The organism is Catenovulum adriaticum, from assembly GCF_026725475.1.
Lineage (GTDB): Bacteria > Pseudomonadota > Gammaproteobacteria > Enterobacterales > Alteromonadaceae > Catenovulum > Catenovulum adriaticum.
Genome location: NZ_CP109967.1, coordinates 461,374 through 576,716 on the forward strand (window position 1 = coordinate 461,374; position 115,343 = coordinate 576,716).

General features: G+C 38.6%; 84 protein-coding genes and 2 pseudogenes (2 of these 86 only partly in view). 31 read left to right on the forward strand and 55 right to left on the reverse strand.

The genetic code is table 11. The annotated features are described in order from the left end of the window. From OLW01_RS17755 to OLW01_RS17770, 4 genes are all read left to right on the forward strand, one after another. Window positions 1-504, forward strand: partial view of a sodium:solute symporter family protein gene (locus tag OLW01_RS17755; protein WP_268076842.1) — the end only. Its footprint begins 1,161 nt before the window's first position; the window shows 504 of its 1,665 coding nt (coding positions 1,162-1,665); its start codon lies beyond the left edge, outside the window; it ends in the stop codon at window positions 502-504. Between the two features lie 109 nt (window positions 505-613). Continuing rightward, window positions 614-1,858 carry a glycoside hydrolase family 16 protein gene (locus OLW01_RS17760; protein WP_268076843.1) on the forward strand — a complete coding sequence of 415 codons (1,245 nt, stop codon included), beginning with the start codon at window positions 614-616 and terminating at the stop codon, window positions 1,856-1,858. 229 nt (window positions 1,859-2,087) lie between these two features. Beyond that, complete coding sequence (locus OLW01_RS17765) at window positions 2,088-2,348, forward strand: hypothetical protein (protein ID WP_268076844.1); 261 nt, start codon at window positions 2,088-2,090, stop codon at window positions 2,346-2,348. 84 nt (window positions 2,349-2,432) lie between these two features. After that, window positions 2,433-4,262 carry a HEAT repeat domain-containing protein gene (locus OLW01_RS17770; protein WP_268076845.1) on the forward strand — a complete coding sequence of 610 codons (1,830 nt, stop codon included), beginning with the start codon at window positions 2,433-2,435 and terminating at the stop codon, window positions 4,260-4,262. 168 nt (window positions 4,263-4,430) lie between these two features. On the opposite strand, the gene OLW01_RS17775 is transcribed toward OLW01_RS17770, so the two are convergent. Together OLW01_RS17775 and OLW01_RS17780 are read right to left on the reverse strand one after the other, a co-directional pair. Then, window positions 4,431-4,721, reverse strand: a complete 291-nt coding sequence (locus OLW01_RS17775; protein WP_268076846.1) for a hypothetical protein — start codon at window positions 4,719-4,721, stop codon at window positions 4,431-4,433. A 256-nt stretch (window positions 4,722-4,977) separates the two neighbouring features. Further along, window positions 4,978-6,114: an MBL fold metallo-hydrolase gene (locus OLW01_RS17780; RefSeq protein WP_268076847.1), complete on the reverse strand. Its 1,137-nt coding sequence runs from the start codon at window positions 6,112-6,114 to the stop codon at window positions 4,978-4,980. 109 nt (window positions 6,115-6,223) lie between these two features. Here OLW01_RS17780 and OLW01_RS17785 point away from each other — a divergent pair, with 109 nt between their 5' ends. Both OLW01_RS17785 and OLW01_RS17790 read left to right on the forward strand, forming a co-directional pair. Next, window positions 6,224-6,820 (forward strand): TetR/AcrR family transcriptional regulator, encoded by a 597-nt coding sequence (locus OLW01_RS17785; protein ID WP_268076848.1) that lies wholly within the window; start codon window positions 6,224-6,226, stop codon window positions 6,818-6,820. Window positions 6,821-7,121: 301 nt separating this feature from the next. Continuing rightward, entirely contained in the window at window positions 7,122-9,194 is a 2,073-nt protein-coding gene (locus OLW01_RS17790; protein WP_268076849.1) for a TonB-dependent receptor, read from the forward strand. Window positions 9,195-9,397: 203 nt separating this feature from the next. Here the strand turns inward: OLW01_RS17790 and OLW01_RS17795 are convergent, their stop codons facing one another. Continuing rightward, window positions 9,398-9,565, reverse strand: coding sequence for a hypothetical protein (locus tag OLW01_RS17795; protein ID WP_268076850.1), 168 nt, complete (start codon window positions 9,563-9,565; stop codon window positions 9,398-9,400). Window positions 9,566-10,406: 841 nt separating this feature from the next. Between OLW01_RS17795 and OLW01_RS17800 the strand changes: the two genes are divergently transcribed. Then, on the forward strand, window positions 10,407-13,697 hold the full coding sequence (locus tag OLW01_RS17800; protein WP_268076851.1) for a TonB-dependent receptor: 3,291 nt from the start codon (window positions 10,407-10,409) through the stop codon (window positions 13,695-13,697). A gap of 198 nt (window positions 13,698-13,895) precedes the next feature. Here the strand turns inward: OLW01_RS17800 and OLW01_RS18535 are convergent, their stop codons facing one another. Continuing rightward, window positions 13,896-14,087 carry an immunity protein Imm33 domain-containing protein gene (locus OLW01_RS18535; protein ID WP_428980208.1) on the reverse strand — a complete coding sequence of 64 codons (192 nt, stop codon included), beginning with the start codon at window positions 14,085-14,087 and terminating at the stop codon, window positions 13,896-13,898. A gap of 463 nt (window positions 14,088-14,550) precedes the next feature. On the opposite strand from OLW01_RS18535, the gene OLW01_RS17805 reads away from it, so the two are divergent. Beyond that, window positions 14,551-14,883, forward strand: coding sequence for a right-handed parallel beta-helix repeat-containing protein (locus OLW01_RS17805; RefSeq protein WP_268076852.1), 333 nt, complete (start codon window positions 14,551-14,553; stop codon window positions 14,881-14,883). 292 nt (window positions 14,884-15,175) lie between these two features. On the opposite strand, the gene OLW01_RS17810 is transcribed toward OLW01_RS17805, so the two are convergent. Continuing rightward, window positions 15,176-16,288, reverse strand: a complete 1,113-nt coding sequence (locus tag OLW01_RS17810) for a helix-turn-helix domain-containing protein (RefSeq protein WP_268076853.1) — start codon at window positions 16,286-16,288, stop codon at window positions 15,176-15,178. Between the two features lie 133 nt (window positions 16,289-16,421). Here OLW01_RS17810 and OLW01_RS17815 point away from each other — a divergent pair, with 133 nt between their 5' ends. From OLW01_RS17815 to OLW01_RS17830, 4 genes are all read left to right on the forward strand, one after another. After that, entirely contained in the window at window positions 16,422-17,156 is a 735-nt protein-coding gene (locus tag OLW01_RS17815) for a hypothetical protein (RefSeq protein ID WP_268076854.1), read from the forward strand. Beyond that, window positions 17,153-17,320: a hypothetical protein gene (locus OLW01_RS17820; RefSeq protein WP_268076855.1), complete on the forward strand. Its 168-nt coding sequence runs from the start codon at window positions 17,153-17,155 to the stop codon at window positions 17,318-17,320. Before OLW01_RS17815 ends, OLW01_RS17820 begins: the two co-directional genes overlap by 4 nt. 262 nt (window positions 17,321-17,582) lie before the next feature. Next, on the forward strand, window positions 17,583-19,376 hold the full coding sequence (locus OLW01_RS17825; RefSeq protein WP_268076856.1) for a malectin domain-containing carbohydrate-binding protein: 1,794 nt from the start codon (window positions 17,583-17,585) through the stop codon (window positions 19,374-19,376). Between the two features lie 443 nt (window positions 19,377-19,819). Then, window positions 19,820-20,890 (forward strand): transposase, encoded by a 1,071-nt coding sequence (locus OLW01_RS17830; RefSeq protein WP_268076857.1) that lies wholly within the window; start codon window positions 19,820-19,822, stop codon window positions 20,888-20,890. A gap of 453 nt (window positions 20,891-21,343) precedes the next feature. Here OLW01_RS17830 and OLW01_RS17835 read toward each other — a convergent pair whose 3' ends face one another. From OLW01_RS17835 to OLW01_RS17890, 12 genes are all read right to left on the reverse strand, one after another. Then, entirely contained in the window at window positions 21,344-21,727 is a 384-nt protein-coding gene (locus OLW01_RS17835; RefSeq protein ID WP_182734499.1) for a hypothetical protein, read from the reverse strand. A gap of 66 nt (window positions 21,728-21,793) precedes the next feature. Further along, on the reverse strand, window positions 21,794-22,303 hold the full coding sequence (locus OLW01_RS17840; protein WP_268076858.1) for a hypothetical protein: 510 nt from the start codon (window positions 22,301-22,303) through the stop codon (window positions 21,794-21,796). A gap of 192 nt (window positions 22,304-22,495) precedes the next feature. Further along, window positions 22,496-23,467: a class 1 fructose-bisphosphatase gene (locus OLW01_RS17845; RefSeq protein WP_268076859.1), complete on the reverse strand. Its 972-nt coding sequence runs from the start codon at window positions 23,465-23,467 to the stop codon at window positions 22,496-22,498. Further along, window positions 23,464-24,582 carry a class II fructose-bisphosphate aldolase gene (fbaA, locus tag OLW01_RS17850; RefSeq protein WP_268077301.1) on the reverse strand — a complete coding sequence of 373 codons (1,119 nt, stop codon included), beginning with the start codon at window positions 24,580-24,582 and terminating at the stop codon, window positions 23,464-23,466. Before fbaA ends, OLW01_RS17845 begins: the two co-directional genes overlap by 4 nt. 13 nt (window positions 24,583-24,595) lie before the next feature. Further along, window positions 24,596-25,378, reverse strand: coding sequence for a triose-phosphate isomerase (gene tpiA / locus OLW01_RS17855; RefSeq protein WP_268076860.1), 783 nt, complete (start codon window positions 25,376-25,378; stop codon window positions 24,596-24,598). Window positions 25,379-25,446: 68 nt separating this feature from the next. Continuing rightward, the gene (eda, locus tag OLW01_RS17860) at window positions 25,447-26,067 is read right to left on the reverse strand and encodes a bifunctional 4-hydroxy-2-oxoglutarate aldolase/2-dehydro-3-deoxy-phosphogluconate aldolase (protein WP_268076861.1); all 621 of its coding nucleotides are present in this window, start codon (window positions 26,065-26,067) and stop codon (window positions 25,447-25,449) included. Between the two features lie 52 nt (window positions 26,068-26,119). Continuing rightward, window positions 26,120-27,034 carry a sugar kinase gene (locus tag OLW01_RS17865; protein WP_268076862.1) on the reverse strand — a complete coding sequence of 305 codons (915 nt, stop codon included), beginning with the start codon at window positions 27,032-27,034 and terminating at the stop codon, window positions 26,120-26,122. Between the two features lie 3 nt (window positions 27,035-27,037). Further along, on the reverse strand, window positions 27,038-28,324 hold the full coding sequence (locus OLW01_RS17870; RefSeq protein WP_268077302.1) for an MFS transporter: 1,287 nt from the start codon (window positions 28,322-28,324) through the stop codon (window positions 27,038-27,040). A 22-nt stretch (window positions 28,325-28,346) separates the two neighbouring features. After that, a complete protein-coding gene (locus OLW01_RS17875; RefSeq protein WP_268076863.1) occupies window positions 28,347-28,484 on the reverse strand; it encodes a hypothetical protein in 138 nt (45 codons plus the stop codon). A 7-nt stretch (window positions 28,485-28,491) separates the two neighbouring features. Next, window positions 28,492-30,738 (reverse strand): heparinase II/III domain-containing protein, encoded by a 2,247-nt coding sequence (locus tag OLW01_RS17880; protein WP_268076864.1) that lies wholly within the window; start codon window positions 30,736-30,738, stop codon window positions 28,492-28,494. A 14-nt stretch (window positions 30,739-30,752) separates the two neighbouring features. After that, window positions 30,753-32,993: a polysaccharide lyase 6 family protein gene (locus OLW01_RS17885; RefSeq protein WP_268076865.1), complete on the reverse strand. Its 2,241-nt coding sequence runs from the start codon at window positions 32,991-32,993 to the stop codon at window positions 30,753-30,755. Between the two features lie 114 nt (window positions 32,994-33,107). Then, entirely contained in the window at window positions 33,108-36,236 is a 3,129-nt protein-coding gene (locus OLW01_RS17890) for a TonB-dependent receptor (RefSeq protein ID WP_268076866.1), read from the reverse strand. Window positions 36,237-36,474: 238 nt separating this feature from the next. Between OLW01_RS17890 and OLW01_RS17895 the strand changes: the two genes are divergently transcribed. Further along, window positions 36,475-37,206 (forward strand): FadR/GntR family transcriptional regulator, encoded by a 732-nt coding sequence (locus OLW01_RS17895; protein ID WP_268076867.1) that lies wholly within the window; start codon window positions 36,475-36,477, stop codon window positions 37,204-37,206. 259 nt (window positions 37,207-37,465) lie between these two features. Here the strand turns inward: OLW01_RS17895 and OLW01_RS17900 are convergent, their stop codons facing one another. Then, window positions 37,466-38,215, reverse strand: a complete 750-nt coding sequence (locus tag OLW01_RS17900; RefSeq protein WP_268076868.1) for an SDR family NAD(P)-dependent oxidoreductase — start codon at window positions 38,213-38,215, stop codon at window positions 37,466-37,468. 240 nt (window positions 38,216-38,455) lie between these two features. Between OLW01_RS17900 and OLW01_RS17905 the strand changes: the two genes are divergently transcribed. Both OLW01_RS17905 and OLW01_RS17910 read left to right on the forward strand, forming a co-directional pair. Beyond that, on the forward strand, window positions 38,456-40,225 hold the full coding sequence (locus tag OLW01_RS17905; protein WP_268076869.1) for a polysaccharide lyase family 7 protein: 1,770 nt from the start codon (window positions 38,456-38,458) through the stop codon (window positions 40,223-40,225). A 472-nt stretch (window positions 40,226-40,697) separates the two neighbouring features. After that, a complete protein-coding gene (locus tag OLW01_RS17910) occupies window positions 40,698-41,720 on the forward strand; it encodes an alpha/beta fold hydrolase (protein ID WP_268076870.1) in 1,023 nt (340 codons plus the stop codon). 142 nt (window positions 41,721-41,862) lie between these two features. Here the strand turns inward: OLW01_RS17910 and OLW01_RS17915 are convergent, their stop codons facing one another. The 6 genes from OLW01_RS17915 to OLW01_RS17940 all read right to left on the reverse strand — a co-directional run bounded on the left by OLW01_RS17915 (window position 41,863) and on the right by OLW01_RS17940 (window position 51,983). Continuing rightward, window positions 41,863-44,934, reverse strand: coding sequence for a TonB-dependent receptor (locus OLW01_RS17915; RefSeq protein WP_268076871.1), 3,072 nt, complete (start codon window positions 44,932-44,934; stop codon window positions 41,863-41,865). Window positions 44,935-45,488: 554 nt separating this feature from the next. Next, window positions 45,489-45,833 (reverse strand): cupin domain-containing protein, encoded by a 345-nt coding sequence (locus OLW01_RS17920; protein WP_428980209.1) that lies wholly within the window; start codon window positions 45,831-45,833, stop codon window positions 45,489-45,491. 113 nt (window positions 45,834-45,946) lie between these two features. Continuing rightward, complete coding sequence (locus tag OLW01_RS17925; protein ID WP_268076872.1) at window positions 45,947-46,825, reverse strand: NAD(P)-dependent oxidoreductase; 879 nt, start codon at window positions 46,823-46,825, stop codon at window positions 45,947-45,949. A 237-nt stretch (window positions 46,826-47,062) separates the two neighbouring features. Continuing rightward, entirely contained in the window at window positions 47,063-47,617 is a 555-nt protein-coding gene (locus tag OLW01_RS17930; RefSeq protein WP_268076873.1) for a hypothetical protein, read from the reverse strand. A 542-nt stretch (window positions 47,618-48,159) separates the two neighbouring features. Continuing rightward, complete coding sequence (locus OLW01_RS17935) at window positions 48,160-50,286, reverse strand: glycoside hydrolase domain-containing protein (RefSeq protein WP_268076874.1); 2,127 nt, start codon at window positions 50,284-50,286, stop codon at window positions 48,160-48,162. A gap of 17 nt (window positions 50,287-50,303) precedes the next feature. Continuing rightward, the gene (locus tag OLW01_RS17940) at window positions 50,304-51,983 is read right to left on the reverse strand and encodes a glycoside hydrolase family 28 protein (RefSeq protein WP_268076875.1); all 1,680 of its coding nucleotides are present in this window, start codon (window positions 51,981-51,983) and stop codon (window positions 50,304-50,306) included. A 484-nt stretch (window positions 51,984-52,467) separates the two neighbouring features. Here OLW01_RS17940 and OLW01_RS17945 point away from each other — a divergent pair, with 484 nt between their 5' ends. Continuing rightward, window positions 52,468-53,394, forward strand: coding sequence for a hypothetical protein (locus OLW01_RS17945; RefSeq protein ID WP_268076876.1), 927 nt, complete (start codon window positions 52,468-52,470; stop codon window positions 53,392-53,394). 112 nt (window positions 53,395-53,506) lie between these two features. Here OLW01_RS17945 and OLW01_RS17950 read toward each other — a convergent pair whose 3' ends face one another. Next, window positions 53,507-53,959: a hypothetical protein gene (locus OLW01_RS17950; RefSeq protein ID WP_268076877.1), complete on the reverse strand. Its 453-nt coding sequence runs from the start codon at window positions 53,957-53,959 to the stop codon at window positions 53,507-53,509. Between the two features lie 167 nt (window positions 53,960-54,126). On the opposite strand from OLW01_RS17950, the gene OLW01_RS17955 reads away from it, so the two are divergent. Further along, a complete protein-coding gene (locus OLW01_RS17955; RefSeq protein ID WP_268076878.1) occupies window positions 54,127-55,110 on the forward strand; it encodes an inositol oxygenase family protein in 984 nt (327 codons plus the stop codon). 138 nt (window positions 55,111-55,248) lie between these two features. After that, entirely contained in the window at window positions 55,249-56,310 is a 1,062-nt protein-coding gene (locus OLW01_RS17960) for an aldose epimerase family protein (protein ID WP_268076879.1), read from the forward strand. Between the two features lie 131 nt (window positions 56,311-56,441). Here OLW01_RS17960 and OLW01_RS17965 read toward each other — a convergent pair whose 3' ends face one another. The 4 genes from OLW01_RS17965 to OLW01_RS17980 form a co-directional block, all read right to left on the reverse strand. Next, window positions 56,442-57,296: a sugar phosphate isomerase/epimerase family protein gene (locus OLW01_RS17965; RefSeq protein ID WP_268076880.1), complete on the reverse strand. Its 855-nt coding sequence runs from the start codon at window positions 57,294-57,296 to the stop codon at window positions 56,442-56,444. Between the two features lie 112 nt (window positions 57,297-57,408). Continuing rightward, window positions 57,409-60,126 (reverse strand): TonB-dependent receptor, encoded by a 2,718-nt coding sequence (locus OLW01_RS17970; protein WP_268076881.1) that lies wholly within the window; start codon window positions 60,124-60,126, stop codon window positions 57,409-57,411. Between the two features lie 251 nt (window positions 60,127-60,377). Beyond that, window positions 60,378-62,342 carry a metallophosphoesterase gene (locus OLW01_RS17975; RefSeq protein ID WP_268076882.1) on the reverse strand — a complete coding sequence of 655 codons (1,965 nt, stop codon included), beginning with the start codon at window positions 62,340-62,342 and terminating at the stop codon, window positions 60,378-60,380. A 43-nt stretch (window positions 62,343-62,385) separates the two neighbouring features. Beyond that, the gene (locus tag OLW01_RS17980; protein ID WP_268076883.1) at window positions 62,386-63,486 is read right to left on the reverse strand and encodes a Ca2+-dependent phosphoinositide-specific phospholipase C; all 1,101 of its coding nucleotides are present in this window, start codon (window positions 63,484-63,486) and stop codon (window positions 62,386-62,388) included. 210 nt (window positions 63,487-63,696) lie between these two features. On the opposite strand from OLW01_RS17980, the gene OLW01_RS17985 reads away from it, so the two are divergent. Then, the gene (locus OLW01_RS17985) at window positions 63,697-64,725 is read left to right on the forward strand and encodes a LacI family DNA-binding transcriptional regulator (RefSeq protein WP_268076884.1); all 1,029 of its coding nucleotides are present in this window, start codon (window positions 63,697-63,699) and stop codon (window positions 64,723-64,725) included. A 122-nt stretch (window positions 64,726-64,847) separates the two neighbouring features. Here the strand turns inward: OLW01_RS17985 and OLW01_RS17990 are convergent, their stop codons facing one another. Genes OLW01_RS17990 through OLW01_RS18005 form a run of 4 tightly spaced genes read right to left on the reverse strand, consistent with a single transcriptional unit; the run spans window position 64,848 to window position 71,150 of the window. Next, the gene (locus tag OLW01_RS17990) at window positions 64,848-66,035 is read right to left on the reverse strand and encodes an AGE family epimerase/isomerase (RefSeq protein WP_268076885.1); all 1,188 of its coding nucleotides are present in this window, start codon (window positions 66,033-66,035) and stop codon (window positions 64,848-64,850) included. A gap of 22 nt (window positions 66,036-66,057) precedes the next feature. Continuing rightward, a complete protein-coding gene (locus OLW01_RS17995; protein WP_268076886.1) occupies window positions 66,058-67,548 on the reverse strand; it encodes an MFS transporter in 1,491 nt (496 codons plus the stop codon). Between the two features lie 17 nt (window positions 67,549-67,565). After that, a complete protein-coding gene (gene bglB, locus OLW01_RS18000; protein WP_268076887.1) occupies window positions 67,566-68,672 on the reverse strand; it encodes a beta-galactosidase BglB in 1,107 nt (368 codons plus the stop codon). 12 nt (window positions 68,673-68,684) lie between these two features. Then, window positions 68,685-71,150 carry a hypothetical protein gene (locus OLW01_RS18005; protein ID WP_268076888.1) on the reverse strand — a complete coding sequence of 822 codons (2,466 nt, stop codon included), beginning with the start codon at window positions 71,148-71,150 and terminating at the stop codon, window positions 68,685-68,687. A 251-nt stretch (window positions 71,151-71,401) separates the two neighbouring features. Here OLW01_RS18005 and OLW01_RS18010 point away from each other — a divergent pair, with 251 nt between their 5' ends. Further along, on the forward strand, window positions 71,402-72,436 hold the full coding sequence (locus OLW01_RS18010; RefSeq protein WP_268076889.1) for a LacI family DNA-binding transcriptional regulator: 1,035 nt from the start codon (window positions 71,402-71,404) through the stop codon (window positions 72,434-72,436). A gap of 98 nt (window positions 72,437-72,534) precedes the next feature. Here the strand turns inward: OLW01_RS18010 and OLW01_RS18015 are convergent, their stop codons facing one another. Both OLW01_RS18015 and OLW01_RS18020 read right to left on the reverse strand, forming a co-directional pair. Beyond that, complete coding sequence (locus OLW01_RS18015) at window positions 72,535-74,151, reverse strand: DUF5060 domain-containing protein (protein ID WP_268076890.1); 1,617 nt, start codon at window positions 74,149-74,151, stop codon at window positions 72,535-72,537. 47 nt (window positions 74,152-74,198) lie between these two features. After that, window positions 74,199-77,144 (reverse strand): glycoside hydrolase family 2 protein, encoded by a 2,946-nt coding sequence (locus tag OLW01_RS18020; protein WP_268076891.1) that lies wholly within the window; start codon window positions 77,142-77,144, stop codon window positions 74,199-74,201. A 182-nt stretch (window positions 77,145-77,326) separates the two neighbouring features. Between OLW01_RS18020 and OLW01_RS18025 the strand changes: the two genes are divergently transcribed. The 6 genes from OLW01_RS18025 to OLW01_RS18050 all read left to right on the forward strand — a co-directional run bounded on the left by OLW01_RS18025 (window position 77,327) and on the right by OLW01_RS18050 (window position 86,152). Next, window positions 77,327-78,949: an alpha-L-fucosidase gene (locus tag OLW01_RS18025; RefSeq protein ID WP_268076892.1), complete on the forward strand. Its 1,623-nt coding sequence runs from the start codon at window positions 77,327-77,329 to the stop codon at window positions 78,947-78,949. A gap of 511 nt (window positions 78,950-79,460) precedes the next feature. Then, window positions 79,461-80,045: a YqaA family protein gene (locus OLW01_RS18030; RefSeq protein ID WP_268076893.1), complete on the forward strand. Its 585-nt coding sequence runs from the start codon at window positions 79,461-79,463 to the stop codon at window positions 80,043-80,045. A 439-nt stretch (window positions 80,046-80,484) separates the two neighbouring features. Further along, complete coding sequence (locus tag OLW01_RS18035) at window positions 80,485-82,806, forward strand: beta-galactosidase (protein WP_268076894.1); 2,322 nt, start codon at window positions 80,485-80,487, stop codon at window positions 82,804-82,806. A gap of 157 nt (window positions 82,807-82,963) precedes the next feature. Then, window positions 82,964-83,755: a BPSS1780 family membrane protein gene (locus OLW01_RS18040; protein WP_268076895.1), complete on the forward strand. Its 792-nt coding sequence runs from the start codon at window positions 82,964-82,966 to the stop codon at window positions 83,753-83,755. A 555-nt stretch (window positions 83,756-84,310) separates the two neighbouring features. Then, window positions 84,311-85,222 (forward strand): hypothetical protein, encoded by a 912-nt coding sequence (locus tag OLW01_RS18045; protein ID WP_268076896.1) that lies wholly within the window; start codon window positions 84,311-84,313, stop codon window positions 85,220-85,222. 81 nt (window positions 85,223-85,303) lie between these two features. Further along, entirely contained in the window at window positions 85,304-86,152 is an 849-nt protein-coding gene (locus OLW01_RS18050) for a hypothetical protein (protein WP_268076897.1), read from the forward strand. Between the two features lie 21 nt (window positions 86,153-86,173). On the opposite strand, the gene OLW01_RS18055 is transcribed toward OLW01_RS18050, so the two are convergent. From OLW01_RS18055 to OLW01_RS18085, 7 genes are all read right to left on the reverse strand, one after another. Continuing rightward, window positions 86,174-87,514: a DUF58 domain-containing protein gene (locus tag OLW01_RS18055; protein ID WP_268076898.1), complete on the reverse strand. Its 1,341-nt coding sequence runs from the start codon at window positions 87,512-87,514 to the stop codon at window positions 86,174-86,176. Further along, window positions 87,511-88,491: an AAA family ATPase gene (locus OLW01_RS18060; RefSeq protein ID WP_268076899.1), complete on the reverse strand. Its 981-nt coding sequence runs from the start codon at window positions 88,489-88,491 to the stop codon at window positions 87,511-87,513. Before OLW01_RS18060 ends, OLW01_RS18055 begins: the two co-directional genes overlap by 4 nt. Then, window positions 88,488-89,774, reverse strand: a complete 1,287-nt coding sequence (locus OLW01_RS18065) for a DUF4350 domain-containing protein (RefSeq protein ID WP_268076900.1) — start codon at window positions 89,772-89,774, stop codon at window positions 88,488-88,490. Before OLW01_RS18065 ends, OLW01_RS18060 begins: the two co-directional genes overlap by 4 nt. Window position 89,775: 1 nt before the next feature. Then, window positions 89,776-91,323 (reverse strand): hypothetical protein, encoded by a 1,548-nt coding sequence (locus OLW01_RS18070; RefSeq protein ID WP_268076901.1) that lies wholly within the window; start codon window positions 91,321-91,323, stop codon window positions 89,776-89,778. Further along, a complete protein-coding gene (locus OLW01_RS18075; protein WP_268076902.1) occupies window positions 91,313-92,263 on the reverse strand; it encodes a stage II sporulation protein M in 951 nt (316 codons plus the stop codon). The genes OLW01_RS18070 and OLW01_RS18075 overlap by 11 nt, the downstream gene beginning before the upstream one ends. Further along, a complete protein-coding gene (locus OLW01_RS18080; protein ID WP_268076903.1) occupies window positions 92,263-92,946 on the reverse strand; it encodes an RDD family protein in 684 nt (227 codons plus the stop codon). Before OLW01_RS18080 ends, OLW01_RS18075 begins: the two co-directional genes overlap by 1 nt. A 182-nt stretch (window positions 92,947-93,128) precedes the next feature. Beyond that, window positions 93,129-93,827, reverse strand: coding sequence for an SDR family NAD(P)-dependent oxidoreductase (locus tag OLW01_RS18085; protein WP_268076904.1), 699 nt, complete (start codon window positions 93,825-93,827; stop codon window positions 93,129-93,131). Between the two features lie 109 nt (window positions 93,828-93,936). On the opposite strand from OLW01_RS18085, the gene OLW01_RS18090 reads away from it, so the two are divergent. Then, entirely contained in the window at window positions 93,937-96,219 is a 2,283-nt protein-coding gene (locus OLW01_RS18090) for a beta-galactosidase (protein ID WP_268076905.1), read from the forward strand. Between the two features lie 42 nt (window positions 96,220-96,261). Here the strand turns inward: OLW01_RS18090 and OLW01_RS18095 are convergent, their stop codons facing one another. After that, window positions 96,262-97,578, reverse strand: coding sequence for a helix-turn-helix domain-containing protein (locus tag OLW01_RS18095; RefSeq protein WP_268076906.1), 1,317 nt, complete (start codon window positions 97,576-97,578; stop codon window positions 96,262-96,264). Window positions 97,579-97,743: 165 nt separating this feature from the next. On the opposite strand from OLW01_RS18095, the gene OLW01_RS18100 reads away from it, so the two are divergent. The 3 genes from OLW01_RS18100 to OLW01_RS18110 are packed head-to-tail and all read left to right on the forward strand — an operon-like array spanning window position 97,744 to window position 101,027. Beyond that, complete coding sequence (locus tag OLW01_RS18100; RefSeq protein ID WP_268076907.1) at window positions 97,744-98,670, forward strand: c-type cytochrome; 927 nt, start codon at window positions 97,744-97,746, stop codon at window positions 98,668-98,670. Next, window positions 98,667-100,229: a DUF7133 domain-containing protein gene (locus tag OLW01_RS18105; protein ID WP_268076908.1), complete on the forward strand. Its 1,563-nt coding sequence runs from the start codon at window positions 98,667-98,669 to the stop codon at window positions 100,227-100,229. Before OLW01_RS18100 ends, OLW01_RS18105 begins: the two co-directional genes overlap by 4 nt. Before the next feature lie 18 nt (window positions 100,230-100,247). Beyond that, a complete protein-coding gene (locus OLW01_RS18110) occupies window positions 100,248-101,027 on the forward strand; it encodes a 3-keto-disaccharide hydrolase (RefSeq protein ID WP_268076909.1) in 780 nt (259 codons plus the stop codon). Window positions 101,028-101,274: 247 nt separating this feature from the next. On the opposite strand, the gene OLW01_RS18115 is transcribed toward OLW01_RS18110, so the two are convergent. Continuing rightward, window positions 101,275-101,487, reverse strand: a complete 213-nt coding sequence (locus tag OLW01_RS18115) for a dockerin type I domain-containing protein (protein WP_268077304.1) — start codon at window positions 101,485-101,487, stop codon at window positions 101,275-101,277. A gap of 65 nt (window positions 101,488-101,552) precedes the next feature. On the opposite strand from OLW01_RS18115, the gene OLW01_RS18120 reads away from it, so the two are divergent. Next, window positions 101,553-102,664, forward strand: a protein-coding gene (locus tag OLW01_RS18120) for an IS3 family transposase (RefSeq protein WP_268076910.1) whose coding sequence is annotated in 2 segments (ribosomal slippage) — window positions 101,553-101,814 and window positions 101,814-102,664 — 1,113 coding nt in all. Because the reading frame shifts where the segments join, the coding sequence is not laid out codon by codon here. Between the two features lie 11 nt (window positions 102,665-102,675). Here OLW01_RS18120 and OLW01_RS18125 read toward each other — a convergent pair. From OLW01_RS18125 to OLW01_RS18175, 11 genes and pseudogenes are all read right to left on the reverse strand, one after another. After that, on the reverse strand, window positions 102,676-105,414 hold the full coding sequence (locus tag OLW01_RS18125; RefSeq protein ID WP_268076911.1) for a right-handed parallel beta-helix repeat-containing protein: 2,739 nt from the start codon (window positions 105,412-105,414) through the stop codon (window positions 102,676-102,678). Between the two features lie 248 nt (window positions 105,415-105,662). After that, window positions 105,663-107,354: a protein adenylyltransferase SelO gene (locus OLW01_RS18130; protein ID WP_268076912.1), complete on the reverse strand. Its 1,692-nt coding sequence runs from the start codon at window positions 107,352-107,354 to the stop codon at window positions 105,663-105,665. A 136-nt stretch (window positions 107,355-107,490) separates the two neighbouring features. Then, a pseudogene (locus OLW01_RS18135) lies at window positions 107,491-107,787 on the reverse strand (PIN domain-containing protein); the annotation flags it as partial. A gap of 18 nt (window positions 107,788-107,805) precedes the next feature. Further along, on the reverse strand, window positions 107,806-108,348 hold the full coding sequence (locus OLW01_RS18140) for a hypothetical protein (RefSeq protein WP_268076913.1): 543 nt from the start codon (window positions 108,346-108,348) through the stop codon (window positions 107,806-107,808). Window positions 108,349-108,563: 215 nt separating this feature from the next. Further along, on the reverse strand, window positions 108,564-110,291 hold the full coding sequence (locus OLW01_RS18145; protein ID WP_268076914.1) for a LamG-like jellyroll fold domain-containing protein: 1,728 nt from the start codon (window positions 110,289-110,291) through the stop codon (window positions 108,564-108,566). Beyond that, window positions 110,291-110,890: an RNA polymerase sigma factor gene (locus OLW01_RS18150; RefSeq protein WP_268076915.1), complete on the reverse strand. Its 600-nt coding sequence runs from the start codon at window positions 110,888-110,890 to the stop codon at window positions 110,291-110,293. The genes OLW01_RS18145 and OLW01_RS18150 overlap by 1 nt, the downstream gene beginning before the upstream one ends. Window positions 110,891-110,895: 5 nt before the next feature. After that, window positions 110,896-111,108, reverse strand: coding sequence for a hypothetical protein (locus tag OLW01_RS18155; RefSeq protein ID WP_268076916.1), 213 nt, complete (start codon window positions 111,106-111,108; stop codon window positions 110,896-110,898). A gap of 43 nt (window positions 111,109-111,151) precedes the next feature. Further along, window positions 111,152-111,391: pseudogene (locus OLW01_RS18160) on the reverse strand (FAD-dependent oxidoreductase); the annotation flags it as partial. Continuing rightward, window positions 111,385-112,629, reverse strand: a complete 1,245-nt coding sequence (locus OLW01_RS18165; RefSeq protein WP_268076917.1) for a glycoside hydrolase family 117 protein — start codon at window positions 112,627-112,629, stop codon at window positions 111,385-111,387. The gene OLW01_RS18165 and the pseudogene OLW01_RS18160, both read right to left, overlap by 7 nt. Beyond that, a complete protein-coding gene (locus OLW01_RS18170; protein ID WP_268076918.1) occupies window positions 112,616-114,307 on the reverse strand; it encodes a sodium:solute symporter family protein in 1,692 nt (563 codons plus the stop codon). Before OLW01_RS18170 ends, OLW01_RS18165 begins: the two co-directional genes overlap by 14 nt. Before the next feature lie 19 nt (window positions 114,308-114,326). Beyond that, window positions 114,327-115,343 carry the 3' portion of a family 16 glycosylhydrolase gene (locus OLW01_RS18175; protein WP_268076919.1) on the reverse strand. 291 nt of this gene lie beyond the right edge of the window, so the window shows 1,017 of its 1,308 coding nt (coding positions 292-1,308); the start codon falls outside the window, past its right edge; the stop codon is at window positions 114,327-114,329.

Consider the following 115,343-nt stretch of genomic DNA (forward strand, 5'->3'; position numbering starts at 1 on the left):
TTAGCTGCGTTAACAGGCGGTGCCTTATTTTTACCCCCTATTTGGCTATTGTTTTCACATTATCAAACTGGTCAAACCATACTTTCAACCTCGTTAATTAGCTTAACGCTTAATGCGACCTTTAAATTTATTACGCCGGCTTTATTTGATTTTTCCCTCACTCGCGCTGAAGAAATGATGGTAGGTGTATTTACGCCGATGGTATTGTTGCTATTTTTTGAATTAATTTTACGGACTAAAGGCAAAAAGTCGAGTCAGTACCACCTTTATACCGAATCGAGAAAAGCACAGGCTCAACAAGCGCAAGTGACCCAAGCCGACGAGATAGCCGCACAACAAGCAAATCAAAAAGGAATTAAAGTCATTGGTTTTGGCGTAGCAGCAACGGGCTTAATTATGCTAGCACTGTCAGCAGTAGCTGAAAAAGATGGATTCATTGTGGCAGCCATGGCAAGCATTATTTTGCTAGTTGGCATCCGCTTATTCCACAAGGCAAGTCGCTAACCTTAATAAACTCGGATATGTAATTGGATATAAACAGACCACCATTCAGCTAAATGGAAAAATCGTTTATACAATTTAAAATCAAACAACACAAATAAAAGACTTAATTATGTTTAAAAAAATACTGTTACTTACCCTCACCTGTAGTGCTTTAATGGCCTGTCAGTCCAAACAAATTGCGCAATTAAGCTCAGAAAAACCACAAGTTGAGGAAAAATCCTTTAACCCCGAACAATGGCAATTAACTTGGCAAGATGAGTTTAATGGCCCAGACTCAGAACTAGAAAAGCGCTGGGATGTGCAAAATAGTCCAAGTGGCCATATATTATCTAGCCGCTGGCGTGAAAACGTTAAGATTGAAGATGGCGTTTTGTATCTAATGAACCGCAAAGAAAAACGCGGAGGTCAAGATTGGACCTCCGGCAGCATTAGAACCAAAGAACAATTTGGTTATGGTTATTACGAAGCGCGCTATAAATATGCTGCTTCAAATGGCACCAATAACTCCTTTTGGCTGATGACCTACCCCCTTAATCAAACTATTAAAAAGGGTAAAAAGTTTGAAATTGATATTAACGAGGGGCATTACCCCAATGAAGTTAATACCAATATTCATAACTGGAGCGATATTACTAAAAAGCCAGACGGTCGCAACACTCACCCAAGCGACAGCAGAACCATGAGTTTTGGTGCCAAAGCCGAATATAATTTTCCGCTTGAGATACCTGTCACCACTAAAAAAATACGTTTTATATCAAAAGATTTAAACTACATTCACTTGCGCACCTTCAACGCCTATGGGGCCGGTGGAGCCGCATCGGGCACTAATTATTCGTTAGACCCTAACGTAAAAATTGATATTAGCGGTAAACGCAATCAAAAGGTTAACCCCAAAAATGTTTTGGATAACAATCCAAATAGCAGTTGGACATCACAACTTGAAGGCGATAAATGGTTAACCCTAGCGTGGCCTACAGAAAAAACGATTGCAGAAATTGAGTTTGCAAACGGGTGGCGCTACAAAGAGCGCAGCTGGGCAGGTTTAACACAAAATTTTAAAGTGCAGTATTTTAAAAACAATCAATGGTACGATATTGCTACTTTAGATGTTGAAAACGAGGTGAATTTTGCCGAGGAATATCATACTTGGGGCTTAGAATGGAACGAGCAGGAAATTGTATTTTATTTCGATGGTAAAGAAATCCGCCGCGAAAAAAATGAGTTTTCGCACAGCCTATCACCCATTTGGTTAAGTTTAGCCATTATTAAGTGGGATGGACCGGTCACCGACAAAATTGATGGCACCAGCATGAAAGTTGATTACGTGCGCTACTTTAAGCGCAAACCTAACTAACGGCTATAATGTTAAAAAATTAAAAATGCTTCAGCAAATTACGCTGGGGCATTTTTGTAATTAGGGCTGCTGAATCCCAACAATATTTATTGCCAACTTAGGTAATTACAGATTTTAATAGCACCTATGATTTACTTCAATTTCAGCACACATTTTAAATTTAAATTTGTCTGTTGGCGCAATTCTCCCTATAGTCTTGTGAGTTGTCTTTTAAGGATGTTAGATGGGAATGAATATCGAAAAATGGGAAAAAACACGGACCAAAGGAAAAAAGAGATTTCTTTGGATAAACGGATTTATAGGATGGGGAGTCACCACCGCTATTTTATGGTCAATTTTTATGGAAGTTAGTCAACCCTCAGAAGATGTGTGGATTCGGCCTGTAATTGCTTTGATCCTTTTTCCAATAGGTGGGTTAGCTTGGGCGCATTTTGTTTGGAAACATACTGAAAAACAGTATGTTGCAAGTAAAGATGAACAAAACCCATAACAAAAACCTATTGAATGGAATTTGTGCCACCAAAAACGTGCGCCTGAATTACAAAAATGTTAAGCATTGCAAAGGAACTCACCCATGCAGATAAATTGTGTTATTTGGCTTTGCCTTGTACTATTTTCAGCCGTTAGTTCGGCAATGCCAAATGATGTAAAACCCGATGAATGCTCGTCACCCCAAGACTGTATTGCAAAAGTCTATCAAGTTTTAGATACCAGTCGCTCGTCAGGTCAATCCCCTTTAAACGAAGAACTCGCAATAATTGTAAAGCTTTTAACGTTTGGCGAAAATGCCATGCCATATATTGTTGATTTGCTTGCAGACGACGATAAACTTATTGCGCGCATTGGCGCTGTAGCGCTAAGAAAAGCGAAAAGTATTGACCAAAAATATTTGCCACAAATGATTAAGGCGCTGGAGGCCGATGTTTCTTGGTTAGCCCCCGCATTGGCAACAATTGGCACACCCAAAGCCGCCGAAGCAACCGTTAAAAAATATTTAATTGCATCTAGCTCTCCACATAATCAAGAATCTTATGCACTTAAACTTTTTGGGGAGAATGCTTTCCCAGCAATATTAAAAGCCGCTAAATGCGAGTTTGGTTGTGATGCCCGGACCTATTATTTATTAGGTTATGTCTTAGGTCGGATGGAAGAAGATCGTGAACAAGCCGCTAATTTACTGATTAAATTACTTGACGACAAAACGCTCCCTGAATCGGTTTGGTTAGGCGTTTTAGAGATGATCAGTTTTTTAGATAAGCCGGGTTTAGTTATAGAAGACAAGCTGTTAAAGATAAAAGAAACAACACCAAGGTTGGCCGATGCGGTTAACCAAGCGCTGATTGGCATTAAATCAAAACACTCAGGTAAAATTTATGCTGACATTTTTAATATCAATTTTGATCGCTCCAAATTAGTCAATGTTGCTTATTTGGGGCTAAGTGGATATGAGGCTGGTGAAACTATTATACGTGGGTTAGGTAGTAGTGACTCCGAAACTCAAGTGCTGTCCGCTAGAACTTTAGGTTTTATCGGATACACGCCAGCAGCCAACAGACTAATTGAACTTTTAAATGACCATTCCAATGTTAAGCTTAATTGGGTTGCGGCTGATGCACTCGGCAGAATGAAATCTAAGCTAGCTGAACCCGCTCTAAAAATTATAGCCGAGGTACACTGGTACCCACCGGTTAAGGAAGCTGCAAAAAAAGCCATTCAGCGTATTAATGATGACGAGCACTACAAAGCTGGCTTGCATAAAAATAACTTTGTTTTCGATTTTTATAATTACGGAAACTTTGATTTACAAGTGTGCGAAAAAATCGCATTAGAACCTATAGTTGAATCCAAAGATAAAAAGTTGTATCGACATACATCTGCCGAAAAACTTAAAAGCCTTGCATATTCATCTTTTATAATAAGTTATGGCGCAAATAATGAGGCTGAACAAAAAGCAACAGATCCTAACGCAACCATTGTGGTTAATAAAGATAATATTGTTGAACACCGAAAACAGATTAAACAAGTTCCAAAGGTCGCTTTGCGAGGGGACGGTGGCTGGTTAGCTGGCAGTAATCGTGGTGAATGGGGTGGTGAGCTTGTTTATATTGCAGATAAAACAAGTGTTACCAAGATACTTGATCGTAATGTAGAGGATATTTACGAATTTGGCACAGGCTATATTGCCACGACTGGCTTAGCGCATTTGGGGCAGAATAATGGCATTATCTATCAGCTTCTGCACAAAGAGGATGGGCCTTGGCAAACAACTGAGTGGATAGTATTACCGGGTGCGCCGCGCTCATCTTGGTTTGTTGAAACCGGTGAGCTTTTGATTAATACCCATAATGGCGGGAGTATTCTGTTATCCCAAGATGGCTCAATGCGGATGGCCAGTTGCAAATAATAAGTGTCTACAGTGCGTTATCTTGGCAATATGTTAAAACTGCAATTTAGCAAGCACGGTTGCTCAACTTTTACACTAAATTTTCTCTGCCCTTTTAAAAATGAGTTGGTCTTGGTTAACTTGGTGGTTATAAGTCAATTGTTTAAATACGAGCGTAATTGCTCTGTTTTAAAAACCACCAAAAACCTTATACAGCGATGGCTTGAGAACCAGCACCATGCTAAAACCCGCGACCAAAATAAAAATGGGGATCAAAAAATAATTCCAAAATTGACCGATTTTCCAAGCTAAAGGATATCCCACAGCCATTATCAAACCTAGAAATAAGCCAATAGAACAATACGTTAGCGAGAAAAAGGTAAAATAAAATATGGCCATTAGCGTCGCAAGGCTAGCTACGCATAAAAAACCTGCATACTCAATTTGAACATGTCGTCTGTTATCTAAATTCACCTTCATCCTTGCTCATTGTCACTTAGCCGTGTTAGAACGAACCATTACTGGGCTCGCCTCATACAGGTCCAAACATGCAAAATGACTTCATCTGGCTTTTCGTTAATATCATTACCCGTTTAAACCACAAATTGTATATTCAATAAACCAATCAAAAAAATAAAAATGAACTAATCCAGCTTAAAATACCTCAATTTACAACGGGCTAATCACAGCTACTGCCCGTACCTTTGCGCCATTAATACTGTTGATGAGCACGTTTTTATTCATTAAGTCCTTCCCACCATGCAATGTTACTCTGTGAGGTTTTAATATTGACAGGTTCACCGACAATAGGGGTGATTAAATCGACATTATTATTTTGAGCTAACTCAGTAATTTTAACTAAAGGCTCGTACCAAGCATGAAATGCAAGATCAAAAGTACCGTTATGTGCTGGTAACATTTTTTTACCACCAACATCAATGTGCGCTTGTAGGCTTTGCTCTGGTGTCATGTGTACATCTGGCCAATCTTTATCATAAGCACCGGTTTCGATAATGGTTAAATCGAACGGGCCCAAGCGTTCACCAATTTCTTTAAAACCAGCAAAATAACCACTGTCACCGCTGTAAAAAATTGATTGATGGTCATCTATTTGGCTGTTTTCTTGCCTATTTTTTTGATCATCCGCACGGCTATCTTTAATGGCCCACGATCCCCATAACGTTTCATTGCCATCTGTTAAACCACGACCTGAAAAGTGCTGAGTAGGTGCAAAAGTAAATTCAATACCGCTAATAATAGTGGACTCCCACCAATCAAACTCTAAAATTTGGCTTTGGTCAACGCCCCAGTCAAGCAACTCGTTGCCAACACCTAACGGCACCAAAAATCGATTTACTTTGTTGGCTAACGCGTTGGTCGCACTTTTATCTAAATGATCGTAATGGTTATGAGAAATAATCACACCCTCTATGTTGGGTAAGCTTTCAATCGTAATTGGCGGTTGATGAAACCGTTTAGGGCCGATAAAGCTAAAAGGAGAGGCTCGCTCTGAAAATACCGGATCAATTAGCCAATATTTACCATTCGCTTTTAACAAAAAACTAGAATGGCCTAATCGAAACACTGTCATTTGATCATCAGGCAATGCGGCTAATATCTCTGACGTAATTTTTTGTAACGGAATCGCTTTTTTAGGTTCAACATCAACACGTTTTTCAGTGATATACCTAGCAAGAATCGCTGGCATTTTAGTCAGTGACATGGAGTCAAAGTGCACTGAGTTATGAAACTTACCTTGCGAGTATTGCGCTGAATTTATTCGTTTTTCATCTTTATTTTCAGAAAAAATTGCTGTACACACGCCCATAATAACTCCTATAACCACTAATAAAACGACTGTTTTTTTGACCATTGCTACATCTCTTTAGAGTAAACTACACTGTATAGTGTAATTATAGTTAATTGAAAAGTAAACTCCTTAGTGTAAAATACACAATATTACGTATTAGCCGAGAAAATAGATGGCAAGAAGTGCAGTAAAACAACAAGCAATATTAGCGGCTGCGATAACAGAATTTAAAAGCAATGGTTTTGAAAACACCAGTATGGATCAGATCGCATTAGCAGCCAGCGTGTCTAAACGGACCGTTTATAATCACTTTCCAAGCAAAGAGCTTTTATTTGACGCCATGCTAGAAAAAATGATTAGCTTATTTAACAGTGCCGTTTTTGTCGAATATCAAGATGATAAGCCAATCAGCGACCAACTCACGGATATTGCACGCCAAGAAATCGCCCTACTCTCTGACAACGCATTTATTGATTTAGTCAGAGTACTCATTGCTGAAAGTATTCATTCTCCCGAGCGAATTAATAAAGCCTTAGCCGAGGTACAAAACCGAGATGGCGATTTAGTAAGCTGGCTTAATAAAGCCAATGCCGCAGGCAAATTGGCAGTTGATAATGCCGCGTTTGCTTCAGCTCAGTTTTTTGCTTTAATTAAGGCCTTTTGTTTTTGGCCTCAAGTAGTTCAAGGACAGCCTTTTCCAGACCCAATAGAACGGCGTAAAATAATCGATTCGGCAGTGTCGATGTTTATCAATCAATATAGCCGATAAGAAAAACAAAAAATAAGTCACATTAGTTGCAGTATTTTTAAACGACCTAATAAACACGCCATTCAGGCACAATGCTGCTTTAAATAGGTGATTGTCATTTATTCTTCGTTATTTATTATTATCGGACAACAATCGCTATCTATATTTACGAAGTACTTATTTTAAAATGCATATAAAAAGCTAAGCATAAAATAAAACAGAATCAATTTTTTCAAGAGGCATTGATTAATATTAAATAAACACTATAATGCGAACAATTCTCAATTGCGTTTTTAGTAACCGTTATAAATTAAGGCTTCTCATGAAAAAATTTGCCCTGTTACCTGTTGTAGCAGCCCTGCCCTTATCTGCATTTGCATCAGAGCAACATCAAGAAATTGAACGTATTGCGGTAACCGCTACACGTGCCGAAGTACCTGTTTCGACTGTTCCAGCAACAATTTCTGTTATTTCTAGTGAACAGATTCAATCTCAATTGGCTTTTACTCAAGATATATCCAAAATAATTGGTAACCTAATTCCTGCTTTTTCGCCAAGCCGTGAAAAAATGTCAAATGCCGGTGAAAAATTACGTGGCCGAGATCCTTTGTATATGATTGACGGGGTGCCTCAATCAAATCCACTTAGAAGTGGTGGCCGCGCAGGTCGCACTATTGATCCAGCAATGATTGAACGTATTGAAGTAATTCATGGTTCAAACGCAATTCAAGGAATGGGCGCCAGTGGCGGTATAATTAATATCATCACTAAATCGGCTGGTGATACTCAGCATTTTATTTCGGCCGGTATGACAAAAGGCATGGGCAGTGATACAACCGGATACAATGCAAGTTTACTAGTAAGTCGCGGTGATCGAGACGATGGTATTATTGCAGGCGTTTCAGTTAAAAATAATGGTATGTACCGAGATGGCAACGGCGACTTAGTTGGCGTTGATACAACTCAAGGCGACACAATGGATTCGCAGTCATACGACCTTTTCGTAAAGCTGGCATATAGTATAGACCAAGAGCAAAGTTTAAAGTTGATGGTCAACCATTACAACATTCAGGGTAATGGTGATTATGGCATGGTGACCGGTGATGTCGCGCAAGAAATACCTGCAACCAGTGAAAAAGCAGATCACCCAGGCGAAGCGCCACGCAACAAAATTACAACCGCATCGGCTGATTACAAACATACAAATTTATTAAGTGGACAATTAAGCTTTCAGCTATTTTATCAAAAATTTGCGGCGCTTTACGGGGCGACAGATTCTGGTACATTTCAAGATCCTGCCTACGGTGAAGATCTTTACGATCAATCACAAAATCGCTCAACTAAATTCGGTAGCCGCCTTACCTGGTTTAAGTCAAATTTAGCAAATAGTAAACTCGACTTGATTACCGGTATCGATTATTTATCTGATGAAACTTATCAAGAGTTGGCCATTACCAATCGTATTTGGGTACCCAAAACAACTTTTGACAACTGGGCACCATTTGTTCAACTAAGATACAAAGGCATTGAAGACTTCACCTTTAGTTATGGCGCCCGATACGAATATGGCAAACTAAACGTGGATGATTTTACAACCTTGTATTCAGCGAATAGTTCGCAGGTTGAAGGGGGTAATCCAAGCTTTAACGAATTAATGCATAACTTAGGTGCTGTTTGGCAAACAACAGACAAATTAAGATTATTTGCCAGTTTTAGTGAAGGTTTTAATATGCCGGATGTAGGCCGTGTATTAAGGGGCATCAACGTACCAAATCAATCAGTAAACGAATTTTTAAACCTTCAACCTGTGATCTCTGACAATACAGAAATTGGTTTTGAATGGGTTGATGATAACTGGCAAATTCGCACCAGTTATTTTCAATCTAAATCGGATCTTGGTTCTCGTTTAGCACTAAACGACGACGGCATTTATTTAGTCAACCGAGAAAAGACAGAAATTTCTGGGATTGAAGCCGACGCGCAGTGGTTTATTACAGATGCAACGACTATAGGTATGGCTTATGCCAACACTAAAGGCCGATACGATAGTAATGACAATGGTCAGCTAGACAGCGATTTAGATGGCACCAATATTGCGCCAGAGCGTTTAAATGTATATTGGCAACAAATTTGGAGTGACGCCATTAACTCTCGTTTTCAAATAAACCATTTAGCAGATAGAACATTTGATTCAAGTGCAAATTTTGAAGGTTATACCACGCTTGACGTTGCATTTAACTATGCCACTCATAGCTGGGGTAACTTTGCTTTTGGTATCGACAATTTAACTGACAAACAGTTTATTTCATATTATGGGCAAACAACTGCAAACCCAGTGCGTTACTTTGCGGGGCGGGGTCGCAGCGTTAATTTAAACTGGAACTATAGTTTTTAGTTTTCATTAATTAACAAAACTAGCCTCATTAACTGAGGCTAGTTTTGTGCTTACCCAACCAACAAAAATATTCAAACCAAAAGCCCCCTTGTACTCAGGCTTAGCCTTATTAAATAACAAAAGACAGGCACACCTAAAAACGATAAATTACAAAAACTTAAATAAATTAATAGTCTCTCTTATAGATGGCTGTCATTGATTCTTTAGTAACCCACTCTACGCTGAATATAACGTGGGCTCTGCTCGACTATTGCATCGCTTAGTGTTTGCCACTCACCTTGCGCAGTGGCAGAGGCCAAATGTGCCGGCCAAGAAAATAGCGTTGCAGCGACCATGAATTTGCTGATGGAAAATAAATTAAATGATTTCATCATACCCTCCACGAACAATGACGGGGAATCCGTAAGGCAAATAAAGTCGCCGCAAAAACCATAATTGAAGAAGGCTCAGGTACTGTCACTGAAGCTTGGCTAATTTGAATATTAGAAACCGTAAGTGCATCATCATAGCCAAAATCAAAGTCTTCGATACCAAACTCCAAATTCAGGTTTCGACTGGCGTAACGGCTAATATCAACCGTTAGACCGGCTGTCTTAAAATCGAGGATTGAACCACCACGACTATATAAAAAGTACCATAAGATTAATCTGCAGCAGATGAAAAATTTAATGATAGATTTTGAGCACTTCTATCAACTAAAAAGCTTTGGAGTACATACCCCGCAAAAATTCGTCCATACGATTGCTTGAGGTCATTGAATTAAAGCTATCGCCACTTATAGAAAAATTATCGCTGTAATCAGCAAATAATATATCACTTTGATACTGTTCGTTGGCACCATAAAAGTAGGCAACATCAACTCCCCAGCCTACAGAACCAGCACTACAATCCAAGTTTATCGGCGCGGAAAATACGTTTTAATTAAAGGCCAATAATAGCGTGACTAGCAAAGTTTTTAACTTTGTTTGTATCCTTAAATTGTATCTCATAACTTTACCTTATGAGCCAAACTTATTATGTCGGCAAACCGTTTTTTAAAATAAATAACGTGTTCACGAACCATGTATGGTTAACAACAAATACAACTTAAGGTAAAACCAAATTAAACAAATACAAAAAAAATTAGCAAAATACTTTACATTCAAATATAACAGGGATATTTTACATATGATTCACATGAAGGCGACATATTAAACACAATAAGGAATCAAGATGTTAAAATTCGCACGTAGAACCTCAATTAGTCTTGCCATAACCTCTGCTATATTTAGTTCACCCCATGTTATTTCTGCAGAGCAAGATTCAGATGTGGAAATTATCGAAATAAAAGGGTTTAAAGGCAGTTTAGCGCGCTCGCTGAGCAACAAACGCCTCAATGACTCTATTAGCGATTCTATTTTTGCTGAAGATATTGGTAAATCAGCCGACCAAGACATAGGCGAAGCACTGCAAAGGATCACTGGGGTATCCATTCAACGCGGCGGCGGTGCCGGCGAAGGTGATGGCACTACGGTAACGGTGCGAGGCGCGGGCCCCAACTTAAATAACATCTCATTAAATGGAATTATTTTAACCAGCAGCACCGAAAACCAAGCGGTCGATTTAAGTGCCTTCTCGTCAGATATTTTAAACTCTATCGAAGTAATAAAAACCGCAGCAGCCGATCAGGATGAAGGCAGCTTAGGTGCTAATATTGTTTTAAAAACATTTCGTCCGTTGACTGCGAAAGAGGATAGACGGGTTTTCGAGGCACAAGCTAGATACGATGACTTTGCCGAAGAAAATGACTACAAACTGTCTGGTTCATTTTCTAGCAAATTTTTAAATGATAGCTTAGGTGTGTACATTACCGCATATACCGAAACCCAAGCTCAACGCAAAGACATGTTTTTTACTGACCGACTGAATGTTTTTAGTGCCGATAATGCAATTGATGCAGATACAGGCGAACTAACCGGGCCAGTAACGGGTTATGTAAATTCTAAAAGCGGCTTTAAATTATTTCAAAATGATTTAGAGCGCAAAGGCTTTACCTCAGTTTTACAATGGGCGCTATCCGATAATACAGAAATTAGCTTAGATGCCACCATGTCAGATCAGTATCGAGTTACTGACGACAATACAATCGCCTCGCTTGGTTCAACCGATGCATTTTTAGATAAAGATATGGAGCGAATATTAGATCCCGACGATCCTTGGTTAGTTTACGATGCCAGCAACCAAATGTTTGTAAAAAAACTAGATAGAACGGCCCGAGGCCGCACGGATCGCCTTCAATCTGGCGTTGAAACTGATAACCGAATTTTTAGCCTAGAGGTAAAACATTATTTTACCGATGCACTGCAAATGGATTTGCGTTTAGGGTATTCAAAAACCACTGCAGATGATGACTATTACAGCTACTTAAACTCTAATAATTACGCTCATGTCACTGACGACCTGTTAATAGCCGTTGATCCTGATGTAATAGAGCCAACCGGCTACGACTGTACCTCGGGCCAATGCTATATTGTGACTGGCGATAGCATTGTTGATTTTGGTCCTAACCAAACAGGCGAACCTGACGAAGATCCAGATGACAATATAGTCACCACAGGTTACAACCCTGACGATTTAAATGCTATCCATTTGCAGCAAGCTGTGTCACGCGACCGCTTAATGCGAGACAAGCAAAAAGCACTCTATATCGACTTTGATTATGATCACTTTATGGGACCTATCACCAAATTAGAATTTGGTGCTAAGTATCAAACCCGTGATAAATCTGTGTTTAACCAAGAATACTGGTTTGAAGGGGTCCCAAACCCTGACGGTCAAGAAACTTTAGGTCAAGCAATCGATTCTGTTAGACTTTCGCAAGTAACAGATGGCTTAACGCCTCATGGCGATAACTTTTTAGCAGAACTTGGCTATCAACGCACCCCAAATACCGATGGTTGGTGGACCATTAACGCACGTAAATCATTTGATTTGTTATTCGCCAACAGTGAAAACGTGCGACTAAAACCTAACTTAGCCAATGACAGAGACATTTCATTAACGAATAGCGCGGCTTATTTAAAAGCCAATTTTTCGTTTTTAGATGATGATTTAACCGGTAACCTGGGTATCCGCTATGTTAAAACTGAAGTTGAAAGTTTGGGATACTCATCGGTCGACTTTCAAAATACCGCGGTTATGGATAGAGAGCTGATCAAAATTGCAGAAGATAGCAGCTTGCCCGCATGTACCGATGAACAGTTATTTACAACAAATGCAGACGGCGATCAAATTGCAAATCCTGCCGGTGGCTTCGATGCAAACGGTGTTTGGAGCCCTATCCCAGGACAAAGCTGCTATGACGCCGACTATGATCTAACCCCTGATCGCCGAGCTCGATATGTCGATGGCTCTACCCCAGACGATCCCGCTCAATTTGCATCAAGGGCCCGTAATACAACTGATCTATATCTGCCGAGTTTAACACTTAATTACCAGCTCAATGACGATATGGTTATTCGTTTTGCCACCTCTAAAACCATGGCTAGACCTAAAATAGATTCATTAAAACCCAGTTATACTATCCGTGAATTTGTCTGGGGTGGCGGCAATTCCAATGGGTCTGTCAGCAACCCTTATTTAGAACCGCTCGAATCGATTAACTATGATTTATCCTATGAATGGTACTTTGGTGACAGTGGTGCATTAACGGCTGCTCTCTTTTATAAAGACATGAGCAACTTTGAAGAAAATGCCTCTATTAATGGCCATTGGGAGGATTTACGAGGTATCTCAGATGAAGAGCTACCAACCCTTGATCCGATTCAAGATATCTTAATAGAAAAGCCAAATGGCGAGAGCATGGAATACGAAGCCGCGCAAGCGCAAGGCGTAAATTGTCTGGTTGATCATAGACACCAATGGCAATCGGTGACCAGCGAAGCCTCAAAATACTGTGATACTATTTTAATTTCAGCTATCCGTAATGGTTCAGGTGGGACCAACAAAGGTTTAGAAATTGGATATAACCAAAACTTTAGCTTTTTACCTGGATTATTCTCAGGCTTAGGTACAGCCATTAACTACACTTATTCCGACTCAATCACTGATGAAGAAGTGGGGGCTTTAAATACCGTATATGCTGCGATGCCGATGGAAAATATTTCAAAGCACACATATAACATGTCGACGTTCTGGGAAAGAAACGGCAACCTAATACGCTTAGCATATAACTACCGAACCGACTCGCTCGCGCGTCGTTCATTTGAATCTGGGGCACTTTGGAACGAAGGCGGCGGTCAGTTAGATTTATCGGCTAATTATCAATTAACCGACGCAATCACATTAACTTTTAATGCGGTCAATCTTAATAAACGCACCTATCGTCAATATTATACCAACCTGTCTGATAGCAACTTTCAAAGCGAAGGGAATGCTTTGGATGGAGACGCAAATAAATCAAGAACCATCCGCGAGTGGAGTACGGGAACCATCTACCGCTTAGGTGTTCGAGCCACTTTTTAACGTTAAAAAATACCGTTAGAAGCACACTGCACAAGGAGGTGCAGTTTGCGCAAGATTTTAAAAATATACATTGTCTGTAGTAATGGTCTGATACTTCAGAGATTTATCGCTTACAATTCGCGAAATCTTAAAGGTATAGAAATGACCAGAAAAACCAAAGTTACATTCAGTACAAAACAAAAATTAGAATACCCAAGCTCATGGCGAAAAGAAATTTTGCTTTGTCGATAACGTTTCTCCGTACCAAAAATACCAGCCGTTCGTATCATTTTCCGGACAGTGTCTAATGCCATTAATTGGTAGCTTACCAAAAGTCGGTAAAGCAATTCCAACTTTAGTTTCAAGAAAAGGCAGAACGGTCTTCACGCCAACTCTCATGCATATTACCATTAAAATCCTTGTCACCTAATTGGCGCATTACGTTACGCCTAGCTCAGAGGCTTGTTAAGCCTTGCCTCGTATTCACGAAATTTCTCTAAAAAATCATTGATAAAATCTTGATATCGTTTTTATCGGTCTAGGGATCATACGACTTCTATATCCTTTATGATGGCGGCACATTGCTCTATATTTTTACCATCATTACCATACAATATCTCAGACGGCCATTCATGAACACAATAACCTAACCATGAAACAATGGTTTCTAGATATAAGATTTTTGCTTCATCATTAGTCGGATCTATTTCATTGCATTTAGCTAGTAACGATAAATTAACAGTCTCTCTTGTAAGTGGCTGCCGTTGATTCTAAAAGAGTATTAGACACATCAGCTAAATGCTAAATGACTACCAAGTTTAAAAACTTCACTAATAAAAACCAATACAGCCAAAGGCAACAAACCTTTAACTAATTGTTTTTTATTATCTTTTATATATCTGTCATTGATTCTTTTGATTCTGCTCAGGATATCGTTGTTGATGGCGTAACAATTATCGGTGCAGTAAATGCTATATACGTTTCAAGTACGTTCCGTGTGGATATCAAAAATAATTTTATTGATAACTCGTATTTTAGAGGCGTTCACTTGTATGGCAGCGCCCATGCAAGTGAAAATGTTGCTTTTGTCCACAATAATCTCATTACTCACAATAAGTTAGACGGCATTGATATAGATTCACACTCTGCGCGTTATTTAGTCGAAAAGAATGTTGTTATTGGCGCGGATAATCGTTTTTTAATATGAACTGAAATAGAAACACACCACAACATTATCCGAAATAATGTTGGCACCATTAACTTAAAACAGCACTCACCAGTAGTCTCGGGTGGTTTTCAAGAAAATGGTACTGAAACTAATATTGGTGCCCAGGTTACGCGCTGGAATGTTTAGCAAGATAACAATATCTTCAACGCGAGCGAAGAAAAACAAGGTTTCCTAATATGTGGTTTTGTAATCGAATCGTGTTGTACAGCATGAAAATACCACATGGCTCAATAATGATGGTGAATAAACTAGCCGACTCAGTTTATCTGTATCAAAACTCCAACGCTGAGATCAACTCGGCGTCAATATCTGCACCTTTAATACTTTGTACTTTAAATAGCAATTGATAATTATCTGCTTGTTCTATTGCTTGTGGTAAGGTAAACGAAATTTGTTCATTTTCGCTCTGTTTGTTATGAGTTGAAAACCAACTAAGCCACAGCAAAGCCGAATCGGTAAACCCAGATAAAATGTATAAGGTGTTTTTTCGCGGCCCCTGTAATTTAGCAAATAGTCCATAATCAATGTATTGCTGCTGAGTATTTTCAGGTGCAGTGTATTCAGTTGCAGAGTCCAGCGTGGTTAACGTATTTGTTTGGCTGTTATATTTTATGGCTGAATCTTGGATAAAGCTGCTTAATAAACCCAAATTTTGGTAGTGGCCAATATAAATAACATTCTGTTGTTTTAAGTCTTTAGTGGTCAGTTCATCAGTAAATTTGATTGGTGTGTATCTAAAGTCGTTAGACAGCGACAAGATATTTTTCAACGCTAATATATGGCTTTTACTCGCTTGATTTTTCGATGCACCCAGCACAATCAGGCTTGAGGTTTGACCAAAGTTAAATTGCTGCCAAATAGTATTTACCTGTTGAGTATTTACTTGTGTTTGTTTGGCGGGCTTTGCTGTTTTCACTAACCAAAAGTGAGTAATTACTGACAATAAACTCGCAGCCAAAACAGCAATTAAGCTTTTGTTTAAGCCAAATTTCCGGCTAATTGTTTGTAAGCGGTTTGTCTCTAGCTTATTGGTTTGCACCACCTCAATTTTATATTCACCAACAGGTATGGATAGCTGAATGGGCTCTTTACAGCCTTGCTTTTGATAATAGTCTTGTAGTTTTTTTCTCAACCTAGATACATGCACACGTACTGATGCATCTTCGGCTACGTTAAAATCAGCCGACTTATCAAACACGGCTATGGCAATTTCGATTTCTTTTGGCGAGTTTGTAGTATTTGACCCTTGCTCAATTCTTTTTATCTCATTATCAATTAAATAAGACAACAAGTTAGCTAAATTAGCAGAACGGCCTAACACATTGCTGTCATTAATCTTTTTAAGTTGTTCTAGCAATTTATTTTTACAGATTATATAACTCATGGCGATTGGCGTTTTTAAGACGTTTCATAAATAAATTAACAGTATCATACCTGATAATAATCCCCGTTACCTAGACTCTTTGTTACACATTAGCTAAATTTTGGTTGGTTTATGTTAACTAACTGGAAAATTTATGCGTTTTAAATATTTAGTGTTTGCACTTACTTGGTTACTCAATATCAACTTCGTGTGGGCGGATAATTGGCAATATAATAATAACCGTATCGCTATTAGTGCCGACGGTAATAATCAACCAGACGAATTGCACTTTTGGACGACAGCTGATCCTGACGACTGGGGCGCAACACCAGCTGCACTTGCAATAATTGCCAAGTTAAAACTGCAAGACAGATTAGTCCACTTTTCTTACAACAACTTTATTGATTCACCTGTCCACACAACTGCCACTAATCAAATGGAAATTGGTGTTAAAGGCGCAATCAATTATTGGCGGTTCGATCAAAAACGTTTTTTTGATGTCACTGAACAGTATGATCAAGCTTTGAATAGCTTGGTTGAACAAATTGTCATTTCAACCGCAAAAGATCCTTTGTACTTCGTTCATATGGGGCCGAGTGAATTTTTTTATCGCGTAGTAAAACAAGTCCTACTGCAAGGTAAAGCGGAAAGTTTAAACCATGTATATGTGCTATCTCACAGCGGCTATAACGATAATCACCTGCGCCGCGGTGATCCTAAATTCGATAAAAAGCCAGTTGCAAAGTATAAAGTCCACCACACCTTAACTCAAACCAAGGCACTCAGTGGCAATAGACTTAAATACAAAAAATTAAAGATCAAAACGGTGAATGGGATCCTAAGGTACTGTGGAACTCTAAACATGACTGGTCGGTGTGGAACTGGATGAAAAATCACTCAGATGAAAGTGTATCTTGGATTTATCAACGTATGTTGCAACACCCAAAAGGCGTAGCGGACTGTTCAGACGCTGGCATGGTTTATTACCTGTTATTAGGTGATGAGAATGGCAGCCCAGAAAAGCTTAAGCAGTTAATTGGTAGCGGGATATAACAAAGCCAGCCAAGCGCCATAGCGTAAAACTAATTTATACCCGTGCTACTTCAAGATGCATGTTTCAGAGCTATCACAGCGCTTTCAATACAAGGCATATTGGTAAAGGAATGTAGTCACCTTTCGAACCAATATAACGAAGTAGTGGAAGCGCTGTGAAGCTCCCAGAGGGCCGGGCTAAAAATGCCTGATACGGCTGAAATTAAGCATATTGAGGCATCACGGGTATATATGCAGGCAATGACAACAAGGAAAACTCACAATGAAATTTAACTATTCACAACCGATTAAACTACTTGGGGCAGCGGCAACTGTGGTAGCACTGAGCGCATGTGACTCTGGCTCTACCTCTAACAATGATTCAGCTGAGCCAATTGAAAATGTGGAGGCACCAGAGGCAACACCGACGCCCACGCCTGAACCTGAACCTGAATCTGAACCTGAACCTGAGCGTGATCCGACCGCGAAAGAAGTGCTGCAAGAAGTAGACGGTTTAGCTGTCGTTGAATTTGAAAATTTAGATTACCCAACAGGTTGGGAATTTGTCTCTGATAGCAGTGCATCGGGCACAGGTTATATTCAATGGACACCCTATCAAGCGTTTCAAACACCAGAAACTGGCATGATAACCATAGAGCTAGAAATCAATAATCCAGGCACTTATAGGTTGATGTGGCGCAATTCAATTAGGCATGGCACCTCACCGAGTGACCATAACGACACTTGGCTAAAAGTAATTTCGCCCAATTTTTATGGCAAAAATTCATCAGGGCACATCGTTTGCCCACGGCAGCAAGAGCATTTTAATCGCTGTGATGGCGAAGCCCCGCATGGCAGCAGTGCAAAAGGCGCATTGAAGATTTATCGATTTGGCACACCAGCGGATGCTTGGGTGTGGCACACCTATACCAGCGACAACAATATCCACCCAATATATGCAGATTTTGATGAAGCCGGTGTTTACGAAATTCAAATTTCAGCACGTTCTACCTACCACGCACTAGATAGGTTAGTGATTTTTAGAGCGCTAAATTCAAGTAATAATGTATCCGAAACTTATGCGACAAGTTTGGACAGAGTTGAATCGGTGAAACTGCCAATGCTCAATGCAATGTGGGTGCCGCCCGCAGCGCCTGAACCAGATCCTGAAACTGAAACCGGTCCACTACCCTCTGCCTTTGATATAGCTCTTTCGCCTACGGATAGGTCTTTGTTGGTTGAACCTACTGAATTAAAAATCACCGCCTCAGCAACAGATACAGCTAAAACCACCACCAAAGCGACGCTGTTTGTAAATGGTATTGAAGTTGCCAATATTGAAGGCGCGGGACCATATGAGTGGATTGGAGAAAATGTAAGTGCGCTGGCTAATTTACCGGGCGGCCGACCAGATATTAAAGTGGCAATTACCGACAGTGATGGCGAAGTAGGTTTTAAAAATATTCAGGTAAAAGTAAACGGCAAGATGGCTGGCACTTATGTGCATGCTTATAACTTTGGTGGAGCAGATTATACTGCTAAAGATGGTCAATTATTTACGGGTATTGGCTGGGCGGGTTTAACCACAGATGAAGACATACAAGGGACAGATGACGATGCTTTATATCAAAATCAGCAAACCAATGGCGGTTGGTTTGCCTTACACGCAGAGCAAATGATAGGTGATATTACTATTAACCCGGGTTCAACATATCAAATAGACTATTACTTTGCTGAAATTGAACACAACAAAGTTGGCCAGCGTGCTGTCGACATTTACAGTCAAGGTGCGCAAATTGCCAGTGCGTTAGACGTGTACTCTATTGTCGGTGCTAATGCCGCTTATAAATTCTCAATTGTTAATACAGCCACAGAAGACCTATACAAATCGGGCATACAAACCAATGCAATTGCAAGTTTTGACATTAATCTAGCTTTAGCTGCGTTTTCTATACGTTACTTAGATGTAGACGCTTGGGGCGATGCTGATCAAGACGGCGTTGCAAATTTTGATGATAAATGTGCAACAACGCTTGCTGGTGCAAGTGTTGACGACAAAGGTTGTGAATTACCTTAGATTTACCTTTATTTTTTCAGACCTTTTTTCCTCAATTTGGCAGGCACGCCCTGCCAAATTGAGGGCGTTCAACAATCTGTGTCAGGTAAATACGGTCTAAACTTGCAAAATGAAAACAATGCGTTAAAAATCACGGCCGAAAACGGTCTAGCTTCACTCGCCATGAAAAAAGTCAGCCATGACGACAAACCTATTTATTTCCTTATATAAGCAGAACTCAACACTGGGCTTGTGACGTGCAAGGATGCACTAATGCCGTGACTGCAGGATAAACCCCATAAAACCCCATAAGACAGGCACACCTAAAAACATTAAGTTACAATAACTTAGATTCTAATGCTAGCTTTCTGACTATCCAAATTTGACAAATCATCTTCAACTGCCAAACTTAACTGTATATCCAACCACGCATGATTAAATAAACAGTTATTTAGAGTGTTGTTATGGCTAAACCCAGAAGCAGTTTAATTTCATTATCCGATACGCCTTATTATCACTGCATTGCCCGATGTGTACGCCGTGGTTATTTGTGTGGTTTTGATAAGTTAACGCAAAAAAACTTTGACCATCGTAAACTTTGGTTAATTGAACGCATTAAGTTTCTGGCCTCTGTGTTTTGTATTGATGTTGCCGCTTATGCCATTATGAGTAATCACTATCATTTGGTGTTACGGGTTAATACGGATAAAGCTAAATTATTAACCCAAGATGAAGTGTTAAAACGTTGGCATTGTGTTTGTCAGCCTAAACCCATTATTGCTCGTTATATCAAGGGTAAGGCTTTACCTAACAGTCATCAGTTTGTATTGGATGGGTGTGTCGCTGATTATCGGGAAAGACTGACCAGTATCAGTTGGTTTATGCGTTTTTTAAATGAGTTTATTGCGAGACAAGCAAACGTAGAAGATAATTGTAAAGGGCATTTTTGGGAAGGTCGGTTTAAGTCGCAAGCCTTATTAGATGAAGTTGCTGTATTAGCTTGTATGACTTATGTTGATTTAAACCCTATTCGTGCCAAAATGGCAGATACACCGGAAACCTCTGATTTTACCTCTATTCAGGAACGATTAGGAATAGCCCCTGCTATACCTAACATTGAGCAAGAAACGACACAAGCAAAGCAGACTCAAGTCGATTCAAAACAATCCAATCACTTAAATCCAGTTCGTAAAGCTGAGTTATTACCCTTTGTTAAATCAAATCAAGAACTAGCACCCAATTTTAAACGGGATGCCAGTCATATTCCATTTTCGTTAATTGATTATGTCGAATTAGTCGATTGGACTGGCCGCCAAATCCGCCAAGATAAACGTGGATTTATTCAATCTAATATCCCTTCCATTGTCCAACGATTAGGTTTAACGGATGAATCTTGGCTTGAATTTGCCAGTGCCATTGAAACAAATTTTAGCCATTCCATTGGTCAAGCGGTTCAATTACAACATTATGCTAAAGCCCATCAACTCAAACGCGTAAAAGGCATCACTAAAACAAAGCAGAGGCTGCAAACCTAAATTCAAATGAAGTCCAAAGCCTTTATTTTAACGCACAATCTAATTGCCGACATGCTTGTGTCTAAAATTGACCAACAATACTAACATCTATTCCAATACAGCTGAATTTCACCCGTCAGCAACTCACTAATACAAGATATCAGACCCATCCGTTAAATGACTGCCAAGTTTAAAAGCTTCATTAATAAAAACCAATGTACACAAAGCAAAAAATCACTAAGCAACTGTTTTTAAACTCTTTTATAGATGACTGGCTTTTAAGTTTTTACTTACGTTAGAGCGCACTTTTTGGTTTGAATAAATACAAACCTGAATAACATTTTTGGCTAAATCAACACCTACGATTGTATTTTTCATAACAGACTCCAAATCAAATATTTGACGTGAACAAAATAGCTCACGATTTCATAAAAGGGGAGTCCAATTATCTATCCTTATTTATTAAGGTGCATTTTACAACTCAGTAGCGCAATCATATTTTTTACTTAACTTAGCAAGCTGAATCATTTTCTCATTAAACAAACGAGAATAAGAAATTGCATGTAATTCTAGTTTTTTTTGCTGTGGACAAACACCACTGTCAGCACCAACCCACAATATATCCCATTTAGTTTTAATCATGAGACAAGCAGACATATTTATATGCTCAAATCCCGGTCGAGTTGGACCGAAACCATTAGCCACAGCTATAAAAGATACACCTTTAGATTCAAAACTATATTTTGCGTCAATTTCCGCATTTTCGATAACGTATTCATTACTAACGTTTGCAAAAGAACAATCGTCTGCAATAACGAAATCTGAAAACATAATAATAAAAAATACGAATATCTTCATGGGTTCCTTGCACACTAACGCCGCAAACTGGGGCGGCCGTAGGCCGTCCCGGCCAGCTTTGCCTGGTTATGTGTTTGCCAATACATAATCTTTAAGCCTATACCAAACAGCTAAGCCGCCTATTTGTGAATAATCAAATGCTTTTTTATTTAGTGACTCTAAATCTACTTTAGGCCCATTTATAAATGATAAATCTATTATTTTGAAATTATGTTTTTTAACATACCACTCAGGTGCTGCAATACCATGAGAAAATGCATTACGAACCGCGGATATGAGTGATTTTGCATTTATTATATTTTCATTTTTTGATTGGTTATTTTCTAATAAACAATCTAAGCAAATCGCTGTGGAACCGAACGCTGTCCCTACAGCCATTTTTGATACTTTAATTATTTCATTCAGATCTTGAAAATTGTTATCAGAGAATGAGACATTTTCTTCTGTTAGATTCAATTGAATGTCTTGACCGAATAATGTTGAATCAATTTTATCTAGTTCTGCGTAGCACATAGTCCGCACCGCAAACTCGAATAATTTAAATGACAATTCGACATCTTCAATTAATTCTTGCACTAAACCTCCAAACGAAAAACAAAAGACAGGCACACCTAAAAACGATAAATTACAGCAACTTAAATAAATTAACAGTCTCTCTTATAGGTGGCTGTCATTGATTCTGGTCAGTATTTAAGCAGTCTATTAATGATAAAAAAGGCTCATCCTTGAGCCTACACGACACTACAGGGGCTATTTAAAATAATGAATCTATTGGTTGTAGTAAAACTGGCATTGCTCTACTTCTTCACTCGAGCCCATAATCACAGGTACTCTTTGATGTAAGTCATCAATTTTTACATCTAAAATAGGTTGTAATCCGGTTGATGCTTTGCCGCCTGCGTTTTCCATTAACATTGCCATTGGATTAGCTTCGTACAATAGCCTAAGTTTTGCCGGTTTGTTTGGATCTCGTTTATCCTGCGGGTATAAAAAAATGCCACCACGGGTTAATACTCTATGCACATCCCCCACCATAGCGGCGTTCCAACGCATGTTATAACGCTTTTTACGAATGCCAATTTCGCCTTTTAATAAGTCGTTAATGTAATACTGAATCGGTTCAAACCAAAAGCGTGAATTGGCCATGTTAATCGAAAATTCTTGAGTTTCAGTCGGTACCTGCATTGCATCATTGGTGAGTACAAATTCGCCAAACGTTTTATCTAAAGTAAAACATTGCGTGCCCTTACCCGTGGTTAATACTAAAACACTGGATGAGCCATATAGTACATATCCAGCGGCCACTTGCTCACGCCCAGTTTGTTGAAACTGTGCAGGGTCATCAGCGTTAAGCTGATTAACTGCAGAAAAAATAGTAAAAATGGTGCCAATTTGACCATTAATATCAATATTAGATGAACCATCTAGCGGATCAAAACCGACAATATAATCACCGGTTTCATTAGCCGCGACTATGGTATCTTCCTCTTCAGATGCAATCGAGCGTACGTTATTATCAGCTGCTAAATAATCTTTTAGTATTTGATTAGCAATGACATCCAGTTTTTTTTGCTGTTCACCTTGCACATTTTCATCTTGGGTTGCTCCCAACACGCCACTAAGCGCGCCTTGACCCACTCGAAATGAAATATCTTTACACGCGGTGACTATGCTAAACAAAACAGATTGCAGTTGGGGGCAAACTTTATCGTCAACCAGCACATTCGTTAGTCTTTTCATATTTTAATCTCTAAGCGATTTTGGCAATTTAAATCCGTAAACGTAATGGCTAAACGCTCGGCCATACTTTGCTCGGCGTGGCGCAGCCATACTCTGGGATCATAATACTTTTTATTGGGTTGGTCGTCACCATCAGGGTTACCTATTTGGGTTTGTAAATAACCTTGCTTGTCTTGATAATAGTGTTTAATACCATCCCATGTTGCCCACTGGGTATCGGTATCAATATTCATTTTAATCACGCCGTATGAGATCGCTTCTTGAATATCTTTTAAGTCTGAACCTGAACCACCATGAAAAACAAAATCTAAGCTGTTATGCGCTAAATTAAATTGTTTACTAACGTGCGCTTGTGAGTTTTTCAAAATAAGCGGCGTGAGTTTAACATTGCCGGGTTTATATACTCCGTGTACGTTGCCAAACGAAGCGGCAATGGTAAATCTTGGGCTAATCGCATTTAGCTTTTCATAAGCGTATGCAACGTCTTCTGGTTGAGTATATAAAGAAGCACTGTCGATATCTGTGTTATCTACTCCGTCTTCTTCGCCGCCCGTGCAGCCTAACTCAATTTCAAGTGTCATCTCTAGTTTGCTCATTCGTTGTAAGTAACGCTGGCAAATATCGATATTTTCTTCTAACGATTCTTCCGATAAATCAATCATGTGTGAGCTGAATAAAGATTTACCATTGGCTTTATAAAAAGCTTCACCTGCATCGAGTAAACCGTCTATCCAAGGTAATAATTTTTTAGCGGCGTGATCCGTGTGTAAAATAACAGGTACACCATAAGCCTTAGCGGCATAATGTACATAATGCGCACCAGCTACGGCGCCTTCAACCGACGCTTGAATACCCGATAAGCCAGAGCCTTTACCTATAAAAAAGCCTGCTCCGCCGTTTGAAAACTGAATAATAACGGGCGAATTTGCTTTTTTTGCGGCCTCTAACGTTGCGTTAACTGAGTTGGTGCCCACCACATTAACGGCTGGATAGGCAAACTGATTACGCTTGGCATAGGCAAATAAAGCGGTTACTTGATCGCCTGTCATTACACCACCGCCAGCAGTGATTTGTTGAATTGTTTTGTCTGAAAAGTCGGCTAGTTGAGAATTCATCATGATACTCCGGTTACAGATTGCTTTTTTCTTGAAGGGCTGCTTGAATAGTGGCTTGCTGGCAAATTGCCTCAAAATGTTCAGGGTCTAGGCTGGCACCACCTACTAATAATCCATCAATATCTGGCTGAACCAATAAATCAGCCGCATTGGTTTTATTAACACTACCGCCATATAACAAACGAATCTTGTTTGCGGTATCTTCGCCATACAGTGCGACTAATTCGTGGCGTATAAAATGGTGCACTTCTTGTGCAATCTCAGGTGATGCGGCTTTGCCTGTACCTATTGCCCAAATAGGTTCGTAAGCAATACAAATTTCTTTGTCTTTTAAATCAAGTCCTTCAAGCCCTTCGGTGAGCTGTCGGGTTAGCACATCACGCGTTATTTGGTTTTCACGCTCTTCATTATTTTCACCAATACATAAAACGGGGGTTAAGCAGGTATCTAAGGCACGCTGAACTTTAATTTGGCAACTGGCGTTATTTTCTCTAAACATTGAGCGGCGCTCTGAGTGGCCAATTAAGCAGTATTTGCAGCCGGCTTCTTTTAGCATTTGTGCTGAGGTTTCGCCGGTAAACGCGCCTGATTCAAACTTGCTAACATTTTGGCTACCGATACGAATCTCTGAATGCTGTAAAAAATTAAGCATATCTCGAATATAAATGTAAGGTGGACAAACTACTATTTCAGCTTCGTAATGTTTACGAATAAACGAAACAACCGAGCTACACAGTAAATCTATTCCACCGTTTAATTTCCAATTGGCGATGATGATGGGGCGTCTGTTATTCATGTGTATAACCTATATCGAAATATTAAAGGGTGACATCCGTGTCGTGTCGAGGATCGTTTAAAATCTATTTACGCTTGGCTAGCTGTTAAACAGGCTTGGGTAATTTGTTGCCAATTACCCGCTTCTATCCAGGTTTTATTTGCCAACCAAGTACCACCAGCTGCACTAACATTAGGCAAACTGATAAAATCAGCTAAATTTTCTGGGTTAACGCCGCCTGTTGGACAAAATGTTACATTTTGAAATACACTTGAAACCGCTTTTAAAAAAGCGACACCACCACATAACGAGGCTGGAAACAGCTTCATTTCTCTAAACCCAAACTCATGAGCAAGTGCAATATCGGCTGTATTGGATACACCAGGAATAACCGGCACTGTGCATTGACTCAATGCAGTTAATAATTTAGGGGTAATGGCTGGAGTAATAATAAAATCGGCCCCCGCTTCAAGGGCTTGGTTCAGTTTATCTTGGTCTAAAATGGTGCCAGCCCCCACTTGTAAATCAGGAAAGGCTTTTTTAATTGCAGATAATGCAGCCAATGAACCCGAAGTGCGTAACACAACTTCAACCACACTAATACCACCTGAAACCATGGCTTGTGCGGTTTTTACACCTTGTTCTTCGTTTTCAACTTGAATGATAGGCAGCACTTTCTGGCTCCCCATTAAATCGGAGAAAGTTTTCATTTATAAATACCCTTAAAACCCGTGTGTATAGCTTTAAACTAACCCGCTGTGATTAGGCTAATGTAAAGACTTGTTTCGGCACAATGGCGCCTTTATGTTGAATGACAATTGCAGCCGCTTTAGCTGCTAATGCCACTGAGTTTGCGACATCTTTGCCTGATAATCGCGCCCCTAAATAAACCCCGTTAAATGAATCGCCCGCCGATGTGGTATCAACCACATGGTTTACCGGTTCAATATTAATCTGCCTAACTTGGTTTTGGTAAACACAATAAACGCCTTGCTCACCATTTTTAATAATGAGCTCATCTATTTGATAAGGCTGACAAAAATCGGCAACTTGTTCGGCGGTTTCAATTGCGTATAGCGTTTTAAAATCATCTACTCCGGGCAGTAACATATCTGTATACTCAAATGCCTGCTCAAAATGCGCTCTCGCTTCTGCTTCGTTTTGCCACAATTGATGCCGATAATTCGGATCGAATGCAATTTTAACGCCAGCAAGTTTAAGTGCATCCAGCATTTTCCAAAACAAAGCTCTGTCTTGTGGGTTAATAACCGCCAACGAAATACCCGAAAAGAAAAACCAGTCACTGTGAGTGAGCTCTGCTAAGGTTTTATCGTCTATCCATTTCATGATTTGGCGTACCGCTGCATCACTGCGCCAATAATCAAAAGAACGTTCGCCTTTGTTATCCAGTTGAATCCAATATAAACCCGGTAGCTTTTTTGTATCTTTAAACACTAAATCAGTATTAAGCTGCTCGTGTTCAAACAGCTTAATCATGGCGTTACTGAGCTTATCTTTGCCAATTGCGGTTAATAAATTAACCTCAATTGGCTCAAACGCACGTTTTAAATAAACAGCGGCGTTAAAAAAATCTCCGGCGAAAGACTGGTTAAGCGTGTCTTGTTGGTTCGACGACAACTCAACCATACATTCACCAAATAAAAAGATTTTACTCACGGTTTAGCTCTTCCTTTTTACCGGTTTAATTTTGCCACCTAACACTAATACAGCTAATAGCATAAGAGGCACTAAAGCCGCACCTAAAATGAAGAAAGGTAAATAATGCGTACCGTCTTGAGTAATAATTGGCACAATTTGAATGGCCGTAATAACACTAATAACCCCAAATGCCCCACTAAAACCAGCTAATGACGCCACACTTTTACCTGAAAAGTAATCGCTTGGCAGTGTTTGAATATTATTAATAGCGGTTTGAAAACCAAATAAAATAATGGCAATTAAACCTAAAGCTAACATTGGCGTACTAGCCACTGAGGTTGCAATTAATGCAGGTAACATGCAAAGGCCACCAATACCCACTACGGTTTTACGTGCTTTGTTAACGCTCCAGCCGCGCTTAATTAAGCGGCCTGATAACCAGCCACCAAAAATTGCACCTATTGCAGCACCCACATATGGAATCCAAGCAGAGGCACCAATTTCTTTTACTTCAAACCCAAATTTATCATTTAGATAAAGTGGTAACCAAGCAACAAACAACCACCAAATAGGCTCTATAAAAAAGCGACCTAAAATAACGCTCCAGCTTTGACGATGTGATAATAATTGTTTAAAGGTAGGCACATATTCATCTACTTTTAATTCATCAATTTTTTCATCTAATTCAACCGCTTTTTGACCTGTTAAAATGTATTGGCGCTCATCTTCTGTAATCCATGGATGCGCTTCAGGACCACATTTATAAACAATTAACCAAGGCACTAACCAAACAAAACCTAAACTTGCCACAATAATAAAGGTTGCCTGCCAACCAAAAAATGCATATAAAGCAGCAACTAAAGGTGGCGCAATTATGCTACCCATAGAAGCACCCGCGCCAAAAATACCTTGCGCTAAAGCACGCTCACGAATTGGAAACCATTCAGCATTGGCTTTCGTTGCGCCTGGCCAGTTACCGGCTTCACCAAACCCCAGTAACACCCTAAAGATACTAAAAGAAGTAACCGATGAGGCAACCGCATGTAACGCGATAGACACTGACCAAACCACAATAGACAACATAAAGCCGATACGTGTACCAACCGCATCAAAAATACGGCCAAACACGGCTTGACCAATTGCATAGGCAATTAAAAATACGCTCATAATGTTGGCGTAATCGTGACTATCCATGCCCAAATCTTCTGCTACACTTGGCCACATAACTGATAAAGCTGTTCTGTCGATGTAGTTAATAATGGTCGCGAAAGAGACTAAACTCACAACAAGCCATCTTAAATGTTTCATTTTAAATGTATTAGTTTTCACATTAAGCTCCTAAAAAGTTTTCGCGTTCAAGGCTGAATGCTGCTAAAGCAACATCCGCACTTTTACCCATTACGCCAGGTGTCATGTCAGGCAGAATAAAAAAGCTATTCTCGGTTTTTAAGTATTTATATTGGCTCATTTAATTTTCACTTCTTGGTTAACGTAAATAAATTTACGGCTTCTTTAAGCTTGTACGTTTTTCCATCAAAATCAAATGTTTGTGCTTGCTTATTTTGTTGCTGATAGGCAATTAAATATTGACGGCCATCATTTAGCTCAACAATGATTAGGCTCACACCATCCTTGCGTTCAAAGCTTAAATTTTGAATGCTGGTTTTGCTTTTTAAGGTATATTCTTTAGCTGGATTATATTCACCATGCGCTTCTAACAAACTAACAAACTGATGCTGTGCTTGGTCTTTAACACGTAATACAAAAGCTTTGTCTTCTCGCAAGTTAAAATTAGGATCATTAGCGCCGGCGCGTGCAAACAACACGTTTAAATTGTTGTCATTTACCGTGCTCAATGTATAGAATCGGCCATTATCGTTTAACCAAGTTAATTGGCTAATCGCTTGTGATTGTTCGGTTTGAGCACTAGCCGTTAACCACAAATGTTGGTAACCATTAGCCGTGCCCAGTGGTTTTAATTGCTCAGTATGAGCCTGATATTTAAAGTTTGATTCAATAAAATGACCATCATAATGAAAAGCCAAATCATATTGATGAGGGGTACTTGATTGTGCATTGAACACGTCAATCACCCAGTCGATGTTTTCATCTGGAATGGATACCAAAGCGGTGGTTCTTGCTAATTGAATACCTTGGTATGCAGTATCAATTGACGCAGAGACCAGTTTTACTTGATCTGTATTTGCAAATAAATCGACTTTCGGGTGATGTTGATTCCCGACTTTAGTAACCCCATTAAAGTGACTGGTTTCATCTGCAATTAAAGTATTATGTGCAATGCTTTGCTGTGCATAAGAGTCGTTTTCTGGTAAATAGCGACCACCAAATTTAGCCACTACGTTTAAAAATCGAGCCGCACCATAATCGGTTAAAATCTCGGTGCCTTGATCGTAATAAGACAACCCTAGCTTATCAAAATGACCATGACCCAACCCTTGAGAGGTTGCTTTTACCGTTGCGACACTGGCATTTTTGCTACTATCACTGCGTAGTACAACAAATGCACCATTGTCGCCAGTAGCCCCGTCACCAAAAGCTTGAGTTTTAAACTGATAATCTGTTTGTAAACCTTTATCTAACGCGTTAGCAACTTTTAAACCATCGCCCGTTAATAGCACCCGGTTTTGCTGTTTGGCAATATCCAGTAAACCCGTTTCGCTGGTAATCCCATAAGCAATCGCAATACCATTGACTAATTCAATGGTATCAATACCTTTGGATTTTATTGCATCGTTAATTGGAAAAAATAGACCATTGTAACTTAACTGAGCGGTCGTGTTAATCGCTTTTAGTAAAACATTATCACGATATTCAAATATTTTTCGCTCTGGCTGATTATTTTCAATGGCTTTAGCAAAAGTAACAAATGGCATTAATGCATAACGTTGATAATAAGGGCCTTCGTTATAATAACCATTTGGTGAAAACAACTCGTCCAGTTGGCGCATAAAACCACCAGTACCCGATTTGTCTAAACCATAAAGCGCTTTTTCAACCCATTCAGGCTTATCTAATACATAACCTGTCATGCCAACAGCACAAGTTGCCCAAGTGCCATGATTGTGTACTTTATTAAAAGTTTGTGGTGATTGCTCAGATAAAAATAAAGCAACTGGCTCTAAAACACCTTTCTCAATGGTCTTTCTATCTGCTTTTGATAAATGCGATACCACAGCATCATAGGCTTGAATGGTATGTACTAACCAAACGGCTTCGTTTAGCCCTTGCCAAAATAATTGGCCTGGGTTGGAGCTTTTAACTTCTGGGTGAGCGCCTAATGTTGGATATAATTTTGCGTATTCCAATAAAACAGATTTAACAAAGTTGGCATATTTAGGATCCTGGGTAATTTGAAACAAAGTCCCTGCATCAAACATAAGTCGATAATTATTTTTATGCACTTCGTGGGTGTAGCCGCCCCCTGCATCTTTTGGAACGGGCACGTTAATTGGCTGAGTTAACACACTATCAATATGTGCCTGTTTTGCTAAAAACGCAGCCTGAAACCGACCACTTTTTTTAACTGCTTCACGCATTTTTACAACATCGTTAAAGGTGTTAACCAAATTTGGATGCTCTACTTGCACTTTAGTGCTGTCAGATAAAATTTCACCCGCATAGGTTGGCGAAATCATGGCCATGCCAGTGGACGATAGCGCTAAACCGACTACAAATGCATGGTTTACATTAATTAATTTCATGATAATCGCCACCCTTATTTAAATTCGTTATCTTCAATGGTTGCCGTTGGTGCTTGGTCAAACACGAGTTCAACTGCCTTTGGTGCTTTCGTTTTTGCAAACTCATTATTTCGGATAACCGTTATTGGGTCGCCTACTGTATGTTCAACTTTAATCAAAGCGCTATTTTCAAACTGGTTATCTTCCACCACTGAAACTTGCACCCCATGTAAGCGAATAGATGCTTGTAATTTATTGCGTTTACCCGATCCCACTTGGCTAATCTGGTTGTTATGCATTGCTAAGTGCGGGCCAAAAGTACTTTCGTCAGTACCGCCGCGGTATAAATCCAACAACGCCCCTTGCACTTTTTTAAACTCATTATTTTTTAGCACAACGTATTCAGCGTTATAAATACCAAGGTCGTCAGTTTCTTGATTTAACCTGAATAAGTCACCTGTAATATTGCTAAATTCACTATTAGTCACTTCAATCAGGTCTGCAAAACTACGCGCGCCAGCGTCGAAAAAATGATAAGAATGATTCACATCTAAATTCATAACTTTGCTGTTATTCATCACAAATTGATAGTTGTTATACATGCCCCATTTTTGAGTTCTAATCAGCATATTGCCGCTTGAATCAGGGCTGTATCGACCACTTAAAGTAATACCGTCTAACTTTAATGAGCCTTTATTTTGAATCTCAAATAATGAACTTCGCTGTGGGTAAATCACCACATTGGCATTGTTTGCCGCTTTAAAGGTAATGGTTTTATCGACTGCCAAAATTTTACGCGCAATATATTCACCACTGGCAAGCTCAATCACGTCTCCCGACTGGGCATTTTTTAAAGTGTCGGATAAAACACTGTCTGCAGGTTTAATTGAAATTAACTTGCCGCTATTAAAAGGCTTAGCCAAATCTGCTTTACTGTACCAAGTTGGCCCAGTATCTTCTTTGGCCAATACGCGCTCTAATTTTGCACCAACTGAGGTATTTCTTAACACAGATAAGCCATTTGCATCTTGCGTTAAGTTAAGTTCTTGTTGAACCAAACCTTGTTTAATTTGAGTTGGTTTAAAATTCACCAGATTATTATTAAATGTAATCCCACTGATATCATCTAACAACGTAAAAGGTGATTGATTATTTTGATTAATAATTAAATTATTGCTAAAACTTGAATTTTTTGGGGTTGCCGTTCGCTCGCTGTCAGAGCCGGCACCTAAATAAATGTTTTCAACATTCACTAACGTATTATTTTCAACGGTTGCGTTTACCACTTGGTGATAACGGTTAATAGGTGAATTAGGCACCCCATTCATTATGGTAAAGCCGCTACCGAAACGATAACCCGTTAAATCAGCTAAATAATTATTACGGACTGTTTGGTCGCGATTAATCACGCGGATACCGCCAGTGTGATCAACACCATTACCAAAAAACACGTTATTTTCAATCAAGTTACCGTTACCATGACGAAGCGTTAAGGTGCCACGAGATTCAAAAAATACATTATTTTTAATTTGGTTTTTGCCTGACTTAACTGAAATAATTTCAACTTCACCATCGCAACGATCAAAATAGTTATTCTCTACTCGGGTAAATGAATCACTTAATGAATAATGGCTGGTGCCAATGCGCAGTGTTTCACCGCCATTTGAACCAAATACAGGGCGTGGACCAAAATAGTTATGGTCAATTAAATGATGGTTTTGCTGGCTTGCTTCGTTATTTAAACGAACCGCCATGGTAACGCCTTTGTTTCTTTTACCACGTAAAAATGAATGGTCAAAACGATTATGCTGACCATAAAGCGCTACCCAATAATCTGATTCAAATCTATCTGGGTTGCTAAATTCGTCGATTACAACTTCTGTTACTCGGCTATGATTCGCCAATTCTTTATCGTTGTATTTAAATGAGATAACAGAGTTACTTGGCGTGTAGCCATTTTTAAAGGTTAAGCCTGAAACAACAAGGTGCTCACCTGCTAAACGTAAATTTGATTGGCCAGTTAACAAAACCTGACCTTTGTTTTGAGCTTTTAAGGTAATCGGCTTGTCTTTTGTGCCTTGCCCTTTAAATACAATTTCAAAATTTTTCCATTCGCCATTTGCTAAAATGACAGTGTCGCCCGCTGATAACTTTTTAACAGCTTGCTCGTAATCTGCTTGATTCGATACTTTATAATCGGCAGCAAAAACAAAACTACTGAATAAACATAACGCGCTGCTCACTAAAAGTTGAGACTTTTTCATGCAAATTTTCATACAAAACCCCTGCAGATTTTAAGCTTAAAAAGCAGAGCGCATCTAAAGTAGGTAGCGATGCGCTCCATAGATTAATTAGCCATATTTAATGGCAAAAATATGGCTAATGACCGCTTAAAACTTAGCTTTAAAGCTTAAGAAATATTTAGGACCTGAACTTGAGATCAACGTTGGGGTTGTGTCTGTAGTTCGAGTCATGTATTGAGCTTCATCTAATACGTTTTTAACTTTAAAATATAAAGAGTAGTTTTTATTGAATCTGTATTTGGCCGTTGCATCTACGTACTCAAACGGTTCAACATAACGGTTTGCTCTAGCACCTGTATTAGGCTGGAAGTATTTTGAACGCGATTTATAAAGCACGCGGAATTCAAAATCCCCTATATCCCAATATACTGAACCTGAAAATACATGCTTGGAGAAGCCAAATAAGTTTGCAGAATCGACAAAATCAAAACCTTCTTGCTCTAACTCACCCTCAGCGTTGTAAATATCACCAAAAGCACCGTCTTGGTTATCAAATGATGAACTCGCGTAGTTATAAGACATTTTAGTCCCTAAACCATCAAACGGCTCTGGTAAAAAGGCAAAAGCTTGTTGATAAGAAAACTCAATACCTCGCAAATAAGCTGGCTCGTCAGTATAGGTATTTGAGTTAACAACAACAGGCACTTCAACATCGTCTAAAATGGTGCCGTCATCTGCTTTTCGGCGGAAGTTTAAGGTTTCATCTAACGAAACACTGCGGAAGTTCGCATTAAATTTTTTGAAGTAAAATGCCGTTGATAAATACATATCTTCTGATGGATACCATTCTAATGAAATATCCGCATTTTCTGACATTAATGGATCTATATAAGGGTTATCACCGTCTACCCGATTAATTAATTGTGATAAAGAAGTAATATCATTATCTTCGTTATCATCAATAACACGACCAGCGCCTAAATCTTGCAAATTAGGTCGTGACATCGCACGGTATAACGCCCCTCTTAATAACACCTCATCATCTAGATGAAAGGTAATATTTGCACTAGGTAAAAAACGAAGTGATTCGTTTTTGCGCACTATGGTTTCTACTTCGTCACGCTCGCCAGACAAACCGATAGAATAATTAATTGTACCGTCATCTTGTGTGGTTTCAGTAATATCATAAGGTAGGCGATAGCCGGTCGATTCTACTTTCGTTTGGACCATACGCACACCTACATTACCCGTTACGTCATAACCGAATAATGAGGTATAAATATTACCCATGGCATAAGCGGCAAAAATGTTTTCGTCAATTAAATCATCACCCGGGCTGCGGCGATCATCATAAGGGCCAATATCAACAAATGAATAAGTGCCATCAGCTTGTAACTCACCTACTTGTGAAATGTTAGCAAAGCCACAACGACCATCAAATTGAGCCCATTGATCGGCTGGCGTACCGTTTTCAGTATTACCAGAGATCGCATTGCCGTCTTCACTCGACATCCATTCTGGATTAGACCAATCTTTGAAACAGTTGTTAATTAATAAGTTACCAATTTCGGTGTCGTCAACTCGATATTCAGAGGCATCTTGCACTACACCGGCTTCATAGTCGTCATCGTAATGTGGAATAACCGCTCTATCGTCATCATTATCTGAATATAACGATTGTTCAGAATAACGTACACCCGCTTTAACCGTTGAGAAAAAGCCATTGTCTAATACATATTCAGCATCAAATTTAACTGCTTTAATTCGGTCAAAACGCTCTTCCATTTCACGTTCATAACGGTTGGTTGTTTCGTTTCCGTTATTATTCTCGGTTGACCAAGATTGTGGATCGGTTGGGTCGAATACACCAACACCTGTATAACCAGATTCGCCTTCAGCTAGACGATTTTCATCTAAAAAAGTTAACTGAGGTAAACGATTATTACGAATGTCCATTGAATAATTCCAATAATCATTGGTAACAACACGAGATTTCCAGCTGGTACGATTACGCCAAGATTTAGAATAAGATAAATCCATCTCAATGCGTAAGCTGTCATTCACATAATGTTCAATGTTTAAACCTAAGCCATTATAGGTTTCATCTTCTTCACGGTAATAACCTTGAGCTTCAAGTTTAGCGATACCTGTGGCATATAAAAGCGAATGGTCTTCACCAATAATATGGTCTTCAAGTTCACGTCGAGCACTGGTTAATATAAAATCGTGTCTGTCTTCAAAGTAAAAATTATTTGAATACTCTAAATCAAAATTAACATCCCAATCTGCGTTCGGTTGCCATTGCACGGTACCAACAAAAGCTTCACGCTCATCTTCTTCTTCTTGATTACGGAAGGTATAACTTGAAGGCACTAAAAAGATAGAATCTTTATCATAATCATCAATATTTTCGCGAGTAACGTTGGTATTAGTGCCATCGTTATTATCTTCACAATCGTCAGCGACAGCTAAAGGTGTACCGTCTGCTAAACGCGTTGCACATGAATACATATTTGAACTTGATAATACGCTTTCTTCTGGATTTGAAGAGTCAGAAACTTTATAACCCACTGAAAAACCAATATCACCAAAACCTGTATCTCTGAACTGATCAACATACGAGACGTTAAACTCACTGCCTAAACCGCTATAATCATCTTGGCGAGCAGTGTGAGAATTATAAACCCCTTCAATTTCAGCAATTACTTGACGCTTGCCGTAATCTAATGCTTTAAGTGGGTCAACATTAATTGTACCGGCAACACCGCCTTCAATTAAATCAGCTTGCTGCGATTTATAAACCACCACTTTATCGCTTAATTCAGACGGGAATTTTTTAAAATTAACCGCTCTTGAATAGCCTGCACTAGTTACGGTTCGCTGGTTGAAAGTCGCATAGCCCAAAAATGGACCTAAACCACGAATCGACATTTCCGATGCACTACCTTTACCACGGTGGCCAGATACACTGGTAATGTTTTCAATAACATCAGAAAGCGATAACCCAGGTAATTCACCAAAATCAGCCGCCGCAATTGCATCAACAATTGCAACCGTATTTTTCTTTTCGCTTAAAGACCGGGTCATAGTTGCGCGTGTGCCAGTTACTTCAATAGTCTCAGTTTCTTGAGCTTCTACTTCCGTACCTTGTGCGTCCTGAGCGTATGCAGGAGATATAGCTGATGCTAGCAAAACCCCCGAAACTGCTTTACTAAGCAAACTAAAATTAAAGTGTGTGTTTACATCTTTGTTAATATTTTTGTTAATTTTTTTCATAGTGCTTGAGCCTTAATGTTGTTAACGCCTCTGCGTGATCATTCTGACAGACAATATAATCTAACCAAAAACCCAAACCCATGTCAAACAGTATTTTAAATTTATGACTTACAAAAAATAACCTTTGTAATACACAGGTTATTATAAAAATTGTAATACAAACTAATTCACAAATTGATAATATTGTGTACAATAGACTATAATTATTAAATCCGTCTTATTTATTTTGGGTAGGTCAATGAAAAATAAAAGAATGTTTTGGAGCATAGTTGAAAAAATTGAATCCAGAATTAACTCTGGTGAATTTGCGCCGGGCTCACGGCTGCCACCTGAAAGAGAATTTGTTGAATGCTATAATGTAAGTCGCCCAACGATTCGTGAAGCCATTATTGCTTTAGAAGTACGTGGCCGAGTTGAAGTAAAAACCGGTTCAGGCGTTTATGTTTTAGAACAAAAAGATGACTCTCCGAAAGATGTCAGCATCAGTGCATTTGAACTCACTCAGGCTAGAGCTTTGTTTGAAGGCGAAGCCGCCGCTTTAGCCGCACTATCGATTACAGATGAACAACTCGTTGCATTAGAAAAAACCGTTGACCAAATGGATCAAGGCATTAATGTTGAAGCCGCTGATCAGGAGTTTCATTTAATCATTGCAAAAGCAACTAAAAACAATGCAATTTTAAATGCCATTTTAGGTTTATGGAAAATCAGAACTAACCGCACCGAAGTGATTCAAGCTTACAAAGAAATTTGTAGCCAGAGCCACCAAAAACGCTTAGAAGAACATAAAGAAATTTTAACGGCACTTAAAAAGCGTGATACAAATAGTGCTAGAGCAGCTATGCATAAGCATTTCCAACGCTTAATAAATGCCTTGTTTGATGCAAGTGAAGCAAAAGCACTTGAGCAAATTAAAAAGCAAACGTCTCAAACTCGCGGTTTATATTCACTTGATCATGTGGTGGATTAAAAGCGGTTATTAAAATGATAATTAAAGCAACACAAGGATGTAAATTGCTTCATAAACTAAGCTAAATACACTTCAGTTACAGCCCTACTCATTCGAGTGACTTATCAAATCAATTACTTCAGCTAGACTATAAATGGCAAATTGACCTGTGGAATGACAGGTTATGATAACATTAAGCTAAGCTTAGCAGTGGGAACCGCTCATTTTGAGTTAATAGCTTTAATCCAAAATGAGCGGTTTATCTTAAATTTAAGTCGCTTTATGAAAAGAACAAACCCGCATTAATATCTACGCAATTACCTGTCATATACGAAGATTCATCTGATGCTAAAAATGCCGTTAACTTTGCAACTTCTTCTGAAGTGCCTTCACGTTTTAGTGCAGTCGCACCTGCGACTTTATTTCTCACTTCATCTTGGGTGAAAGTATCGTGAAAGCCTGTGCTGATCATGCCCGGACATAAACTATTCACTCTAATATCTGGACCGAGCTCTTTTGCTAAACCTCGTGTAAATGTCATGATTGCGCCTTTAGAGGTTGCGTAAGCCACTGCACCTGGGCCACCTCCATCTCGAGCTGCTTGGGAAGCAAACGTAACTATACTGCCACCAGAGGGGATATGAGGGATAGATGCACGGCACATCATAAACAAAGAGGTTAAATTAACATTCATTACCTTAAACCAGTGCTCGTCAGACATTTCTGCAATTTTGACTCTGTCAATTAAGCCTCCAGATACATGAATCAAACTATCAATTTTACCAAACTTACTCACGGTTTTACTGATGACACTTTCAACATCTGATTTTAAAGTTAAGTCGGCTTTAATAGACAATGCTTCAACGCCATAAGAACGAATTTCTGCTTCGGCCATTCTTGCTGTTTCTTCACTTGAAAAGTAAGTTAACGCGACATTTGCGCCACGTTTAGCAAACTCAATCGCACAGGCTTTGCCAATGTCACGCCCACCACCAGAAACCAATACTGTTTTATTTTTCATATTTTGCATTACCGTCTCCAAAAAACAATTTGTATTACACTTATTAAATATAATGTATTACAACAAAGGACGCAAATTATAATACCAATCAATTTAAATAATTTTAAAACCTTTATATTTCAGTAATTTAACAATAAATACCACTAATTTTAATTTTTAAACAGTAATTAATCACTTGCCAAACAAACGATTAAAATATATTTTACAAAGATTGCATGACTTACAAATTAAAAATATCGGTAAACAAATATGAATTACACGCCTAAAATACATATGACAACAATATTGTTAATCGCTTTGATTGGTTGTGAAAATGGCAAAGTAGAGACAAGCGAGCCAAAAGAGCAAGCTAATTTAGGCTTTGAGTTTGAATGGCAGGATTGGTCGCATACCGCTCAGGCATCCATTTCAAATCAGGCATATAGCGGTAATTACTCAGCGCAAATATCGGGGCCAAGTGATGCTTTCGAGAAAAGCTTTACCGTAGAACCCAACACACACTACCAAATCAGTGCGTTTACCAAAGGCAACAGTAAAATTGGCGTCAAAACCGATAGCAATAATAAATTTAGCACCCAAAACAATGGTGACACTTGGCAGCGTCATAAGTTAAGTTTCAATTCGTTGCAATCTAACAGTATTGTTGTTTACGCTGCCTATAACCAAGCGCCTGCTTGGTATGATGAATTCAATTTAACAAAAACTAACCCGCCAACAGACATAACAAACTGCGAGCAACCATATACACTTCCAATAACAAGTGCGGCTGCATCTACATTTAACGCATCGTTCAGCGGAAATTTAGCAATTGACAATAACTTGTCTGACAATTCTAGGTGGTCATCAACAGGCACTGACGAAAGTCTCTTGTTAGATTTAGGTGAAATCAGTGTTATTAATTCACTCGATATCAACTGGTATCTGTCGAGCATTAAAAGCAGCTATTTTGAAGTAACTACCTCGCTTGATGGTCATTTTTGGCAATCACAACTGACTAATCAAGCAAGCAGTTTATCCGTTAATGGCTTTGAAACATTTCAATTAGATCCTCATCAAGCCAGATACCTAAAAATTATCGCTCAAGAAAATAGTATTGATGATGAAAATAGCTTGCTCGAAATAAAAGTAAAGGGTTGCAATGCTTCTGGGCAAGCGCAAAATAATTTTAATTTGAACCCTGATCTTCCCCCTTCAGGTAATTTCGATTTATTGGACTGGACGATTAGTGTGCCTATTGATGAAGATGGTAACAACCGTTCAGATCATATAAAAGAACAAGCACTTGCTAATGGTTATACTCATTCTGATTATTTTTACACAGCTGACGATGGCGGCATGGTATTTAGAGCCACGGTCGCCGGATATAAAACCTCAACCAATACCAACTACACACGCTCAGAACTCAGAGAAATGTTGCGTCGGGGTAAAACTGAAATAGAGACTCAAGGGATCAGTAAAAATAATTGGGTATTTTCGAGCTATCCAGCCGATGTACAAGCTAATTACGGGGGAGTAGACGGCACACTAACCGCAACCTTAAAAGTTGATCATGTCACCACAACAGGACAAGACTATCAAATTGGGCGAGTCATTATTGGACAAATTCATGCAGCCGACGATGAGCCTGCACGTTTGTACTACCGAAAATTACCTAATAATTCAAAAGGCGTTATTTATTTAGTGCATGAACCTTTAGGCGGTGATGACCAATATTATGAAATGATCGGTAGCCGTTCAAATTCAGCATCAAACCCGACAGATGGGATAGCTTTAGGTGAAATTTTTAGTTATAAAATTCAAGTTACAGGACATAATTTAAATGTGACCATTAGCCGAGAAGGTAAAGCAGATGTGGTACAAACTGTCGATATGTCAAACAGCGGTTACCACTTAGTGGATGATGAATACATGTATTTTAAAGCGGGAGCTTACAATCAAAACAACTCTGGAGAGGATACTGATTACGTGCAAACCACTTTTTATCAATTAGAGAATACACATTCCGAATACGATTATTAACCATGCCATAACGCCATGATTACGCGTTCAGCTCAGACCATTGCTGAACGCGCATTTTCATTCATCTAGATTTTAAGCTTGATGTAAACCGCCATTACTAATGACAAAACCAACCTGTTCCCTACTTCCCTCATAAGTGTACATGATCATAAAGCGGCACTAAAACTGTCCAACTGGAAGGGTATTTACTTTAAAATGAATAAAATGCACCTTTGGTAAAAATTCTGCCTTGCATACCCGAACTTAGATGCTATAAGTTTGTCAGAATCAAATATGTCAGATATACCCCAAGCGACTTTAAAATACTTCACCCATAGCTAAACGCATATTATTAATGCTCACAACTAATACTCACAACCACTGTATTGGAAATTATAGCTTGAAAGCCAAAGCTTTAGCTTTGATACCAACACAATAGCGATAAAAAGATCACTATTTGTCTTGGATATAAACATACTTTAAAAGGAACCTTATGAAACGCTTACGTCAATTTAATCACTTTAAAATGTCAATCACTTGTTTATTAGGTACAAGCCTTTTGTTTTCAACTTTTTTAGCGACTGCGCAACCAGAATATAACGCTGAGCTTGATGGCTTTGAGTACCCTCACCCAGTCAACAGGTTTGAGTTTGAATCGCAACAGCAAAATCTCCAAATGGCTTATTTAGATGTCACTGGGCCAACACAAAACGGTAAAACCATTATATTAATGCATGGCAAAAATTTTTGTGCCGCCACTTGGGAAAATACCATTACCCCTTTAACTAAAGCTGGTTACCGGGTTATAGCGCCTGATCAAATTGGGTTTTGTAAATCAAGTAAGCCGCAAGCGTATCAGTTTAGCTTTCATCAATTAGCGAATAATACAAAACAGCTTGTCGATAGCTTAGGCATTGAAAAAGTAACAGTCATGGGGCATTCAATGGGTGGCATGCTCGCTACACGTTATGCTTTAATGTTTCCAGAGCAAACTGCTCAATTGGTTTTGGTTAATCCAATAGGCCTTGAAGATTGGCATAAAAAAGGAGTGCCTTATCAAACGATCGACAAAAATTATCAAGCTGAACTAAATAAATCAGCTAAAGGCATTCGAAACTACCAACAGCACACTTACTATGTTGGAAAATGGGAACCTAGATTTGACCGTTGGGTTAATATGTTAGCGGGCATGTATGCCGGTAAAGATAAAAAATTAGTGGCTTGGAATCAAGCGCAAACGTCAGACATGGTATTTACACAGCCAGTAGTTGATGAGTTTGAAAATGTGAAAGTACCCAGCTTACTGTTAATTGGCGAAAAAGATAATACTGCAATTGGCAAAGCAAGGGCTTCAAAACAGCTCAAGAAACAATTGGGTCATTACCAAGTTTTAGGTGAACAGGCTGCTAAAGCAATTCCAAATGCTAAGCTTATTGAGTTTTCTGATTTAGGGCACTCTCCTCATATACAGGCACCCGATCGTTTTCACAAAGCTTTATTTGAGCATTTGCGCTAACCACTATCAATCAATACCAAGCTTGGCTCGCAAAATAATATTTGAAAAACCCAAAAAAAGACCCCATTGGTTAGTTTAACCAATGGGGGTTTAGATTATTTATAGCTGGATAGCTTCAAGCTATAAATTAGATAAGTTTTCATTAGAACTTATAAGTGACACCTGCAGTAACACGGCGGTCAGCTAAACCTTGGAAACACAGTAAAGCGCCTTCATTAACACAAGACTGAGTAATTTCAGATTTCGTTAAGTTAACGGCTTCAATGCCCACATTTAAATTTTCATTCACATCATAACTCACACTCGCATTCACCTGACCTCGGTCATGAACAACAACCGGGAAACCTAAAGTACTGTTTCGCGATGCGCCCGCTGCCGTGTCATCTGTGCGATAAGCTTCACGCCATGTATAACGTAAACGAGCTGACAAACCATGTTTTTCATAATAGCCAGTGATGTTATAAGCATTTTCAGAGAAATCTAACAACCCCTGAACCGCAGTCACTTTTTGGAAATTACGTTCATCATAAATGCCGTTAATTGCGTTAAAGATATCAGTACCACGCGTCGCAGATTCATTCTCAACTGAGCCACCATCATATTCTTGGATGGTGTAATTTGCTTGAATACCAAAACCTGATGCCCAGCCTAGTTCTTGCTCAAAACTTGATAAGTCGTATTGGAATGCCATTTCGATACCTGACTGAGTAATAGTATCAGGATCATTTAACGAGGTTTCAATATCAACACACAAACCTTCCTGAGCTGGATTACCTAATTGATTAGGCTGAACCGCAGGATTATAAATACCGCCACCTGGACAATTTGGATCTGTGTCTCTAAAGCCACTTGCAAATACTTCAGCACTTTCTGTACCCGTTACAAATAAGTTTTCAATATCTTTGCTAAAATAACCAATGCTTAACACGGCAGCTTCAGCAAAATACCATTCAGCTGAAAGGTCAAATGTAGTCGCTTCCATTGGCGATAAACTCGGGTTACCAATTTCTACAGAAGCATTTTCATTTGTTCCATAGCTCACAGAAGTATTTAAGTTACCATATTCAGGACGTGTAATATCTTTACCCCAGCCTAAGCGAATTGCAATATCGTCAGTTACATCTGCAATCAAATTTAAGCGAGGTAAAGTATAGCTGTACTCACCTTTGTTATTTACTTTACTCACAACACCATTTACTTCGGTATTACCAATTGAAGATACTTCAGTTTCAATATGACGAATACCAAAATTACCGCGTAACATTTCGTATTCAAAGTTTGCCTGTGCATAAACGGCTGTTGTTTCTTCTTCTACTTCAAAGCCGGCCGTTGAAGACGGGATTCTATTTAAATAATCAACGTCATTACTAAAGCTAAAGCCCTGATTAACCATATTAGTGCGATGCGTATCCATTGCAGTATGTAATGTATCAATTACCTGATCCGGGTCATTAAAAGCTAATTCAGGATCAACAATTAAATAGTTACGCAAAGCCAATTCACGACCGTCGGCATCACCAAAATTATCTGGTCCAGCAACCAAAATATCACTAAATAAGCTGCCACTTGGGCTATCAATCATTTTACTGAAACCACCAATTCGGTCAGAAACTGATAAAGACTCATGAGATACTTTATTAAAACGTATACCTGCATCAACCGAGGTAATCACGCCGCTATCTAAATAATAACTCGCATCCACTCTAAAGGCATCGTCACCATTTTTAGTATCTCCATGACTATAATCCACTTGATCTAATACCGTATTGCTTGGGTCAAGCAACTGATTAACGGTAGGCGCAAATTGCGAATCAAAGTCAATACCAAAAGCAAGTTGATCACCGGTTAAGTCATATGCAAATGGTACTGCATTATCATTACTCGTGCTTGAAGTAATATCCCCGTTTGCATCTAAACCATCTAGTGGCGTGTTTGGATTGATAAAGTTTAATTGAGTATCTAATTTAGGAGTCTGAGTATCTGAACTCGCGCTTGAAAGCTCTGCGCTCACTTTTAAATTAGCAGTCACTTGCCACTGACCACCTAATCGAAATAATTTAGTGTCAGTTACACGCGCACCTGTATCACTGTTAAAACGCAAATTTGGATCATCATCATCAACCGATAAATTAGGTTGGATGGTACCAACAGTCGCAGCTTGGATACTGCCTAGGTTTTGACCACCTAAAGAGCCAAAATTAACAGTTTCAAATGCGGTTGGTAAATTATAATTAAGTACCGCACTTACACCTGAACCTTGTACACGAGTACTTTCTTGACGTACTTCTTGATCAGTTAAAATAGCATCAAAGAAGAACTTCATATCGTCGTTAGGGGCAAACTCAAACGAAGCTGCAACATTTTTAGTTTCGTATTCAAAATTTTCAGTTTCCTGATTTAAAAATTGAATCCCTAAAAAATCGAATGACTGAGCAATCGGGCGTTTATTGGGCTGATCTTCAGTTTGTGGATTACCGTCATCATCAACGCGAATCACATCTGCATTTACATTTTCAACTAAGCTACCATCACGGTCAACACGGGGACGAAACGAGGTTGCTTCTTGACGTGAAAGTGCGGCACTCACTACAAAACCAAACTTACCTGCTTCAGTTTCCCAATTATCACCGTATGCGCCTGAAAATCTGGGCATAATGCCATCAGTTGTTAAGCTACTATCTTCACCTTGAAGGCGAACCGTTGCCAAAGTTTCATCTAAAGCTAACGGACGAATTGTTTTAAGGTTAACCGTACCACCAATTGAACCTTCAGTGGTTTTTGCTTGCGCTGCTTTCGTTACTTCGACGCCCGCAATAATACCTGCGGATAAATCTTCAAATTTCATCCCTGTACGGCCATCGCCAGTTCCTACCGTTTGAGCACCATTAATTTGGACAATATTACGGTTACTACCCCGGATTTGCACGCCAGTTCCCACACCAGCAGTACGAGTAATTTGAATACCTGTAATGTTCTCTAATACTTCCGCTAAATTTTGATCAGGTAATTTACCAATATCTTCAGACTGAATCACTTCAACTAAATTATTTGCGTCGCGTTTTTGGTTTAGGGCGCTTGTTAATGAAGCTCTAATACCTTGAACCTGAATAACTTCCGTTTCGTCAATTTCTTGCGCTGCATTTACATTCGCAACCATGCTTAAAGCACTGGCTGAAAGTACAGAAACCGCTAATTTCGATAGTTTAAATTGCATTGTATGACCCCTTGCTACTTATTATATTCGTTAGACAACTCAGTAATTGTTTAACACTTAAGAAATATTGTATTACAACGTCTGAGATTAAATATAATTCATTCCAGGAGCATTGTAAAACATAAATTTAACTATTTGCTGACAAATAAGCTAAAAATATACAGAAATTAATCATTTAAGGTTAAAAAATTAGCACTGAAAGCTTTTAAAGATCAATAGATATACTATCTAAACATTATTTAGCCTGATTAAATGATTAATTTGTAAGACAATTATTAATATTGGTAAACCATTAGGCCCTCGTTATACAAAATAATGCGTTTTAGTGAGGGAACATTTATTGTATTAATTGCTTTACAAATAGAATAATATTTAATTTATATTATTTTAAATATGGGATCAGAAAGGAATAGTAGCTAGGAGAAAAGAAAGGGTGTCGCTAAAATGATTTGCATAAAAAAAATGAGCACTTAAAGTGCTCATTTTTGCTTTAGCCTATCCAGCTGGAATCAAAATAAGCTAAAGTGTGAGTTTGATTATAATTAGTGAAATAATTATAAATCGTCTACAAAATCTTCTCGAGCGGGACTAAATGTATCAATTAAAATACCGCCCGTTGGTGAAGTCGCGCCATGGTCTGCATGTGGCGGCATAAAGCAGCTATCACCCGCTTTTAGTACTTTAGTTACACCATCAATATTAAAATGGAATTCACCCTCAACAATATAAGTAACTTGAGAATGTCTGTGAGCATGGTTATAACCTGTGGCACCCTTATCAAACCAAATTTTTACAGCCATCAACTCTTTGTTGTAACCTAACATTTGACGCTTTAAACCACCGCCAATATCTTCAATTTCAGTTTCGTTGCCGTATGAAAAATGTTCACTTTGACTCATAATAAAACGCCTTTATTTGCTTATTTACAACGCAAAAAGATCATTAAAATGATCTTTTTCACCGTCTACCAGCTATTAATAACAACAGGTAGATCAAAGAGAGAATAAATTAATTATTTTTCTAGCTTTAAAAAATAATCAAATATCTCAGGTACATTTCCATTACCCATACCTGCGTCAACAGCAGCTTGAAGGTTAGCTGAAGTACCCTCAGCGATTTGTGCTCTGGTACCTAAATCTTTAACCATTTCAAGGAAATAGCCTAAATCTTTATTCGCATTTCCAATTGAGAAACCTAAGTCACTCACATTATCAACCGCGTAGTTTTTACAAAACTGCATAAACGGCGAGCTAGATGGGCCAGTCGACATAATATCAAAAAGCTGCTGACGGTCGACACCGGCTTTATCTGCAACCGCAAACGCTTGTGACATTGCAGTTACTGTCGTCATACCCATAAAGTTGTTAATTAACTTAGTTGTATGACCTGCACCTAAAGCCCCTAAATAAAATACATTTTCGCCTTGCATCTCAAGTACAGATTTTACTTTATCAAAAGTTGCCTGATCACCTGAAGCCATAATGTTTAGCAAACCGTCTTTAGCGTGTGCTGGCGTACGGCCTAGAGGAGCATCGATCATGCCTGCGCCTTTTTTCGCTAAATCAGCGCCAATTTTACGCGTTGATGCTGGAATTGAAGTACCAAAATCAATTAATACCGCACCTTCTTTAATGCCTGCTAAGATACCGTCATCCGCATAAACAACTTTTTCAACGATCGTTGATGTTGTCAAACAAAGCATTACAATGTCGCTAGCTTCAGCTAACTCTTTAGCCGTTTTAGCTTCAGTAGCACCGCGTGCAACAACGGCCGCAACAGCATCTTTATTCAGGTCCATTACAATCGGCTCAAAGCCTTTATTTTGTAAATTTTCAACCATATTGCTGCCCATAAGGCCAAGGCCGATGAAACCTATTGTAGGTTTTGCCATGTCAAACTCCTAAATGAATTAACATAATTATCTGAGTGTGAAAAATATTTACTTATGGCTCAGATCAACTTTCAACATAAGTGACCTGCTATACAAAAGAGTGACTAGCAAGCTTTCACTGTAAATTAATCAACAAATACATACTAACCAATTACCGAAAACATTGTCAACCAATTTTACCTCAAATTGTAAAACAAAAATAAAAACATGTAATACTATAGTAAAATTTAGCGAATTTTAGTGCTGCCACTCGTGTTTGAGCAATTCAGCTTTACCTGCACTGAGCTTTACTTCGAACTTTTTTTCATCGCCAGATGATGGATTAACTGTATAAAATTCGTAAATGATCACACGGTTTGCTTGTTTGCCGGTTACTTGTTCACTTTCAATAATCCGTTTTGGTTGGATATTAGGCTGTTCAGATTTTAATGCCGCAACAACAATATCAGGCGTTTGCTTTAATGTAAGATCACGTTGGATTTCTACTATTTGCCATCGATTATTTTGTTTTAATAGGTCAAATTCAATTTCATTTCCGTCTTTATCAAGTCCTTCAACATCAATGTATACATTGCCGTGTTTATACTCCTTTTCAGCTTCTTTTACGACAAACCCTGGCCGAGCTTGATTAATGACATCAGTTACTTGTTGTGGTAATTCCGCTATACTCAACTCAACTTTTTTATTTAAACTAGCGCCAATTTTTGACTCTTTCGCTGATGCGTTAGTAATAATAAATACAGATGCTAGCGCGGCGATTAATGGATTAACGAATAAGTATTGTTTTTTCATGTTTAACTCCAATATAAATAAATTCTTTCAGTCTCAGTTGTAAATTAACAGGTGAACTTGAAGGCTCCCACCGTGGACAAACTTAAGTTTCCATAATTTTTGTAAATTGCAAATTATTGATAAGTTAGTGCTTGAGCGTTTTAACAGTCAGCTCAACAATAAAGTGTAATATAAATTTAAAAATAAAAACAAACATTGAATTACAAAGATACAAACAATCTAGACTGAAAATCAATAAATAAAACAAAGTAATTGCTAGATCGTAAACATGCTTCGTTTGTCGTTAAAATATTTCATTTTTAATTTAAAAATAAAGTATTTAAATACAATAAGTTAATATAAAATATCAATATATTTATAAAAACAACTGTAAAATAAAAAACTTTATATCGTTTTACAAAATTAAATATTTAGACGAATTTAGTACGGGATAGGTTGGCGGAATAATGATTAGCACGCTTGATAATAATTGGTTAAGAGGTGAGTAGTTTAACAAAACATACTCACCAAATAGATTAAAATTAAATTAAAAGGTAAATAGCTTAATTCAATTTTGTTTGATATAAATGCTCTTGTCCCCATTTTAGGTTTGCGGTAGCGCCTAATTTAAATTGTAGATCACCACCATTTTGTATTTCTTCATGTGTTATCCAAGCTCGGTTTATTAACTGACCATTTAGCTCAACAGAATGAATATAAGGGTAATCAGCTGGCGGCTTATCAGTACTAATTAATAACTGGTTTCCATTTTCTAAGTTAAGTGTAATTTTATTTAACTGTGGGGTGTGTAAACTATATACAGCTTCACCAGGAACCGCCGGATATAAGCCCATCATAGTAAATACATACCAAGCCGACATGGTAGCTGCATCATTATCCATTTCAGGTAACATACCTTCAGGTTTTGCCTGAAATACTTGTCGAACGACCGGGGTTTCCCGTTTTTCATGTGTTTTGTAATAATGAACTGTCTCAGTATGGATCAGTTCATGTATTAATTTTTGAGTGCGCCAGGCTTCACCGGTAAAGTTATATAAAAAAGGGGTTTGGATATCAGGCTGATTTGCCATGTTAAATAAGTGGCGTTCAAAAAATAGAGTCAGTTGATTATTAAAGCTTCTTTCGCCATCTAATTCATTAATAATCCAAGATAAATCGTGTGGAACAAACCATCTATATTGCCACAAAGTTCCTTCATATAGCCCATCACCGTGCATAATATCTGATTGATCTGTCATAACTTCAAATTTGTCACGCCAAATATCTCGATATTGAGCTGCTTTTGACAAAAATTGTTGATACAATTTTTCATCCCCAGCCAGCTTTGCTAATTTAGCAATAGCCCAATCACCGTAAGCAGCTTCTAGTATTTGATCAGGTGATTTACGTGGCATTTTTGCCGACTCTTGCACTAAATACGGCAACAAGGGTGCTAAATCAAAACCACGAATTCCTTTTTGCCAAGCATCCAGCAAGACAATGGCCGAATGTTCTGTTCGAACGCTAGGCAGCGGCGCATTTTGAGTCGCCCAATTTTGTTTATTCTGGGTGTATAATTTAGCCAGTGACGCTGTTATTTCTTGCATTTTAGATGGCTCTAAAATAGTTAATAATGGCAACTGTGTTCTAAAGTTATCCCAAATAGACCAGCCATAGTAATAATCAGAGTCAGTTTTTGAGTACACTTTATTATCTGGTGCTCTATAAGTGTTAGTACTGCGAGTTAAATTAGAAGGCGACAAATAAACACGATAAAGGTGTGAGTAAAATATCTTTTTTGTCTCGTCGTCGGCTTCAATGTGCACTTTACTTAACAATTGCTCCCATAAATTTTTCGCATGCTGTTTAGCTTGCGTAAAACCACCTATGTTTGCATCGGTTAACCGAGCCTCTTTTGCAGTATTGGTGGATACAGCTGAAAACCCCGTATGCAGCGCTATTTTTTTACCTGCTTGAACTGAATAATGAAGCAAGAATTTATGCTGATCAACTTGACTGACTTTTTGAGGCTTTTGGCTCGGCATTAAATTAAAATAAGTTTGAAATTTACCTAAATCGCAAACGGTTGCGGCACGTACCCGACCGTTTACTTCACCGGAGTCTGACACTTGATAATCAGCTTCGTAAAATTTATGATGTGCGTTCGTTAAATCGACAGATATAACAACCTCGCCTGCTTTTGGAAATTGATATATTTGCCAGCCACTAGCAGGAGATACTGTCATTTCCGCCAAAATTTTATCCTGACCATAGACAACTGAATAATAACCTGCAGTCGCCTGTTCAGATGTTTTATCTAGTTTTACTGGGCTAAAGCTCATGGATTTATCATCATTTATGTAATCAGCTCGCGTTAACACACTGCCACCGGAACCCCGGCAACCGACACCATCAGTTCGTAAATGCGAAAAACCTAAAAATTCAGTTGAATAATAGTCATAACCAGAATGAGGTCGACCTGGTGTTTCAGGTCCCAACTGAACCATACCAAAAGGCATACTGGCAGCCGGGTGTAATTGGCCATGATCGCCAGCCGTACCGATAAAAGGATCAATATATGAAGTAATTTGAACCTTATTCTGCATTTTAACGGGCTGTTGAGTATTTTCTTTTGCGCAGCCAATCAATAAGATACTGCAGAGTAAAAGACAAACTAGTTGATACGCCATATTCGTATAATCCTTAATTAATGCCAGCTGACTTGACGACTTTGCTCATCAATTTTTAATACATTACGACTTAAAGACTCAAGATTACCTGCTTTATTCAACCCTTTAACCTCGCTAATTTTAACTTGAACAACCTTATTACAAACAACTTGTGTATTGTTCGTAGATAAGATATCGCTCTTGTTTAGTGTCAAATTTTGCACGTCATTGAACACATAAGCTGGTCTAAAATCAGCCTCCCGCGCAACTAACTTGATATTGTTCATTTTTAAGCCTGTGACATGGCGAACAAATAGCCCCCAAGCCGGTAATTCACCAAACATGGTATACTCTGGATACTCAGCTCTTTCTTGCGGAACTAAATCAGGTAAATCCGCGGGTCGATACGCAAATCCTTTATTCGCTCTACCTGGATAGCTAATTTCAATATTTTCTAAAATGACATTTTCGACATGCGCATCTGGTAACCCACTAATAGAGGCTGGAATAGGATTAAAAAAGCTATTTAATGCAGGTCCACGGACTTGATATTCAGCATCTGCTCTTAAGAACGAAATGTAGGCTTTGACATTAGAAATTTTAATATTCTTTAAATTACCCACTGGAGTATTAACTGGCACATCCCGATTTCTTTGTCCACGACGAATGAAAATTGCACATCCAACATTATATGCATCTACATTGTTTATTTTTACATTTTCAAGTTTAGCGCCATCCACTGTCTCTAAGGCAATTGCACTACGGTAAGTGTCAAAAACCTGAATATTTTCAATTTCAACATTCGTAAACCCCCACATAGATTCAGTACCAAACTTAATACCATTTGAACTTGAACGTAAAACACAATCTGAAATATAAACATGGTTATTATGAAACTGACCACCTGTTGTCGACTTTAAACAAATCGCATCATCTGCAGCGTTGACAAAACAACCCGTAATTTTAACGTTTTCACAGTCATTAATATCTATACCATCATTGTTCCAAAATGCATCACTTTCTACTTTCATGTTGTCTATTTCAAGGTAACGACAACCAGCATAATGCTGTACCCAGCCAGCACTATTTTTTATGTTAATATCGTATAATTTAATATCTTCGCAGTGGTGGAAAGCAATCACGCTCGGACGATGTCGAGAGCGATTTCGACGATCATTAAAGTCCGGTTCAACTCTTACTCCTCTGTGATGCAAATCATTTATATTTAGTGCAAGTTCACGGCCGCGTCCATCAATTGAACCAGGGCCACTAATTGCGATATTTTTACAACGATTAGCTTCTAATAATGAATGCACCATACCGTCATGCGATTGGTAATCATAAATATTTGTGCTACCCAATAAAGTAGCGCCCTGTTCAAAATGTAAATGCACATTATTCTTTAAAGTTAAAGAACCTGTATGGTATTGCCCTTCAGGGAAAATAAGTGTTCCCCCATCTGCGTAACTAGCGGCTTTATTAATCGCATTTTGAATCGATTTTGTATCTAAAGCTGCTCCGTTCCCTAACGCGCCAAATGATTTAACATTTAAAGTTTTTGTTTGTTTAATAGGCTGACGAGTTGGATTTTTTGAACGGTTTTTTTCAAATTGAGTCAAATAATTCTCTAATTGACGTGCTATTACATTGAAAGCGGTAAACTGGGCAGCAGCAAATGCCGCTAAGGACGTTTTTAAAAACTTTCTTCTATTAATCATATTGGTCGCCTGAGTATACAAAAATAAAACAACAATCTATTAGCTTTAAACTTTTTCAATATGCATTTATTTAACAAATAAATAATAAGACTAGGTGTAAACAATTCCGAGCAATACTTGAACTTTATTTTAGTAAATCGGAAAATAACAACATTTTCAATACACACTGAAACACTTATTTAAACTACCTCAGTATTGACACCGGTGTCAATACTGAATTTTGATTTTCCTATATAAAAACCATTAACACATTTTACCTTCTTGCAGTCTTACGAATTAAAATATCTTATTAACTCGGTTACAAGGCAATGACATTACTATGATATATTTCAACAAAATAATTTGTAAATATTAACACCGGTGTCACTGCGGTAGTGTAAACAGCAATCATTATAGGTCTTATTATGTTAATCAAAAAATTAAATGCATATTCATTTGTTGCTCCATCGCTCTTTTATTGGCATCTTGCTCAGAACAAAACTCAATGCCGAACTTAAACCCTATTGTCATTGTTGTTTCCGAACAGGCACAAAAACCGGTACATCTCGCGGCTAAAGATTTAAAAGCCGACATCAATAAGGTAATCAAAAACCATCCTGTTGAAATAGCTCAATTAACCCCGAATGATACATTGCCTGATGCAAGCTATTATTTCTTTATCGGCCAGTCAAAAAATGTATCTAAACTGCCTTTATTAAAGCAACAAACCGCTTTATTTAACCATTTACCTGATGAGCGAGGCGGTATTATTCACCAGATAAGCTCTGACACTCCGGCTATTGTATTGTCTGGGCAGGATATTCAGGGAACTCAGTATATGGTTTATGATTATAGTGAGCAGGTACTTGGTATAGACAAACTCAGCTACTGGACTGGAATAGAGCCACAAGAAATCACGATTGATGCGCTGACAAAATTTGATAATCGATCTGTCGCTCCCCCTGTGGTACCTATCTTAGGTTACTTTGAAAATGATGTAGATGAATTAGCTAATTTAAAAAAACCACATCTGGAATACGATTGGGAAAGCTTCACACAAATGATAGATAGCTTAGTACGGCTAAGATATAACGCTATTGAAATGTTCGATATGTTAGGCCGCTTTGAGTTTTATACTCGCCCTGAATACATAGAAATGCATCCAAATTATCAATTAGATTTAGTTAAAGTCGAAAAAATGATTGATTACATTCATGATAAAGGCATGGCGCTGCAAGTGGATATGATGATGGGACGCCAGTTTATTGATTTAGAAGATGAACAGGCCACCTGTTGGAAAGATCACAAACAAGCCTGGATTGATAACTGGCACTATTATTTGACAGATACCGTGGTTAGCAAAACCGATATTTTTGCATTGCGGCCTCGTAATCAAGTTTGGGATCGAGCTTATGAAAGTACTTGCGGTTAAGATAAAGCAGAAGTTTTTAATGAGGTATACCGCGAATTTAGCAAAGTAGTAGCCCAATATAAACCTGACGCGACTAAAGTTTGTGTCTGTTATGACGATGGCATGGAAATGTTTAATAAGCCAGTTTATCCACCCCCAATACTTGCTCACTATAGTCATAAACCATATATTGGGTACCTTGCACATCAACGCCGGATAACACAACGGCAGGCACAGCTAAGTCAAGCTGATAAATAATACCGCCGCGTGCTTTGGGCATATTGTTAAACAAGGTTTTATGATTACTTAATATATTAAGTTTAGATAAGTGTTGATCCCGGCCCACAAAAAAATAATGACTCGCTTGTGACAATTGAGTTTGCTCACCAGCGGCAATTACTTGAACATCAGCGTTTACAACTTGATGCAAATCTTTCTTTAAATCTTGTGCGGTTGACTTTACAGGCTGGCTAGCTTGCTCAGAAACCACAATAATGATGGGTTTATCAGTTGCTTCATGGTTAGCACAGCTGATCAATATACTACTGATAAAAATCAATAACATATATTGTAAATAGCTTTTCATTTTTTTCTCCTGAGGCATTTCTTTAATAAATTGTTATAAACTAAAGTTACCCATGGTTGACACCGGTGTCAATAGCATTCATAATAAATATCATCAAACACAATTTTGTTTATCGGCCTATTGTTTTTGGCAAGTCAATTTAAGAATCATTTGTATAGGAAAATCTTATGGCAATTACAGATAATAATAACCAGGAATCATTCGGGGAGTTCAGAAATTATACTGATTCCAAGTTTCAAGATCGAGTTGAAAGAACCTATCGTGAAATGCAGACCAACCAAACAGTGAGCTTTGTTAAGGCCAAAAAAGAACATTATTCTAAATTAGCCCATGGCAGTATGAATGTATATCAGGTATTTAAACTGCTTGAAGATATTGTGGATGAAAGCGATCCAGATAGTGATATGCCGCAAATTATTCATGCTTATCAGTCTGCTGAATCTATTTTTGAATTTGCAATGAAAAACGAAACAGAGCTCAGAGACGATTTATCAATAAAAGAGCTCTTTAAAGACCAGGCATGGAACGAACTTCCAACTAAATGGCGTGAACTTTATCAGGCTAATACCATTAAAACTTTATACAAAGAGATAACGGATTGGTCTTGGTTTCCATTAGTTGGATTTATTCATGATTTAGGTAAAGTCATGCTACTGCCCAGATTTGGTGAGTTACAACAATGGTGTGTTGTTGGTGATACCTATCCGGTTGGTGCACCTTTTTCAAGCTCAAATGTTTTTTATGAAAAAGAATTTTTCCATTTAAGTCAGGATTACCCTGAATTTGAAAAGCAAGATGAGCACACTTTTGGTCAATACCAACGTCACTGTGGATTTGATCATGTTGACATGACATGGGGACATGATGAATACATATACGAAGTCATGCATCAAGGCAGCAGTTTAAATGAAGAAGCTTTATATTTACTAAGATATCATTCATTTTACCCTTGGCACACGCCTCAAAATGGCAGCTTGGCATATACTGAATTAGCGTCTGAGTTTGATTGGTACATGTTGCCTTTATTAAAAGCTTTTCAAAAAGCCGATTTATATTCAAAAACACCAGACTTACCACCACAAGATGTACTAGAAGCGAAATACACGGCTTTACTTAAAAAATACATCCCAGCAGACAAAATAGACTGGTAGCACACTTTTCACCTAGGCTTGGTTTAGTCGGTCATTTGCTTGAATCAAACTGATTAAATACCTATATTCACCAAGTCTAGGCTTTTTCTATTTGGCTTATATTTTAGTTAAATTTTTAAGTGAAAAAAGGCACAAGCAATGACACTATCAATACATGTTGAAAATTATGGTTCATCGCCTGCAGGTGAAACCGTAGAATTATTTACCCTAACCAACGCTCAAGGCGCTTGGGCAAGTATCAGCAATTTTGGGGCAACTTTAGTCAGTTTACATACCCCTGATTATAAAGGCCATATGGCAGATATTGTATTAGGGTATGACAAACTAGAAGACTATTTTACCAATGAGCCTTATATAGGTGCGACTATTGGTCGGGTAATTAACCGTATTAATAATGGCCAATGTAAGATTGATGGTAAAGAATATAGCTTTGAAAAAAATAACGGAATTAATCACATACATGGCGGCTCACAAGGTTTTAATAAAAAAGTTTGGCGAGCTGAAACATTTGAAACAGAAGAAAGTGTCGGTGTTCACTTTGATTTATTAAGTGAAGACGGTGATCAGGGCTATCCGGGTAATTTAAAGGTTCGTACAACTTATGAACTTCATAATGACAATGAACTCACTTGTGAATTTACCGCCACTACTGATAAAACCACTTTGATTAATATGTCGAATCATAGTTATTTTAATCTGGATTTAGCAAACCAGACTGACATTTTAGATCATCAGTTACAAATTAATGCCGCGCAAGTTACTTTATTAAATAAAGACTTAATCCCAACCGGTGAGGTGTCTGATGTTGAGGGCACAGCTTTTGACTTCACCCAGACAAAAGCAATCGGGCGTGATATTAATATGCAGGATGAGCAATTAAAGCTGGCTGGCGGTTATGACATTAATTATGTGCTGTTAGATGATGATAATGTTTTAAAAGCGGCAGCTATCATTTCAGATCCACAAAGCAGACGTCGTTTAACCATAAAAACAACTGACCCTTGTATTCAATTTTACACCGCTAATTTTTTAGATGGAACTTTAACAGGTAAAGGGCGCTCATTTGAAAAGCACTCTGCTTTATGTCTGGAGCCTCAACACGCACCGGATGCCCCAAATCAAGCTAAGTTTAAGTCTATCGAGTTAAAGCCCGGAGAAATCTATAACAGTAAAATGAGCTTTGCATTTGATACTCTTTAGCAAATTGTTATTAAAAACTGGGCGCTAAACCAATCTTTTCATATAACACCATGTCCAAAATTCCTTTTGCCACGGACCACCATAAAGGCTTAGAAACAATAATTTCAAGCCTTTAACATATTAACTAACGATTAACCTAAAGCAGCTTGATATTCTGACTGTAAAAAAGCTAATACCTCATCAGCTTTGGCATGACCGGTTGCTTCTAAAATAATTTGAATGCCTGGCTTTTTATCTTTCAATAATTTAAACAAATGTTGATGATCCATGTTGCCGCTGCCAGATGGCAAATCGCCCCACTTAATGCCATTTTTTATAATGTAATCTTTGGCATGAATAGCCACTATTCTGTCGCCAAAACGCTCAAAAGCTTCATCCATAAACTTGTGCTGTTCGGTTGTTTGATCGGGTGGGAAAAAATTAACCGGATCGTAAATAACTTGTACATTTGGTGAATCAACCATATCAAGCATACGTACCATTTTTTCATAATTATGAATGGTATGATGGTGTGCAACGCCCTCTATCCCAACGATTGAACCATATTTCTCAGCGACTTTAGATAACCGTTTAACCGCATCAACTAGCTCTAAAAACGACGCCTCGGTTTGTGATTCAGGATGGTAAATACAATCTGGATTTTTTGAGCCGGTCTCAGTCCCAACAATTGCACAACCAAAATCACGAGCAAAACGCAAATGCTCTTCAAATCGCAATAAAGACTGTTCTTTTACCGCAGGGTCAGGGTGGATAGGGTTTATATAACACCCTAGCACGGCAATATTAATATCTTGAGCAGCAAATGCATCTCGCACATAGTTTGCAAACCCAGGAGATAACTGGCCTGCTTTTTCTTCAATAAAAGGAAATGACTTAGCTAATGCCAGCTGAATACACTTTGCCGATTTGTACTGAGCTAAGCTTTCTGCAATTTCTTCTGGTGTACCTTGTCCAAAATCATGAGCTCTTAAACCTAAATTCAACATGTTATGTTCCTGACTATTTAAGGTATTTTTTAAGATTTAAAATGCAAAAAAGAATATGTTCACTGCATTTAAACACAGCAAACATATTCTTTTTATAATGGTCTATAAACGTTTAAAATTTATATGAAGCCCCTAAATAAAAGGTTCGGCCGCTAGTTGTAACATTGTAAATACGATCCGCCCTATCACTGTATTGTTCGTCAGTTTCATCTGTTAAATTAACACCTTCTAAAGTTAACTTAAGGCTATCATTAACTTGATAAAAAACCGACATATCTACAAAAGTTGTACCATGGAAGCCTCGTTCATCTTCATCCGCTAAACCACCTTCAACTAAACTGATGTAGTCGCTACGAGAAGCGGCAGCAATACGTCCACCCCACTTTTCAGTTTCATAAAACACCGTAAAGTTGTATGAATTTTTCGAAAGCCCTGGGAATTTTTTATATTGAGATTCGCCAGAACCTTGAACATTTTCATATAAAAAGTCTGCATCAGCATAAGTATAGTTAGTAACGATACCTATGTTATTAAAAGGCGATGGTAAAAATCCTAGTAATGTTTGATAAGACAGCTCTAACCCTTTGATATCAGTCGATTGACCATTTTCGGGGCGTGAATACGAAAATTGAGTGTCACCAGTTTGTCCCGAAGCTTCATCCAATAATGAAAGTGGGAAGCCTGTTTCTGAATAAGGCATTTCTACTGTATTTTCAAATACAAAATTATCAATTTTCTTTAAGAAAAGGCCTGCAGCAAATGAACCTTCTTCTGAAAAATACCATTCAAAAGAAGTATCGTAGTTGATTGATTCAAACGGTTGCAAACCTGGGTTACCCGCTTGAATAGATAAACCTCGAGAACCATCTGGATCAACTTGAACATTACCAGAAACAGTTAATGCATCAAGAGAAGGACGAGTTATGTTTTTAGCTGCGCTAAATCGTACCACAATCTCGTCTGTCGGTTCCCAAGCTAAGTTTAAGGTAGGTAATACGCCATTATAATCAGAGCTAATCGCTACATCTGAGCCACTGACTATCCCTGACGAAGTTATCTCAGTATCATAATAACGAAGCCCAATATTACCTCGTAATACACTGTCAGAAAAATACTGGCTCCATTCGTATTCAACATAGGCACCATTCGTATCTTCTTGCACAACACCAGATGCACTGCTTACAAAGTGCTCATCACCTAAATCTGTGTCTACACCATAAAAATCAAGCGCTTTGTCAAAATCTATGCCTATCCAATCTTGAGAATCATGTTCGGTATACGTGTAGGCAAATTGATCAATCGTTCTCACATCATTATTAACTGGCGTATCTTGGTTACGACCTAAGTCATTATTTAAACGGCGTACCTGACTATTTTCAAATTCTTTTAAAGAGAATCCAAATTTAAGTTCAGCGTCGTCGGTAAGCACATAATTACCATCCACGCTTACAACATCAAACGTATTTGTTATATAATCTTCTTTTAGATCTATTTCTCTGAATGTCCAATTAGAAACATCAGCAGTATCAATTGAATAAGTATTAACCGGATCAAAGCGGCGATCTCCTCTGAAATCTGTTGTTATATCTGACACGGTTTCAGTATAAAATTTTTCAAGTTTTGGTTGACTAAAGTCTGATTCAGAATGACCAATTAACCCTTTCAATATTAAGTTATCTGATACAACCCAACGGTTTGATAAGGTAATTTGAGTAAATTCTGTTTTATCTAAATCTTCCCTAGTTTCAGTTCGAAGTGTGGTGCCAGAAAACTCGCCATAAACGGCTTCATAACCATCACCGTCTGAAGCTGGAATAATTTCAAGTGCATCTATATAACCTAATGCCGTGCTACTAGACCCTGCTGTTGGTAAGTGAAACTCTTGACGATCATTTTCAAGTTCACTGTATAAAATATCTAGTTCAAACGATAAGTTTTTTGATGGTCTATATTGTAACGCTGTTGTTAAGCCCGTTCTTTGCTGAGTATTTTCCCAAACCGAATAACGATTACCTCGATTAAAATAAATTTCGCCTGCTTCTAACGCATCTTTTACCTCTTGAGATAATGAATCACTGTAACCGTCACTATCTACCGTGCGAGTTCTCCAACGGTAACTATTATAGCCTTGTTCATTAATATGTCGTTTACTGTAAGAAGCAGAAACTAAAGCACCAAAATCACCCCAAGTATTAGAGATAATCACAGATGCACGAGGATCTATTTCACCTGCTTGGCTATTGGTACCAAGCTGTCCATTTGCAGCAGCGGTAAACCCATCATAATCAAAAGGCTTTGCTGAACGTAAATTAACTGTCCCCCCAATACCCCCCTCATCTAAACTAGCTTGGTACGATTTTTTTACATCAATTTGGTTAAATAACTCTGAGGCAAATATATTAAAATCAAAAGCACGAGAGCGAGTGACTGAGCCACGACTGTCCATTGCAGATGCGCTGGTTGCTAACCCTTCCATACCATTAACTTGTACTCGCGCAAAATCTGGTCCCAAACCACGTAAAGATATATTACGACCTTCACCACCTTCACGAGTAATCGCAATACCAGGTACCCGCTGCAACGAATCAGCTAAATTTAGATCTGGAAAATCGGCAATATCTTCAGCAACAATGCTGTCTTGTGAGCCAATCGCATCTCGCTTTAAATCTCTAGCTTGAATTAGTGAGCTTCTAAAGCCTTTAACTTGGATAACTTCATCGACTTCAGTATTTGAATCATCTTCGGCTGCTAATGCAGTTGGAACATAAAGCCCAGATATCCCACTAATAACGGCTAAAGAAAGTAAACTTTTATTAAAAATAGTTTTCATGTTAATGCTCCCAAGATGTGTTTATCACATTCATATAGATTAAAAGTTACGAAAAACTTATTGAACCTTTTTTGATACCATTTACCAAACAGAAAGACACCGGTGTCAGATAAAGTGTGCGATTGTGTAACCGCGCTTGATTTATACTATATCTCCCATTTGACACCGGTGTCAACCATTTTTAATACAAATAAATCTAAAATCTATTATTTAAGGTTAACATTTTTTACAAATTAGATATAAAAAATAGTTTATTTTTTCTCTAAGCTTAAGTGTTTCAAATTTATCACAAAATGATCGGATGGTTCTGAGTTAATGTACTGTTCTAACGTCAAAATTAAACAAGAGAATCGATTAATAAAGTTAGTCTCTGAATCTAACTGACTCGTGATATGGCATTCATCTGGATTCACATTAGATATTAATAAACGATATAAGTTAATTTGCTGGATAGTTATATCTTCTCGCCTTGCCAAAGCATCCGCATTAGATAAACGAAAAAAATCTTCAATTAATCGCATTGCCGGCCATTGCCAACTATCAGCCGCTTGTTGATGCTTAACTAACCAATGCTTGGCCTGCTGCATTGCATTACCCCAAGCATTGCTTTGGTTAAATTTTTCATATGCCTGTTTTTGGCTAATAATAGCCTCTGCAGAAAGTTGAACTTGTGCATCCATTAAACTTAAGGCAATTAAATCAAGCCCAGATAGTTGCTTAAATAAACTAATTTCAGAGGCTTGCCAATCTCGTGCCAAAAAACGACTTTGAATCAACCCTAATAAATGAAATTCAGTAAATTCTCGATAATTTTTAGCAGATAAAATCTGACTGGACCAAATTTTTTGAGGGTTATTTTGTGTTAGAAATGCATGTTCTTTTTTGTAATACTCAAACAATATATCAAAATTTTCGACCTGATCAATGGCAATGGTTTCAACTTCAAACTCAGAGGCTGAATTCAGGGTGATTAATTTATAAGCTGGGCTATATGCAGCGATGGACGGCGCTTGAATATTAAATAAAGCATTGCCTTTTTCACCCTGATACACCGACGAGTCATTAATATGCATATGCCCTGCAATATGGAGTTTAAGCCCAGTGTCAGCAAAAGTTTTTAACGTCTGCTCAAGTGGAAATCGACGTTTATTAAAAGTATCTTTGCCTGCGAAATGCGCCAGATATTGAGCGGATTGATCATAAAAATCCCCTAGCGGAAAGTGACTAAATGCGATTAAGGTTTTGTTATGAGCTTTGGCTCGTGTAACCACAGTTTTTATCCAGTCAATTAAAAACGCTTTATTATGAATAACCGAGTTAAAACCTGCATAGCTGGAACCATTTAATAAGTCACTGTTTTGCAGCTGACTGATTTTATTTAAATTTTGCTCGAATGACTTAGGTTCATAAACGTTGGCATCAATCGACAATAACCAGAGACCTTTTATCGGTTCTACCAAATAACTTAAATCTGGCATTTGCATGCAATTATCACTATCAGCACATAATGAAAATTCCCTTTTCACTAATGCCGCAGCCTGCTGACCTTTTTTTACATTATAATCATTTAACGAATAGTCAGAAAAAGGGGTTTCAAAATATAAATCATCTTTTCTTGGCGAAAAACCAAACTCGCCTAATGAGTCAAATAGCCCCTGATAACCCATTGCACTTAAATTATCGTTACAATAATCTGCTTTAATAGGCTTGGTTTTGCAAGCTGAATGCTGCAGACTATAAATTGAATATTCCTGCCCTTGGGCATTTAAAAAATCGGCTTTACCATGTGCGCTTTTCCAAGGTTTAGCCGGATCATGATTACCTGGAGATAGATAAAAGCGCATTCCATAACGCTGTTCATAGTGAGCAAATAATTGTTTTAATTTTTGTAAGTGTACAGGTTGACCATCGTCACTAAAGTCACCCGGTAAAACAACGAGTTTTATACCTTTTTTTGCTAAATCATCCAACGCCGTTATAAATGCAAAATAAGGTTCGTTAAAAAGGCGAGTTGAATTAATTTGGGCTCGCATACTACGTACCAACATGGGTATTTTAAATCCAGATTGATCATCAAGATTCAAGTTTGCATAAATGTCCTGGAAATGGATATCCGGCAAGAAGGCAATTCGAGTATTGACTAAATCATTTGCAAAAGCTTTAACGGTTAACAAGCAAATAAATCCGGCCAGAATAGCCTGTTTAAACAATTTCATTTTTCTCACCTTTTTCAGAATTTTAAGTTTTAGCTTTTACCAGTTACTGCTGCGGAAAATTGATCCATTTATCAGATTCAAAACTCACTTTAAAATTATCTCGTTCTGACTGAGGTGAATTTAAATAATAATCGGTAGAAATAATTTGAGCCCCACTTAAAATAGCCGCATTAACTCTTTTATAGTTTTGATTCATCGCGTCACTGGTATTGGCATCAGAGCGGGTTCGAACAATAAAACCTAAATCAACTAACCGCTGGATCTTATCAAATTGAGCAATTGGATTATTCACAACAAAAATAGCGGCTCCGGGATCATCTTCCTCAAAGCTTGCAAATAATGATAAACCTGAGAGATTTTTATTATTACCTCGATAACGTGTTAATTGCTCAGCAGATGCATCTAACAAAAAGATAAATTTGCCACGCATCTCGTTGAGGCTAGGCCAACCTTGATGTTTAACCGCTTCAGGTAAAGATGCATACTCCCTTTTTAATTTATCAGGTGTATAAAGTTTATTTTTAAAGCTGTTCACCAACAGCTGGTCAAGCTTGCGAAAATCTTGTGGGGTAAAACGCTGTGGTTTTTGACCTTTAACAATACGGTTTTCACTTTCTTTTATATTCATTAATACAAATATGGGTAAATGATTAGAGTTTTGAGCTGACCAAAGGTTTAACTGTTTTAAACAATCAGTAAATAAAACACAGTGACTCATAAAATCAATATCAGGCTTGTGCATTACTTTAAAACCGGGTTGAGCTAACGCTTTGTTTTCTTGCTCGGTTAATAATGGTTTCTGAGCAATATTTTCACCTAAAGGGTTTAAAAAATACCCACCTATATCATCTTTTAAAATATCTATTTCGAGCTGCCTAAGTCCCATATTAAGCTGAGTTTCTAAATCTGGGTGTGAATAATTTAACGCTTGTGCTAATTGGCTATTTTCAGATTTAATAAAATCGAATACCGACGGTGGAATCGCTCTTTTGTAACTATTATGCGAACCTAATATTTGAATCTGATTCAGCTTTAAATCCAGCGGCATATTTTGATTAGCATTAACAGCGCCCCTAAATAAAAAACAACTCAATATAAACGAATTAAATATCAATTTAAAAAAAAGGTTATATTTTAATTCCACATTTACACCTATAATATAATTTTGGATGAAAAACTTAATCGAATTGAATCGGTTAACATTCACACAGTTTGACACCGGTGTCAAATAAACTAATATAGACAAATAAACAATATGTTACAATAAGTATAAAGTCATATATAAATAGTATTGACGCCTCCCAATCAAATATAGCGACGTTCAATACCGTTAACATTTCAAATCAGAGTAAAAATGAAAACGACAACCATAAATGATGTAGCCAAACAAGCTGGTGTCTCAAAAAAAACCGTTTCTCGGGTGATTAATAATGAAGCTAATGTCAGCGAAGATACACGCGCTAAAGTACAAAAAGCCATTGTAGAGACTAACTTTAAACGTAATCCACTTGGGATGGCTTTAGCTAAAAATCGCTCATTATTTATTGCCCTACTAACGGATAACCCCAGTCCAGGTTATTTAATGAAGCTGCAAAAAGGAATATTACAAAGCTGTACTGAAGAGCACATGGGGTTGTTTTTATATGATTGCAGCTATAACTCTAATAACTTGCTAAAAGAAATTGAAGAATTTATCGACAACACCTTGGTTGATGGTTTTGTGCTTGCGCCACCTATTTGTGACAAACTCGAATTATTAGAAATGCTAAATCGAAAAAATATCCAATATATTAGAATTGGCCCTAGCTACAAACACCAAGGCGAGTTTGTGGGTTTAAACTACTATAAAGCCAGTTATGATGTAGCTAGCTATTTAGTTCGACTGAAGCATACAAATATTGGCTACATTAAAGGCCATCCAGATGAAGAATCCAGCACCATTAAAGAAAACGGCTTTAAACAAGCTTTACAAGATAATAAAATTAATTGGGACAGTCGTTTAGTCGCCCAAGGTTATTACACCTACCAATCGGGTAGAGATGCTGCCGCCTTGCTGTTAAATAACAAGCCAGCACCCACCGCAATATTTGCATCCAATGATGAAATGGCAGCAGGTGTACTTTACGAAGCACAAAGTAGAGGCATAAAAGTACCAGACGAGCTTTCCATATGCGGAATAGATGATATTTCAATTACGACCAAAGTATTCCCAAATATCACCACTTATCGCCACCCGCTCGTTAACATTGGCTACAGGGCTGCAGTATTGCTTATTAACCGCCTCAAAAATAAACAAAGCAGCGCCCCGTACGGTGATTCTAAAAATAATGAAACCTTTGACGGTGAATTAGTCATTAGGGATTCAACCGCCAGCATAAAATAGCTTTAATCGAATCCGGCTTAAGCTTATACCCGTGTTACTTCAAGATACTGAGCTCAATTAGCTTAAAATAGACCCGCTAATTGAGCCAAGTTTATTAAAAAATTTTGCTAAGTTAGACTTTATTACAAACCTTTTAGCACTTCAAAACAAGCACCTAAGGTGTGGTAATCACACTTAGCGCCGGCTGCACTTTTTTGATTTGAATACTTTTTATTATCTTGCGTTAAAATGCGAAACCAAGCACCAAACTCATGATCCACCATGTGATCCCAGCTGTATTGCCAAAGTTCATTATATGAAGTGAGGTACTGCTTATCGTCTGTGGCTCGATATAAAATAATAGCAGCGGCAAAACTTTCAGCCTGAACCCAAAAATATTTATCTGCATCACACCAGTTTCCATCTGGATCAAAGCCGTACACTAAACCGCCGTTTTTATCATCCCATGCCAGCTCATATGCTTGATCAAACAAAAATTTAGCCGTTGTTACTAACTGATCATCTGGTGAATATTGATTAATCGTTAACAACAACTTAGTCCATTCGGTTTGATGCCCTGGTTGAAACCCCCAAGGCCGGTATAAATTTTTAGGATCACCTTTGTTATAATCCCAATCAATCTCAAAAGTGGGCGTAAAATGCTCCCAAATTAAGCCTTTTGTATAATTTGCTTGGCGCTGTGTAATATTCTCAGCGACTAATTTTGCACGGGTTAAATAAGCTGGTCTTTTAGTTGCTTCATACGTGGCAATCAATGCTTCGCATAAATGCATGTTAGAATTTTGCCCACGATAATCACTTAATATGCCCTCTTCGCTTAATTCATCTGCATATAAGCCATATTCTGCTTGCCAAAAGCGTGTCTCTAATAAATTAAACACATTTTCAATTTGCGCTGAACAATCTCGAACACCAGATTTATGAGCTGCAGCATAGGCTAATAATACAAATGCATAACCATAAGCCTGTTGGGTCATATCAACGGGTTTATGATTTTCAAGTGTCCAAGCGTATAATTCTTTATCTGCCTGCCAGTGCACGTTTTCCAAATAATCTAATCCATGTGCTGCATAAGATTTATATTTTTCTTCATTTAAATATAAACTGGCCAGTGCATAATTGACAATAATCCGGCTACTACTAACAAGTTGGCGAAAACCTGGATTAAAGTGCTCGCCATTATCTAAATAATTTTGATAATAACCACCGGTATTATCAATCACTCTAGTATCATAAAAATCTAAAATGGAACGTATGTGATCCACTATAAAGGATTTAGAAATAAAATTTGGATATGTCTGAGTATTCATTTTTTAAACCTTAATTTGTTATTTATATAGAGCTTTGCCCACGTGCTTTTTTAGCCATTTTATTGCCCCAAATATATTGGTACTCCCAGCCCGTGAGTTGCTCAATAACCGCTTTTGTTTCAGCATTTGCATCTTGCTTATCCCCACCCGCTTTCAATCTATGTACTTCTTCCACTAAAACAGCATGATTAAATTTATTCAATTTAAATTTTAATGCGCCATATAAAGCTAATAAAGCCAAGCAAGTCGGTGCCAATATAAATAACCAATAAATTCCATTCGTGGTTTCCAGCGTTTGAGTTTCAACTCCAGATTCATAACCAAAAGCTTGCAAACCAATACTCGCAATTAACATAGCGGTGGCTTGGCATACTTTGCGTCCAAGTGTCATCACACCTGAAAATATCCCAGCTCGACGTTTACCCGTTAAGGCTTCGTCTACATCTGGAATCGAATTAAAGATCACCCAAGGGATTAAATAAATACCACCACGCGCCAAGCCAATAATAACGGCCCCAATCAACACAATCATCATTACATTATTTTCAATGCCCGGCACAAATGCAAAATACAGAATACTGGTTAACATTAGCACAATCGCAATTGCAAAAGCCTGAGCGTTGCCAATTCGTAGCGCAATCCAAGTAAATATTGCGACCCCAACAAATTGCATTGCAGTCATGACACTAAGTGCGGTGCCGCCTTGAGTTGGCGTAATATTAACCACTAACGTCATGTAATGCATAAAGAGCGAGCCAAAAATATCTAATGCAACAGAGCCACCGATATACATCATTAAATGAAAACGAAACGATTTAAGTTGAAAAGTCGTCGCCATTTCTTTATACAAATGAACTAAGGTTTGACCAAACGTATCTTTTTTTTCTGGAGGGGGTAAATCAGCTGGATCTAATTCCCATGTATATTTATATATAAATATCCAGGGTATGGTAAATATTACAGCGAACAGGCAACCTATATAGAAAAATGCTTGAGCTTGATCAGGTACAAAAGCCATAATCTGACCAGGAATAAAAGTTACAACAAAAGCGGTAATTTGACCAAAAATCATCCGGCAACTGCTCATTTTTGTCCGCACATGATAATCTTCGGTCATTTCATTTGGTAAGGTGCTGTATGGCGTCATCACCACAGTATTCATAGTATTGAATAATAAATAGGTAAACAGGTAATAGGTAAAATCTAACCCTGATACAAACATTAAACCAAACACTAATAAAAATGGCGCCCCAAACAAAATAAAGACTCGACGGCGACCAAAACGAGTACGAATATTATCGGTAATATAAGCCACAATAGGGTCCGTAAACCCGTCCCAAACTTTTGCAATGGCAAAAATTAAACCAGCCTCAATCGGTGATAAACCAGCTACTTGAGTGTAAAAATACAGCATCCATAAGCCAATGATGGTACTGGCACCACTACCAAAAATATCACCCGAGCCCCAAGCTACAATATTTTTCCAACCCACTTGTCTATTTGAATTTGTCACAATATAGCCCTTTAAATTTAGTCTTCAGAAAATGAATCAACAATCCATTCGCCTTTTATTACTTCGGTAATACACATCATGGCCAATGCTTGCCCATAAGGTACGGGCGTATTAGGGATATCAAAATAGTATTGAATATCATGCCCCATTGCAGTGCCATCCGACGCTTCAAGTAAAATACCGCGTTCGTCTATCCTATCCACTATCGCTTGAACGCCTTTTAACGCGGACTGTTTAACTTGCTCTACATCTTCTGGGTTAATTAGGTTTAAACGAGAGGCGCATAACATGCCGTAACAAATCCCAGCCACGGCGGAAGACTCTTGCGGTGACATATCATCGTCTAATACCGTATGCCACATGCCATTTTCGCTCTGCAATTTAAGCAACGCTTGGATTTGCATATTTAGTAATGAAATTAAATGCTGCTTAATGGCTGGATTAATGACCTCACCCACTAATTGAATTAACTCAGGAATAGCAACAGTAATCCAAGCATTGCCGCGTGCCCAAAATGCTTGGGCAAAATTATGTTTGTCAACTGCAGTCCAGCCATGGAACCAAAGCCCTGTTTTTTTATCTGCTAAAAACTGAGCGTGAGCTAAAAATTGAAGTTCTGCTTCTTCAATTAAATCTTGACGATTAAGTAACATTCCGGCTTTTGCTAAAAATAAGCCAGTCATAAACAAAGTATCGTCCCAAAGTTGACCTTCATTTAAGCGCTCTTTAACCACGTGTTGAAATCCACACCCTTCAACTCTAGGTAAAGACGTTAATAAATAATCCGCCCACTCCGCTATCAACTGATGCCAATCAGTTCTTTGCTTTTGTTCTGCAAGCAAAGCTAACGTAATCATAGGTGCAGTTGTATTGATTTGCGGTTGAGGTAAACCTTTATCAATTTGGCGTTCAAACCAATTCTCAAGCGCATCAATTAAATTGGCTTGGTTTGCATCGTTTGCGTATTGATACAAACCATATAAACCAACACCTATTTCCCACTCCCATTCTTCAAACTCAATACGAATAGCTTCATTAGAAAACGGGTTAAAATTGCCTATACCTTTTAAGCTACATAAACCCGAACTTAATTGTTGAAGCAAGCTAAGATATTTATCACTCATATACTATATTCACTATTTTATAATTGGGTTAAGTCCAGCTTCCGGGGGGAAAGACCAAGATTGATTATTGACAATACAAGCACCATCCCAACTTAATTGGAAGCTTTGCTCAGTCGGCGTAGAGATCTTAGCGACAGCGGATGATTCAGAACCTCTCAACTCCACTTTTGTATCTTTCCAGCTGGCAACAAGCTGCTCGAAATTTAGTTCTGGCGATAAATTGCCAACTTCAACGTACCATGCGCTTTGCTCACCGTAGGATCTCACTTCACGTCCTCGTGTTAACCCCTGGCTAACCCGTTCAATAGGCTCTGAACAGCCAATAACTACAAAGGCATTACCGCTTTTAATCATGCACCAATGTTCATTAATAAATACTTCATCTAATGCCTCGGTAGGCAAATAAATATGAGTAAACTTAACTCGGGTATCCGCATTTAATTTAAACAACATCATGGCTGTATTTTTATGTTGCATCACTCTGGGCAACACTCCATTACCAGCCCAATACGAGGGGCGACCTTCGCCGCCGGGTGTATCTTCCCCAGGATGATTTAACCAAACTCTGGCTTTAGGATTTTTAGCAAATTGAATATCCAATAGATGTTGCTGATGACCCGGCTTGCCCGTTAAGTGGTCAACTGAACTAGATAACATGACGCCAGCTTGCTTCCAGACTAAAATTTTTGCAGCTTTGTCCATGCCTTGTGTGTAATAAGCTTCAACCGAATTTCGGTTTTCTAATCGCGCAATTTCGTTACTCAGTGCTGGAGGCTCATATTGACTCAAACAAAACATTGGTAGCGATGCACACATTCGGGTATGCCAACCATCTCCCCAAGCAATATGGCCAAAACCGGCTAATTCAGTCATTTCATTAGCCATCAGTTCTTTTTCATAAACTCGGCCCATGGTGCCGCTGGCGACCCCATTTTGAAAATGTAATGCACTCATGATCATGAGCCGATCAATGACAGTTTTGGCTTTTTGCTTTAACAAATCACAATCAGACAATTCATAAATTGCGAACAGACCAATGTAATCTATCGGGTAGTAACAAGATGAATTCCATTCAGTTAACCCATTTTCTAAAATATGATCAAACCATAAATTAAGCCTTTGACTGGCAATTTTTTGTTGCTCGTTGCCAAGCCGCCCTGAGCACAAAAATTGCTCGCGTGGAAAGTACTGGCCAGCAAGTAGCTGGGACACATGGAAACACAACACATGATTTTCGCTCCAAAACCACATGGCATCGTTACCCGGCTCGTCTAACCAATATCGATACCCTAAAATAGAAGATTTAACTCTGTCCCACATTTTGTCAGGGAGCTGAGTGTAATTTGACATCTTCCACGCCCACAAGACTGACACCATCCAAAAGTCAGAACAGTCTTCTCGCAAACTAATTTTTTGTAATGTGCGATTTAAAATCGAAGCGGCGAGCTCAGGATTAGATTTATTCGCTAATAAAGCCAATAACTTGCCAGTTGTATTCATGCCTTCTGCAGCAATGAATGCCAAACCATTTTGTTTACGTGCCTGAATACTACTTTGCGCAGGCGCTTTGCCTTCGGGCATAATATTAACGTTACAGACCCGTTTCAACTCAATACCCTGATATTGAAACGCAAGCTCAACAGCATAATGTGCAGGTTTTAGCGTTGGCGGTAATTGCAAACAAAATTTATTTTGTTCAATCTGAATACTCTGTAGTGTTAGTGTTTCGTCAATCTCTTCTTCATTTGACATCCCCCAAATGCGGCCTTTCACAGATAATGACGCAGGCAGTTCACACTCACTTTGAAGGTAAAATTGATGATTTTTCACATTTAAGTTATAGGCTAAACCTGATGTGAAAGCTTCAATATCAGCTAAATTCTGTTCATTTAGCCCGTCTAAATAAGTTTTCAGATGCGTATCATCTAATAGTATGAGTTCAAAAAAGTATTGGGTGTCTCGCTCAAATAAATCTTCAGCATGCACAATGACTTCATTTTTCCCCTGTTCAAGCGGCAGGCTGATTTCAACTGAACTGACCGTATTTCGTTTAAACGGTGTGAATTGAGTAACCAATTTACGGTTTACCCAAATGCGAACACCACCACAAGTACTCAACTTGAAATTGCAGCTTTGTTTTTTATCGCTATGCAAAATCGTTTCGGCCCAATACTGAACATGGGTCGGGGTATAAATAAACCCTGAAAAATCAACTTTACGTTTGCCATTAGCAAAATTAATATGTGGACACTCAGGCTTATCGTTTAAATCAACTGAACGATTCGCCATTTGTTGCCAAAAATGTTTTCGGCAGGGCAAGTCACCAACATCTACAAAACCATTTTGAAATTTATATTTCAATTTATCTTCCATGGTTTCATGGTCTTCAAATTGCCCAAAACGTTTGATAATAGGGTCTGAAATTAAAAATCGGGTTAACGCATCGTTTCGTCCGATTTCACAGTTAGCAGCTGTCATTATAAATACTCAATTACTACATTGTTTTTTAATTGTATACATTTCGTGACTCAATGCAAACAATTATAAAATTTGCATAAATTTGCATAAAAACCTTATTAAATGAGATTAAAATTTAAATTCCGCGTTTAAACTGGGTAAAATAGACTTAAAAAATAATGCAAAATTGCATAAATTAATAATTATTTTGCAAAAATAACCTTTTTAGTGATAAAATAGTTATCTAAAACAACCTAATTTAAGAGCTGGATGTGACTTTAAAAGAAATTGCTAAACAAGCGGATGTATCTGTTAGTACTGTCTCTCGTGTATTAAACGGCACAGCTAAGATTAGCCTGCCAGTAGCAGACAAAATAATGCAAATTGCGCAAAAAACTGGCTACTTAGACAAATTTAAGCAAAAAACTAAAAACCAATCTTTATTTCACGATAAACAAATTTTATTAGTCACCCCCAGAAACGCTGCGTTAAATCAAAGCGGTAATATTATTTCTTATACGCTTATTGAGTCACTGCGAAACTTATGCGCTGAACAAAATATTAAATTATCGTCTTTGTTAACTCACTCAGGTCAAAACTCTGCAGAAAAACTAAAACAAACCTTAAGCCAGCAAAAGTTTGATGGCATTATTTTAGTATGGGCTGACGATCCTGAGTTATTAACATCAGTTAGTGAATATTCAATGCCAAGTGTGCTGATTAATGGTGAAGACAGAAGTATGAATATTGACTCAGTCGGTTTTAGCAATCGTTATGGCGCTATGATGGCTGTGGATCACTTATTAAATAAAGGTCATAAAAACATAGGTTTGTTAAGTTATAGTGGCCGTCAAACTATTTATTTACGTGAAAGTGGCTACCGAGATAGCTTATACAATGCAAAAGTTGCATTAAACCAAGATTTGCATATCACCTGTGATGACTATAGTGACCAAGCAGCTGAAAACGCCGTAAACAATTGGCTTGATTCACATGCAGATATCCCCATTAGCGCGCTATTTTGCGTAACCGACGGCTTGGCTTTAGGCGCCATTTTAGCATTACAAAAACGGGGAATACGCGTACCTGAAGATATATCAGTTGTCGGTATGGATGGCATTTTTTCACTCGATTTAGTCGAACCAAAATTAACAACCATTAAGTTGCCGTTTGATGCTCTCCCTTTTGAAGCGTTAAAAGTATTAGAATCACAGCAAGCTGAACAAAAAACGCGTAGCTACCACCTGCATCTTGAGTTAAGTTGTAAATTAATTGAAAGAGATAGTGTTAGTTCACTCAATACATAAATAAAATCATACTATGTCAATTATAGCAATAATCAACTAGACCGCTTTTTAGCGGCCTAGTTGGTAAATATAAAAGCATGCTGCATAGCAAGCTTGTTTTACTCAATTAATTCACTAACCAGTACCGCATCAGCTTCACCACGCCAAGGCGAAATAAACAGTTGATCTTTTTTGATGGTTTTTGCAGGTGTGTATTCACCGGTTAGCGTATTAAACCATTGATAGCGTCGTTTGTTTTTACCTTCTTTTGGTTTTAAATACCAATCGCCTCGAGAAAACTGATAATTTTCTTTAGGCACATAAATCAGATAAGTTTCTTTATCATTCATCATGGTATAAGCACTGCCGTTTTTCCAGGGGATAGGTTTAAAATCGGCAAAAGTAAAGCGCTCAAAAAATGCATTTAAGTGTTTAAAATAATCAAACCTAGGAATGATAAAATCAGCTGGCTGTTGGTACGGATTATAAATAATTACATTCCACGCCGCAGCTTGCCAATAATAGGTGCTGTAAACACCCGCAAATTGCGTTAACCAATTTCGTCTAAGCGATACTTCCGGATCAGTATAGTCACCTGGGAAAACTAAATAAGGTGACTCTTCGTAACCGCCATGTTCTATGTTATATACAGGCTTGTCTTTAAATTTGTTTCTTGCGTTAATCATTAAATTATAAATATCGCTGCCCCAATCTTGGGTTGAAATAAAATCAACTTGTTCAGGATACTTAGAGCAATATTTATAATCATGTACTGTAACCAGTCGCTCATAATAATTTATGGCTCGCAAACGCTCTATTCTATTTTTTATATAAGCTTCATCCGCTCGACCGTAAAATAAAGCTTCTTTTGAAATATCCCAAATTACGTTTGGATACGCCTGATAACGCTTAACCACATAATCAAAATACATGTTATCAGCTTGGGTATTCATATCCGGCCAATTAACGAGTTTATTCCATACATAAATCATTAAGTGGGCGACCATCCGCTTATCATGCAGCAATTGCACACTTCGATCTAATTTTTGAAAAAACTCAACATTTAAGGCTGAATAGTCTGGATTATCATTGTTGCCTAAAAACGGAAAAATATCTTTTGGACCACCAAAATCATGCTCAGGATATTGTTTTAGTCTTTCGTCTTTTTCCCAAGATACATCATACGAAAATACATTCATCACAATTTGGTTGAAGCCATTTTGTTTTAAAATAGATAAAAAATGATCGCTTTTTGGGGTGCCGGTTTGATTATGATAATCAAGGGCATACAGCCAATCCATTTCAAAACCTAATAAAAAGTAAGGCGTGCCGTCTTCATAATAAAAATTCTGTTTATCTTGCGGATTTAAAACAATCGCCCCATGATTATCGGCTTTTGCTGGCTCAACAATCACCTCACCGGTTTGACCCGTTAGTAAGTCGCTTGCACTTTGAGTGATAAATTGCCACTGGCCTTGTTTTGAGGCTGAAAACCGAATGAGCCAACGATTGTTGCCATCGTAAAAAATGGGCACTGTCATTTTATCGCCATCTGGGTGGGTAAAAATAGCGTTCGCATCTAACTGAAATGGCTGCTCGATAGTTTGTTTAAGCTTTATAGGGATATCAATCACTTCCCATTTAGCCACCGCATAAACCTGCGCATGAGCCAAATGGCTTAAGCATAATAAAAAACTGCCTAAAAACGTGAAAAAAACATATTTTAAGCGTGACATCAGGCTAACTCCTTAATCTTATTTAATTGGAAATAATATTTGTTAACTTATTGAGTTAAAACCTGTATTAACTCAAAGCCATTTAAACGCAGCAGCGCATCTGTTTTTTGTGTTTGAACATTTAATTTAACCCTGCCATTGTGTGATACGTTAAACGTATGCAACGCATAACCTTTAGCGGCTTTATTCGAACCGCCGTCTCCTTTGTTGCCGCCACCGGCAGTCGACACTTTAATTTTTCTGCCGTAGGTTGGTTGATACAAATTTGGCGAGTTAAATTTATTCGCTCCTGATAATACAAAATTTAGGGGGGATACTGCTTTTTTATCGCCGCTAAGCGCATGGTGCCAAGTTTTAAGGTGGTATCGGCCTGCAGGTAAATTTGCTAGCGTTAATGTTAATTCAGAATGAGTTTGTACAGCATCTTCTACCATAAAGCTTAAATCACCCGGCACACCCCATGCATGAGTCCATGCTAGTTTGTCAGTTGCCTTAATTGTCGCTTCAATATTTTGCCCATTTAAGGCTGTAAATGAGTATTTAAACTGATTTTTTTCACTTTCAGCTACTGACCATGGTTGCCATTCATCTTGAATGTGTTGCTGTTTATTACCTAAATCAACTTGTAACTTTAATGGATCGTAGATGACACTTTGGCGACTCTTTTCATTATTTGACCAGTTTTTAGTTTTAATACTAGCCGTGCCTGATTTTAATCCTTGCGCTTGAGCGGTTAATTTAATTGTACCTGGGGTGTCACCGACTCTAAACATCACAGGTGCAACGCCATAACGCCAGCGTACCGGATTAGCCCCTATGCTCTCGTCACCAACAATTTCGGCGGGTCCATCAATTGTAAATTTAACATTGGGCGTATCACCCGCTAGTTGATTTCCATCTTTGTCTTGTATGTAAACATATGCCATCACAATACTTGAACCGTCTGCTGATAAATCATAGCCTGTGGTGTCAATTTTTAATCCAATTTGGCTGGCTTTGCCTGCTTTAACTTTGGTTTGGCTAGCAACCCGTTTTCCTTGTTTGTAGGCATTCACTGTTATTGCACCTTGTTGCCAGTCAAATGGCACAAAAATAGATGGTGAATTTAAAAATTGATTCTTATCATTATATTCGGGTTCAAATTTGCCTAAACTTTTTTGGTTATGAAAAACCTCAATTTGATCGGCATTGGTAAATATTTGCACTTTTCCATCTACTTGTGCGGCGTCTGCTGCAATTTCCACCATAGGTTTTTGCGTTAATTCTGATTGATACCAATAAAAATGAGGTTTAGGTAACCTAAATGCATCCCAGCTAGAGGCTGTCCAAGTGGATAAGTTAGGATACTCTTTGTCGCGTTTAATAAATGAGTAACCATCTTGCCCACTCCAAGCGGCTGTACCAATTAAATTAGGATCTCCTTTGTAGCGTGAAATTAACGCTTGAGCGCCTAAAGTATCCGCTGAGCTACTATGTTCCATGGCAAATAATAACTCGTTTTCGGGTCTAACCGCACCGCGATAATCCATAACAGCATATATATCTGTTACCCCAGAATGCTGGGGCCCGGTCCATAATGTACCGTTATTCATGGTCACTCTATACGGGTCTTCTTCTTTAGCGGCATAATGTAAACGCTTAACGGGGCCTCGGTGATTAATTCCAGCGCCCCACCCCCATACCGAAGGATGATTTTTATGGTTACGGATTGTTATTCTAAGTGATTCTTCTAACCTATCCATCCAAAGATCTGGGCCAAATTCAATCCAAGCTGGCGGTTCTTCAACTATTAAAATACCTAATTCATCACACGCTTGAAAAAACGCATCATCTTGTGGGTAATGAGCTAATCTAACCACATTCATCCCGGCTTGTTTCATTTTAATCGCATCATTCCGGTGTAAATTATTAGGCACAGCATCACCAATATAAGGATAGTGCTGATGGCGGTTAGCCCCAATTAACTCAATAGGCTTCCCATTTAGCAGTACACCTTCACCGAGTTTATGTTCAAACCAACGCAAACCTAACGGGTTATTTTGATTATCTAAAATTTCATTATTTTCAATTATTTGGCTATTCACACTATACAAATAAGGTGAGGCTGGCGACCATAAGTTAGGTGATGTAATGGCACTTGTCTGAAACAACACTTGATCGTCACCTGCTTTTATTACTTTATCGGTCGTTAAGGTTTTTACCACTGTCTTATTCGCATCTACAATCCGAGTCACTAATTTAATTTTTTTATCTTTGTTACTGGTGTTTTTTAATTGGCTTTTTACGGTAACAGTGGCATTCTTATGGCTAACAGAAGGGGTAGTAATAGTAATACCTGCTTGGGTTGATTCCCACGGAAAGCTAAAATAAACAGGTGCTTTGGTCACTAAATAAACATCACGATATAAACCACCAAATAAAACATAATCCGCACTATGCCCATCTGGCGGAATCGTTTTATCTTTACGGTTATCTAACTTAAGGGTGATAAGGTTATTGTCACCCTGGCGAACAAATTTTGTAATATCAAAATGAAACGGCGTATAACCACTCGTTGCATGCTCTGCTACATATGTTCCATTCACCCATAATTCAGTACGTTGATGCGCACCTTCAAATTCTAAAAAAACTTTATGTCCTGGTTTAGGATTTATATTGATCGTTTTTTGGTACCAGCTCACATCACGATGAAATGTTTTTTGAAATTTATCATCGGAACTGTCATCTAAATTGATTGAAGTAAGTTGATAACTATGCGGTAAATTCACTTTTTGCCATTTACTTGCGCCATCTTGGCTTTTTGTAAACGGAAAAGTAGACAGCTCACCCTGATGATAAAGCCAATTTTGATTAAGATTTAGTTTAGTATTTTCGCTATTTTGATTAATGGTCAACACTTGATTAGAAGAATGAGCCGTGCCAATAAATAAAAAACCTAATGCTAAAAGGTTAAAGAAAATCGTTAATTTAAATAATTTAATCCTATTAATCACAATCTGAATCCTCCTTAAATAAAATATTCAACTATTTGGCTATGTATTTTTTACAAATAACATAACATTATAATATGTATTTATATACGAATATTTTCTTTTATATTTAAGTTTTAGTTGAAAAACCTATCCAGCTTCTTTTATACTGAGACCACAATTAAGTTAATAAAACATAAATGACTATGACTAAATTTAAAAAATCAATGTTAACAACTGCTATTTTAATGGCCGCAGGCTTTAATTTAGCAGCATGTGGTGATCAAAAAGCGAATCAAAACTCTCAAGCTCAAGATACCGACAGCGCAAAAACGGCTACGGCAGAAAAAGCTTTAACGCCAGAACAAAAGTTAAAAGAAATTAAAGAAGTTGCAGACCAAGGTCCATTTAAAGCAAGTTGGGATTCATTAGAAAACTATGAAATCCCAACTTGGTACCAAGATGCCAAATTTGGTATTTTCATTCACTGGGGGGTTTACTCTGTACCTGCTCACAACGGTGAGTGGTACCCACGCTGGATGTACGATAAAGAGTACTGGGACTACAACAAATTCCATACAGAAAACTTTGGCCCTGTTACCGAATTTGGCTATAAAGACTTTATCCCTATGTTTAAAGCCGAAAAATTCGATGCTGATAAATGGTTAAAAGTAATTCAAGATTCAGGCGCTAAATATATGGTGCCAGTTGCAGAGCATCACGATGGCTTCTCTATGTATGACAACTCATACTCTCGCTGGGATTCAACTGAAATGGGTCCAAAGCGCGATATTATCGCTGAATTGAAAGAAGCAGCGTCTAAAACCGATATTCACTTTGGTTTATCAAGCCACAGAGCTGAAAACTGGTGGTTCTTCGACCGTGGCCGCTCTATGCCATCAGACGTTCAAAATGAAGAATATCGTGACCTTTATGGCCCAGCTGTTGACCGAGAAACGTCAGAAAGCGGTGAAACGCCTCCAACTAAAGAGTTTATGGATGATTGGTTGTTACGTACGGTTGAATTAGTTGATAAATACGAACCAGAACTTATTTGGTTTGACTGGTGGATGGCATCAGAACCTTTCCATGAGCACGTTCAAGAATTTACCAGCTATTATTACAACAAAGGCGTAAAATGGGAAAACATGCCTGCGCTTAACTATAAAGAGCATCAAGAAATGCGCTCGTTCCCAGATGGCTCTGCAGTATTAGATATTGAACGTGGTCAATTAGCTGACATTCGTAAACATTTCTGGCAAACAGATACCTCAGTATCTAAAACATCATGGGGTTATGTAACCAACCATGAGTATCGTACACCTAATTCTTTAGTTGATGATTTAATTGATATCGTGAGTAAAAACGGTTCAATGTTACTTAACATAGGTCCAAAACCAGATGGTACTATTCCACAAGCTGAAATTGACTTATTATCTGAAATTGGTAGCTGGTTAAAACTAAACGGCGAAGCTATTTATGGTACGCGTCCTTGGGTTATGTTCGGTGAAGGTGTAACAGAAGTAGTAGATGGTAAACATTCAAATGATGCTGAAAAACATCGTAAAGATTTTACCAAACACGACATTCGTTTCACGACTAAAGGCGATGATTTATACGCAACGATTATGGCTTGGCCAGGTGCTGGTGAAACCGTTACTATTAAATCTATCAATGCAGACAACTACAGCAAAACCATTGCTAATGTAACTATGATTGGCCATTCAGGCGAGCTAGAGTTTGAACAAACTGAAGATGGCTTGAAAGTGGTTATGCCTGCATCAGCCCCTTCTGATTATGCTCAAGTGCTTAAGATTGTTGCACAATAATCTTTATTGAGTAATAATATTTGATAAAAGCCAGAGTGATTAGACTCTGGCTTTTTGCTATTTAGCGCGACACTAATCTCATATTGTAAACAGCCCAAAATCCCCAACACACAATCAAACTGCTGCAGCTGGTTTAGTTAGATCTGATAAATAATTTGATTAAAACAAAACAATCACGTTTTAGCGTATAGATAAAAATGCATTTAAACCGCAAAAATGGTTTGCCTTGCAATCAGCAGACTTATAAATCAAATATATCCGAACCTTAATACTACTATTTATATTTAAGACGCTCAAAAAACCAAGCTATTTAAATTTTGTAAAGCCAAAAATAAACCAGAAAAACCTATTACCGCGCTTATTATTTAACTTCAAGAATCAATTATCAGCTCAAGTTAACATTTATTTTATCCTAATTTGTTTAAGCTAATCATCTGCGTATACAATAAATGAACTGACTCAATAAATTATCGCAGCAACTCAAAATTTTCAGAACTAAGGAACAAATGATATGGACTTTAGCCACACTCTCAAACAAAAAACGCAGCGATTTATTAATTCTCGCCACATGTTAAAAGCGCTCACTTTGGCTTCTTTTTTAGAATCTATAATTGTGCCTATTCCACTTGAAACAATATTAGTGCCTTTAATGCAGGCCAAACGAGATAAGCTTTGGCTGTTAGCTTTTTTAGCAACGCTGGGCTGTTTACTAGGCGCTCTCGCCGGATATGCATTTGGCTATTATTTATTTGATTTAATTGGCGATTGGGCGATTGCAAATTTTTCTGATCAGCAAACTTACGAGCATGTTAAACAACAAATGAATGTTGAAGGATTTTGGTTTGTATTAATGGTTGGGATTATTCCAATTCCTTTTCAAATTGCGATGTTAGCCGCAGGGGCAACTCAGTATCCGTTACATCTATTTTTACTGGCGGCCGTTATTGCCCGTTCATTACGCTATTTTGGTTTAGCCCTTGTGGTTTATTTTGCGGGTAACCAAGCACAACAATTAATAGCTCGCTACAGGTGGAAAGCCGTCGCTGCATTGGCACTTGGTATTCTGTTAATTTGGTTTGTTGTTAAACAATTTTAATTATAACGCTTTACATAAAATCGCTAGCAACCCCTGTTAGCGATTTTATTTTCGCTATGCTGCCATAACAGCATACTACTTACGAAAAACCCAAACCAAAAACTCATATATGATTTAATTAATTTATATAGTAAATCCACATTTGCACTTAGTCAGGCTAACTTCACCCACTTACGTTAGCGGCAATAAAAATGATAATAAAAAAACCATCAATCAATTATTTAAGCATACTACCAAAAAGCTGATAAGCCATCTTCAATAATATTGGATACGCTTAAATTTAAACATTAAATCCGTCTATTTTATTCAAAATAACTCACACTAGGATTTACCTACAAACCTACAAATTCACATAAAAATAGAAATATCGTTTACAATTAACATTAAATAAAATAAATTAGAACAATCTATGCTATCAAAATAAAATTAAGAGTATAAAATGTTAATTAAACGATTTTCCAAATTGTGTATTTTAGCGTCGGCGTCTTTAAGCGTATTGGCTTGCTCCAGCTCTGAGCAAGCCAATCAGCCATCTAAGCAAGATTCAGTCAGTAAAACGGCGCTTACTATTATTGATTTTGAGTCCGATTTACCAAATTGGGTATTAAAACAAAATGCCAATATTGGCCTTTCAAACCTAGGAGCCACTTCAGGCAAACAGGCACTTAAAATAGATTTCGATTCAGACGAACAGCAATCAAAACTCATTTTAAAACCCGAAAGTTCATGGAACTGGGATACCTTTGGCGATATTAATTTAGCAGCTGATATAACCAACCCAACCGATGTTTCTGTACATTTATTTATTGAAGTAAAAGACAGTACAGGCTGGCCGCATATCAGAAGTGTGAGCATTCCTGCTAATTCAACCGGCACTTATTACGCTGTGTTAAAAGGCGAGCAATTAAACATTAATAGTGGTTTACGCGAAGATCCTAAAGCTTGGCAATCAAATGATCATAAAATGTTTTGGATGCGCGGCCGTAAAAACTTAAACTTAGATAAAATTACGCAGGTGAGTTATTTTGTCGATACCATGAACCAAGATAAATCTTTAGTCTTTGACAATATCCGGCTCAGAAACAACCCTGCTATCGATCCCAATTTTTTAGTTAACTTAGCAGACAAATACGGTCAAAGTAATAAATTTGATTATCCGGCAAAAGTCCGCTCAGACGAACAATTAAAAACCTTAGCAAATGAAGAAATAGCTCAACTAGAGCGTGAAGGCACAATGGCCGATCGCTCAAAATTTGGCGGTTGGAAAAGTGGCCCACAAAAAGAAGCCACAGGTTATTTTCGCACCGAAAAAGTGGATGGCAAGTGGGCAATGATAGATCCTGAAGGCTACCTGTTTTTTTCATCGGCTTTAGCGAATATTCGAATTGCCAACACCACCACCATTACTGGCGTTGATTTTAAAGATGATGCGGTTCGATACGTTGACCCAGAAGACGTTACACCAGAAGATTCACTAGGTATTCGCCCTGTCTCAAAATCCGCTCAAAAAACGCGTTATATTGCCTCAGAGCGCCGTCACAATATGTTTACCTGGTTACCTGATTACGATGATGAATTAGCTAATCATTACAGCTACCGCCGCTCTGTGCATAAAGGCCCATTACATCATGGCGAAACCTATAGTTTTTATCAAGCTAACCTTGAAAGACGCTACGGCGAAACCTATCCCGATTCTTATTTAGATAAATGGCGTGATGTCACCATTAAACGTTTTAAAAACTGGGGCTTTACTTCAACCGGTAACTGGACAGATGAAAGTTTTTACCAAATGAATCAAATTCCTTATTTTGCCAATGGCTGGATTATTGGTGACTTTAAAACAGTTTCGTCAGGCGCCGATGTTTGGTCGCCAATGCCTGATCCATTTGATCCAGAATTTGCCCGCCGCGCAAAATTAACGACAAAAGTCATCGCCGATGAAGTTGAAAACAATCCTTATTGTATTGGGGTGTTTGTCGATAACGAAAAAAGTTGGGGCAACCCCTCAAGCTTGCGAGGCCGTTACGGTATTGTGATTCATACCCTGAACCGCCCAAGCAGCGAAAGCCCAACTAAAGCTGAATTTATGCGACGCCTTAAACAAAAGTATTCATCAATAGATGCGTTAAATAAAAGCTGGCAAACCCAAATTAGCTCTTGGGAAAGCTTAGATAACGGTTTTGCAATTACGGATATGCCAACGACTATGGTTGCCGATTTATCCGATTTATTAACCGCATACGCAGATAAGTACTTTAAAATTGTCCATGACGCATTAGCCGATGTGATGCCGAACCATATGTACATGGGGGTTAGAATGGCTCACTGGGGAATGACACCTGAAGCGGTAAAAGCAGCTGCCAAATATGTAGATGTAATGAGCTACAACTACTATAAAGAAGGTTTGCACGAAAAAGCTTGGGCATTTTTAGAAGAAATTGATAAACCCAGTATTATTGGCGAATTTCATATTGGCGCAACCAGTGACACTGGCTTATATCACCCGGGCTTAATTCATGCCTCTGGTCAACAAGATAGAGCCAGAATGTATAAAGAATACATGCGCACCGTGATCGACAACCCTTATATGGTTGGCGCACATTGGTTCCAGTATTTAGATTCACCTATTACTGGCCGGGCCTATGACGGTGAAAACTACAACACTGGTTTTGTCACCATGGCTGATGTGCCTTATCAAACTATGGTCGAGGCCGCAAAAGAGATTAATGCTGAACTTTACTCACGACGATTTGCTCAATAAACTGAGCTAACATAACAATCGTAATCACCCTAACTAATTAAAAAAATGGAAGCTTGAGCTTCCATTTTTTATTTCAATTTCAGTAAATAATAATTGCGAAGAATCAATCCAAGTGACAAAATGTATACAGTTTATTAACAACAAAATGGAAATAATTATGGAAAATACAGAAACTAATCCCTACCAAGCACCTGAATCTGATTTAGAAACAGGCACTCCAGAACAAAACCTTCAATTTGGCGAACCACAAAAAAAACCAACTGGACATGGCTGGCAGTGGATTAAAAGTGGATTTGATTTATTTAAACGTTCACCTGGTGGTTGGATTTTAACCATGGTCGTTGGCTTTTTGATAATGTTAGCGATAAATATCATTCCAATCGTAGGCAATATTATTATCATGCTAACCACCTATGTGTGGACCGCTGGTATTATGTACGGCTGCAGCCAGTTAGAGCAAGGTAGTAAGTTTAAATTGAGCTACTTATTTGCTGGGTTTAAGCTAGCCCCCGGAAAATTAATCGCTTTATCTGTGGTATTAGGTTTATTTGGGTTTGTTATCGCGTTAGCTTGTTTAGGCACAGTTTATATCGATATGCTTTCAGGCAATGCAGAACAACCTTTTGCTGGGCAAAATGCAACTAGTATTCTCATTAGCATTTTAATAATGGTAGCATTGTACGTGCCTTTAATGATGGCCGCTTGGTTTGCGCCACTGCTCGTAATATTTCACAATTACTCTGTATTTAGCGCACTTAAAAGCAGCTTTTTTGCGTGTTTAAAAAACCTAATGCCATTTTTAGTTTATGGTTTAATTGGTTTTTTGCTGTTATTCGTTGCTGCATTGCCCGTTGGTTTGGGCTTGTTGATCATGTTCCCAGTGCTATACGCTTCAATGTATACAGCATATAAAGATATTTACTTACAAGCAGATACTATGCATTTATAATTGCTTTAGGTATTTTTAAATAAATAACACGTAGCAGCGACTTTATGTCGCGTCCTCTTAAGACTTTATGTCGCGTCTGTTACCCCGCGTTCTTTTAAGGGGTTACGAAGCAATTAAAACCAACGCGGGGTAAACCCGCTGCTACGAAACTCATTAACGCGATGCAAAATCGCTGCTACGATTATTAATGCTCACCCTGACGCGATGTAAAATCGCTACTACGTCTCTATTCACACCTGGCATATTTAAATACATTCAAGCGCGTTTCACACCTATTCAAACAATTCGATATCCTAGTTAACCTTTTATCACCAGTTCAGGTTATTTAATTTAAACGCTGCCCGTTAAAAAATAGGCATAAAGGTTAAGCATCAGTTTTAGCCACCAATCGCCAAGTTAAAACAATCAAAACAAACCCAAAAAAATACACAAAGATCTTTTTATTGCAAAATAAATCACAATAAACCACAATTGATCCCCAATAAAGTTACATTTAACGTACTTTATTAACTCAAGCAAAACCTAAAACTAACAAACTAAATAGGAAAGATAGAGATGGAAACTAAAATTAAACTTGTAACTCGTACATTATCTGCGTCTATTGCAGTCATAAGCCTTTTATCATCTGGGTCCGCGCTAGCGGCATTTAAAAGCTGGAACCCGAACTGGAGCAGTTTAACCAATAATGTCGACCGTGCGATTACTTCTGGGGAAAAGTCAGCAATGGTCAACAATGTATCTAATGGAACAATTGATACTCGCGGTACGCAAATAAACGTAAACAATTCAGATGTTGAGAAAACGGGTACCGGAACACGTTCTGTCATGCCAAACAGTGATATGAAATGGCACAATCCATTTGGTTCAACGTATTCAACGTCACCAAGCACTCGCTGGTATCAAAAAGATGGAAATACTCAGGTGTTCAGAATATTTCCGGGTGACCAAAATTACTATGGCACCCGTGTAGGCGCTGGCCGCAGCGAAGCCTTTGCACCAAATCATTTATCGACCGTTGAAGATGACGGTAAAACCATGACGTTTTCAGCTCGTTTTCGTGTTGCTAAACATAACGGAGGAAAAGATGTCATGCTATTTCAATCAAAGGGAAGTGGCTTAAATACACAAGACGGCACCTATCCAGCCTGGGGGATTTCACTTTGGGTAGAAAAAGATGGCGATATTATTTTGGTAAAACGTAATGCCGTATTCAGTCAAAATACAAAAATAGATACTGGCTATAATGTGGGCCAAAGTTTTAATTTACGAGTTACCGATAATGGCTATAACTACAAAGCTTATATTAATAATGTTGAAAAAGCTTCAGGCACATGGGAACGAGGCGATACACCAACAGTTGCGCGCTGGGGTATTTATGTTCAAGGTGGCGAAAATGGTATTTTAAGTGGCACAGTAAACGATGAGCAAATTGTGTATGTAAGTGGTGCACGTGTTGAGCTAAATTAATTTTAACAACGCGCTTTATGCGCGTTTTTTATTTAATTTTGTTAAGCCTTAAATAAGTTGATTGCTGGTATGCATGTAACGATGAAAGTAAAAAAAAGAACCATTTTAAGTTTTGTGGTCGGTATTAGTTTAATCGTTTTATCCCTTATATTTACTAAACTGCAATCGAGCAGTCAGGTAAAAGAAAGCAAAGACTATACACAAAGCGCAAATAACACCAGCAGTCTTCTATCCCAAAATTTAAACAGGCAAAACCAACATCAAAACAAAAACACGATTAATCAGGCTAACGTACTAACAAAGCCAGACTCTTTAGAAAAGGTAATATATGCGTTAAATGAAACCAATCCCGAAAAATCGGCTTTATTATTAGACACACAAACACTCGATAATGCGTTTGCTCTCACGCTGTCTTTAGTAAAAAACTGGAGTTTGCAAACACCCAGTGCCGCATTAGATTGGCTAGAAGCGCAAAAAAACAAATTTAGTCAATCTGAATATCAAATATTATTTAGAGCTTTACTTAAAAATTATGCATTACAAGAACCTGAATTTGTATTTTATCAATTTAAAGATCTTACAACGCCGCAATTATGGAACGAGTTAATTTATGATATATCAGTTGGTTGGGCACATAAAAATGTCTATGAAGCTTGGTATTGGCTGAGCGAATTAGAACAAGAAAATATAAACAAAACTACTCATCACGGTGCCTACATAGCTGTGATGGAAATATATTTACAAGAAGACCCAATAGCAGCATCTCAACTAATTATGAATAGCGAAAATAACCATTTAAAAAAACAATTAATCCCAAAAACTGCATTAGCACTAGCCACTATAGATTTACACTCAGCTTTGAATTGGATTGAGTCTCTCAATAACAAAGCTTGGCAAGCGGCGGCAAGGTCTGCACTCGAGTCGATATAAAATCGTGGCTACGCCTATTAGCTACAAGCTTCCACTCTTTTTAACCGATAAATAAGTATTAACGACTCGGGCACTTAACGCGCCTGTATCTACCTGAAAACAAATGACACCTTGATGCTGTAACAAGCTAAGTTGTTTCTTTATATTTTGTTCAAGTAAACTGGCTGCACTGTATGACAAGGCTTGTTCAAAACTTTCAACCGGCTCAGCTGCTATGGTTTGATAAACTGGCTCGGTAATACTAATAACGGCCACTAAATGTTTTTGCTGGAGCAATTTACAAGCTTCTAGTAAATCGGAAAAATCTTCGTCTCGCAAGCAAGTCACTAACAACACTAACGAACGTTTATGCTGCTTTTGCATCAGGGTTTGCGCCGCAGCTAAATAATCACTAGCGCTGGTATCTGGGTATAAATCAAAAAAATGATTAAGCACTTGGCTTACATTTTTGCCGCCTTTTATATTTGATAACCAGCGGGTTTGCTCGCCAAAACTCATAAAACTGAGCTGGTCGCCTGTTTTAAGCGCAGTATAACTTAATAAAATTAATGCGTTTAAGGCATGGTCAAAATAACTGAGATCATCGTCTTGCACACACATGCGTTTACCAGAGTCGAGTAACACGGTCACATTTTGATTTTTTTCTTCTTGGTATTCACGTGAAATAGGTTTATTAAAACGCCCCGTTGCGGCCCAATCAATTTGACGAATACTATCGCCTTCGCGGTAGTCTCTTAATTGATTAAAATCCATTCCTGTGCCGCGTTTATTTAGCTTTTTAAGCCCTGCGTCTGCTAAATTTAAACTGGCGTTCAATCCTGCTGTCTCTGATATAGCCGAAAAGTCCGGAAATACGTTAACCTGTGAGGTTAATTTATATTGCCAAGTAACCTGCCACAAGCCTAATTTGGAGCCAAAACGCAGATAACAATGCTTTATTTTAAACGCACCTCGTCGGCTTGCTTTAATCTTATAAAGCTGAGTTTTTTGCTCGCCAGCGGCTAATTTAACATTTAATATGGGGCTGAGTTGACGCCAATCTGCTGGCGTATCATCAATCAATTTAAGTTGAATTGGGCGATCTGCTAGATTTTTGACTAATATTTTTATTGTCTGCTCAACATTCAGTGAAATACTTTTTTCGTGTTCACGCTCAATTTCAATTTTTTCAGGCCGCTGTCGGGTCAACAAAAAATCAAATAATAACCATAATAAAAAAGCCAAGATCAACGCATAAAACACCGTTAATTCAAGCTCTGGCGCCATATATTGACGATACAAAGGCAAGCCAACTGCCGCAACAATTAACCCTAATAAAATATAAAAGGATGCCAGTGCTGGCCTTAAACTTACCAGCTTCATTGGCGAGGCACATCAATTTTGCTAATCAGCTCTTCAAGCACTTGTTTTGCACTGATTCCTTCAATTTCACGCTCTGCTGATAATATAATTCGATGATGCAGCACATCGGCTACACTATTTTTTATATCATCCGGTGTTACAAATGCCTGCCCTTGGGCCAAGGCGTTCACCTTGCTGGCTTGAACTAAAGCAATACTGGCACGAATGCCAGCGCCGTGCTCTATTCCCTGCCACTCGCGAGTCGCGCGCACAATACTCACGGCATACTCCACAATTTTTTCATCAATAATGACTTTAGCCGCCATTTGCTTTAATAATTCAATTTGCTCGGCACAAATAACAGGCTCTATTGATTTGGCAAAACAGTTAGCCTCAGCTAATCCGGTATTCATTAAGGTTAACCGAATTTCATCCGCTTGCTGCGGATAATCAATGATTACTTTCATCATAAAGCGATCTAATTCAGCTTCTGGTAGCGGGTAAGTCCCTTCATTATCAATTGGATTTTGAGTTGCTAATACCATATAAGGTGATGGCAGCGGATAACTTTGGCCATCGATCGTTATTTGCTGCTCTTGCATCACTTCTAATAACGCAGCTTGAGTTTTAGCCGGCGCGCGGTTAATTTCATCTGCAAGCAATAAATTTGTAAAAGCAGGGCCTTTTCTTACTTTAAACTGGCCACTTTGCATATCTAATAATGAATGACCGGACACATCGGCTGGCATTAAATCAGGCGTAAATTGTATGCGCTGATAATTCACCGAAATAGATTGCGCTAATGCTTTAACTAACAAAGTTTTACCAAGCCCGGGTACGCCTTCAAGCAACACATGTCCACCGGCTAATAATACGGTAATTACCTGATTAACCACATTGCTTTGGCCAACCAATACCGTTTCTACAGAGCCTCGTAATTGCGTTATCCAGTCGGCTGCTTGTTGTAGTTCTGTTTCAGTCAATGCGACATCATTCATATAAGATTCCTTATCTTTTGCAAAGTGCGAACTTGACGTGTAAACCCTCGTTCGTCTTGATTAGTGTGAGCAAAAATCGATTTTTGGATCAGGGTTTTATCCAATTGAGTTAGGTCAACCAGATAATCGATTTGTTGTGCTTGATTGGCCGTTCGAAATGCAGGCCAACGCTTGCAAATTTTTTCAATCACTTGCTGTTGCAGTGCATTGGTTAACAAAGCCTGTTGCTTGTGTTGCCAGTAAAACTCAGCCGAGGCTTTAATATGTTGGTGAAAAAAGTGTTGATGTGTTTCGTTGTGCGTATAAGCTGGACCAAATTGCACGGCCTGATACCAAACAAATAAAACCAGCAATACTAAAATTAAGACGATTAAGCTTGGCGACCAGTTAGCTAAACTCACTAACCAATGATCCTGTGCAGCGCTGGTAAATAACCAAATATTTTGCCTATCGTCCACCAGCCAACGATATAAATAGGCATTGTGCGCTGAATTTAATTGGCGGTTATTCCAAATCTCAATTTCGGTTAATAAACTAACCTTACCTTGTCCTAATTTAATTTGTACAAAAGTATCACCCTGCTCATCGCCAGCGCTGGTGACAACTTGGGCATTTTCAGGGGCACTAATTCGGTAACTTTTTTCAAGATAGGCAAAAAATACATTACCGTTTTGGGTTTTAAATTCAGTTGAAAATGGGCCTTCAAATTCAAGTTTTTCCGGCGCTTTTTCAGCCTCTTCGGCTTCATCCTCTGGCTCTATGGCTGCTTTCTCATTTTCCTCTTGGCTGTCAGCTTGCTCAGAAGGTGATGAATCAGAGGTTAAGTCATCTGATTCAGTCGGCTCAATTGTTTTGGGTGGGATTGCGGTAATATTAAGCGTGTTCCAAAGTGGATGATGGATGTCTCTCGGTTGTTTGTAAAAAGCAGTGTCCATTGAAAAAATTAAGTGACCGCCTTGCTCAACCCATGCAACTATTTGCTGACTTTGATTTTGCGTTAAGCGCTTATCACTGCTGGTTAAAATTAAAACCGCATCATGCGCAGGCACAATTTTACTTTTTGCATTAGAAAATAATCTTGGATAATCATAAACCACCTTTAACGAACCTTCTGTCGATTCTGATAGTTTTTGCAAAGCTAAAAATGGCTGCTGCATTAAATTATCAGCAATGCCTATATTCACTTCGGTTTCTTTCCATTGCCAATTGTAATAGCTACAGGTGCTGATCAGTATTAATAAAATAACCACCACACCTGTGCGAACCAACTGTTTAACCTGCATTTTAATGCACTCCTGAATTCGGCGTATCAGTCAAAAATGCAGCTTGGTTTTGTTGATAAAGCTCAATTAGCTGATCTTTTTCAATTGATTGGTGCGCCCAGGCTAGTGCTATCCAGCGATTAAAAAGTAGGTGTAAATAATGATATAAATCAGCATTCACTTTTGGTTTAATTTCAGCTAAACACTCGCCTTCTGTCATCGACTGACTCAGTTTAACTGGGTACTGATTACGCACTTTTAATAAACTAGAATGCATAAGCAGTGACAGCGCCAGCCGAAAATCACCGTTTGCCAAAGCTTGCTCAAACCGACGTTTTAAATTATCCGAATTTGATAAATCCCCTTGTGATTGATCAACTTTGATAAAATCGGGCATTGGCTGCTCAAATGTGGGCACTTTTATATTCCGCCAAAAAAATAATTGTGTTCTAAAATAAAAAATAACCAATCCAATTAACGTAATAAACATGCACCACATGCCTATTTCTAAATATAAACTTAAGTTTTTCAGTAACGTTTCTAACCATTTGTAACCATCGTCTGAGTCAACCGAGTAATCTAAATTTGGTCCCACCCACTCTAAATGTCGCTGAGTTTTAATGCTTTCAAACGGAGGTTGTTTATAAACAGCCTTAACCTGCTTTTGGTAAGCGTCTAAATTAGCAGGCAAGGTTTTAACGGGTTGGCTCTCGTCGCTTTCTTTTTTATCGCTAGGGGGATTTTCAACCTCAGTCGCCATTATTGAGTTTGCATAAACAGGCTTAACAACACTCATTGGCAATGCTAAACAAACACTTATGACTAATAAGCCGCTGATAATAGGCTTGGTTAAACGTTCCGCTATTTTTTTAAACTCTAGTTCTAAATCCCAGGCTTCTAGCTCAACACGTCGATTTAAATAAAGCGAAAAGCCCGCGGTTAAATAAAAAGGGGTTATTAGGGTAAAACTAATATAAAGTAAAAGTGCCGTGGTATATTGCCAATACTGCGAATAAACCAACTGATAAATGGTAAATTCCGCAACGCCTTCTGGGGTCATTAAGCCAAAAAAAGCAAATAAGCCCATTAAAATAATCCATTCCCACAAAAAACAAATATAACCCCACCAAGCAGACTGATCGTTTATCGAGCGGTGCAATATAGATAAACGTTTTTTTAATGCCGCGCCTTTTAATTGCTCTAACTGGATAGCCGCCAAATTAAAACTACGAGTGGGGACTATGCGTCGCCAAGTCATACTTGAAAACCAAGCGTTTTTTATTTGTGCAGGAAAAGCTCGTAAGCAGCTTTGAATACTGGGCGGTGCAGAAAAAACAGCTCGGCTAACAAAAAACAATAAAGCACGCTCAAACAAAGGTTTAAAAAACCATACCGCGACAATAGCGAGTAAAGGCGAAAACCAAGCTATCGCTAAAAATAATGGCAAACTTAAGCTCAGCCAAATACACAATAAAGGGCGATACCAAAACAGAGTCATCCGGCAGCCTAAATCTATGGCTTGCCAAGCATTTCGGGGGCGTAAATGCACAATTAATTTATCAAGCTGCATGTTTAGCCCCTCGCATTAAATAATAACCAACCCATAACCAACAGATACCGCCAACTGCGTATTTAACTGAGTTAGGTATCCACTGGCTAGACGACCAAAAAGCTTCAATAAAGGCAGCAATAATTAAAAACACAAACGCGCCAAATAGCACCGGAAAAGCACGTAAAGAAGCTTGTTTAACGGCAAGGCTACGAGATAAACGCTGAGGGTTTAATAACGAATATCCAATATGAGTGCCCGCAGCTGCTGACAAAACAATCGCGGTTAATTCGAATGAACCATGGGTAATCACAAACGAAAAAAAGGTCGACTGATAGCCTATATTAATAATGTGACCGCTAATTGCGCCAAAAAAGAAACCATTAAAAATTAAAAAAAACAAAGCGCCAACCCCAAGTAATAAGCCTCCTACAAAGGTTTGAAACGCAATTTTAATATTGTTAAAAATATAGTAGCCAAACATAGCAAAATCACCGCTGGATTCACGCTCATTTAGTTGGTGCTCAGCTTGAGGGTTGTACATGCTTTCAAGGTTAGAGACCTGTGCATTATCAACAAATTGATAAATCAACTCAGGTTTGTACAAAGTTAAAACATAAGCCAATAAAGCCAATCCGTAAAACAAAATATGGTTAACAATAACCGCCCGTTTTAACACATGTACCGAGCTTGGAAAGCCGACCCGCATAAATCTAAGTAATTGATAAAAAACCTTATCTTTAGGCTTATACATTTGTGCCTGAGCCGCCATCACTAATTGATTTAACCGCGTGACAACCGTAGGGCTATACGAGCGACTTTTCGCAATTGCTAAATCATGAGTAACGGCTCGTAATAATGCGGGTAAATCAACAAAATCAGTTTGTTTTTCTTGTTTGATAAATTGCTCTAAAGTTAACCAATCTGACTCACGGTTTTTCACAAATTGAGTTTGTTTCATTATTTACCTACATATCGATTAGCCAACGCTTTTAAGCAATCTTTTGCATCTCGCTCAGTATTTAACGCAGGTTTTAAAATATCAGCTAGCTCTGACGCACGCGACGCTGACAATTTTTCACTACGCTCTGCAAAATGAATGACCGCCACTTGCTCTTGCGTGGTTAATAAAAATGGCGGTTGGTATTGGGATTCAGTAGTAGATAAATTAAAGGTGTCGGTATGGGGTTCATACACCACCATAGTGTCTGCTACCCAATCACCAATTCGTTGAAAGCGTCGGGTAAACAACATACTCAGCGCACCAGACAAATAGCCAAATGGTAAAAAGTCTATTGCTCTAAATAAATTACGTGTCATAGCGCCCGGTAAAGTTAAGGGCAAACCATTGCTATATACGACCTTTAAACCAAATATTTTTTTACCCGGCGTTGAGCCCGTATAGTGCTCAAATAAAATGGGATAGAACCACTCAAGTAAAAAAATAACAATGAGCATAAGGCCAGTACCAAACTCACCTAAAAAAGCACCGATAATGGCAATAAGAATAAAGGCCGCAAACCTGAGCAATAAATCAAAGCTAAAAGCGAGCGTGCGAACGGCAATGCCCGCAGGCTGCAATTCAATATAAATGCCCTCTGCCGTTTCAACCTGCACTTGTTCGTTAATATTAACAGAGGCCATTACCCTAACCTTTTATATAAAAAGCATGGTATGGATAAAATAAGAATTGCACGAATTGAATTTTCCATTTGATTAGTAAAAGTCCTTTTTATTTTTTAATTGTTATTATGCCACAATTATTTAACACTTAAATATAAAATATTTATTAGACATCAATTATTAAACCCAAGCCAAAGCGCACATCACCAAGGAATTAAAGTGCCGTCAGCTTCAATAAATAAACCCGAGTGTTTAAGTGACAATTGGGCAATGGTGTGTGTCATCTGCAAAGTGGCTTGCTCAATGGTTGTGGTTGCGGCTGAGCCTCCCATATCGGTTTGAACCCACCCCGGGTTTAATAAAGAAACGATTATATTTTTATCAGCTACTTTCGCAGAAAGCCTTCGAGACAAAATATTTAACGCACCTTTACTGGCGGCATAAGCATCTAATCCTTTTTCCGTGCCAATATTCCACTGTGCAGATCCAACACCCGAGGAGATTTGAACCAATTTACTATTGGCGTTCATATAGGGTAAAACAGCTTGAGCCATTAGCATAGGCGCAATGCTATTCACCATAAAATGCTGAATAAAGTTTTCAGTTTTCCAGTTGCCCAATGATTGTTCAACTGAAATACCTGCATTATTAATTACAATATCTAACGCTATATTTAGCGGAGCCAACTGCTCAGCAAAGTGGTTTATCGATAGCTCATCGGTTAAATCGACAAAATAGACGGTTAATTTATCTTGATATAATTGCTGTAAATTTTGTAACGCGTCTCCAATTGGTTGGCGTCTTGAAGTTGCAATTACATTATTGCCTTGTTGTAGATAGTGCTCAACAAAAGCAAGCCCCAATCCTCTGTCTGCACCCGTTACTAAAATACTGTTTTTCATACCACCTCGCATTTATTTACATCACTTAACCAAAATAGTTAACAATTAACTGTGTCAGTTGAGTTTACCGATAACAATACTAATCACAACAATAAATTAAGGGGATATTATGAACTTAAGTTCAGTTAAGAAAGTTGCATTGTTCATGAGTGTTTTAATGAACACGGCCTGTAGTCAATATAATGCACCAGAATCTGTTTTGATGAATTTTGAAAGCAAAACAGATCGCAATTTAGTTAAATTGGAAAACGCAAACTCAAAATTAGTTAAAGATGAAACAGGGCAATCCTTACAAATTAACTTTGAATCACAAAATAATCATGATGCGGCAATAAGCATTCAGCCAAACGAACCTTGGGATTTTAGTTCATATAAAAACGTAGCGTTAACCATTGATATTGCCAACCCGAATACTTCTTCCACTCACTTATATATTTATACACATGACACCAGCGGCGCGTCTCAGCTACGTAGCACAGTGGTACCCGCAAACAGCCAAGATACTTATTTAATTGAACTAAAAGTCCCGTCTTTAGATATCAATACAGGCATTCGCAATAACCCAATGAGCTGGCAACATGATTTTGTACAAACGATTTGGCGCGGCGGTGTAAAACAGCCCGATGTATCCGCTATCGAAAAAGTACGAATCTTAATATCCGGTGTATTAGAAGACAAACAATTGCAAATTGATAATCTAAAAGTCATAGAACCCTCCGGCTTTGACGAACAGTACTTAACTGGCATCGTCGATAAATTCGGTCAAAACGCAAAACAAGATTTTGAACGCAAGGTCGACACCTTAGAAGAACTCAAAAGTGTTTCCGAAAAAGAGCAAAACCAACTACAAAATCAACCTATCGCTGGGCGCTCAAAATTTAACGGTTGGGCAAATGGCCCTAAACTAGAGGCCACTGGTTATTTTAGAACGGAAAAATATCAGGGAAAATGGACATTAGTCGATCCACAAGGTTATTTATTTTTCTCAAATGGCATTGCCAATATTCGCATGGCCAATACATCAACCATTACCGGTTATGATTTTGATACCAGTTTAATCAAACAACGCGATCCCACCGACTATACGCCTGAAGATTCAATTGGCTTAAATCGTGCGCCTAACAAAGCTATCCCAACTCGATATATCAGTTCCCCCCTGCGCGCCAATATGTTTAACTGGTTGCCCAGTTACGATAGTGAAGAAGCGGCAAGCTACGGTTACCGCAGAAGCGTACATAGCGGCGTACTCGAACACGGCGAAACCTATAGTTTCTACCGCGCTAATTTAGCCAGAAAATACGCTACGAATAAGCAGTCAGAACTTATGGAACACTGGCGTGATACCACAATAAAACGCATGCACACTTGGGGCTTTACCTCATTTGGTAACTGGGTAGACCCAAGCTATTACCAACTGGATCGACTACCTTATTTTGCCAATGGTTGGATTATTGGCGATTTTAAAACCGTGAGCTCGGGTAACGATTATTGGGGCGCCATGCCAGATGTATTCGATCCGGTGTTTGCTCAAAGAGCAGAAGTCACCGTTAAACAAATTGCTCAAGAAGTACAAAACAATCCATGGTGCGTCGGTGTCTTTATTGATAACGAAAAAAGCTGGGGATCTGAATGGGGCCCAGAGGCGCAATACGGTATCGTGATAAATGCATTTACTAAACAAGCCAGTGAAAGCCCGGTTAAACAAGCATTCGTTGAAAAACTAAAACAACGACATGCTGACATTTCCGCATTAAATAATGCTTGGAATAGCCAATTTAAAAATTGGCAAGCGCTAGAAGCGCCCTACAAAGTAACTAAAATCACTAAAACCATGCAACAAGATTTTGCAACTTTGTTGTACGACTACGGCGAAAAATATTTTAGTATCGTCGCCAATTTATTAGACCAACACATGCCAAATCATATGTATATGGGGCCAAGATTTGCACATTGGGCGATGACACCAGAAGTCAGAAAAGCCGCCGCCAAATATGTCGATGTGATGAGTTATAACTACTACCGTGAAGGTATAGATCAACCTTATTGGGACATTTTAGAATCATTAGACATGCCGAGTATTATTGGTGAATTCCACAACGGCGCTATGGATTCTGGTTTATTTAACCCCGGCTTAATTCATGCAGAAGACCAAGCTGATCGCGGTAAAAAATATCAAGAGTACATGTATAGCGTTATCGACAACCCTTATTTTGTTGGTGCACACTGGTTTCAATACATCGATTCACCATTAACAGGTCGAGCTTACGATGGTGAAAATTATAACGTTGGCTTTGTCAATGTAGCGGATATCCCCTACCAGCCATTGGTAGATGCAGCCAAAGAAGTAAATAAAAATATTTATACCAGACGTTTTAAAACTCAAAAACAATAAATAGTTGTTAATGGAAATTTAAGCTGAATCACTTTGGGCTTGTTACTCATCCGGCATTGCCCATATCGTTTTTATATTTAACAAACCGCTGTCGACTAACTTTGAATCCAAATCTGTTCTATCAAAGCTAGCGGCAGCAAAAATAAGCTCATAATTAGCCTCGGCATTTGAGTAAACATGCGAGTGTCGCTCAATCTCTGCAGAAAATAACTTATTGGGGCTAGAAAGATATTTTGCAATTTGAATGACAGATGCATCTGAAAAACCTGCAAAAATATAAAATAAATTACCGCTGGGTCCCTCGAATTTGGCAAAGCTACCGTAATCAGTATATTCCTGTTCTAAATCTCCTTTTACCTCATACAATTTACCAGAATCCGCATTATGCAGACCTGATACACCTTCCAATAGTTTAAAATTACTTCCTTGCAAATAGGCGTCTAACAAACCAAGAGATTTATACAAACCCAAATAGACCAAGTTAAAATCACGCAAGTCGCTTGGTGTCAATTCCGAAACTAAGCGAATCGAAGTAGTACTATCATCAGCAAGCAATGGCAATAAATGCTGCAATGCAAAAACACTATTTTTTAGCAAAAAAGCGCTTGAAGCTTTCTTTAACTTGTTACGTTTAGTGGGAAAGCGCTGTAAGAATGCCTCTAACTGAGCATCTGAATTAATACTGAATTCGCGTATAGCTCTGAGTATATTCGTTTCGGGGTCAACCTCGGTCAACATATACAAATCACCAATTACGATAAGCGTTGGTTTATCGCTGGCAAATAAAGGCTGCCAGATATCATGCTGTTTTATTTGTATTTTGCTATCGAGATTTTCAGTTGGCGAATTCGTAAAAGTTCCTAGAACAAACCATACATTAATGATGACAGAAGCAACCAAAGCCCACACCCACCAGCGCTTAGAATTTTCATTAGTTTGCTTGTCATCGACACGCTCAGGCTGTTTGTTTTCAACCAAAGGTTGTTGATCACACCAACAAAATTCTAAAGCATATCCCCCCGTTGGGATGTTCATTTGAAATAACTCGTCAGAGCCAGACGTTTGATAATAGCTTTCTAATTTCTTACGAAGGTTAGAAATATAAACACGAATTGATGAGTCTTCTGCTGGATTAAAATCTTCAGCTTTACCCAAAGCGCCAATAGCAATTTCAATTTCTTTCGGTGCTCTTGCAACTTGTCCATTCTCAACCGAATCAAGGTGATAATTCACTAAAAAATTAAGCAATTTACAATTAATTTTTGAGCGCTCAAATCCTTTGCTTTGAGTAATGCGTGCCAATTGCGCTTTAACGGCTTGTGTACTCGGTTCACGAGTTAATTCTGCAGGTTTATTCATGTTATATAACAGTTAAATTAACGCTCCAAACTACTGTTAAATCTATTTTTTTACTTATATTAAAGAAAACGCATTCGTAAACTACAAAGGCTTACTTTCAACAAATAAAAACGAAACCTAAGTTTATTTAAATTTATTCAGTTTAGATAGCTTTAAGAGTAATTTATGAAATTAAAAAATAAAAAGGCTACAAAACCAACACTCCTGTTATTTATCGCTAGCTTATTTAGTCACTCAAGCTATGCAATTGACATTGACAAGGGAAAATTAGCTTTTGAAGCCAACTGCAAAGCCTGCCATGCTTTAGATAAATTTAGTACAGGGCCTTCACTAGTATACATACGTGACCAATATCCAGCACAAAAACAAGCTGAATTTTTAGCCTGGGTCAAAGCACCTGGCAAAAAAAACCCAGACACCATTCAAATGCCGCCAATGGGCCACTTAAACGAACTGACCATCAACCAGATACATGAATATATTTTACTCATTAGCCAACATGTGGTTGAGCAGCAAAATAAACCTAAATTTGCGCCTTATAAACCACCATCTAAAACTTACCCAAGTGTAACACGAGGTTATTTACCTTTTACCAACCCAGCGTCAATTGTTGTCCATTTAACGCCGAAATTATCGCTGGCATGGGATAGCAATCTGGGTAAGTTGCGTTACGCTTTTCCAACATTCTCCCCTTTTTACGGTGAGAAAAAACGCGAACAAAATAAGCAACAAATTATTTATTCAGAAACAAAGGACAGCGGATTTAACTTTGCGCATGGCCAAGCAGTGGACTTTTTAGGCTATCAGTTGATAAAAGGCACGCCTGAATTCAGCTACCAAGTAAATGGGTATCATGTTAAAGAAAAAGTTCGCTTAGGCTCAACGCAAAATAGTTTTACCCGCGAATATCAAGTGACTCGTTTAAACAGTGATCATACACAATCCCAATCAATAACGTTAGATCTGTCGCATACCAGCAAAGACGGTAAATCAAGCCAAATTATTCACAGCGATGGGCGCTTATCCAACAACGTATTGCACTTAACCGAGCAACAAGCTCGCCTTTTCTCAGTTGAGGTTGTATTACCATGAAAATAATCCATTCCGCTTTAGTTTTACTTTTTGCGATAGCACCATTTACATTTAGTTCATCTGCTGAGCAAAACAATACAAACCCATGGTTAGATTATTACGACATTGAGCGTATTAATGTTCCTAAACATATTGACCCACAAATTGGCGGATTGTCTGCGCTAAAAGACGGCCGCATTGCCATTACCACTCACCATGGTGACGTGGTTATATACACGCCCCAAACCAACAATTGGCACACATTTGCAACCGGACTGCACCTGCCCCTTGGCATAGTGCAAGAAAGTGATAATTCATTTGTGGTGATGCAAAAACCTGAATTAACCCGCTTAATTGACCAAGACAATGACGGCAAAGCTGACGTTTACCAAACTATTTACGATGGTTTTGGCATGACAGGTAACTACCACGAGTTTGCATTTGGCCCAGCAGTAGATAACAAGGGAAACTACTATATCTCGCTAAATGTTGCGTCGAATTTTAATGGTATAAACCAATACATTAGAGGCGAATATAGTGATAAATGCCTTGATGAAAACAAAATGCGCCAATGGCATGATTTTGAAAAATGGATGGCAGGCATACGAAAAGAAGTCACTCGCATGTTTTCGTGCGTGCCTTACCGAGGTTGGGTAATGAAAGTGACACCCGATGGCAAAGCAGAACCTTTTGCATCTGGCTTTCGATCACCCGCGGGTATTTACATGGACAATAAAAACAAACTTTGGGTAACCGATAATCAAGGCGATTGGATTGCGACCAGCCCCCTTCATCAGGTAAACCAAGGTGAATTTTATGGCCATCCTGCCTCGCTGCATTGGCAAAAAGACTGGTTTATAAAACACCAAGATGTGACAGCAGATGATTTAACTAAAATCCGCACCCCCGCCGCTGCATTATTTCCGCAAGGCGAACTGGCGAATTCTCCTACCCAGCCGCTTTCTACAGCCAACCAATCAGCGTTTGGTTTACCTGAAGGTGAACTATTAATAGGTGATATGAATATGAATAACCTAATTCGCTTTTTGCCAGATGCGCAACAAGGTGAGATGCAAGGCACGCTGATTCCATTTGTCAGCGGAGACGAATTAGGTATTGGCAACTTTAGATTAGATTTTGCGCCAGACAGCAGCTTATGGATTGGCAAAATACACTTAGGTTGGGCGGGTGATGAAGGTTTAGTCAAAGTCACTAAAAACAGTCTGCCCATGTTTATTGTTAAAAAAGTCAAACTGTTACACGATGGCTTTGAAATTCAATTTAATCAAAAACTCCGCTCAGCGCCAACAAATATCGAGGTTACGCGCCACACTTACCATTACCACGCGGCATATGGCTCACCTAAAGTTGATTTACAAAAAGTAACGCCGAGCAATATCAAACTTAATTCAAATGGTAAAAGCATCAAAGTAGATATTGATAACTTAATAGCAGGCCAACTGTACACCATTACGTTAGCTGACCTAACTGATGCCGAAGGTCGCCCATTAATGGGCAGCGTATTACGCTACAACGTTAATAACCTAAGTAACCTGAACCCAGGGTATGCAAACCACTAATTAAAAAAGAAAACTCTAATGACCACTACAATTAATAAGACGATAAATAAAACCATGACTAAATTAAACAAACTTGCGCTGGTCGCAACCAGCTTGTTGTCAATCACCTATGCAACAGCAAACAATATAGACCCTAAATTAACTGAAGTTTGGGAGCCTGTACCGAAAAAAGTAACCGTCAAACCCATACCGTCTGATGCAATTAGCTTATTGCAAAGTGCGAGCGATGTTGACAAACACTGGCGACATTTAAATGGCAAACCAGTAGAGTGGATATACGAAAACGGCAGTCTAACCGTTAAACCGAAATCGGGTTCAATTGTCAGTAAGCAGTCTTTTTGTGATATGCAAATGCATATAGAATGGCGTGCCCCAAAACCATCTGAACGGCGTAAAAACGCACCCAATCACGCAAATAGCGGTATTAAAATTCAAGAAAGATACGAAGTACAAATTCTCGATACTTACGGCCAAAAAATTTACGTAAATGGTCAAGCAGCGTCTATTTATAAACAATCATCCCCTTTGGTTGATGCGCTGTCACCTAGTGGTGAATGGAATACATACGACATCATTTTTAAAGCACCTAAATTTGATCAACACGGAAAATTAACCAAAGCGGCACGCATAACTGTCCTGCACAATGGTGTTTTAGTTCAAGATGACTTTGAAATACAAGGTACAACTATGTACAAAGGCAAAGCTGAATACTTTAAGGCACATAGCTGTACACCGATTTTATTGCAAGACCATGATGGAGAAATTAGCTTTAGAAATATTTGGGTAAGGCCGTTGTAGTTAGAACAAAATCGGCAACCAATTTGATCAAAGGTTATTCACATAATAATTTATGATTATTTCTCTATACACAAGGCACAATCACACACATAAAATAAGTGATTAAAATATAAGGCTGCGTAATTAAGTCTTGTGATGGGTGCCTGGTAATTGTTGTTAAAAAAAATAAGTATAGCGATATAAAAATCTCTAAGTATTACAACCGCTCACTATACGAGCGTATAGTGAGCGGTTGCGTTGTTACTGATTATTCAGCGCATCGTGCACGAGTACATAAATTGCGTAATTTACTAACATCGCTTTGATGTACTTTTCCGTCGCCATTAAAATCAAATTCAGGTCGGTGTAACGCTGGATTTCTCAGAGCGCGTACAAAGAAAGAAACATCTTTGCGATCAACGTCATTGTCACCGTCAAAGTCGCCTAGTACCCCATAAACTGCATCATGTGGAAAGGTAATACACCCTAAAAATAACTGACGTCAAAAGTAGAATTTTCTCGTAACATAAACGCAGGAGATTCTGCATGAAAACATCAAAATTTAGCGACAGCCAAATCCTGGCAATTTTAAAACAAGCGGAAGCCGGTGCGCCGGTTCCGGAGCTATGCCGCGAGCATGGCATGAGTTCGGCTACCTTTTATAAATGGCGCGCCAAGTTTGGCGGCATGGATGCGTCCATGATGGCCCGATTAAAAGAGCTGGAAACCGAAAATGCACGGCTTAAAAAGATGTATGCCGAGGAGCGACTAAAGGCTGAAATCCTCAAAGAGGCCATCGAAAAAAAGTGGTAAAGCCGTCGCGCCGACGGGAGTTGGCGCAAAAGGCGGTGCAAAACCATTCCATTGCCATCAAGTTAGCGTGTTCCTTGTTTGGGATTAGCGAAACCTGTTATCGCTATCAGGCCAAACTGAGTGACGAGAACGCGCTAATTGCTGACTGGCTGCTTTGGCTAACGACAAATCACCGCAGTTGGGGCTTTGGTATGTGTTTTTACTTTTTACGTAATGTGAAACGTTTTGGCTGGAACCATAAGCGGGTGTTGAGGATTTATCGGGAGCTGGAGCTTAATCTGCGCATAAAGCCTAAGAAGCGCTTAAAACGGGATAAACCTGAAGCACTTGCTGTGCCTGAGTCGATAAACCAGTGTTGGTCTATGGATTTTATGCATGACCAGCTTGTTGATGGCCGCAGCTTCAGGCTACTCAATATCATTGACGATTTTAATCGTGAGGGTCTGGCGATTGAAGTAGACTTCTCGCTGCCAGCTGAACGTGTTGTCCGCACTCTCAATCAAGTTATTGAATGGCGTGGAAAGCCCAGGCAAATCCGCAGTGACAATGGCCCGGAATATATCAGTGCGTTATTGGCTGAGTGGGCTGAAAAACATGATGTTGAACTAAAATTTATCCAACCAGGCAACCCACAGCAAAATGCTTATGTGGAGCGGTATAACCGCACCGTTCGCTACGAATGGCTGAACCAGTATTTATTCAGCAGTATTGCCGAAGTGCAAGATCATGCGACAGAATGGCTATGGTTTTACAACAATGAACGACCAAATAAGGCAATTGGTGGCATACCACCGAAATACAAACAGGCTTTAATAACGCAACCTTCTACTTTTAGCGTCAATTAAAAATGGGTGTATTACCGAAAATCATCCATGCTATCCGGAACATTATCATTGTCGTCGTCTGTGTCGGTCATATCACCGATACCATCATTGTCAAAATCGCTGTCAATAATAATGGGTGATGCGCTGACCGTATAGGTTTTACCGTCAGACGACTTAAAGCGTGCATACAAGTAATAGAAGTTGCCCGCCGGTAACTCAGATGAAGGGGTCACGCCAAACAAAGGTACAGAAACTGTTGGGTTGGCCGTTTGATTACCGACAATACTCGCATCGTGCGCCGAATAATCTTTAACCACACTCCAATTTGAACGTAACTCCCGCAATAAAATTTCAACGCCGTCAAAGTCAGAGGTGATGGTTTGGCCTGAGCCTGCATCAATATTTAATGTGATATCTAAAAAATCATTGTTCAAAAATGGCGTATTGCGATATTTATTAACGTCATCCCATTTGATTGATGCTGGCATTGGCTCAATAACATTAATGGGTTGTACACCTAATGATTTAACGACCCCTGCGGATGTCTTGAATTGAACAAACACAAAATAAAATTGATCTGGCTGTAATTCAGCTGTTGGTACTAAATCGGTTAACGGTAAACTAGCTGATGCTGTGCCTGCACGCTGACCAACCACAGTGCTATCGAACACAATCGTATCATTCAGTGATACCCATTTGCCTGAAGATTTATCAATTAAACGAAGGTAAAATTTAACACCCCTAAATGCATCGGTAATGGTATTACCTGTGCCTGCATCAAAGTTTACGCTCACATCGAGTGCGCCGCCTGCTAAATAGGCATTGGACAAATATTTTGCACGATCATCAAAAGCAAGCGAGGCCGCAATGGGTGGATGAACCGGATTGGCATTCAGATCAGATGCACAGCTATTGCAAATATCTTCAATTGCGTTTACCCCGGCTGTCCACTGTATACCGCCCGCTTCGTACGCCCCCACATCTGGCGCTGGACCTGCATAAGGTTTGCTTAAATCATCAATAATTTTGCCCGAATCTAATAAACTTGAAGTTGCGTTAGGCATAAAATTTTGATTTGCAGAATCAACAAATTGGTTAATTGCAGAAATAATATTGCTATCTAAATCGTAAGCGTCGCTGCGCAACCAGTCTGCATGTGAACTATAGTTATTCCAAACTCTATTGTCTCTTGGGTTTCGGCCATTTATCCATTCGCCCATTGCTTGGCCAACATCGACCAGAGTATTATGGTAAATATGGTTGTCCCAGTTATCCCAGTTTAATTGAATGCCGCTCCAAGGCACATTCCAAACTACATTGTGGTGAACTAAAAAACCTTTGCTGTCATTATCTAAATAAATACCTGCGGTACGTTTGTCGTGATAATCCCGTTGCATTGCATCGTGAAACCAATTGTGATGGATCTCGATATTGCGATATTCAGTGTTACCGACGGTATAAAATAGTCCACCGTCGTTGTTGATCATCGCCGCATACGAAATGTCATTGTAGGCAACTTCAGAACCTTGACCGATCACATAAATACCATCTCGCCCCGTATGTGATATTGTGTTTTTTAAAATTTTAACGTTTGCCGCATTCGAACGAATAGGGCTTGAATGGATACCTAAAGTATCAAAATAACGAATTTCATTGCCCTGAATAACTGTATTGGTGCCCGCTCCCGACCAACCCGCAACGTGTATGCCGTTGATTGAACCGAACTTAATTACGTTATTTTCAACAATGTTATCTAGCCCTACGATCAGAATTGAGCCATCAAATACACCAGAACCTGATGTGCTTGTATGGTTATCAAATCTTTGTTTACCATGCATGACTTCGGCACCGGCATAACGGTTAAAATGCCCGTCAAGGCGAACGTTTGCGCCACGTACATTTATACCTTCCATATCAACATAGCTGCCGTTGATTTGAACGGCACGTTCACGAGCGGCATATTCAACTGAACCCGGCGCAGGCAATTGACCATCAGCCGGTTTAAAATATAAAGTTTGTGTTGTGCTATCGTAAAACCATTCACGCTCGTTATCTAACAAATCTAGTTTGCCGTAAACGTAAAATCGGCCATAACCACCATCAATTTTATGCACCGGATTGTGATTGCTATATGGCCACTTTGTGATATCGATTGGGGTGAAATTAATTTCACTTAAGGTGTTAGACGTAATTTTTTTAGTCCAACTGGTGCCCGAATGCTGGCCTAAATACCATAGGTAACCTTCTGTTAAATCAACGTCTGGAATACCATCTACATACAGTCGGCTTTCAGTTCCTGCCGTATTAACTTGATGCGCATCGATAGTAAATACATCATTGTCTGAATCATTTGGCCAGCGCGCAATTTGCATCAACTCTTGGTTTTGGTAAATTTGTCGTGAATGCTCAGCAATACTCATATTAACTGATGTTGCATAAATTCCATCACCTTGTGCAACCCAGTCGTTAATCGGGTTTGTACCAACAATCACAACTTTTTCGCCGTCTGCAGGGCGAATCAAAATTGGATTTGTGTCCGTACCAGATTGGGTTATTCTCATCGTCTGGCGATATTCCCCGCCCTCAACGATCAAAGTGTCTCCAGCTTGTAAATTTGCATTCGCCTTGGCAAATGTCGCCCACGGTGCGTTTTCAGTTCCGTTGTTTTGATCAGAACCATCTGGTGCAACATAAACAGTTTTCGCACTCACATTTAAGCTAAATAGCAAAGATGTGGCCGCAACTGCCAAACAAAAACGGTTATTAAACATTAAAATAAACCCCAAGATGATGATATGAATTTGGTTACAAACAGGTAACCACGTTGCAAAAACGTTACAACCCTATCAACTTGACGTTTAATTGTAAACAATGAACAATTATTTTTCATAAAGCAATAAACCGACCGCCAGGTCAAGATGCATTATGATTAGACTTGGTCAGCACAAAAAAACCAAACGAGTGGTGATTTTGTCAATCAAGTTTGGTTTCAGTGCAAAATATGGTTAAGACGAACAGCTTAAGATGAACAACTATAGTGGCTAACACCACCCATTCCAAAAAATGTTTCTGGGCGCAGTTGATAATATTTATCTTCAATTTCTTTGCTTTGTTCGTCGTACGGGTTATTTAATACCTGCTGTAGCTCGTTGATTAGCTGATAATTCCCTTTAGCCGCCGCTTGGTATGCTGGTACAACTAGCCATTCTCGCCAAGTGTATTTTGGATTAACTTGTTTCATCTGCTCACTGAGTTTTTCAGCGTTATCTTGGGCATTAACCAAAGCACGCCAAGTTTGTAGCCACTCTGTCCATTGCTGTTGTAACTCTTCCGAGGCTGGCATGTAAAAGCTTTTTTCCAGCGCAGAAACATGCTGGGGTACATGTGACAGTTTACGAAAGAACATATTAAAATCAACTTTGGTGTTTACCATAAGTTGTAATAGATTGATTAATAGATCTGAGTTATAAGCAGTTAAGCCAAGTTTTTCTGTCCACATTTTTTCTAATTTTTGCTGCATCACCGCTTTAAAACCATCACCAATATCAGCCAATTTTTCACTTGCTTCGGGCTGTGTTTGCAATAAAGGTTCAAGGCTTCGACAAAACATTTTGAAGTTGGTTTCTGCCGCAAATGGCTGATTAAGAAATGAGAAATGGCGGCCACCGCCCGTCCATGGCTGGTATGTAGGCTCAAATAATTCACAAAAACCAAAGGGGCCATAATCCAGTGTATAACCACCTGCTGCACAGTTATCGCTATTAAAATTGCCCTGACAAAACCCCACCCGCAGCCAGTTGGCAACTAACGAGGTTAAGCGTTCGCGAAACTCAGTGGCCAACAGCAGTATTTTATCGGGTGTTAGTCGTGGTGGTATTGGCGATTGCGCAGCTATATCTTGGTATTCGCGTGTAATCAGGTGTTCTACAATTTGCTCAAGTTCGTTCAGCGCGTTTTCATGTTCCATCGTGCGTGCCCGGCGTGCAAATAACTCAAGTTGGCCAACCCGTAAAAAAGAAGGCGCAACACGGGTAGAAATAGCCACAGGGTTTGAAACCATAGTTTCCGGATCGTGCGAGCGAGAATCTTCAAAATACCAAGGGCGATCAATGCATTCAGTTTTAGAAACAAATAAACTTAACGAGCGCGAGGTGTTAATCCCCAAAGCATACATATGCTCTTGTGCTAAAAATTCACGCACACTTGAACGCAATACCGCTCTGCCATCCCCACCTCGACAATAAGGTGTACACCCCGCGCCTTTTAGTTGCATTTCCCATCTTTTATTATTAGCGACCAATTCTAAAACCGAGATAGCACGGCCATCACCATAACCGTTACCGGTTCTAAAAGGGCATTGTTGAATATATTCGGTGCCATAAATAGAAAGGGCATAACCCGTTGCCCAGCCTATTTTTCGCATGCCGGCTGGCAAATTAGTTACATCCCCAGAAAATAGCTGAATAAAATCTGGATCTAGGGCTAATTTATCGTCAAAACCTAATTCTTCGAACAATACTTTACTGTGGCTGATGTATTCAGGCTCTGGTAATGGCGTGGGTAAAACAGGCACATAATGGCCGGAAAAAACTTCTCTAGGCTGGTGATCGTGACCGGTTTCGGTTGCATCGGGATCAGCCGTTAAATTATCAAGTAACGAATAGTTAGCGAGTTTTGCGAGCTCCGGGAGCTTACTTATTTTATGTTTCATAACGTGTGAGCAGTTTTATGCAAAATATTAGCAAATGATAAGCGTAGTAAACGCGATTAAATAACAATTTACAACACTGTAGTGGCAGAATAATTTAGCCTATTGATTGATAGCTAACCATTTAATACTGAGCGATTCATTTAGAAATCTCGCTAGATGCAGTGACCATTTTAACTTGCTTGCAAGAGCGACCATTAGCTTTGAGATGTGAAATTAATGGCGTAAAACCATTATCATTCGTGATTACGTCAAAGCCAATATTTACTGGAGCTTCTTGCGTATATTTCCCAAGGTAATAAGACAAATGAAAATCTAAGTTATTAGATTGTGTAGTCTTAATTTGTATTAAAACTAAGTTGATTAGAGATTCGTATTTTTTATCTCCGAAATCGATTTTCGATTGTTTAGCACCAACAAAAACAACCACTCTTTCATAAACAGATAAGTCTTGTTATATGAAATGAGTTTCACAAGTTTGAAGAAGCCTGCGCTTTAAATTAAAATCTTTAGATTCATTTGTCAAAGGTATTAAGTGCTCTACATTATCCACTTGTACTTTAAGTATTATTTTTTCATTCACGCTTAACTTTTTCAATAATTGTTTAGCCTTTTCGCCAATAACATAATAGGTCGTTCCATATTCATTTTCATGAGTTCTAAGCAAAGAATCGTTAACTTTTAATTGTATAGGTACATCTATTTCATCACCTAATAAACCAAATTCACCAGCTGGATGATGAAGCGCAACGTTAAACTGTAAAACGTATTCATTTGGTTTTAAGTTAATTGATTTTAAGTGCTCACTTAGATCATGTTTTCTACTTGCATATCCAAACACTACTGTGTATTGGACTGTTTCATTGGCATTAAGATCAATTCTGTTTGATGTAAGAATACTGCAAATAGTGCCAGACTCTCTAAACGACCATGAATGTTCTTTTGAAATTCCGTCATTTACAAATAGAATTGAAAGGATAATAAGTAGAAGCTTCATCGGATTCCTTTTCATTTCATATAACAGCTTAATCATTAGAAGTGCGTATAGAACTTTTTAACATTGAGTCTATACACGCTATTCCAATTAGTTTTAAATTAATCATTTCATAAACTTAAGCCTTGGTTGAGTAAAATGCAACAATAAGCGCTTAACTTAAAAGGTGCTGAGTAACCGGCAACCCGGACACTTTATTCAACGGGACTGTTATGTATCTAAAAACTAAATTTATTGCTTTGCATCAGTTGTTTTATTTGTTGTTGTTCAAGCGCGGTATCAAATACATACAACTCGTCGACGCTGCCTCTAAAATACTTATTGCGTTCGTGCTCTGCTTCGTAACCAATATTTCGGCCAAGTGCTAGCGGGCGTGAATTTTTTTGGGTGATTTTGGTATCCACTTTGGCAAAAGATTTACCATGTGTTTTTTCCAATTCACCATCAACATACATAAGTACATGTGTTGAAATATCTGATGATTCACCACCATACAAAACAACCGCAACATGGTGCCATTGACCATCTCTCAGGTCTTTAGTGCCCACCACTTGTGCATTATAAGTACCAATTCTCAGTGCCCCTAAGGGCCCATTTTGCGCAAAAGGGTTTGGTGATATTTGCCAAGCAGAATAAAACTCTTGCGTGCCCCAACTAACAATGCCAAACACTTCATGCTTTGCGATATTTTTTGGTACTTTAACCCAAAAGCTAACAGTTCTGGGCGCATCACCTGCAATACCGGGAAAGTCTGTTTCTAACCAATTGTTAATACCATTAAAAGCAATGGCTTGTCCAAACACACCAGCGGTTTGTGTTATCTCGCCCTGCCCTGCTGTCGTTTCAGGTGTTTTATCATAGGCTGGATATTGTTTACCAGAGATGCCTTTTCCGTTCGATAAAAAAGCACCCGTTTGCTTGTTGTCGGATTGTTGGCTGTAAAATTGTTTGCTGTCAAATGACCAGTGCAAATAATCTGAATTGGCAACGGATTTACCCGGCAAAGCACGCATAAATAAGTTAGGACTGCTTTTAATAAATTCGATTTTTTCATCTAAACTAAATGACAACGCTTGGTTTTTTCGCAGCATTTTATAAGCTTGCAATTTAGATGAGCGAGCTTTCACTTCGCCATCTAAAACATGCACTTGGCTGTCACCTTTATCGTTTACATCTACCGCAAACTCGGTGCCTAAATCAATAATTTCAGAGCTTGGTGTGTCCACTCTGAAACCGATGGCTTGTGGTGGTACTTTTGCAACTAGTTTGCCTTTTTCCAGAATCACCAAATCTTGCGAGCGAATATCTAAACGAATCGGTGCTTCGAGCAGTAATATCACCCCATTGCCCATTTTAATTTCACTGTAACCGACATCCAATGAAATTTTACCGCGGTTAATTGATTGGCCCACAACCAAATTATTAACGGCAGAAACAGCGGCCACTTTTGTCACAACCGCCAAATTATTTTGGACAAACAGAAAACTCGTAATAAAAAAACCAACAACAAATATCGCAACACTTGCTGCCAGCGCGTTAAACGAATTAAACCATTTACGGCTTTGTTTTTTTGAATGAGCGTTTAATTTAACCAGTTTATTATCTGGATTGATAGCTTGAGTCGTTTTTTGAGTATTTTGCTCAGCTGGCTTACCTTTAATGCTATGCACTTGGCCCAAATTGTTTTGCGCGATAATTTTATCCATAACAGACGCTGAAAAATCTGCTCGCTGCTTGGTTATTTGTTCGGCTGAGTCTATTTGCAAACGAATTAGCCTGTCATTAGCAACCAATTTGGCTAATTCAGCTTTAACATGAGGATTATGTTTACAGGCTTGAGTTAACTGCGCATCTACGTTTTTTCCGGCCAAATAATCGGCAATTAAACGTTGCTGCTCTTTGCTGAGTGAAGCTTGTGGGTTGTTATCCTGATCGGATGCACTCATTATGAATACTCCTTGAGATTGTTCTCAATACATTCACGTAATTTTTGCCGGATGCGAAACATACGCATAGTCATAGCAGAATGACGCACACCATGTTTACGAGTCATTTCAGCAATGCTAAAACCTTCACCATAATGTTCTAATATCAATTGTTTTACTTTATCTGTTAATTTGCTCATGCAATCTTGTAGCGCGTTAACGGAAGCCACTTCGTTATCGGCTGTGTAATGTGTGTCTATATGTTGGTTTATCATCAATTCAAGCTCGGTATCACTGCCAATTGTTACTGGTTTGAGCTTTCTGATATGATTTTTAAGTAAGTTTATCGCAATGCCCCGTACCCACGCACCAAAGGGGCGTGACTCGTCAAATTCATTAAGCTTGTTATAGGCCAGTATAAAACTTTCTTGCGCTAAATCTTCAGCTTCGCTGGTATCGTGCAAACGCACCCGCAACGCCGCACGTACTGAGCATTCGTAGCGTTTAACCAAGTGCGAATAAGCATTAATTTCGCCGTTGCGCACTCGGTTAATCAAGTTAATGTCATCTACGCTATCCGCTTGTATACCCGCTTGCACGTTTGCCTTAACTGCCGTCATGAAAATTAATGCACTTCAATTTCAAATAAACTTGCAGGCATATTTTTGCGTGGTTGCTCTAGTTCAATCACCAATTCAGATACCTCGATTGCTTGGTTTAGTATAAGTCGATTAACGGTTTGATAATGGCCTTTCATTTCATACACTATCGTGCCATTTACAGGCTTAACTTTACAATTTTTAACACAATAAGGCATTTCATTTTCTGAGTATTCCATTAAAACCGTTTCCAGCACGTTACTTTTTAACCATGGTCATAAATGACCACCGGTTATTATTACGCATATGAGAAGTTGCACCCAATGCCCAAACTTTAACTTCACTCAACGTGTTACCACCTAATACTGATCTATTTTGTATTAATATCACTTTAATGCCCGCTCTTACGGTGGCGATGGCAGCGCACGCCCTAGCTAAGCCACCACCTGCAACCACAAAATCAGTCGTTAATTGGACTAGTTTATTTTTGTGGGTTGGCGGGCTAAATTGCTCTACTAACATGTGTTTTTACTCTTAATTGCAGTTTGCTGGCGTTGCTTTTTTTGTTGCGGGCTGAGCTTTTGAGCAAAATAAACACTGGGGTGATGAATCACATCAGTTTCTTTCATATCTTTATTGCCGCCATTTTGCATTAAGTTGCAATCAAATCTGCCTAAAAAACTGTGTTTGGTTGTCGGATCAGTTTTATCGCTAAAGTGTGATATTCCCCAACTAATACCCTGCCCGTTGCCTGTTTTATCGCTATCTAAATTGGTAAAAGCGTCTGGTACAAAAGGCCCTGCGGCAATTGGCATCAACGAGGTGACAGATGCAAGGTTAAAATTAACGCCATCATCCGCATATTGAATACTGTTGTTTTCATTGCCGTTTCGAATAGCAAATGCCGCAATCCCTTGTTTAAACGGAAAATAAGTGGTTTCGTGGCCCGAATTTAAAATAGGATTTAATGGGTGTTTGTTAAATGGCCCAAGCGGATCGTCCGCGGTCGCTAAACCATTACCCACTAAATAGTCTGGCCGGTCGCCAAATGCTGATTTGTAATAAAGGTGAATTTTACCTTTGTATACCAGCAAGTAAGGATCATGAATTGAAAACTGATCCCAACTCCCCGGTTCGCCATTTTCTACCACGATATGATTACATGGCGTCCAAGGGCCATCCGGCGAATTGGCATAAGACAAAGTGACCGGACAATGATCGCCTTTAATTCCACTAGCCTGCATAAAGGCTTGGTAATACAAATAATATTTACCTTTCCACACTAAAATATCCGGTGTCGAAACCGAACGCCAGCCGGGCATGGGCTTAGCCGGACGTTTAATCGCACAGCCCTGTTCTTGCCAGACAAATCCATCTTGACTGGTTGCATACCAAATTTCAGCTAAATCCCAATCTGTCGAAGGTATGCTGTCTGTGCATTTTTCAGCCCCTTGAGGTGGTGTTTTTGTATCACGCTTGGTGTACCACATATAATAAGTATCATCGACAAGAATCACTTTAGACGGATCTCTGCGGGATACTGTGCCATCGTGCCCGTTATAATCAAATCCCACTAATTCGGTATATTTAAAGCTGGTAAAAAGGGGGTTATCTTCCGGCCGTGGCGTTAAATAGTTGGCATATAAACGCGACATTGCCTGACTTAGCGCTCTGTCTGGCTTGGTTTGCGGAATATCCCAAGGAAAACTCCTGTTATTATTGCTATTGTTATTATTATTGCTGTTGTTATTGGTACTCATATTTGACCTCAGCTTTCTCTTGTTTGTTAAACTTCACCAACAAAAACACACCCAGCGTTATTACGATTAAAGCCATTGCACCAACAACAAATGCCCCTTTTTCAGCCAGCAAGGCTAAACAAAATAAAATCAGGCCAGTGACTAAAATGCCAAAACCAATCACTCTGTTACCTTTAGAATTATCCGCTTCATGCTGCCCTGCATCTTGCTGCTGCGCGACATCTTCTTTTTGTTGCTGTGATTTTAAGTAGCTTTGATATAACGGCGCGGGTTGCTTTTGGCTGCGATAAATAAGCTCAAATACCGTTAATATTGCAACGGGTGCCAGTACCCCGAGCAGCATTTCTTGCGCACGGTTTAACGAAAAGTCGAATAACCAAGGGGTTATGAATTTAAATGTGCCATTAATGGCCAGCGTTAAAATTGAGGTGGTTAAAATAGAAAAGCCACGCTGATATTTAGAAAACAACAACCAGATCGGCGGTAAAAATAACGCACCACCAGTTAATGCAGCCATTGTCATTACCACTTCAACCACACCGCCCATATAAGGCACCAGCAGCGCAATCACTATGGTGACAAAACCCAATAAAATAGTCGATAAACGACCAATTTTAACTAACGTTTTTTGGCTGGTTTTTGGGTAAAGTTGTTTAAAAACATCATTGGTAATAACACCTGCGGTAATATTTAAAGCTGTGTTTATTGAGCTGGAAGTTGCAAATATCATCCCGCCCAGCATTAACCCCAGCATGCCAACAGGCAATACCTCTTTACACATTAAAAGGTATGCACCTTCGTTATCTGCACCGGCTAAATCAGGGTTGAGCGCGCGATAAACCATAGGTGCGAGCATCCAGATAACCGGGCTAATAAGATAAAGGCCACCAAATAACCACCCTACTTTTTTCGCATCTTGCGGGGTTGCTACACAGGTATATCGCTGGATGTAAGCCCAGTTTCCGGCAATAAAAAACAGATTGTATAAGGCAAACGCAAAAATAAAGCCCCAAGAATACTCACCGCTGGTTAATGCAAAAAAGTTTTCAGGGGCTTTGTCGATAAAGTTTGCAACACCACCAATTTCATTAAGCGATAAAGGTACTACCACTAAAACAGCTGCGGTTAATACCACAAATTGCAATATATCTGTGACGATTACTGCCCATAAACCGCCCACGGCAGTGTAGAGTAAAATAAGCACACCTAAACCAATAATGGTGTTGGTGATAGGTAGCCCGGTTGAAACTTCCACAATTTTTGCAACTGGGTACAAAAACGTGCCGGTTGAAAAGGTAGCGATTGCCAAAAAGATACTGGTATACACTTTTTGCACGCGCTGGCCTAAACGTGCTTTTATAAACTCGGCCGCGGTGACCACATTGGTTTTTTGCCATCTGGGAGCAATAAAAAAACCTATCAGTAAACCGGCAATGCACATAGTCCATTGTATGGTAACAGCAACCCAGCCCTGTGAGTAAGCAATTGATCCCCACACAACGAATGTGCCAGCTGAAAAAAAGCTCATAAAAAGAGATAAACCACTCATCCACCAAGGCAGCGCACCACCTGCTGAAAAATAGGATTTCATATTTTTACCCGAGCTGGAAAAGCTTAAACCGCAGCCCACCACCAGCAGAGTAAAAATAACCATAACGCTAACATCAATGCTATTCATTATTTAACCCCGATGTACTTTACGGCTTGCGTTGATAGTAACGAACCCAATCAATTTTCATGCTAGTACCATCAATTGCATCCGTTACCGGACCCGCAATATCGGCTTTTAAGATAGCTAAACTGAATAAAATAGTTTGTTCGCTAAAACAAACATCATTGCGCATGGTGTGATATAACTCCCCATCAAAGTAGAACTTAAAATGGTCTTGATCCCACTCTAATCCGTAGGTGTGATATTCATCGCCAAAATTCGCCACTGCTTCAGCTGCTTGATATTTTTTAAGTTCAACCCACTCTTTACCATTGTGATACTCAAGCACATAGTCTGATATCAAATTACGGTAAATACCTTGCGAGTCGCCATACTCTTGCTCCCAACCATTTACAAATTGAATCGCACCAATATTTTTAGGTGTATCCCACTCTAATTGCAGCCATTTTTGACCATGTTTTTCAGACACCCAGCGGGTGTTCAACTTGCCGTCTATGGCAAATTCTTCTCTTGACGGTAGCTTGTTAAACACCCCATTAGTCGTTAATTGAGTATCCGCAGAAAGCGCGTGATTTAACGGGCTGTTTTGCGGTAAGTCATCTTTCGCAGACGGATATCCAGCCGATGAAGGTTCAAATACTCTAAATTCAGAAATATGAATAGACGCGGGATTCAGCGAAGTTAAACGCACTTTTTTTGCTTTAATCGCTTGTTTTAATTCTATTGTGTGATCGGGCTGCCCTAACAGTGTCCAATGTTTTTGGTCGTCACTGTGACTAATTCGACCATTGGGTAAGGTGTATTTGTCTGTCCAGTTATGTACATTAGTATTAATAATATTAGGGTAATGACCTTCGTTTATATCGATTTCACACGCTTTTTGCCCTTCATCAACCCCTTGTTTTGGCCAGAACCAAAATGAATTATTGGTGCCGTATGCCTCAGCATACTTAAATCTTGCTTCAAAATAACCATAACCAAAGGTGCGTTTACTCCAGACATTTCCGGTTGTCCAATCTTGACCACCGCGGGTTTCTTTAAT

What these genes read in the sequence shown, in the direction of transcription:
- OLW01_RS17760 (WP_268076843.1), top strand. Translation starts at nt 614, where the DNA reads ATGTTTAAAAAAATACTGTTACTTACCCTCACCTGTAGTGCTTTAATG.
- OLW01_RS17765 (WP_268076844.1), top strand. Translation starts at nt 2,088, where the DNA reads ATGAATATCGAAAAATGGGAAAAAACACGGACCAAAGGAAAAAAGAGA.
- OLW01_RS17770 (WP_268076845.1), top strand. Translation starts at nt 2,433, where the DNA reads ATGCAGATAAATTGTGTTATTTGGCTTTGCCTTGTACTATTTTCAGCC.
- OLW01_RS17775 (WP_268076846.1), bottom strand. Translation starts at nt 4,721, where the DNA reads ATGAAGGTGAATTTAGATAACAGACGACATGTTCAAATTGAGTATGCA.
- OLW01_RS17780 (WP_268076847.1), bottom strand. Translation starts at nt 6,114, where the DNA reads ATGGTCAAAAAAACAGTCGTTTTATTAGTGGTTATAGGAGTTATTATG.
- OLW01_RS17785 (WP_268076848.1), top strand. Translation starts at nt 6,224, where the DNA reads ATGGCAAGAAGTGCAGTAAAACAACAAGCAATATTAGCGGCTGCGATA.
- OLW01_RS17790 (WP_268076849.1), top strand. Translation starts at nt 7,122, where the DNA reads ATGAAAAAATTTGCCCTGTTACCTGTTGTAGCAGCCCTGCCCTTATCT.
- OLW01_RS17795 (WP_268076850.1), bottom strand. Translation starts at nt 9,565, where the DNA reads ATGAAATCATTTAATTTATTTTCCATCAGCAAATTCATGGTCGCTGCA.
- OLW01_RS17800 (WP_268076851.1), top strand. Translation starts at nt 10,407, where the DNA reads ATGTTAAAATTCGCACGTAGAACCTCAATTAGTCTTGCCATAACCTCT.
- OLW01_RS18535 (WP_428980208.1), bottom strand. Translation starts at nt 14,087, where the DNA reads ATGGTAATATGCATGAGAGTTGGCGTGAAGACCGTTCTGCCTTTTCTT.
- OLW01_RS17810 (WP_268076853.1), bottom strand. Translation starts at nt 16,288, where the DNA reads ATGAGTTATATAATCTGTAAAAATAAATTGCTAGAACAACTTAAAAAG.
- OLW01_RS17815 (WP_268076854.1), top strand. Translation starts at nt 16,422, where the DNA reads ATGCGTTTTAAATATTTAGTGTTTGCACTTACTTGGTTACTCAATATC.
- OLW01_RS17820 (WP_268076855.1), top strand. Translation starts at nt 17,153, where the DNA reads ATGAAAAATCACTCAGATGAAAGTGTATCTTGGATTTATCAACGTATG.
- OLW01_RS17825 (WP_268076856.1), top strand. Translation starts at nt 17,583, where the DNA reads ATGAAATTTAACTATTCACAACCGATTAAACTACTTGGGGCAGCGGCA.
- OLW01_RS17830 (WP_268076857.1), top strand. Translation starts at nt 19,820, where the DNA reads ATGGCTAAACCCAGAAGCAGTTTAATTTCATTATCCGATACGCCTTAT.
- OLW01_RS17835 (WP_182734499.1), bottom strand. Translation starts at nt 21,727, where the DNA reads ATGAAGATATTCGTATTTTTTATTATTATGTTTTCAGATTTCGTTATT.
- OLW01_RS17845 (WP_268076859.1), bottom strand. Translation starts at nt 23,467, where the DNA reads ATGAAAAGACTAACGAATGTGCTGGTTGACGATAAAGTTTGCCCCCAA.
- fbaA (WP_268077301.1), bottom strand. Translation starts at nt 24,582, where the DNA reads ATGAATTCTCAACTAGCCGACTTTTCAGACAAAACAATTCAACAAATC.
- tpiA (WP_268076860.1), bottom strand. Translation starts at nt 25,378, where the DNA reads ATGAATAACAGACGCCCCATCATCATCGCCAATTGGAAATTAAACGGT.
- eda (WP_268076861.1), bottom strand. Translation starts at nt 26,067, where the DNA reads ATGAAAACTTTCTCCGATTTAATGGGGAGCCAGAAAGTGCTGCCTATC.
- OLW01_RS17870 (WP_268077302.1), bottom strand. Translation starts at nt 28,324, where the DNA reads ATGAAACATTTAAGATGGCTTGTTGTGAGTTTAGTCTCTTTCGCGACC.
- OLW01_RS17875 (WP_268076863.1), bottom strand. Translation starts at nt 28,484, where the DNA reads ATGAGCCAATATAAATACTTAAAAACCGAGAATAGCTTTTTTATTCTG.
- OLW01_RS17880 (WP_268076864.1), bottom strand. Translation starts at nt 30,738, where the DNA reads ATGAAATTAATTAATGTAAACCATGCATTTGTAGTCGGTTTAGCGCTA.
- OLW01_RS17885 (WP_268076865.1), bottom strand. Translation starts at nt 32,993, where the DNA reads ATGAAAATTTGCATGAAAAAGTCTCAACTTTTAGTGAGCAGCGCGTTA.
- OLW01_RS17890 (WP_268076866.1), bottom strand. Translation starts at nt 36,236, where the DNA reads ATGAAAAAAATTAACAAAAATATTAACAAAGATGTAAACACACACTTT.
- OLW01_RS17895 (WP_268076867.1), top strand. Translation starts at nt 36,475, where the DNA reads ATGAAAAATAAAAGAATGTTTTGGAGCATAGTTGAAAAAATTGAATCC.
- OLW01_RS17900 (WP_268076868.1), bottom strand. Translation starts at nt 38,215, where the DNA reads ATGCAAAATATGAAAAATAAAACAGTATTGGTTTCTGGTGGTGGGCGT.
- OLW01_RS17905 (WP_268076869.1), top strand. Translation starts at nt 38,456, where the DNA reads ATGAATTACACGCCTAAAATACATATGACAACAATATTGTTAATCGCT.
- OLW01_RS17910 (WP_268076870.1), top strand. Translation starts at nt 40,698, where the DNA reads ATGAAACGCTTACGTCAATTTAATCACTTTAAAATGTCAATCACTTGT.
- OLW01_RS17915 (WP_268076871.1), bottom strand. Translation starts at nt 44,934, where the DNA reads ATGCAATTTAAACTATCGAAATTAGCGGTTTCTGTACTTTCAGCCAGT.
- OLW01_RS17920 (WP_428980209.1), bottom strand. Translation starts at nt 45,833, where the DNA reads ATGAGTCAAAGTGAACATTTTTCATACGGCAACGAAACTGAAATTGAA.
- OLW01_RS17925 (WP_268076872.1), bottom strand. Translation starts at nt 46,825, where the DNA reads ATGGCAAAACCTACAATAGGTTTCATCGGCCTTGGCCTTATGGGCAGC.
- OLW01_RS17930 (WP_268076873.1), bottom strand. Translation starts at nt 47,617, where the DNA reads ATGAAAAAACAATACTTATTCGTTAATCCATTAATCGCCGCGCTAGCA.
- OLW01_RS17935 (WP_268076874.1), bottom strand. Translation starts at nt 50,286, where the DNA reads ATGGCGTATCAACTAGTTTGTCTTTTACTCTGCAGTATCTTATTGATT.
- OLW01_RS17940 (WP_268076875.1), bottom strand. Translation starts at nt 51,983, where the DNA reads ATGATTAATAGAAGAAAGTTTTTAAAAACGTCCTTAGCGGCATTTGCT.
- OLW01_RS17945 (WP_268076876.1), top strand. Translation starts at nt 52,468, where the DNA reads ATGCCGAACTTAAACCCTATTGTCATTGTTGTTTCCGAACAGGCACAA.
- OLW01_RS17950 (WP_268076877.1), bottom strand. Translation starts at nt 53,959, where the DNA reads ATGAAAAGCTATTTACAATATATGTTATTGATTTTTATCAGTAGTATA.
- OLW01_RS17955 (WP_268076878.1), top strand. Translation starts at nt 54,127, where the DNA reads ATGGCAATTACAGATAATAATAACCAGGAATCATTCGGGGAGTTCAGA.
- OLW01_RS17960 (WP_268076879.1), top strand. Translation starts at nt 55,249, where the DNA reads ATGACACTATCAATACATGTTGAAAATTATGGTTCATCGCCTGCAGGT.
- OLW01_RS17965 (WP_268076880.1), bottom strand. Translation starts at nt 57,296, where the DNA reads ATGTTGAATTTAGGTTTAAGAGCTCATGATTTTGGACAAGGTACACCA.
- OLW01_RS17970 (WP_268076881.1), bottom strand. Translation starts at nt 60,126, where the DNA reads ATGAAAACTATTTTTAATAAAAGTTTACTTTCTTTAGCCGTTATTAGT.
- OLW01_RS17975 (WP_268076882.1), bottom strand. Translation starts at nt 62,342, where the DNA reads ATGAAATTGTTTAAACAGGCTATTCTGGCCGGATTTATTTGCTTGTTA.
- OLW01_RS17985 (WP_268076884.1), top strand. Translation starts at nt 63,697, where the DNA reads ATGAAAACGACAACCATAAATGATGTAGCCAAACAAGCTGGTGTCTCA.
- OLW01_RS17990 (WP_268076885.1), bottom strand. Translation starts at nt 66,035, where the DNA reads ATGAATACTCAGACATATCCAAATTTTATTTCTAAATCCTTTATAGTG.
- bglB (WP_268076887.1), bottom strand. Translation starts at nt 68,672, where the DNA reads ATGAGTGATAAATATCTTAGCTTGCTTCAACAATTAAGTTCGGGTTTA.
- OLW01_RS18005 (WP_268076888.1), bottom strand. Translation starts at nt 71,150, where the DNA reads ATGACAGCTGCTAACTGTGAAATCGGACGAAACGATGCGTTAACCCGA.
- OLW01_RS18015 (WP_268076890.1), bottom strand. Translation starts at nt 74,151, where the DNA reads ATGTCACGCTTAAAATATGTTTTTTTCACGTTTTTAGGCAGTTTTTTA.
- OLW01_RS18025 (WP_268076892.1), top strand. Translation starts at nt 77,327, where the DNA reads ATGACTAAATTTAAAAAATCAATGTTAACAACTGCTATTTTAATGGCC.
- OLW01_RS18030 (WP_268076893.1), top strand. Translation starts at nt 79,461, where the DNA reads ATGGACTTTAGCCACACTCTCAAACAAAAAACGCAGCGATTTATTAAT.
- OLW01_RS18035 (WP_268076894.1), top strand. Translation starts at nt 80,485, where the DNA reads ATGTTAATTAAACGATTTTCCAAATTGTGTATTTTAGCGTCGGCGTCT.
- OLW01_RS18040 (WP_268076895.1), top strand. Translation starts at nt 82,964, where the DNA reads ATGGAAAATACAGAAACTAATCCCTACCAAGCACCTGAATCTGATTTA.
- OLW01_RS18045 (WP_268076896.1), top strand. Translation starts at nt 84,311, where the DNA reads ATGGAAACTAAAATTAAACTTGTAACTCGTACATTATCTGCGTCTATT.
- OLW01_RS18050 (WP_268076897.1), top strand. Translation starts at nt 85,304, where the DNA reads ATGAAAGTAAAAAAAAGAACCATTTTAAGTTTTGTGGTCGGTATTAGT.
- OLW01_RS18055 (WP_268076898.1), bottom strand. Translation starts at nt 87,514, where the DNA reads ATGAAGCTGGTAAGTTTAAGGCCAGCACTGGCATCCTTTTATATTTTA.
- OLW01_RS18060 (WP_268076899.1), bottom strand. Translation starts at nt 88,491, where the DNA reads ATGAATGATGTCGCATTGACTGAAACAGAACTACAACAAGCAGCCGAC.
- OLW01_RS18065 (WP_268076900.1), bottom strand. Translation starts at nt 89,774, where the DNA reads ATGCAGGTTAAACAGTTGGTTCGCACAGGTGTGGTGGTTATTTTATTA.
- OLW01_RS18070 (WP_268076901.1), bottom strand. Translation starts at nt 91,323, where the DNA reads ATGCAGCTTGATAAATTAATTGTGCATTTACGCCCCCGAAATGCTTGG.
- OLW01_RS18075 (WP_268076902.1), bottom strand. Translation starts at nt 92,263, where the DNA reads ATGAAACAAACTCAATTTGTGAAAAACCGTGAGTCAGATTGGTTAACT.
- OLW01_RS18080 (WP_268076903.1), bottom strand. Translation starts at nt 92,946, where the DNA reads ATGGCCTCTGTTAATATTAACGAACAAGTGCAGGTTGAAACGGCAGAG.
- OLW01_RS18085 (WP_268076904.1), bottom strand. Translation starts at nt 93,827, where the DNA reads ATGAAAAACAGTATTTTAGTAACGGGTGCAGACAGAGGATTGGGGCTT.
- OLW01_RS18090 (WP_268076905.1), top strand. Translation starts at nt 93,937, where the DNA reads ATGAACTTAAGTTCAGTTAAGAAAGTTGCATTGTTCATGAGTGTTTTA.
- OLW01_RS18095 (WP_268076906.1), bottom strand. Translation starts at nt 97,578, where the DNA reads ATGAATAAACCTGCAGAATTAACTCGTGAACCGAGTACACAAGCCGTT.
- OLW01_RS18100 (WP_268076907.1), top strand. Translation starts at nt 97,744, where the DNA reads ATGAAATTAAAAAATAAAAAGGCTACAAAACCAACACTCCTGTTATTT.
- OLW01_RS18105 (WP_268076908.1), top strand. Translation starts at nt 98,667, where the DNA reads ATGAAAATAATCCATTCCGCTTTAGTTTTACTTTTTGCGATAGCACCA.
- OLW01_RS18110 (WP_268076909.1), top strand. Translation starts at nt 100,248, where the DNA reads ATGACCACTACAATTAATAAGACGATAAATAAAACCATGACTAAATTA.
- OLW01_RS18125 (WP_268076911.1), bottom strand. Translation starts at nt 105,414, where the DNA reads ATGTTTAATAACCGTTTTTGTTTGGCAGTTGCGGCCACATCTTTGCTA.
- OLW01_RS18130 (WP_268076912.1), bottom strand. Translation starts at nt 107,354, where the DNA reads ATGAAACATAAAATAAGTAAGCTCCCGGAGCTCGCAAAACTCGCTAAC.
- OLW01_RS18140 (WP_268076913.1), bottom strand. Translation starts at nt 108,348, where the DNA reads ATGAAGCTTCTACTTATTATCCTTTCAATTCTATTTGTAAATGACGGA.
- OLW01_RS18145 (WP_268076914.1), bottom strand. Translation starts at nt 110,291, where the DNA reads ATGAGTGCATCCGATCAGGATAACAACCCACAAGCTTCACTCAGCAAA.
- OLW01_RS18150 (WP_268076915.1), bottom strand. Translation starts at nt 110,890, where the DNA reads ATGACGGCAGTTAAGGCAAACGTGCAAGCGGGTATACAAGCGGATAGC.
- OLW01_RS18155 (WP_268076916.1), bottom strand. Translation starts at nt 111,108, where the DNA reads ATGGAATACTCAGAAAATGAAATGCCTTATTGTGTTAAAAATTGTAAA.
- OLW01_RS18165 (WP_268076917.1), bottom strand. Translation starts at nt 112,629, where the DNA reads ATGAGTACCAATAACAACAGCAATAATAATAACAATAGCAATAATAAC.
- OLW01_RS18170 (WP_268076918.1), bottom strand. Translation starts at nt 114,307, where the DNA reads ATGAATAGCATTGATGTTAGCGTTATGGTTATTTTTACTCTGCTGGTG.